We start from the raw sequence: 114719 nt of genomic DNA, 5'->3' as shown, positions 1-114719 counted from the left end.
GGAGACGTAAAACACCGGCCGAATTGTTGACATCAAGACCACCTCTTTGAACTAGTGTTCAAAACTTACGGGTTCATGCTTGTGCATATTCCGCTGTGCACTGCATCATAGCGGCTTCTTCCTACGGACGCGGCCATCCAGCCCGCTCGGGCGATGGCCATACGGAGCATCGCGCTTGAACGAGAATATCCTGTGGTTGCATGAGCTACGCCTGGCCGACCTGGCCCGCGTAGGCGGTAAGAATTCCTCACTTGGCGAGATGATCGGCAACCTTGCCGGGTTGGGCGTTTCGGTTCCGGGTGGATATGCGACCACTGCGGAAGCTTTCAAGGACTTCATCGCCCATAACGATCTGTCCAAGCGCATCTTCGACAAGCTGGCAACGCTGGATGTCGAAGACGTGAACGCGCTGACGCTGGCCGGCAAGGAAATCCGCGGCTGGGTGATCGACGCACCGCTGCAGCCGGAACTGGACCGCGACATCCGTGCCGCTTACGAACAACTGTGCGCCGAGAATGGCGGCGGCGACGTTGCGGTTGCCGTGCGCTCCTCGGCAACCGCCGAAGACTTGCCGGACGCCTCGTTCGCAGGCCAGCAGGAAACCTTCCTCAATGTGACCGGCGCCGACGACGTGGTGCACAAGGTCAAGGAAGTGTTCGCCAGCCTCTACAACGACCGCGCGATTGCCTATCGCGTGCACCATGGCTTCAAGCATGAAGACGTGTTCCTGTCGGCGGGCGTGCAGCTGATGGTGCGCTCGGGCGTGGGTGCTGCCGGCGTGTTGTTCACGCTGGACACCGAATCCGGTTTTCGCGACGTGGTGTTTGTCACCTCCAGCTTCGGCCTGGGCGAAATGGTCGTGCAGGGCGCGGTCAACCCGGACGAGTTCTACGTCTACAAGCCCACGCTGACTGCGGGCAAGCCGGCAATCCTGCGTCGCTCGCTTGGTAGCAAGGCCATTCGCATGGTGTACTCGGATGTGCCGGGCGAGCGTGTGCGCACCGAAGACACGCCGGTGGAACTGCGCAGCACCTTCTCGATCAGCGACGAAGACGTGCAGGAGCTTTCCAAGCAGGCGCTGGTGATCGAAAAGCATTACGGCCGCCCGATGGATATCGAGTGGGCCAAGGATGGCGTGAGCGGCAAACTGTTCATCGTGCAGGCGCGCCCGGAAACGGTGAAGTCGCGCAGCCACGCCACCCAGATCGAGCGCTTCTCGCTGGAGGCCAAGGACGCCAAGATCCTGGTCGAAGGCCGCGCGGTCGGCGCCAAGATCGGTAGCGGCGTGGCACGCGTGGTGCGCTCGCTGGACGACATGAATCGCGTGCAGGCAGGTGATGTGCTGATTGCGGACATGACCGACCCCGATTGGGAGCCGGTGATGAAGCGCGCGTCGGCGATCGTCACCAACCGTGGCGGCCGTACCTGCCACGCGGCCATCATCGCGCGTGAACTCGGCGTGCCGGCCGTGGTGGGCTCGGGCAACGCCACCGACGTGCTCAGCGACGGCCAGGAAGTGACCGTGAGCTGCGCCGAAGGCGACACCGGCTTCATCTACGAAGGCCTGCTGCCGTTCGAGCGCACCACCACCGACCTGGGCAACATGCCGCCTGCCCCGCTCAAGATCATGATGAACGTGGCCAACCCGGAGCGTGCCTTCGACTTCGGCCAGCTGCCCAATGCCGGTATCGGCCTGGCGCGCCTGGAAATGATCATCGCCGCGCACATCGGTATTCACCCGAACGCGCTGCTGGAATACGACAAGCAGGATGCCGACGTCCGCAAGAAGATCGACGCCAAGATTGCCGGCTACGGCGATCCGGTCAGCTTCTACGTCAACCGTCTGGCCGAAGGCATCGCGACGCTGACTGCGTCGGTGGCGCCGAACACGGTGATCGTGCGTCTGTCGGACTTCAAGTCCAACGAGTACGCCAACCTGATCGGCGGTTCGCGTTACGAGCCGCATGAAGAGAACCCGATGATCGGCTTCCGTGGCGCCAGCCGCTACGTCGATCCGTCCTTCACCAAGGCGTTCGCGCTGGAGTGCAAGGCGGTGTTGAAGGTGCGTAACGAGATGGGCCTGGACAACCTCTGGGTGATGATCCCGTTCGTGCGCACGCTGGAAGAAGGCCGCAAGGTGATCGAGGTGCTGGAGCAGAACGGGCTCAAGCAGGGCGAGAACGGCCTGAAGATCATCATGATGTGCGAGCTGCCGTCCAACGCGCTGCTGGCCGACGAGTTCCTGGAGATCTTCGACGGCTTCTCGATCGGCTCCAACGACCTGACCCAGCTGACCCTGGGTCTGGACCGCGATTCGTCCATCGTGGCGCACCTGTTCGACGAGCGGAACCCGGCGGTGAAGAAGCTGCTGTCGATGGCGATCAAGTCTGCGCGCGCCAAGGGCAAGTACGTGGGCATCTGCGGCCAGGGGCCGTCGGATCATCCGGAGCTGGCCGAGTGGTTGATGCAGGAAGGCATCGAATCGGTGTCGCTGAATCCCGACACCGTGGTCGACACCTGGCTGCGCCTGGCCAAGCTCAAGAGCGAGGGATAACAGGAATGGTGGGTGCTTTGTTGGCAGCGGCTGCGGGAGCAGTCGCTGCGAAGCCGGCGGCAGCCAAGGCGGCGGAGCCCGCGTTCAACTGGGCCAACATTCCCTGGGCGCAATACGCGCTCAACTGGGGGCTGGCGCTGCTGATTCTTGTGGTCGGCATGTGGCTGGCCAAGCAACTCAGCCAGTGGTTGCACCGTGCGCTGACCCGCGCCCGCATCGAGATCACGTTGACCAACTTCCTGCGCAACGTGTCGTATGCGTTGCTGCTGGTGCTGGTGTTCGTCAGCGCGCTGAGCAAGATCGGCGTGCCGCCGACCTCGCTGATCGCGGTACTGGGTGCGGCCGGTCTGGCCGTCGGCCTGGCGTTGAAGGATTCGCTGTCCAACATCGCCGCTGGCGTGATGCTGATCGTATTGCGGCCGATGCGCGACGGCGACCACGTGGTGATCGCCGGCCAGGAAGGCATCGTGGACGAGATCCGGATTTTCCAGACCCGGCTGCGCAGCTTCGACGAACGCATGATCACCCTACCCAACAGCACCATCACCACCGCGCCCATCGTCAACTACAGCACCCTGCCCAACCGTCGCCTGGAAGTGACCGTTGGCGTGGGATATGGCGACGACCTGAAGAAGGCCCAGCACCTGCTGCTGCAGATCGCCAAGGACAATCCGAACATTCTGGAGTCGCCGGCGCCGTTCGTGCAGGTCACCAACCTGGGCGAAAGCACGGTGGATCTGATGTTGTTTGCGTATGCGACCAACGGCAATTTCGGTGCGGCCAAGAGCGCCACGCTGGAACAGATCCGTAACCAGCTGCTGGAGAACGGGCTCAACATCCCCTACCCGCAGCGCGATCTGCACGTGTATCACCACGATGCAGATGGCAAGCCGATCTCCGATCTGTTGCTCAAAGGCATTACCGACGATGGCGATCTGAACAAGGGACCTTCGTTGGCGCGTTGATGCGGCGAGACAGGCAATCCCGCAGTAGAAAACAAACAGGCCGCATCGGACGATGCGGCCTGTTTTATTCGTGTGGATTGCTCGGAGTCGTGTTTGCGAGCCATGCAACCAAGTGACGTTGACAGGCGCTTCAATGGCGCGCTGGACACATCAGAGTGCTGGACGCCTCAAGCCACTGCACGCCCACACTGCGGAACACGCCGGCAGTTTCTCAGCCTTCCACACCCACATCGGTATCGCCACCAAGTGCGCCCATGAACTGACGATAGTGACGCAGCTCATCAATCGAATCGCGCACATCGCTCAGCGCGGTATGGGCCGAGCTCTTGGCAAAACCATTTGCCACCGTCGGCGCCCAGCGGCGCGCTAGCTCCTTGATGGTGGACACGTCGAGATTGCGGTAGTGGAAATAACGCTCCAGGCGCGACATCTGGCGATGCAGGAAGCGGCGGTCCTGGCAGATCGAGTTGCCGCACATCGGCGAGGCGCCGGCGCGAATCCACTCGCCCAGAAACGCCACTGTCTGCGCTTCGGCCTGTGCATGGGTGACCTGGCTGTCGAGCACGCGTTGCCACAGGCCGGAGCGACGGTGCTGGTTGCGGTTCCACTCGTCCATCGCTTCCAGGGTGGCCAGCGGGTGGGCGATGGCCAGTTCCGGCCCTTCGGCGAGCACGTTCAACTGCGCATCGGTCACGATGGTGGCGATCTCGATGATCGAATCGCGATCGGTATCCAGGCCGGTCATTTCCAGATCGATCCAGATCAGTCGGTCGTTGCCCGCAACGTTGTCTGCCATATCACCGTCCTGTGGAGGCCGTTGCCGGCCGGGGTACTGAAAGGGCGCGCATCATACCGCGGCCGTGCCGCTCAGGGCACGAGCGGCGGCTTGCCACGCTTGGCGCGAAAATAATTGGTCAGCCGCAGGCTTGCCTCTGCCGCCAGCACACCGCCCGCCACCTGCACGCGATGGTTGTGACGCGGGTCAGCCAACAGGTCGAAGACACTGCCGCAGGCACCGGTTTTGGGGTCGCTGGCGGCGAACACCACCCGCGCGATGCGCGCATGGATCATCGCCATGGCGCACATCGCGCACGGCTCGAGGGTGACGTAGAGCGTGCAGCCGATCAGGCGGTGATTGGCCAGGCGGCGCCCGGTCTCGCGCATCGCCACGATTTCGGCATGCGCGCTAGGATCGTGGCTGGCGATATTGAAGTTCCAACCTTCGCCCAGCACGTTGCCTTCGGCATCGACGACCAGCGCGCCAACCGGGATCTCGTCGTAGTCGCGCTCGGCACGCGCGGCCAAGTGGAGGGCGCGCTGCATCCAGTGCACGTCGATCGCCGTGTGTGGCGTATCGATCGGCGCATCGGTGGGCAACCCGGCAGGCAGGCTCACGTGGGCGAGCCGCCCTGACGTTCCAAGAACGCGGCGAACGCAGCAACCGTCGCCTCGCTGACATGGTGCTCGATGCCCTCCGCGTCGCGACGCGCCGTGGCTTCGTCGATGCCAAGCGCAAGCAGGAAGCGCTCCACGATCTGGTGCCGCTGCCGGCTGGAGGCAGCCAATGCCTCGCCGGCCGGGGTCAGAAACACGCCGCGGTAGGGCCTCTGCACAACCCAACCATCGCGTACCAACCGCTTGAGCATCTTGGCCACGGTGGGTTGCGCCACGCCCAGGCGCGCAGCGATGTCGACCTGACGTGCTTCCCCGCCGTCGACCAGAAGATCGGAGATCAGCTCCACATAGTCTTCGACCAGCTCGGCGCGGCGCGCTTCGCGCACCTGACGGAAGCTTTCCATGTGCACCTGTGCATCGATCAGGACCGGCGCGGCCGCTTCCACCTTTTCGCTCTTGCCCACCCTTGTCCTCGCTATCGTCGCCGGCGTCGATGCCGGGATGCGTAGTTTGAAGCACGCGGCCGATCAATACGATTGAGTTTGCCAATGCTCAACAGCATAGCACTTGCTATATCATCCTTATCGACCCATCATGGCCTCCCCCGCATGTCCGCCGACACCACCGCCTCAGCGCTATCGTCAGCCACCGCCACCGGTGGCCTAGGCGACCACCACGCCAGCGTCTCCGTGCCCAAGGGCGGCCATTGGTGGTTCCGCCTGCTGGCGTTTCTGGGACCAGGCTACATGGTGTCGGTGGGCTACATGGATCCGGGCAACTGGGCCACCGATCTGGCCGGCGGCTCGCAGTTCGGCTACCTGTTGCTGTCGGTGATCCTGTTGTCCAACCTGATGGCGATCGTGCTGCAAGGCCTGTCGGCGCGGCTGGGCATCGCGACCGGGCTGGATCTGGCGCAGGCCTGCCGCGCGCGCTACCCACGCGGCGTCAATCTGGCGCTGTGGGGCATTTGCGAACTGGCAATCATCGCCTGCGATCTGGCCGAGGTGATCGGCACCGCGATTGCGTTGAAGCTGCTGTTCGGCATGCCGCTCACCGTGGGCGCGATCATCACCGCGGTGGATGTGGTGCTGGTGTTGTTGCTGATGAACCGCGGATTCCGTGCGCTGGAGGCGTTCGTGATCGCGCTGCTGCTGATCATCTTCGTGTGCTTCGGCATCCAGATCGCATTGGCCGCGCCGCCGATTGCGGCAGTACTGGGCGGTTTCATTCCGCGTGCGCAGGTGGTTACCGACCCGCAGGCGCTGTACCTGGCGATCGGCATCATCGGTGCAACGGTGATGCCGCATAACCTGTATCTGCATTCGTCGATCGTGCAGACGCGCGCGTATCCGCGGACCGATGTCGGCAGGAAATCGGCGCTGCGCTGGGCGGTCACCGACAGTACCGTGGCGTTGATGCTCGCGCTGTTTATCAACGCATCGATCCTGATCCTGGCGGCAGCGGTCTTCCATGCGCAGGGCCGCACCGACGTGCAGGAGATCGAACAGGCGCATGCGTTGTTGGCGCCGATGCTGGGTGTTGGCCTGGCCTCGACCCTGTTCGCGGTGGCACTGCTTGCTTCCGGCATCAATTCCACCGTGACCGCCACGTTGGCCGGGCAGATCGTGATGGAAGGCTTCCTGCAATTGCGCATGCCGCCATGGGTGCGGCGCTTGCTCACCCGTGGCATTGCCATCGTGCCGGTGGTGATCGTGACCTGGCTATACGGCGAAGCCGGCACCGCGCGGTTGTTGGTGCTCAGCCAGGTGGTATTGTCGATGCAATTGCCGTTTGCGGTGATTCCGCTGGTGCGCTTCGTCTCCGACCGGCAATTGATGGGTGCGTTGGTGGCGCCGGTGTGGCTGGTGCGCATCGCCTGGGTGATTGCGGCGGTGATCCTGTGCCTCAATCTGAAGCTGCTGTGGGACACCGCGCTGCACTGAAAGACGATCTCTTCGGTCATCGCTGCGCGTGGGTTCGATTCGCTGAGTCGTACAGCGAGGACGCTGAAAGAAGACCTCGCGCACTGCTCGCTTCACGACGCAACATCACTGGTGACGTGACCTCGACGCGCGTTAAGCGGCCGCGTCCGTTGACGTCTCCAGTTCGGCCTGCGCATCGCTCCACCCGATTACAGTCCACGCGCTGGCCGGTGCACTGAGCACGCGTGTGCAATCTGCGTGCATGCCACTCGCGCTGTACTTGGCGCATGCACCGGTCTGTCCGTTGCCCGCGATGGCTTGCGCTGCGTGGGCATGCCGGCATGACGCGTTTACGCGCGCATGCGACCGCCGGGCTGCATGCCCTCGCCCTGCAGGAGTTCTTATGGATCCGTTCGAGGCGCATCCGGCCGATGCCGGACGCCGCAGCTTTCTCATTTCTGGCACGGTAGCCGTGGCAGCGTTATCGCTGCCAACGCTCGCCAGTGCTGCCGCGGCCACGCGTGCGCAATCCACCTCGTCGTCCCACTCGTCCACTCATGGAGTCCACCCGATGTCCAATTTCGTCAAACGTCCCGACGGCGCCAACATTTTTTACAAGGACTGGGGCAAGGGCCAGCCGGTCGTGTTTTCGCATGGCTGGCCGCTCAGCGCCGATGCCTGGGATGCGCAGATGCTGTTCATGGGTCAGCACGGCTTCCGGGTGATTGCGCATGACCGCCGCAGCCACGGCCGTTCGTCGCAGACGTGGGACGGCAACGAGATGGATACCTACGCAGACGATCTGGCTGCGGTCATCGACGCGCTGGATTTGAAGGACGCGATTCTGGTCGGCCATTCCACCGGCGGCGGCGAAGTAGCGCATTACATCGGCCGCCATGGCAGCAAGCGCGTGGCCAAGGTGGTGCTGGTGGGTGCGGTGCCGCCGCAGATGGTGAAGAGCCCAACCAATCCGGGTGGACTACCGATGAGCGTGTTCGACGGCATTCGCGCTGGTGTGGCCAAGGACCGTTCGCAGTTCTATCAGGACCTGACCACGCCGTTCTTTGGCGCCAACCGCGACGGCAACAAGGTCACCCAGGGCATGCGCGATGCGTTCTGGCTGCAGGGCATGTTGGGCGGACACAAGGGCCAGTACGACTGCATTAGGGAATTCTCCGAGGTCGATTACACGCCCGACCTGAAGAAGATCGACGTGCCGGCGCTGGTGGTGCACGGCGACGACGATCAGATCGTGCCGATCGATGCATCGGGCAAGTTGTCGGCCAAGATCATCAGCAACGCCGAACTGAAGATCTACGCTGGCGCGCCGCACGGGTTGACCATTACCCATGCCGATCAGTTCAACAAGGATCTGCTGGCCTTCGCCAAGCGCTGATTCTTGCTTCACTGCGTAAGACAAAGGCCGGCTCGTGAGAGCCGGCCTTTTGTTTTGGTGCGCGTTGCTTTGCTGCGCGCAGATCCGTTGTGATCAGGCTGGCGGCCTCAGCGTCGATAGGCCTGTTGCCAGTGGCGCCCCAATGCGCCTCCTGCAGGCGAGCTTGCGGACCCACGACGTGCGCGCAAAGATGCCGAACCAGCAAGCGGAATGGCGACGATACACCTTCGCAGCGTGGCCGCAACACCTTGCAACGGACCAGCTTCAGGCATGGACCGGCCAGCCACCGGTGAGCGCAGCAGCCAGTGCCCGCAAGAAACCGCCGCGCAGCACGACCACCGGCAACGCGACGCTCAGCCATGGCGGTGTCAGCAATGGCAGGTCAGGCCGTCGCAGCCAATGTCGATCGGCAGCGCAAGCGATACGCCGACCGGTGAAGGACACTTGCGCTGCCCTGGCTGACCGTGCGGCCGATCTGGCCGCTGCCAGCAAGCTGGTTGCGCCCCGTCCGTTTGGCCAGCAGGCGCTCCAGCACTGCGTCTGCGCAGGTCATTGCCAGCGCCGGCAACCGGCCTCACGCGCGGCAGGCGCGGCCGACCTGGCAGCAGAAAGCGACATCCATTTCAGCGCCGGGCCGATCGGGAGCGTCGCGCTGATGAAGTTCTCAGATATCGGCATGCGCATGCGGCGGCACCGCCACATCGCCGCCACCGACGAAGTGGCGGACCACCGGCGCGCGCTCGCCTTGATGCAGGGTGCGGATCTGCTCCTGCAGCTGGCGGTCGTCGCCGGTGACGCGCTCGTGCTGGCGCAGATGTTCCAGCCACGAGGCGACGATGAAGTATTCCAGTTGCACGCCGGGTGTTGCCGCGTCTTCGGCGATACCCCAGACCACCGCACCATCACGACGCCGCGCGTTGCCCAGTTGCGTCATCAGTTGCAGGAAGGTCACGCGCGCGTCGGCAGCGATGCGGTATTCGACCGTCACCAGCACCGGGCCGCGATCGTGTTCGACCGCATCCGATTGCGCCGGCACGGGCCAATGCCCGCCGGGGGCGAGGTCCAGCTGTTCGGTGCCGGCAATGCGTGAGCGCTTGACCAGCAGCGCCGCGATCACCGCGCCAACGGCGGCAATCTGCAGGGCGGTCGCGATCGAGGTGCGCTGCGCCAACGCGCCCCAGACCAGCGAGCCGGCCGCCATACCCGCGGAAAACACCACGATGTACAGCGACAAGGCGCGTGCGCGCACCCAGGCAGGCACCGCCGTTTGCGCGGCGATCTGCAAGGACGACAGCACGGTGATCCAGGCCAGGCCGTTGACCACCATCACCACGCACAGCACGCCGATCTGACGCGACAATGCCAGCCCCAGCAACGAGGCTGCGCACACGATGGTGGCCACGAACACCAGCAGGTCGCGGTCGTAGCGCGCACGCAGGCGTGGCAACAGCAACGCGCCACTGATCGCACCGATGCCGATGCAGCCCAACAGCACGCCATAACTGCCGGCACCCAACTGCATGTCGCGACGGACCACCAGCGGCAGCAAAGCGGTCAACGCGCTGGCGAACAGGAAGAACCCGGCGGCCTTGATCAGTACCGCCTGCAAGCGCCCGGCGCGTGCGGCGTAGCGCAGACCGGCACGCAGGCCCGCGCCGAAGCTCTCCGGCGGCAATGCAGAGACATGCGCATCGCGACGCCAACGCCACAACACCAGCAGCATCAGGCCGAAGGTCACGCCATTGAGCAAAAATGCCCACGGCGGCCCGAATTGCGCCACGATCAAACCGCCAACCGCCGGGCCGATCGAGCGGGCGATGTTCATGCCGATCGAATTGAGGGCCACCGCCGAGGCCAGCATCGGCCGCGGCACCAGCTCCGACACGATTGCCGCCTGCGCAGGCATCGCCATTGCCGCGCCCATGCCCATCGCAAAGGTCAATGCCACCAGTACCCACGGGGTGAGCAACTGCAGATGCGAGAGCGAGGCCAAGGCTGCGGCTACCAGCAACATCCAGCCCTGGGTGAGCATCAGGTAGCGGCGGCGGTCGACGATGTCGGCCAGCGTGCCGGCCACCAGTGCGAACAACACCACCGGCAAAGTGGTGGCCGACTGCACCGCCGCCACCATCAACGGCGAGCCCGTCTGTTCGGCCATCACCCAGGACGCGGCGACATCGTTGATCCAGGTGCCGATGTTGCTGCCTAAGATGGCCAGCCATAACGCACGAAAGATCGGCTCGCGCAGCGGCGCCCAGGCACCGCTATCGGCGGGTGCGGCAGAAGAAGTCATCGCGGCAAGGCTCCAGTGGAGGGGTGAAACAAACAAGGTGACGGGCCAGGATGCGCCGGCAGGCGCATCGTTGTGGTGCCGATCTCAGAACGCGAAACACGCGCAACCCAATGCGCCCCAGAAGCCGCGCAGATCGTCGCTGGGCGCAGCATGCTGCGCTGCATGTCCATGCGGCCCGTGCGCGCGACAGCCATGGCCATGCGTGTGGGTGGTGCTGGCAAGCCCGCTGACCGCACCGCCCACGTGATAGCCGCCGAACCGGTTGACCGGCGACCAATCCGGCATCGCCGGCGGCAAGGTGGGCGCCAGTGCGGCGAAGTCGCCATCGCCATGGACGACGCGCCCACCCAACACGGTCAGCACGCTGGTGATGTCGGCGATGGCGGCATCGTCGACGCGGAAGTAATCGTCGGACAACACGATGAAATCGGCCAGTTGCCCCGCCGCCAGCGTGCCCTTGTGGCCCTCATCGCCGGAGAACCACGCGCTGCCCTGCGTCCACAGCCGCAACGCCTGCTCACGGTCGAGCAGGTTCTCTTCGCCGTACAACGCCAGACCGCCCACCGTGCGTCCGGTGACCAGCCACGACAGCGCCACCCATGGGTTGTAACTGGCCACGCGCGTCGCATCGGTGCCGGCGCCCACCGGCACGCCGGCGGCCAACATGCGGCGCACCGGTGGCGTGTGCCGCGCAGCCTGTACGCCGTAGCGCTCGACAAACGCTTCGCCCTGATACGCCATGCGGTGCTGCACGGCGATACCGCCGTTCAAAGCGCGAATGCGATCGATATTGCGTGGCGTGATGGTTTCGGCGTGATCGACGAACCAATGCAGGCCATCGAACGGAATGTCGGCATTGACCTTTTCGTACACATCGAGAATGCGTCCGATGCTTTCGTCGTAGGTGGCATGGATACGGAATGGCCAACGCTTTTCGACCAGCAACCGCACCACCTGCTCCAGCTCGGGCTCCAGTTCCGGCGGCAGCTCCGGGCGCGGCTCGCTGAACTGCTCGAAATCCGCCGCCGAAAACACCAGCATTTCGCCGGCGCCATTGTGCCGCAGCAGATCGTCGCCCTTGCGCACCGGCAGCATCTCGGTCCAGCCGCGGAAGTCGTCGACTTCCTTGCCCTTGTTCTGGGTGAACAGGTTGTAGGCGATGCGCACGCTCAACTGGTCGGCCGCGTGCAACTGTTCGATGACCTGGTAGTCCTCCGGATAATTCTGGAATCCGCCGCCGGCATCGATCACCGAGGTGATTCCCAGCCGGTTGAGTTCGCGCATGAAATGGCGGGTGGAATTGGCCTGATACTCCAACGGCAGTCGCGGGCCCTTGGCCAGGCTGGCGTAGAGAATCAGGGCATTGGGCTTGGCCAGCAGCAAGCCGGTGGGATTGCCCAGCTTGTCGCGCTCGATGCGCCCGCCGGGCGGATCGGCGGTGGCCTTGTCGTAGCCACAGGCGCGCAAGGCCGCGCGGTTGAGCAGGGCGCGGTCGTACAGATGCAGCAAAAATACCGGTGTATCCGCTGCGATGGCATTGATCTCGTCCAGGGTCGGCAAGCGCTTTTCGATGAACTGATGCGCGGTGAATCCGCCGACCACACGCACCCATTGCGGCGCTGGGGTGCGGTCCACCTGCGCCTTCAACATCGCCATCGCATCGGCCAGCGAGCGCACGCCGTCCCAGCGCAGCTCCAGGTTGTAGTTGAGCCCGCCGCGAATCAGATGGGTGTGGCTGTCATTGAGGCCGGGCAACAGGCGTCGGCCTTGCGCATCGATGCTGCGGGCGCCAGCTGCCAGCGCCATGATCTGCGCGTCGTCACCCACCGCCACGATGCGTCCATCGGCCACTGCGATGGCGGTGGCGCTGGGCTGACGTGGATCGAGGGTGGTGATGCGTGCGTTGCGAACGACAAGATCGGCCATCGGAGACTTCCTTGCAGCAGACGAAGCGCCGGGCAAGGCGCCCAACGCAAGACCGGCGGCGGCGCCCTGCATCCACAGGCGTCGTCCGGCATCGTGATCATTCGGTACGCCGCTCATGCCGCACCACGCCTGCGCAGCCCATCCAGCGACCATGCGCCACCGCCAGCGGCAACCAGCCCCAGCAACACCAGCAGCCACATCAGCGGGTATTCCATTCCGCCGTGCATCCAGAACCAGCCCTTGGGCACGGCCACCACGACGGTGGTGGCGATGAACACCGCCGCCAGCGCAGCACTGACGCGCGTCCACAGACCCAGTAGCACCGCCAGCCCCGAGAGCGTCTGCACCAAGGCCAGCAGCAACGGCAACGGTTGCGCAGACGGAAAGCCGAATTGCTGTAATTCAGCGGCAAATCCAGCCAGTCCCGGCCCACCAAACCATCCCAGCAACTTGCCCAGGCCATGCGGCAACAGGAAACCGCCGCCGGCAATGCGCAGCATCAGCGTTGCCGCTGCAAGGCCGGCGTTGCCACGTGGTGCCGATGCGTTCAATGCCCGCCTTCCTGCGCGCCGAACATGGTCTTGGCGTACTGAATGCCGATGCCGTAGCCGCCCGCATGCGCACGCGCGATGCCGGTGGTGAGGTCGTAGGTGTCGCTGCGTGCCCAGTCGCGCTGCAGTTCCAGCAGGTACTGCACGCTGGTGATGGGCGCGGCGCCGGCCTGCACCATCCGCGTCACCGCGCGCTCGTGCGCTTCGTCGCTGACATCGCCGCAGGCATCGGTGATGACGTAGACCTCGAACCCCTGCTCGATCGCCGACAGCGTCGGGCCGACGATGCAGACGCTGGTCCACAGCCCGGCAATCACCAGGCGCTGCTTGCCGATGGCGTTGACGCGATCGATCACACCCTGGTCTTCCCAGGCATTCATGCTGGTGCGGTCGAACACCGGTTCGCCGGCAAAGATCTCCGGCAGTTCGGGAAACAGCGGGCCGGAGAACGACTTCTCTGCAACGGTGGTCAGGATCACCGGCACCTTGAAGCCTTTGGCGCCCTTGGCAATCAACGCCACGTTGTTGCGCAGCGCCGAGATGTCGATGGTGTGCGTGGCGAACGCCATCTGCGATTGGTGGTCGATCAGAATCAGGGTGTGATCGCCGGGCGATAGCAAGGATGTGCCGGGCACGGCAGTTGCGGTGGTCATGCGTGTTGCTCCAGGGAAAGTGAAATAGAATGACCAACGCACCGCTGCGCAGTTGACATGTGTGCGTTGCCGCATGCATCCATCGCCATCTGCGCGGCGAAGCGCGCAGGGGTACAACCAGTCGCATTGCGAAAGCTGCGAACGAAATGGCTTTGATCGAAGAAGCACAGATCGGTGGCGATCTGGCTGATGGTGTGGCGGCCTTCGCACAGCAGCGCCTGTGCACGTTCGAGCCGACGAAGGCGCAGGTATTCCATCGGGCTGGCACCGATCGCATCACGAAACACGCGTGCGAAATGGAAACGGCTCATGCAGGCAGCTTCCGCGAGATGCGCCACGCTCACAGGCTCATACAAATGCGTGTCGATGTACTGCATTGCGCGGGCAACAGCGCGCGCACGCGGCGCCTGCGTTTGCACGTTTGCTGCGGCACGCATATCGGGGCCACCGACAACAATCAGAGGTGCCATGCTGCGTCTCCGCGGGGAATGGCCCTATGGTGCGAGCGACATCCTCACTGCCCTACCCCTGATGGTGAGGCGAATCGCTCCCCCTTTTGGGGTAGTGATGTCCGTGTTCGGCCATGGGGTAGCGTGGATGTGATGCGCGCTCGGCGCAGCGCTGCGTCGTCCACCGATACAACGCACGTCGTCGAATCGAAATAACGCAAACGCATCGCAGAACATCCGCATCGCACCAGGCAGACAGCGCGACCACCAAGCGAACGCCACTGCGATCCGTTGCAGCGGAGTTTTGCAGCATGCCGAGGCGTTGCGTGCTGACCTACAAGTTCGCGCAGCACGCTGCTGCATCACACGTACGCCGTTGCGGTGGGCACTAACCGATTTCGCCACGCACGTCCCTCCCTCGAAAGAGGTGGTGGTGCTTGCCCCGATCCCGCCCGACAATGATGCGATGCCGCATGCCCCCCTCATCCGTTCGCCGTTCTTGTCGCGCTTGTGCGCGGCTGCGGTGGTGACGCTGTGCTGGGTACTTCTGCTCTGCGCGCCGGTCTGGGCGACCGGGATCGCGACGACGCGCGACGGGCTACTGCAATTCCACCACACCGCCTGGAGCATCGAGCGCGGTGCACCGGCCGATATCTGGGACATCCAGCAAGCCGACGGCGGTGCGTTGTGGCTGGCGACCGGCTTCGGGCTGTTCAAGTTCGACGGCGAACACTTCACCCGGCAGGCAGCACCGGAGGGCGAAGCCTACGCATCGCACAACATGACGGCGCTGTCGCTGACCGCGGACGATGGCGCGTGGATCGGCTATTTCAACGCCGGCATTGATCGCCTAGCCGACGGTCACCTCACCCATTTCGTCCCTGGCAAGGATGTGCCGGACGGGATGGTGTTCCGCATCGAACGCGATGGCAGCGGCCGTCTGTGGGCGGCAATCGATGGCGGGCTGTGCTGGTTCGACGGGCAACGCTGGCAGCGGGCGGGCGCCGACTGGGGCTACCCGGAAGCAAGCGCGCAATGGCTGCTGCGCGATCGCCGCGGCATCCTGTGGGTGAGCGATGGCAGCCGCATCCTGTTGCTGCGGCCCGGCGGACAACGCTTCGAGTCCACTGGGCAGCAGGTCGGGCACTTCACCACCATGGCCGAGCATCCGGACGGCACGATCTGGGTCGCCGATCCGCACCGCGGCGTGTTCGCGCTGACCGACACGCATGGCGCGGTGTTATCCGCCGCAGCACGCGACCAGCTGCAGTTTCCCGGCCTGTTTGCGGGTCGCATCCGGTTCATGCGCGACGGCGCGCTGTGGGGCAGCGACTACAGCGCAGGCGGGGTGTTCCGTGTCGCCCAACCCACGTCGCCGGCGCCGGTGCTGGAACGCTATGGTCCGGTGCAGGGTCTGACCTCGTCTACCGCCGGCCCGCTGCTGGAAGATCACGAAGGCAATCTGTGGGCCGGCACCAACCTTGGGCTCAACCGCTTCCGCCATCGCGCGCTGCTCCCGCTTTCGGCGTTGCTACCCGGCCAGACCACCGCGGTGGCGATCTTCGCGGCCGCAGCCACGCCGAACGCACCGCTGTTGCTGGCGGTCCTGCGCGATGAGCGCCAGCTGGCATTGACGCGTTCGGGCATCGAACGCCTGCAACGCGGCGCTCCTGCCAGCGTGTTGAAAGTGCCCTCCACCGCCAACGGTTGGCTACTCGGTGACAACCACCTGCTACGCCTGCAGGAAGGACGCACGCAATCCCTGCCCTTACCGCAGGACGTGCTAACCGGCTCGATCCGCGCGTTCACCGTCGATGCGCAGAACGCTCCCTGGGTATGCCCCGACGCCAGCGGCCCGCAGCGCTGGGATGGCAATCGCTGGCAGGCGATGACCCACCTGCTGGACGAACCCTGCTCCGTCCTCGTCACCGCGCCCGATGCCGCACTATGGATGGGCACGGTCAAGGGCGAGGTCAGCGTGCTGCGTGGCGGGCAGCTGCAGCGCTACACCGGCAACGACGGCTTGGCGGTCGGCCCGATCACCGCGATCTGGCACAGCGCCGCCCTCACCCTGGTGGCCGGCGAAAGCGGGCTTGCCGTGCTCCGTCACGATGGCCGCTTCCAGCAAGTGGCCGATCAGGCAAATCCGCTGCTGCAGGGCATCACCGGCATCGTGCGCGACCGCCACGACACTTTCTGGTTGAACGGCAATCGCGGCGTGGTGCAAATCGGCCGGCAGGCGTTGTTGCGCAGCCTGCGCACCGGGGCCCTACGCCTGTACGACATCATGGATGGCCTGCCCGGCGTCGCCCAACAGGCCACCCCGGTACCCACCGCGGTGGCCGCTGCCGATGGTCTGCTCTGGTTCGCCACCAACCAAGGCATGGCCTGGCTTGATCCCGAGCACACCTATCGCAACCCGACCGCGCCGGAGGTGTTCATCACCGACGTGGTCGCTAACGACCGTCTCTACCCGCGTCAGGATGGCCTGCACCTGCCCAAAGGGACCGACCGCCTGCGCATCGGCTACGACGCGATCAGCCTCACCCGCCCGGAACGGGTGCGGTTCCGTTACCGGCTGGAAGGCGTGGATCCCCGGTGGCAGGACGCTGGCAACCGCAACGAGGCCTTCTATACCAACCTCGCGCCAGGCCGTTACCGCTTCCGGATTGCCGCGGCCAACAACGATGGGGTCTGGAACGAGCGCGGCGACACCCTGGATTTTGTCATCGAGGCCGCCTTCGTGCAGACCTGGCAGTTCAAGGTGTGCTGCGCGCTGGCCCTGCTGCTGGCGCTCGGCATCGCGTGGCGGATGCGCACCCGGCACGTGGCCGGTAGGCTGCGCGCGCGCCTGGAAGAGCGTTATCGCGAACGCGAACGCATCGCCCGCGAATTGCACGACACCTTGCTGCAAGGCACCCAGGGGCTGATCCTGCGGCTGCATGCCGCCAGCCGTTCGCTGCCCTGGAACGACCCGCGTCGGCTGGAGCTGGAACAGGCCGTCGACCTGGCCGAAAACGCACTCGCCGAAGGTCGCGACCGCGTCAACGGGCTGCGTGACAGCCAATCCCTGCACGAGGACCTCGCCGCTGCCCTGCAACGGGCGCGCAACGCTACCATGCCGCCGCCGAGCGCCGCACTGCAGGTCTCTGTCGACGGCCGGCCCATGCGCTTGCGCCCCCTGGTGGCCGACGAGCTGTTCCAGCTCGGCCGCGAAGCGCTGGCCAATGCCGACCGGCACGCCGATGCCACCGGCATCGCGCTGGAACTGCGTTACGGTTCACGTGACTTCATGCTGCGCATCCGCGACGATGGCCGCGGCCTGGACCCGGATGTGCTGCACGGCCACGCCCGCACCGGGCACTGGGGCCTGACCGGCATGCAGGAACGCGCGCAGCGCATCGGCGCCAAGATGCAGCTGTGGTCGCGCCCCGGTAGCGGCACCGAAATCCAGATCACCCTGCCCGCCCATGCCGCTTACGTGCACGCCAGACGATGCTGGTGGCCATTTCACACAGCACGATCCACGGAGAGCTCCAATGGCTGAAATGGTCCGCCCAACCGGGGTGCTGGTGGTAGACGACCATCCGCTGCTGCGCGATGGGCTCAGCGCCATGCTCGCCGCCGAACACGACATGCGGGTGGTCGGCGAAGCCGAAGACGGCGATCAGGCGGTGGCCTGCTACACCCGTCTGCGTCCGGACGTGGTGTTGATGGATCTGCAGATGCCGCGCGTGGACGGAGTCGAAGCGATCCAGCGCATTCGCCGTGTCGATTCCGCTGCCAAGGTCATCGTGTTGACCACGTATACAGGTGACGTGCGCGCGGTGCGCGCCCTGCAGGCCGGCGCCTGCGGTTACCTGCTCAAGAGCGCACTGCGCCGCGAGTTGGTCGACACCATCCGCGACGTGCGCCGCGGCCAGCGCCGGCATGTTCCGGCCTCGGTGGCAGAAAACATTGCCGCCCATGTGCTCGACGATGCCCTGTCCGCGCGCGAGACCGAGGTGCTGAACCTGGTCGCCACCGGCTGTTCCAACAAACAGATCGGCAGCGCCTTGAGTATCTCCGAAGAAACGGTCAAGGCGCATATGAAGAACATCCTGGCCAAGCTCGGCGTACGCGACCGCACCCATGCAGTGACCGTCGCACTGCGGCGCGGGATCCTGTCGTTGGAGACCTGAGCGGCGGCGTGTCGGTCCTGCGCCGACGCACGGCAGCTTTTGCTACGCGCTCGACCATTCTTGAACGCCAGGCTACACACGCGATAGCCCCGCGCGCGCAAACCGATCGGGTTGCGCTATCGTATGCACCGCCAAGCGGCATGGGGGCCGCTTCAGCATCTGGTTCGGCAGCCGATAACGGCTACGTCCGACCGCCGCACCGCGCTGCGGCGGCACTCGATTCAATCATTTAAACGCGTTCAGGGGAATTGCGATGCTTCGTCACTCTTTGCGGGTGCGCCTGCTGTTGCCGGTGCTGGCCTTGGTGCTGGTCATGGTGGTGGCACTGTCGGTCATTCTGGCCATTACTGAAGCGAACCGGGTCAAGTCCGAAGTCGGGGCTTCCATCGAGCGCGGGCAGATGTCTATGCAGAGCCTGTTCGCAGTCACCCGCTCTATGATGCTCGACCGCGTCAATTCCTCCATGCGCCAGCTACGCAAGGAAGCCAACACGCAGGGCGCACCGAGCTTGGGCAGCGAAGTACGCGTCGCCGATCGCAGCGCCAATGACCTGCTGCTGGGCCAGCGCTCGCAGGCCAATGCGTTCACCTTGGTCGACGAGGTCACCGCCATCCACGAAGGCACCGCCACGCTGTTCTCGCATACCGGCGACGACTTCGTGCGTATTTCCACCAACGTCAAGAAGGACGATGGCAGCCGCGCCATCGGCACCGTGCTCGATCCGACCGGCCCGGCCGCTGCCAAGCTGCGTAACGGCGAAAGTTTCTACGGCGTGGTCGACATTCTCGGCAACCCGTATGTCACCGGCTACGAGCCGATCTTTGCCGGCAACGACAAGCGCGTCATTGGCGCGTGGTACGTCGGTTACAAGGCCGACACCCAGGCGCTGGAAAGCGTGATCGGCAGCCGCCGCGTGCTTGAATCCGGCTTCGTCGCCGTATTCGACAGCAAGAACAAGCTGCGCTTCCAGTCCACCACCGGCGCAACCACCGATACCGCCACCATCGAGCGTATCGTCAAGGAAAGCCCGGACGACTGGGTCATCACCAAGCAGCAAGTCCCCGACTGGGGCTTCACCCTGGTCTCGGCGTATCCCAGGAGCGACGTCAATGGCGTGATCTTGCGCCAGTCGCTGTGGATCGCCGGCATCGGCCTGCTGCTCGGCGCCGTGCTGCTCGGCATGCAATGGGCGTTGATCTGGAGCCGCGTGTTGCGCCCGATCCAGCGCTTGACCACCGTGGCCGAAGAACTGAGCCTGGGCAAGTGGAACCACACCATCGCCGAGGTCAACCTCAAGGATGAAATTGGAACCCTGGCGCGCGCCATCTCCCGCTTGTCCAACAGCGTCCGGTTGGCCATGGAGCGCCTCAGCAAACGCTGAGTCGCTGTCACCCATTCCGTACCTGATGCTGCAAGGAAGAAGCCATGTCCACTGAATTCCGTCCGCTGATCGAGATCCTGCGCGAGCTCAAAGCGCTGGCATTGAAGAAGGCGTCCGGCTTTCTGTTTATCGTCACCGAGGAAAACCATTCCTGCATTGTCCGCATCAACAGCGGGCAGATCGAAGAGGTGGTATTCCGCATGCTGCGCAATGATGAGGCGGTGCAACGCCTCACCATGGTTGGCGCCGCGAAGGCCCGCTTCCAGGCCGACCCCGGTGCAGGCCTGGGCAAGCCATCGCTACTGAGCGACGACTCGCGCCAGTGGTTGATGGGCGGCTTCGAGCAGGAACTGGGCGGCGCCCCTGCTCCGGCGCGTGCCGTCGTGGCAGCGCCCCCGGCACCTGCGGCACCCGTTGCAAGCGCGAGTGCGGCGCCGGTTTCCAGCGGCAATAACGCTGGACCCGACGATCGCGTCCGCGATGCACTGGAAACGGTCGCGCTGAATTATCTCGGCCCAATCGCCGGCATGCTGTGCGATGAAGCCTGGGACGCCTCCAGCGACATCGAGCAGGTGCTCAGCCAGCTCGGCACCAACCTGGCAACACCGCAGGAAGCGCAGAAGTTCATGGCCGACGCCCGCGTGGCATTGGCCAAGGTCCGCTGAAGAGACTCTTCAGTCCAGGTCATGCATCAAGCCGCGCACTGCGCGGCTTTTTTGCGGGTGCGGCAGTAGCGCTTGACGCGTGTTGCAACGCCAGCAGGCGCAGCGTCGGCAAGGCATTGCTTGTCTGCAAACCACAGGCGGATATGAGCGTGGAAATAGGTCATGCAGTCCGGCGCAAGCTCAGCACGTCAGCCATCAGAAGGGCTCCACTTCAAGCCGATCGCAATGCGCGACAAAGCGCTGCAGGTTGCCCGACAGACGTTTTTGCCGGTGCTGGATCCTGTAGAAGCGCCGCGTCAGCCGCGGCAACGTGGTGTGCAGAATCACCAGCCGACCTAGTGTCACCAGGTCCTGCACCGCACACAGCGACAAGCACGCCAGCCCGAGTCCTTCAGCCGCCGCCTGCTTGATCGCTTCGGTGCTACCGGGCTGCATCTCGCTATCGAGATGATGCAAGTGCGGCAACAAGACATGCTCCACCGCCTCACGCGTGCCCGAGCCCGGCTCGCGAAGCAGCCAGCGTGCCTGTCGCAAGGCTTTCAACGGAACGCGCGCCTGCGTATCGCCCTGTACCACTGCATGCGTCGGTGCCGCCACAATCACCAGCTCGTCCTGTCGCCAGGGCACGACCTGCAGGTCCGTCTCATGGCACGGGCCTTCGATCAGGCCGATATCCACCTCCAACCGGCTCACGCCGGCGGCCACCTCGCGCGTATTGCCGATGACCACGTCCACCGCGGCGCCCGGCCACGCTGTTCGATAGCCGGCGATCAGCGACGGCAACACGTAGTTGCCGATGGTGGTGCTGGCACCCACGCGAAGACGCGTGGGCAACGGTGCCGTGGCCACACCGGCGCTCCCGAGCCCGAACTGGCGTTCGATGTCCTGCACGCCGTCAAGCAGGGCCCTGGCCTGCGGCAGCAATGCGCGGCCGTTGTCGTTGAGCAGTAAACGCTTGCCGATGCGGTCGAACAGCTGTGCGCCGAGCAGGCTTTCCAATTCGTTGAGGGCGCCGCTGGTCGCCGATTGCGATAGCGCCACCCGCTCCCCCGCCGCCGTGGTGCTGCCGGTTTCGGCCACAGCCGTGAAGATCAGCAACTGCCGCAGTGTCAGACGCATGCGAAAACTCATTACCTGTTTTATGGATTGGTTATAGCGGAATAATCCGTTTGTTGGATAGTCCGCCACGGTCCACAGTGCGCCCCTGCCTTGCGCAAAACGCGATCAAACCACCATGCACACGACCATAGCCCACACCCACCTCGCGCAGCCGCCGGCTGCCAACACAGCCCACCGTCTGTGCCAGTTGGCGCCCGGTCTTGCATTGACGGGCGTACTGGCCGGTGTCTCGATGCAGTTGGGCAGGACCGGCTGGCTGCACTCCAACGGCATCAGCGCGCTCACACTTGCCATCGTGCTCGGCATGCTGGTCGGCAACACTGTCTATCCACGCCTCGGCGCAAACGCTGACGCAGGTGTGCGGTTCTCCAAAGCCAACCTGCTGCGGCTGGGCATCATCCTGTATGGCCTGCGCCTGACCTTTCAGGACATCGGCAACGTCGGCTGGACCGGCGTTGCGATCGACGCAACGGTGCTGTGCAGCACCTTCGGCCTGGCCTGCTTCCTCGGCATGCGCGTGTTCGGCCTGGACCGCAACACCGCGATGCTGATCGGCGCAGGCAGTTCGATCTGCGGTGCTGCCGCCGTGATGGCTGCCGAACCTGTCGTGCGCGGCCGCGCCGAACAGGTGATGGTCGCGGTGGCCACGGTGGTGGTGTTCGGCACGCTGGCGATGTTTCTGTATCCGGTGTTGTATCACCTGATCGCGCACTACCGCGTGTTCGACCTGTCGCCCACGGCGTACGGCGTGTTCGCCGGCTCCACCATTCACGAAGTGGCACAGGTGGTCGCTGCTGGTCGCGCCGTCAGCGAGCAGGCGGCCACTACCGCAGTGATCGCCAAGATGGTGCGGGTGATGCTACTGGCGCCGTTTCTTGTTGCCCTGTCGGCCTATCTTTCTCGCGCCGATGGCAAGCACACAGAGGTGTTAGAGAGCGATGCTGGTCCTGACCAAGGCCACGTCGCGCAGCGCGGCGGCATTGTGATTCCCTGGTTCGCGCTCGGATTCTGTGTGGTCGCCGGACTCAACTCACTGTCGCTGCTGCCCCATGCGCTGGTGCAGCAGATGATCGACATCGACACCGTCCTGCTCGCGATGGCCATGGCCGGACTGGGCCTGACGACGCACGTCTCGGCCATCCGCAAGGCCGGCATCAAGCCGCTGGCGCTCGCGTCCATCTTGTTTGCCTGGCTGGTTTGCGGCGGCTTTGCCATCAATGTCGGCATCACCGCCCTGCTCAACTGACGCGGCGCCTCGGATGGGTGCTGCCCATCAAGGCGTGGAGGCACACGGGAACGCCTGCGCCAGTGCTTCGACCACCAGCGTGGCTGCGCTTTGTTGCAGGCGCTCGGCGGGCAAACCGCGTTGATAGCTGTAGACCCGATCGACCAGCTCGTGCGGAAGCATCTGCCCTGCCCCGCACCATCGCATACCGCTGCTGGCATCGGCCACACCTTCGATGTAGGCCATCGCGCGCGTACTCGCCAATTGACGTTGCGCCTGGTTCCCACTCGCCACGCCGCCCTGTTTGCCCTCGATTCCCTGCATCAACTCGGCGCCACTGACGATCCAGTCGCGCTTACCGCTGGCGTCGTCCGAACCCGCCCATGCAGTGGGCATCACTGCGCCGAGCAAGATCGCCGTCAGCATCCGGCGACGACTGCAAACATCCATCCAGCGCATACGTGGCTCCCGCGATCATGAGTAGCGTTGCAAACAGCTGCGGTTTCTCGTGTGTCCGTCTTGCGCATGCGCAAGACACACACCCCAGATTCAAGCCTACACCGTCGGAACCGTCCCGCCGTCGATCCGATATTCAGACCCCGCGATCGAGGCCGCGCGCGGGGAGGCCAAGAAGGCGATCACATCGGCGACTTCCTGCGGTTTGGCGGGACGGCCTACGCGCGGAGGTCGCGACCCGAGCCCCGGCGTCCACAAGGGGTTTCACCACTGCAGCGCCCAGGCCCAGCGTGCCACCGGTGACCACGGCCCGCAGGCCGGTCAGATGCAGGTCGAAGCTCATACCGTGACCTCAAGCGATACGATCGGCCGCGTTCGAGGCGAAAGCGATGCGACAACACGACCGGGCTGCCGGGAAAATTGCCGCTGACCTTGGCACGCACGCAGTGGATGCCGTCCTCGCGCTCAATGGCGAACGGCACGCTCGTTGCGTTGTACTTGGCCGATGCCTCGGCCATGAAAGCCTTGATCGCGTCGATGCCCGTATAGCGGTGACCGTCGTCGGTCATGACGGCGTCCGCGGTGAAGCAGTGTGCCAAGGCGTCGGGGTTGTGCTCGGCCGCGAAGTACGCGGCAATGGCTCGGGAAGGGTCGAGATGTCCATGTGGCTAGCTCCGTCGAGTCAGTGGAGGCCTCAGCATGCGCACCGGGGTGAATTTACTGAATACTCTAGAATCCGGATGAGCTATGCAGAAAGGAGTGCATAATGCGCGGGTCAGATTTTGCTGAGCTGAAAGCCTTCTGGCCGTGGTGGAGCGTCAGAGCTTTGCGCGGGCCGCAGAGCATCTGGGCCTGTCGCCGTCGGCACTGAGTCAGACCATTCGTCAGTTGGAAGGCCGCATCGGCGCGCGCCTGTTGAATCGCACGACGCGCAGCGTCGCGCCGTCGGCAAGTGGCGAACTGCTCTACAACCGCATCGCGCCGCTATTTCGCGAGATGGCGGCTGCCGTCGCCGAAGCCGGTGAAGCCACAGGCCAGATGCGCGGAACGCTGCGCATCAACACGCTGGGAATTGCAGCACGAACCATCATTGCGCCCCGGCTTGCGCGCTTCCATCACGCACACCCCGACGTCGTGCTGGACCTCGTGGTCGACGACGCGCTGGCCGACATCGTCATTGGCCGTTTTGATGCGGGCATCCGCGTCGGCGGCCAGCTTGAGAAAGACATGCTTGCGGTCCGCCTGACGCCGGATCTGGACATGGTCGCCGTCGCGTCCCCGGACTACCTCGCGCGTCGAGGAACGCCCAAGTCGCCTGCCGAGCTGCATGACCACGCCTGCATCAACTGGCGGCTGCACATGGACGGCAGGCACTATCGCTGGGAGTTCGAAAAGCGCGGGCAACGTCTGGAAGTGGCGGTGGACGGCCCTGTGGTCACCAATCACGCCGATATCGGCATTGCTGCGGCGTTGAATGGGCTCGGCATCGCCTACCACTTCGAGCGGGATGGCGTCGGCGCGTTATTGGCTCAGGGACGGCTGGTCCAGATCCTGGCGGACTGGTCGATTTCGCGGCCGGGGCTGTTCCTCTACTACCGAACAGGCAGCATCGGCCAGCCCTCCTGGGCGCTTTCATCGACTGCCTGTTGGACCGACCACCGTTCGATTCCCTTGAGCCTTAGGCCCATGCCCAATCGCGAATCGGGATGGAGCTACAGGTTTCCAGACGACGCTGCGGGCTGAAGCAGAAGCCGCACCAACGGATTCGGAAAGCGCCGCGACATGGTGACGGCATGGAAGGTCTCCACGATGTCCGGCAATTGATCGCCTTCCATCAGCGCGCCAGCGGCAATCTCGTCTTTGACCACGATTGGCGGCAGAACGGCCAGGCCGATGTCCTCGCGAGCGAGTAGTCGCATCATCGCCATGTCCTCCACTTCCGCCACGATCTGCGGCCGCACGCCCAGGCGATCGGCCAACGCGTCGAAGCCGATGCGCACGCTGCTATCGACCGTGGGCAAGATGATGGGGTGGTTGCGAAGCCGGTCGGCGAAGCTGGCGGCATGGCCCAACCGATCCGGCGTCCCCACCAGGCTGACCGGAGACTCCGCAAGCCGGTGGGTGACGAATGGGGACAGCGCGTCACTGGATGGGGCCCGATTCAGCAGCACCACGTCGAGATTGAGCGCCTCCAGCGCGCGCAGCAGTTCACCTGCACTGCCCGAACGCAGAATGAGGTCGATGTCGGTGCGGCCGAGCAGTGGGCCCAGGAACTCCATCTGGAAGTTGCGCGACAGCGTGGCCAGCGAGCCGACGCGCAGCGCCTGCCGCGCCGCACCTGTCTGCCGCAGCGTGCCGAGCAGCTCATCGCCGGTGGCGAAAATCGCATCGGCATGGTCCAGCGCGATCTGCCCCGCCTCGGTCAGATGGAGTTTCCGACCGCGGCGTTCGAACAGCGCATGCCCAAGGCGCTCTTCCAGTTTGCGGATCTGCACCGACAACGCCGACTGGGTGAGGTTGAGGCGCTCGGCCGTGCGGGTGAGATTGCCGTCGTGCGCGACTGCCCAGAAGTAGCGCAAGTGGTTGTAGTTCAAGGCGGCCATATCGTTCGATAATAACGAACGAATCTGCAAGAACAATGAATTTTTTTTCGACCCTACCGATCGCTATCGTGGCGAAGCTCGCCACCACGCTCGTTCTGAGGGGATCGCCTTGTCGCTCTATCTACTCCCACTGTTCGCACCACTCCTGCTGCTGACCGCCGCTGTCGTCGCCCTGGTTCGCAGCGGCCGCCGCCCAAGCGGGGTTCCCCTCATCGCCGAAGGCGCCGCGCTCGGCGCGTTGCTGATCGCGATCGCGTCACTTGCACTCCTGCTGTTGCGAGGCACCGGCAGCAGTTGGTTGATCGGATGGGGCGGTATCGGCCTGTCCGCACGGCTCGACGCGGTCAGCGTGACCATGCTCCTGCTGGTGGCCTTCGTCGGCTGGATCGTCGTGCGGTACGCACGCACCTACCTCGACGGCGAAGCGCGTCAGGGCTACTTCACCGGCTGGCTATGCATCGCGCTCGCAGCGGTCCTGCTGCTGGTGCAGGCAGGCAACGTGGTCCAGGTCGTTATCGCTTGGGTCGCCACCAGCATCGCGCTGCATCGCCTGCTGCTGTTCTATCCCGAGCGCGTGGAAGCGCAGCGCGCAGCGCGCAAGAAGCGCCTGTTCTCCACCACGGGCGGCATTGCCCTGACCTGCGCAGCGGTGCTGCTCTGGAAAAGCATGGGCACGACCGATATCGCCACGATCAATGCGCTGGCCCGGAGCGGGCAGCACGCATGGGCGCTGGTCGCGGCGGCCGCCCTGCTCTCGCTCGCTGCAGTGCTGAAATCGGCGCAGTTCCCCACCCACGGCTGGCTCACCGAAATGATGGAAGCCCCCACGCCGGTGTCGGCGTTGCTGCATGCCGGCGTGGTCAATGGCGGCGGCTTCCTGCTGATCCGCTTCGCCGACCTGATGCTCGCCGCTCCCGGCGTGCTCGCCGTGCTGGCCATGTTGGGCGGGTTCACCGCATTGTTCGGCGCGCTGGTGATGTTGACCCAACCGGCGGTCAAGACCTCGCTTGCCTGGTCAACGGTCGCGCAGATGGGCTTCATGATGCTCCAGTGCGGTCTTGCACTGTTCCCGCTGGCACTGCTGCACATCGTCGCGCACTCGCTCTACAAGGCGCATGCCTTCCTGGCGTCTGGTGGAGCGGTCGAGCAGGTCGCAGCCATTCGCCGGCCCGGGCCGGTCGCCGTTCCGAATGGGTCGGCGGTCGGCCGCGCATTTTTGATCGCACTGGCGATCTATCTCGGCATCGGCACGGCCTTCGGGTTCGCCTTCGGCTTCGAGCACAAGTCGCCACAGGCGCTGGCACTGGGCGCGATCCTGATCTTCGGTGTCGCCTACCTGCTGGCCCAGGGCCTTGCCGATGCGGCGCCGCGCCCCCTCACCCGCAAGACGGCGATCTACGCCAGCGCCGCGGCGATCGGCTACTTCGCGCTGCAGACCGCCGCCGAATGGCTGACGGCCGGCGTGCTGCCGGCGACACCGGCGCCGGGACGGCTGGAGTGGACGCTGATGACGCTCGCGGTCCTGAGCTTCGGGCTAGTGGCGGTGGCGCAGGCGCTGTTTCCACTCTGGGCATCGCACCCCGCTGCCGCCGGGCTCCGCGTCCACCTCTCCAATGGGCTGTATGCCAACGCCACGATCGATCGCCTGCTCGGCGGCTGGTCTGTTCGCAAGACCTCCTGACCCCCTCACTGCCAGGCACCCATGCTGATGACCACGACGACCACCACCATGTCTCCGTCCCTCTCCCACGATGTGATCATCGCCGCCGCGCAGCGTGCGGCACGCGCCATCCCGCCGCTGTGGCCGCTCGCCTCCAGCGTTGCGGTCAACCCCTTCCTCGGCCAGGTCAGCGAGCCGCTGGAAATGGCGGCGGCGCGACTGCGGCGTGCGTCCGGTATCGCCGTCACCATGCCGCGGCCCTGGTATGCAGAGCGGCTACAGTCCGGCGAGATCACCGAAGAAGATCTGCAGGCGGCCTTGCAGAGCGCGCCGGCCACGCTGCGCCCGCCAAGCGTGTCCGCGCTCAAACGCGCCGTCGAGGCCGCGCGCCCTGCCCCGCAAGCGATCCCCACGGTCGCCGAGCTCGCTCGCGACGCCGCTGCAATCGACTGGCCCGGCATCGTCGACGAGCGCACCGGCCACTGGGCCGCCGGCTACTTCGATCAGGGCCAGGCGCTCTGGGCGGTCGGCCAATCCGGCGGTGCTTACAGCACCTGGCGGATCATCGCGACCCACGACCTGACCCCGGAAATTGCCGGCATTGCAGGTTTCGCACGCTATGTGGCGGATGCGCCCGCCAATGCCGAAGACGCAATCGCCGACTGCGTCGCGCGCCTCGGACTCTCGCAGGACGCGCTGGACGGTTATTTCCACCGCTTGCTGAGCACGTGGGGCGGCTGGGGTCAACTTGCCCGGTACCGGCTCTGGCAGGCGGAGTTGAGCGGCCAAACGGATGCATGCGTTACCGATCTGCTCGCCATTCGCCTGCTCTGGGAGGCCGCGCTGCTAGGCAACGGCGGCTCCGCGCTGGTGCCTGGCTGGCACACGGCGATCGCGGCTTACGCCGAGCCGGTCGCTGCATCGTCAGAGGATGTCGTCGATAGCATTCTGCAGGAAGCGGCCGAGCGTGCGGCGCAGCGAAAGCTCAACGCCGTGCTGGCCGCACCCTCGTCAGCCCAGCTCTCCCTGGGTCGCTTGAAGTTGCAAATGGCCTTCTGCATCGACGTGCGCTCGGAAGTGTTCCGCCGCGCATTGGAAAGCCTCGATTCCGGCATCACGACGCTCGGCTTCGCAGGATTCTTCGGCTTTGGCATCGGCCATCGGCGCTTCGCCTCGGACGTGGTCGAAGCGCGACTGCCCGTACTGCTGAACCCGGGGGTTGTCACCTTCGCAGCAGACGCGACGCCGGCTGCGAACGCGGCAGACCTCACCGCGCGGATTGCGGCACGTGCCAAGCGCGCCTGGGGCCGCTTCAAGCTGGCGGCCATCTCGTCTTTCGCCTTCGTCGAAGCCACCGGCCCGATCTACATTGCCAAGCTGCTGCGCGACGGGCTGGCGCTGGCCCGCCACCACGCACCGAACGATCCCGCGCCGCGTCCGGCCCATGATCTGGACCTGGACACGCGGTTGACCATGGCTTCGCGCATCCTCAAGGCGATGTCGTTCACCAGCGACTTCGCACGGCTGGTCGTGCTTGCCGGCCATGGCGCCACGGTCGTCAACAACCCACATGCCAGCGCACTGCATTGCGGCGCCTGCGGCGGCTATTCGGGCGAAGTGAACGCGCGGCTACTGGCTTCGCTGCTCAACGACAAAGAAGTGCGCCTCGGTCTTGCCGAACGCGGCATCGTCATTCCCGCAGACACGCTGTTCCTGGCCGCACTGCACGACACCACGACCGACGCAGTGACGCTCTTCACCAACGACCATCCCTCCCCCGCGCATGCCCAGGATCTTGCCCAGGTGACGCAGTGGCTGACCGCAGCCGGTGCGCTGGCACGCGGAGAGCGCGCCATACGCCTGCCTCGCGCGCATCGCAGCCAGGACATCGCACATCGCGCCCGCGACTGGGCCGAGATTCGCCCCGAATGGGCGCTTGCAGGATGCCAGGCCTTCATCGCTGCGCCGCGCTCACGCAGCACCGGCCGCGACCTGGCGGGACGGGCCTTCCTCCACGATTACGACTGGCGGTGCGACGAAGGCTTCGGTGTGCTGGAGCTGATCCTGACCGCACCGGTCGTCGTCGCCAGCTGGATCAGCCTGCAATACTACGGATCGACCGTTGCGCCCGAGAGTTTCGGGGCCGGCAACAAGCTGCTGCATAACGTCACCGGCGGCATCGGTGTGGTCGAGGGGAACGGCGGGATCCTTCGCACGGGCTTGCCCTGGCAGTCAGTGCACGACGGCGAACGCCTGACCCACGAACCGCTGCGACTCTCCGTGCTGATCGAGGCACCACCGGAAGCCATCGCCATGATCCTCGAACGGCACCCGCAGGTCCGCGCCCTGTTCGACAATCGGTGGCTGCACCTGTTCGCCCTGGACGACGAAGGCCGCATGGCGCGTCGCTATCTCGGCGACCTGCAATGGGAGACGTGTTTCGGCGATGCGGCCTCAGAGAGCAATCGCGCGCCCACTGCTGCGTAAAGCAGCTTCTGGCCCAACTGACGCCCTCGCTCGTGATGGCGAGGGCGAATCCGCAGATGCGCTAAAACCTCAAAACAGCCAGCTCAAACCACTGCAAAACCCTCCGATCACAGCAGACGACCATAGCCGGGCAGTAATCCCACCAGATAAACCTGCGTTTTCTCTCCTCATCCAAAAAATATCAACACTTAACTGGCACAAAAATGCCCGCCATGGCCAACGAAGGTGGTTTAGGGGCAGCTTTTTCTCATCCGGGTTTCGGCAATTTTGGCATTCCTTGTTGTTCAAGGCCAAGCTTTGCAGCATCAATTGCTAGCCCTTCCCTTCATCAGCAAAGCGATTTGAGAAAAGCAAAATCTGCCTGGATGGACTGGTTATCTCAGACATGGAGGCCCCACTTAATTTTTTTGCCAGACTCAATGCGAAAATCGACCAGATAATGTGGGATGTAAAATGCAAAAGCCCGCAATGACGCGGGCTTGGATTTTCATGCCACTTACTGCCAGTCTATGCCGGACCTGGGATCACTCCCACTCGATCGTCGCAGGCGGCTTGCCCGAAATGTCGTAGACCACCCGCGAGACGCCGCGCAGTTCGTTGATGATGCGGTTGCTCACCGTGCCGAGGAAGTCGTACGGCAGGTGCGCCCAATGCGCGGTCATGAAGTCGATGGTTTCCACCGCGCGCAGCGCGATCACCCATTCGTAAGCGCGCGCGTCGCCGACCACGCCGACCGACTTGACCGGCAGGAACACCGCAAATGCCTGGCTGGTCTTATCGTACAGATCGGCCTTGCGCAACTCGTCGATGAAAATCGCATCGGCCTTGGCCAGCAGCTCGGCGTACTCGCGCTTCACCTCGCCCAGGATGCGCACGCCCAGGCCTGGGCCGGGGAACGGGTGGCGATACACCATCGTACGTGGCAGGCCCAGTTCCACACCGAGGCGACGCACCTCGTCTTTGAACAATTCGCGCAACGGTTCGACCAGGCCCAGCTTCATGTGTTCCGGCAAGCCGCCCACATTGTGGTGGCTCTTGATCACGTGCGCCTTGCCGGTCTTGCTGCCGGCCGACTCGATCACGTCCGGGTAAATCGTGCCCTGCGCCAGCCACTTGGCATTGGCCAGCTTGTTGGATTCCTCGTCGAAGATATCCACGAACAGGTTGCCGATGATCTTGCGCTTGGCTTCCGGGTCGCTGACGCCTTCGAGCTTGGCGAAGTAACGATCGGCCGCATTGACGCGGATCACCTTGACGCCCATGTGCTCGGCGAACATCGCCATCACCTGGTCGCCTTCCTGCCAGCGCAGCAGGCCGGTATCGACGAACACGCAAGTCAGCTTGTCGCCGATCGCTTTGTGCAACAGCGCGGCAACCACCGACGAATCGACGCCGCCGGACAGGCCGAGAATCACTTCGTCATCGCCCACCTGCGCGCGCACGCGCGCGATCTGGTCGTCGATGATGTTGGCTGCCGTCCACAGCGTCTGACAGCCGCAGACATCGACCACGAAGCGACGCAGCAAGGTCTGGCCCTGCAGCGTGTGAGTGACCTCGGGATGGAACTGCACGCCATACCAACGCTTGTCTTCGTTGGACATCGCCGCCACCGGAATGCGGTCGGTCGTGGCGGTAATGGTGAAGCCTGGCGGCACCTGCGACACGTGATCGCCGTGGCTCATCCACACATTCAGACGCGAAGCGCCGGCGTGATCGGTGAGGCCGGCGAACAACGCATCGGCCGCCACCACGTCCACTTCGGCATGGCCGAATTCGCGCTGATCTGCGGCTTCGGTGGCGCCACCCAACTGCGCTGCGAGCGTCTGCATGCCGTAGCAGATGCCAAACACCGGCAGTCCGCTCTCGAACACTTCCTGCGGCGCCACCGGTGCGCCTGGCAACGTGGTCGACTCCGGGCCGCCGGACAGGATGATGCCCTTGGCACCGAAACCGGCAATCTCCGACGGATCATGATCCCACGCCCAGATCTCGCAATAGACCCCGATCTCGCGGATGCGCCGCGCAATCAGCTGGGTGTACTGCGCGCCGAAATCGAGGATGAGGATCTTGTCGGTATGGATGTTGGTCATTGAGAGCCGGGAATCGAGAATCGGGATTGGGGAATCGCAACAGCAAACGCGGCGCCAGCCGCTATCGGGCGAGGAAGCGGCGGGCTCTTGCGATTCCGGTTCGCGATTCCCCACTCCCGCGCGCAGGCTTACCCTGCGCGATAGTTCGGCGGCTCTTTGGTGATCTGCACGTCGTGCACGTGGCTTTCGCGCTGGCCGGCGCCGGTGATGGTGACGAACTTCGGCTTGGTACGCATCTCTTCGATCGTGGCGCAGCCCACATACCCCATGGTCGCGCGCAGGCCACCGATGAGCTGATGGATGATGCCGCCGACCGAGCCGCGATACGGCACACGCCCTTCGATGCCTTCCGGCACCAGCTTGTCGGCATCGCTGGAATCCTGGAAATAGCGATCCTTCGACCCCTTCTCCATCGCACCCAGGCTGCCCATGCCGCGGTAGCTCTTGTAGCTGCGGCCCTGGAACAGTTCGACTTCGCCCGGTGCTTCTTCGGTACCGGCCAACAGGCCGCCGACCATCACCGTCGACGCACCAGCCACCAGTGCCTTGCCGATATCGCCGGAATAGCGGATGCCGCCATCGGCAATCAACGGAATGCGGTCCTGCAGCGCTTCGGCCACCATGTCCACCGCGGTGATCTGCGGCACGCCCACACCAGCGACGACTCGCGTGGTGCAGATCGACCCCGGGCCCACGCCAACCTTGACTGCATCGGCACCGGCATCCATCAACGCCAATGCCGCATCGCCGGTGACGATGTTGCCGCCGATCACCTGCAACTGCGGGTAAGTCTTCTTGACCCACGCCACGCGATCGATCACGCCTTGCGAATGGCCATGCGCGGTATCGACAATCACCACATCCACGCCGGCTGCGGCAAGCAGCTCGATGCGCTGTTCGGTATCGCCGCCCACACCCACCGCCGCGCCCACCAGCAAGCGCTTGGCGCTGTCCTTGGCGGCATTCGGGTTGTCGGTCTTCTTCTGGATATCCTTGACCGTGATCAGGCCGCGCAGCTCGAAGCTGTCGTTGACCACCAGGACCTTTTCGATGCGGTTGCGATGCAGCAGCTCGAGCACTTCCTCATCGCTGGCGCCTTCGCGCACGGTGATCAGGCGGTCTTTCTTGGTCATGATGTGGCGGACCGGATCGTCGAGCTTCTTTTCGAAGCGCATGTCGCGGCTGGTGACGATGCCCACCAGTTCGCTGCCATCCACCACCGGCACGCCGGAGATGTTGCGCGCGCGGGTCAGCGCCAGCACTTCGCCGATGGTCGTGTCCGGGCTGACGGTGAACGGCTCGGTAATCACGCCGGATTCGAATTTCTTGACCCGCGCCACTTCGCCCGCCTGCTGCTGCGGGGTCAGGTTCTTGTGGATGATGCCGATGCCGCCCAGCTGCGCCATGGCCACCGCAAGGCGGTGTTCGGTCACTGTGTCCATTGCCGCCGAGAGAATCGGCAGTTTCAGGCGCAGGTCGCGCGTCAGCCGGGTTTCCAGGCTGACGTCCTTGGGCAGGACGATCGAATGAGCGGGGACGAGCGAAACGTCGTCGTAGGTGAGAGCTTCAGCCTGGATGCGTAGCATCGGCGGACCCGAGTTTGGGGAAGCGCGGCATTTTACCCTGAAAGGCTTCACGAAGACACCACGCAGCCGCAATGCTGCGTTACGCCCGCGCCTCAGCTGGCGGCGTCAGCTGCTTCCAGCGTGTTCTGCATCAGCGTTGCGACCGTCATCGGCCCTACCCCGCCTGGCACCGGGGTGATCCAGGCCGCGCGCTGCACGGCTGCGTCGAAGCCGACGTCGCCCACCAGCCGGCCGTCATCGAGCCGATTGATGCCGACATCGATCACCACCGCGCCCGGTTTGACCCATTCGCCCGGAATCAGCCCCGGGCGGCCCACCGCCACCACCAGAATGTCGGCATTGCGCACGCTGGCTTCCAGCACATCGGGCGGAGTGAACTTGTGGCAGCTGGTGACGGTGCAACCGGCAATCAGCAACTCCAGCCCCATCGGCCGGCCGACATGATTGCTCACGCCCACGATGGTGGCATTGCGGCCACGCACCGGCTGGTCGGTGTGACCGAGCAAGGTCACGATGCCGCGCGGCGTGCACGGGCGCAGCCCGAATTCGCGCAAGGCCAGATGCCCGACATTCTGCGGATGGAACCCGTCCACGTCCTTGCGCGGGTCAATGCGCTGAATCAGCCGGTTGGCATCGGGAATGCCCGGCAGCGGCAGCTGAATCAGGATGCCGTGGATCTTGGGGGCAGCATTGAGCTCATCGATCAGCGCCGCCAGCTCGGCTTCGCTGGTGCCCTGCGGCAAGTCGTAATCGAAGGCCTCGATGCCGACCTTCTCCGCCGCGCGCCGCTTGTTGCGCACGTACACCGACGATGCCGGATCGCCACCGACCAGCACCACCGCCAGGCTAGGCCGCGCCTTGCCGGCGGCCAGCCGCGCATCCACGCGCAGCTTCAGCCCGTCGAGCAGTTCCTCGGCGATGCGGCGACCATCGAGAAGGCGGGCCGAAGCGGAGGCAGCGGGCGCGGAAGCGGTCATGGGGCGTCAGGTGTAGAGTCGAAGGCCGTCTATTGTCCCCGATTCCGTCATGACCGACACCACCTCACGCACCGATTCGAGCACCACTTCCATTGAAGCGGCGGCATTTCGCCGCCTGTTGCAGCACCTCAACCAGGACCGCACCGATGTGCAGAACATCGACCTGATGATCCTCGCCGGCTTCTGCCGCAACTGCCTGGGCGACTGGTACCGCGAAGCGGCCGAAGCGCAAGGCCAGAGCATGAGTAAGGAACAGGCGCGCGAAGCGGTCTACGGCATGCCATTTGCCGAGTGGAAACAACAGCATCAAAAAGACGCCACGCCTGAGCAGCTGGACGCCTTCGCCGCCGCCCAGCGCCAGCATGGCTGAGGCAGGCATGAGTGAACGCCGGCATCAACACCTGGCGGGCAGTCGTCAGGTGTTGATGCCGGCGCGCACGAACCGGTGCGTACAAGGCAGACATGCGGCTGCAGAGCACCGCGCCTGGCCCGGCAACTGCACAGGCGTGCTGTTTACTGCATTTAGTCGCGACTTGCTGTCTCCGCCTCTTCGGCCTGCGGCACCGCATCGGGATTGAGCGTGCGGCTGCCGCGACGCGGCCGCGTGAACGGTGTGGGTCGCGGCGTCGCTGGCGTGATATTGCCGTACATCAGCCTGGCTCCGGCGCGTGCGTCGCCGGCAGCGATCTCCAATTCGAAACGCTCGGCATCGCGCCGGCGGATCTCGCGGGAAATCATGCCGGCTTCGTCCTCGTCCACCCCCAACTCCTCCAGCGCGACCCTGCCGAAGATCACGGCCGACTCGAACGTCTCGCGGATCTGGTAATCCACGCCCGCAGCGACCAACTGCAGCGAATGCTGGCGGTCGTACGAGCGCACCAGCAGCTTGGCATGCGGAAACTCGCGCGTTGCCAGTTCGACGATGCGATTGGCCGCCTCCTGGTTGTCGACGCACACCGCAATCGCACGTGCGCTGTGCGCGCCGGAGGCATGCAACACGTCCAGTCGGGTGCCGTCGCCGTAGTAGATCTTGAAGCCGAACTCTTCGGCGCTCTGGATCATCTCGATGTCGTTGTCGATGATGGTCACATCCACATCGCGCGCCAGCAGCGATTGACTGGCCACCTGCCCGAAGCGCCCGAAGCCGATGATCAACACGCTGCCGGTCTGCCCGCTGGCTTCTTCCACGCCATCGAGCGAGATCGCCGCAGCCGGCGTCAGCCGCCGCTGTAGCAGCACGAACAACGGCGTCAACGCCATCGACAACACCACGATGGCGGTCAGGCTGGCATTGACCTGCGCATCGATGACGCCCGATGCCGAGGCGGCGGCAAACAGCACGAATGCGAACTCGCCACCCTGCGCCATCAGCACACCGCGATCCAGCGCCTGGCGATGGTCGCTGCGCATCAGCCGCGCCACCGCGTAGATGCATGCGCCCTTGCCCACCATCAAGGCCAGCACGCCGGCCACGATCAAGCGCCAATCGGCCGCGACCACGCGCAGATCCAGGCTCATGCCGACACCCAGAAAAAATAGTCCTAGCAGGATGCCGCGAAAGGGCTCGATATCCGCTTCGATCTGATGCCGGAACGTGGACTCGGACAACAGCACGCCGGCCAGGAATGCGCCCATCGCCATCGATAGCCCGCCCACCTGCATCAACAGTGCCGCGCCCAACACCACCAACAATGCTGCTGCCGTCATCACCTCGCGCGCCTTGGACGCGGCAAGGACGCGGAACAATGGATTGAGCAGCCAACGCCCGGCCACCAGCAGGCCGACGATGCAGGCCAGACCGATGCCGATGCCCTGCCAGCGCTGCGACGCGGCCTGCGGATCGCCGCTGGACCCCATCCAGGCAACGATCGCCAGCAACGGTACGATCAACAGATCTTCGAACAGCAGAATCGCCACGATCTTTTGCCCCGGCGGCAAGGCGACGTCACCGCGCTCGGCCAACAGCTGCATCACCACTGCGGTGGAGGTCAGCACAAAACCTGACGCCGCCACGAAGGCCACCGGTGGCGCAAAGCCCAGCAGGATGCCGATGCCTGTCAACACCAGCGCGCAGACCGCGATCTGCAGCGTACCCAGCCCGAAGATTTCCTTGCGCAGGCTCCACAGGTGTGAGGGCCGCATTTCCAGCCCGATCACGAACAGGAACATCACCACGCCCAACTCGGCCACGTGCAGGATGGCCTGGGGTTCGTTGAACAGACCGAACCCGAACGGACCAATCGCCAGCCCCGCCGCCAGATAACCCAGCACCGAGCCCAGGCCCAATCGGCGAAACAACGGGATCGCGACGACGGCAGCGCCCAACAGGACCACCACGTTGATCAGTTCACTTGATTCGGCAGGTTGGCTCATGCCCGGATTCTAGCGACACTCACGCCACATCGGCCTGCACCTGGGTGCGCATCTGCGCGGCACTTGGCCTTGCGATACCGAGCTCTGCCAGCGCAGCTGCATCGGGCGGCAAGCCCCTAAACGACGAACGACGCCAGCTGGCGTCGTTCGTGCAAACAGCGATCAGGCAGCAATCAGCCGCGCGCGTCGGCCTGGGCCAATGCATTGCGCAGGATTTCCTTCGCTGGGCCGCCATGCTTTTCGTGCTCAAGCGCGAAATGCACCGTGGCTTCGATCAGGCCGATATGCGCGCCGCAATCGAAGCGCCGGCCTTCGAAGCGGAATGCATCGACCTGCTCTTTCTTCAGCAGCTCGGCAATCGCGTCGGTCAACTGGATCTCGCCACCCGCGCCTATACCGGTCGCCTCAAGAAATTCGAAGATCTTGGGACTCAGCACGTAACGACCGACCACTGCCAGGTTGCTCGGCGCCACTTCCGGCTTGGGCTTCTCGACGATCGCATTGATGCGGCCCTTACGGCCATCGAATGCGTCGGTAGAGACGATGCCGTAGCTGGCCGTCTTTTCATGCGGCACATCTTCCACGGCAATGACGCTGCCACCGGAGGCTTCTGCCACGTCGGCCATCTGGGTCAGCGCAGCATCGCCGCGGTTCCACATCAGATCGTCCGGCAGCAGCACCGCGAACGGTTCGTCACCGACCACAGCCTTGGCACACAACACCGCATGGCCCAGGCCGAGCGCTTCTGCCTGCGTCACAAAAATGGCGCGAACGCCCTCTGGCAATGCATGGCGCACCAGCTCCAGCTGTTCCAACTTGCCTGCACGCTCAAGCTTTTGCTCCAGCTCATAGGCCTTGTCGAAGTAATCGGCAATGGAGTGCTTGTAGCGGTTGGTCACGAAGATCAGCGTATCGCAACCAGCCTGGATGGCTTCGTCGACGGCGTACTGAATCAATGGCTTGTCGATGATTGGCAGCATTTCTTTCGGCACTGTCTTGGTTGCCGGAAGAAAGCGGGTTCCAAGACCTGCGACGGGAAATACTGCCTTGCGAATACGCTGGCTCATTACAGTCTTCTGACCTCACGTGCGGGGAATGGGACGACCGTATCAGATCGCGCGTCGACTTTCCGTCGAGCAGCCGCGAAATCCGGCATCAAACTGCCCAACACAGTCTCCATCGCTTTGATGTCATAGCGGTTGACGGCCTCGCGCAAGCGCGTCACCAGCTGCAGCACTTGCTCATGCGAGAACTCACGCACACCGGCTTCGAGAATCTTGGGATGCGCAGTGGGACGATAGTCTTCGTCGGAATAGAACAGCGTCTCGTGCAGCTTCTCGCCTGGACGCAAGCCGGTATAGAGAATTGCCACGTCCTTGCCCGGCTGCTTGCCGGCCAGACGGATCATCTGCTCGGCCAGCAGGCGAATCGGCACAGGCTCGCCCATGTCCAGCGTGTAGATCGCACCATGGGATGCAGAAGCCGCCGCCTGAATCACCAGCTGGCAGGCTTCGGGAATGGTCATGAAGTAACGCGTCACATCCGGATGCGTCACCGTCACTGGGCCGCCCTGACGGATCTGTTCGCGGAACAGAGGCACCACGCTACCGGCCGAATCCAGCACATTCCCGAAGCGCACGGTGATGAAGCGCGTCGGCGCATCGCGCGCGTCAAGGCTCTGGCAGATCATTTCTGCATAGCGCTTGCTTGCGCCCAGCACGTTGACCGGCTCCACCGCCTTGTCGGTGGAAATGAAGACAAAGGTTTCGATGCGTGCACGCTGGCAGGCGCGCGCCACGTTCTCGGTTGCCAGCACGTTGTTGCGCACCGCCTCGCGCAGTTGCTCTTCCAGCAAGGGCACCTGCTTGTAAGCGGCCGCATGGAATACCGCATCCGGGGTCGCGGTGTTCAGCGCATGCGCCACCACCGCCGGGTCGCCGCAATCGCCCAACACGCGCACGACTTCGATATCCGGGAACAGCCTGCGCAGATCCGAATCGATGGTCAGCAGTGCCAGCTCGTCGATCTCCAGCAGCACGATCCGGCGCGCCCCGTGGCGCGCGCACTGGCGGCAGACTTCCGAGCCGATCGAGCCACCGGCGCCGGTCACCATCACGGTCTTGTTGGTCAGCCAGTCGCGGATCAGGCGCCAGTCGGGCGTGACCGGCTTGCGGTTGAGCAGGTCCTCGATTGCGACCTCCTTCAACTCGCCTGGCAACGAGCGCCCTTCCAGCACGTTGATCAGCTTGGGCACCATGCGGAACGGCAGGCCGGTGCTTTCGCAGATCGCCACCACGCGCTGCATGCCGGAGGCGTCCAGCGATGGAATCGCGATGACCAGCAACTTGGCGGCGGTCTCCTTGGCAATCGCCGCAGCTTGATCCAGATTGCCCAGGACATTGAGACCCTGGATCTTGGCGCCATGCAGGTTGGTGGCGTCGTCCAGATAACCAATCGGCACAAACGCGCCGGTACGGCGCAGATCGCGCACCAAACCTTCGGCAGCGCGCCCTGCGCCGAGGATCAGCACGCGCTGCCCGGCGTCACCGGAATGGGCGATCTGGTAGTCCTTCCAAGCGCGGTACAGCAGACGTGGCGTGCCCAGCATGGCTGACAATGCGAACGGATACACCACCAGCACCGACAGCGGTACGCCATCCAGGCGGTCATAAGACAGCGCCAGCACGATCGCGACCAGGCCGAGGAAACTCGACTTGAAGATGTTCCATAGGTCCGGCACCGAGGCGAAGCGCCACAGTCCGCGGTACAACCCCATTTTCCAGAACACCAACCCCTGTGCCACCAGCACCACTCCGGTGCGCCAGTCCCACAACGGCAGATCCGGCGCATCGCGCAACATGGAGTAGCGGCCGGCGTGCAATAGCTGCCAGCACACCCACACCATCAACAGGTCGTGTACGACGACCGCTATCTGCGGCAGGGCCTTTGTCAAACGGTCACGCCAGGAAATCATAAAAATCCATTACTCAGGAATTGCGCAGTCCATCGCGCAGAAAATGCCAGATTGCAGTGGCGCCGATGCCCCAAACCAAAGCTCCATACACCTGCTGCCAAAATGCATCATGGCGGATTAACACGTACAAGCAGACGGCAGCGACGCTGAAAGCGAAATAAACGCCGGTTACCGGAACGTGCGTCGCAAGCCGACGCGCCAGACGCTGATAGACGTGCTGGGCATGCGGCTCCCACCAGCGCTGCCCTGCGAGCATGCGAGCAAGCAGTGTGAAGCCGGCGTCTACAAGAAAGGCCGTCAGCGGCAGCCAACTGATCCACCAACTCACCTGACCACTCGCCACGTTCAGTGCCAGCAACGCTGCCAACATATAGCCGAGCGCACCGCTGCCGCCATCGCCCATGAAGATGCGCGCGCGCGGGAAATTGAACGGGACAAACCCCAGGCACGATGCCGAAGCTGCCAGCCCGGCCCACGACCACCCAGCCGGCGCCACCAGCGAAAATCCGAAGGCGGCCAACGCCGCCTGGCTGCTCGCCAGACCGTTGATGCCATCCATGAAATTCCAGACGTTGATCAACACCACCGACGCCGCGGCGGTCAGCACCCCATCCCACCCATTGCCCGTGTAATGGCAAACCAAGGCGCCCAACGAGGCCGATGCGGCCAGGTGGATCGCAAACCGCAGCCTGGCCGAGAGCGGACGATGGTCATCCCACCAGCCCACACCTGCCACCGCAATCAATCCCGCTGCGAACCAGCCTAGCGTCAAGCACGCCGCTGGCCACAGCACACTTGCCGCGACGCACCCCAGCAAGATTGCCGCCACAATCGCCATGCCGCCGCCACGCGGTGTCGCCACCACGTGGCTACGCCGTTCACCGGGATGATCGAGCAAGCGGCGGTGTAAGGCATAACGCCGCAACAGCCAGGTCCCCAGCGCCGCGACCAGCAGGTGCAGCACGCACCACAGCCACACCATCAGACCACCGCGTAGTTCAACAGCGGTTTGACCGTACCCCATTCCTTGCAGCTCGGGCATTGCCAGTGATGCGTCTTGGCCCCAAAGCCGCAGCGGGTGCACCGATAGCTCGGATTGCGCACCAGCAGCTGGTCGGTGATGTGCTTGAGGTCCTGCAGTGTCCCGACCGGGTCGCTTCCCTCGGCAAGGGTAAGGTCGATCAACGCCGACTCGCCACGCACCGACGGGCGATCCTTGAGCTGGCGGCCAAGGTAGGCCAGCGCAGGCGCCACGCCATCCTGGGCTTCCATCAACTGGGTCAGCGCCAGCACCGGCGCAATGCCGCGATAGTGCTCGGTCATCTCCGAGAGGAAGTTGCGCGCACCCGCGATATCGCCGACCCGCCGATACGCAGCCATCAACGCAGGAATGATCTCCGGCAGGTATTCCGGATCATGCCGGGCCGCACGTTCGAATGCGCGCACCGCCGCTTCGTCGTGACCGCGCTCGGCTTCGATGCGCCCTTCCAGAATGCCGGCGCGCACGGAGGTGCCATCGGCCTGATAGGCACGCGCAATCGCCTGCAGTGCGTCGTCGGTCTTGCCCAGGCCACGATTGCGGTCGGCCAGTTCGCATTCGAATTGCGAGATCAGCTTGCCCATCGGCTCGCCGGTCACTTCTTCGTAGCGGGTGGCGTTGTCGATTGCCTTTTCCCAATCGCGCTCGGCCTGGTAGATGCCGATCAGGTGGCGCAGTGCCTGTGGTGCACGCTGGTCCAGCTGCGCCAATTCGGTGAACACCGTTTCGGCACGATCCAGCAGGCCGGACTTCATATAGTCCTCGCCGAGGGCCAGCAACGCCTGGACGCGCTGCTGATCAGTCAAATCGCCACGCTGCACCAGGCCCTGGTGCAAGCGGATCGCACGGTCCACTTCACCGCGGCGACGGAACAGATGCCCCAACGCGACTTGGGTCTCGAAGGTCTCCTTGTCCAGTTCGGCGATATGCAGGAACAGCTCGATCGCCTTGTCCGGCTGCTCGTTGAGCAGATAGTTCAAGCCGCGGAAATAGGTACTGGAAAGACGACTGACCTGCGTGTCGCCATGGCGTTGGCCACCGCGACGACCGACGATCCAGCCGCCCAGCGCAGCCAATGGCACAAACAGAAAGAACCAGATCCACTCGGTCAGAAAGTCCATACGTCCTTACAGTCCATCGATGGGGCGCGCATCGACGGCGGCAGGCGTGACAGTCCTGGCGTCGGCGCGACTGACCGCGACAGCCTTGTTGGCCTGGCGCAGTCTGGAATAGAGGGGAATGACCACACTGACCAGCACCATGCCGGCACCGATCAACACACCGACCAGCAGCGCGACGATGATCGCGACACCGGAACTGGTATGCACGCTGGAGAACAGGAAATCGAGCGTGATGTCCTGGGAATTGACAGCACCGATGATCAGACCGACCAACAGGAAGGCCAACATCACCAGCAAGCGAAGCACCTTCATGACGAGACTCCGTCGGAAAGCGGGTTAGCTTAACCGAGACGACATACACACAGCGCCAGAACGGACTTCAGTCCGTCGTATCGGACATATCGACAGGCACCACGGAGCTGACGCGCTCACGCAATTCCTTGCCCGGCTTGAAGTGGGGAACATGCTTGCCCGGCAATGCAACCGATTCGCCGGTCTTGGGATTACGCCCCAGACGTGGCGGACGGTAATGCAGCGAAAAACTGCCGAACCCGCGAATTTCGATCCGATCACCATCGGAGAGCGCCTGCCCCATCATTTCCAGCAGCGACTTGACTGCCAGATCCACGTCGTCCGACTTCAGATGCGCTTGGCGTCGCGCCAGGATTTCAATCAATTCGGACTTGGTCATGGGAAGACTTGCTTTTTTCGACTGACACATCGGAATCGGCCCGGGCAAGCCCGGGCCGATCCATCACGCTCTTGCGAGCGCTACGCGCTTACTCGGACTTGTTGTTGTTCAACTGTGCACGCAACAGCGCGCCCAGCTGAGTCATGCCGCCCGACGCGGAGGCGGACTGGTAGTCCTCCAACGTTTCGCGCATTTCAGCATCGTCCTTGGCCTTGATCGACAGCTGCAGGGTCCGGCCCTTACGGTCCATACCCACGAACTTGGCTTCGATCTTGTCGCCGACCTTCAGGTGCTGGGTCGCATCGTCGACGCGCTCGTTGGCGATATCGCGTGCAGCGACGTAGCCTTCGATGCCATCGGCCAGGTCGATCGTGGCGCCCTTGGCATCCACTTCACGCACCACGCCTTCGACCTTCGAACCCTTCGGGTTGGACGCCATGTACTGACCGAACGGGTCCTGCTCCAGCTGCTTGACGCCCAGGCTGATGCGCTCACGTTCCGGGTCCACTGCCAGCACGACGGCTTCCAGCGTGTCGCCCTTCTTGTAGTTGCGTACGACATCTTCGCCGGTGGTGTTCCAGCTGATGTCGGACAGGTGCACCAGACCGTCGATGCCGCCGTCCAGACCGATGAAGATGCCGAAGTCGGTGATCGACTTGATCTGACCGGACACCTTGTCGTTCTTCTTGTGGGTGGCAGCGAAGGTTTCCCACGGATTGGCGGCAACCTGCTTCATGCCCAGCGAGATGCGGCGACGCTCCTCGTCGACATCCAGCACCATCACTTCGACTTCGTCACCAACCTGCACAACCTTGGACGGGTTGACGTTCTTGTTGGTCCAATCCATCTCCGAGACGTGCACCAGACCTTCGACGCCCGGCTCGATCTCGACGAATGCGCCGTAATCGGTGACGTTGGAGACCTTGCCGAACACGCGGCTGTTGGCCGGGTAACGACGTGCGATGTTGTCCCACGGATCTTCGCCCAGCTGCTTCAGGCCGAGGCTGACGCGGTTACGCTCGCGATCGAACTTCAGCACGCGCACGTCCAGCTCGTCGCCGACGTTGACGACTTCGGACGGATGGCGCACGCGCTTCCAGGCCATGTCGGTGATGTGCAGCAGGCCGTCGATACCGCCAAGGTCCACGAATGCGCCGTAGTCGGTCAGGTTCTTGACGACACCCTTCAGGATCGCGCCTTCCTGCAGCTTGTCCATCAGCTGCTCGCGCTCTTCCGAGTGCTCGCTCTCGACCACTGCACGACGCGAGACCACCACGTTGTTGCGCTTGCGGTCCAGCTTGATCAGCTTGAACTCGAGTTCCTTGCCTTCCAGGTAAGCCGGGTCGCGCACCGGGCGCACATCCACCAGCGAACCAGGCAGGAACGCGCGGACATCCTTGATGTCCACGGTGAAACCACCCTTGACCTTGCCGCTGATGCGGCCGGTGATGGTTTCGTTCTTTTCCAACGCTTCTTCCAGCTCGTCCCACACCATCGCGCGCTTGGCTTTCTCGCGCGACAACACGGTCTCGCCAAAGCCGTTTTCGATCGAGTCCAGCGCAACCTTGACCTGGTCGCCCACACCCACATCGATCTCGCCAGCGTCGTTACGGAACTGCTCGATCGGCACGATGCCTTCGGACTTCAGGCCAGCGTTGATCACCACCACGTCGCCGCGCACTTCCACGACGGTACCGGTGACGATCGAGCCCGGCTTCAGCTTCGCCAGATTGGCTTGACTGGCTTCGAACAGTTCTGCAAAAGATTCTGTCATTTGAATTTACTCAGTTGAACACACGGGCGCCGATCGTCGGGATGCGACAGATACGAACCGCCCAGCCTGTTGGTCGACTCCGGACAGCGAGTCGGTTTAGAAGTAATAGAACCGCCACGCAGGATGCGCGACGGAGCTTTGGAACGCCTTACGGTCGGCGGGACAAGCCCGCTTGCGGAACGCTTACGACGGCGTACGGTCTGCGAGCAACCCGACCACACGCTGGACGACATCCTCGATCCCTATTCCGCTGGTATCGATCAGCACGGCGTCTTCGGCCGGCCGTAATGGCGCCACCACCCGCTGCGCATCACGGGCATCACGGGCCATGATCTCGCGCAGCAGGTCGTCAAAGATAACCGAAACACCCTTTTCCATCAACTGTTTATGGCGACGGCCCGCACGTTCTTCGGCACTGGCGGTCAGAAAGACCTTGTAGGCAGCATCCGGGAAGATCACCGTCCCCATGTCGCGCCCGTCGGCAACCAGCCCGGGCGCCCGCCTGAATGCGCGTTGGCGCTCTTTCAGGGCGCTGCGGACCTCGGGAATGGCGGCAATGGCCGAGGCCAGCGCGCCAGTGGTTTCCAGGCGCAGCTCGCCGGTGGCATCGGCGCCGTTGACCAGCACCCGTAGCCCTGCCTCACCGGCGTCGTCGAACTGCACCTTGGTGTCGAAGGTGCAGCGCACCAGCGCCGCCGGGTCGGACACATCCAGATCGGCCCAGCTCGCTGCAACACCGACGGCGCGGTACAGTGCCCCCGAATCGAGGTAGTGCCAGCCCAGTCTGGCGGCCACAATCCGGCTCACCGTGCCCTTGCCGGCACCGGAGGGGCCATCGATGGTGAGGACGGGCGACAGGTCGGTCATTCAGGTTTCCGGAAGGTCATCAGGCGGTAGTGTAGCGCCGCTCACAGCGATCGCGCTGCAACCACTTGAAAGCACGACGAAAAGCCGGTTAGAATTGCCGGCTTAACTCTGGGTGCAGCCTCGATCGCGCGCACTCTTCCATCGAATCCAACCGTTTACGCCGAGGTGTGCCATGAAAGTCCTGTCCTCCCTGAAGTCTGCGAAGACCCGTCACCGCGACTGCAAGGTGGTCCGCCGCCGCGGTAAGGTCTTCGTGATCTGCAAATCGAACCCGCGCTTCAAGGCGCGTCAGCGCTAAGCCTTTGCGGCGCGTGCAAGACCCGAGAAAGCCGCCTCCGGGCGGTTTTTTCTTGGCCGCTGCCTGACACGGGCTGTTGCTACATGCGTCTGCCGCCCGTCGGCCCAGCCAGGGCAGAGACGTCATCTACACCGGGGCGCGAGCCGGGCAATCGTGGTGCCGCCAGGCCAGCCGTGTCACAGCAGCGTCTATCGTGGTTTTTTGCTGTAATCACCATCTGAATTCTTGTCCACTGGGGAGTAGATGACATGCGCAACCGTTTATTTGTCCTGCCGCTGATCGCGCTGATGGGGATCAGTGCCGTTGCTTCGGCCGATACGCTGCTGGTCGACCGTGCACAGCAGAAGCCTGCTGCTGCCCTGCCCTTGCGCGGGGAAAGCATGAGTCAGGTCGAAGGCCGCTACGGCGCGCCGCAGGAAAAGCTCGACCCGCGTGGTGGTCAGAAGCGTCAGTGGCCAACCATCCATCGCTGGGTGTATCCGGCCTTCACCGTGTATTTCGAAAAAAGCAAGGTGATCGACGTGGTCGCCAATAAGGCCGACGCCAACGAGATCGGCCCTAAGCCGCCGATTCGGTAAAGCACGCTGACACGTGGCCGCAGGTGCTGGCGCCTGTTCGCCGCAGCTCCGGCCGTCACGGACGCATCGCACTGTGTGCTGCGTCCGTCAGCAACCGGACATGCGTTGCTGCGATTCTGTAACAAGGCCAGGCGCGCCGATGTACGCCTGGATCGCAAGAGCCTGCATTTCCGTGCGGGATATCGATGAACGTGCGGGCGATGGCCTGCACACCAAGAAGAGTATTTGCCTGGCATGACCGACCGTCTTCGTTTTCCCGCCGAGTGGGAACCTCAATCCGCCGTGTTGCTTGCGTGGCCACATGCCGGTACCGATTGGGCCGAGCGCCTGGCCGATGTGGAAGAGACCTATATCGCGCTGGTCACGGCGATCTCCCGCTTCGAGCCGGTGGTCATCTGCGTGGCCGATGACGACCTGCAGATCTACGCTGAAGCGCGGCTGCGGTCGGCGCGGGTGGAGATGACGCGCGTGCGCTTTGTGATCGCCGCATACAACGACACCTGGCTGCGCGATTCCGGTCCGATCACGCTGCGCCAGGAAACCGGCTTCCGGTTAATGGATTTCCGTTTCACCGGCTGGGGCGGCAAGTTCGAAGCCAGCCTGGACGATCAGTTGGTGAGCTCCCTGGATGCCGCGCAGGTGTTCGTGCCAGCGCAGGTAGAGACCGTCGACTTCGCCCTGGAAGGCGGTGCGATCGAGACCGATGGCGCCGGCACATTGCTGACCACCTGGAAGTGCCTGCATGAGCGTCACCCGCAGCGCACGCGCGAATCGCTCAGCAGCGATCTGGCCACGTGGCTGGCGCAGGAACGCGTGCTGTGGCTGGATCACGGCTATCTGGAAGGCGACGACACCGACGCACATATCGACACCCTGGCGCGCTTTGCCGGCCCGGATGCGATCGTCTACCAGGGCTGCGATGTGGCCAGCGATTCGCACTATGCCGAACTGCAGGCGATGGGCAACGAGCTGGCAGCGCTGCGCACCGCCCACGGGCGGCCGTATCGCCTGTTCGTGTTGCCGTGGGCACAACCCATTCTCGACGAAGGCCGTCGGCTGGCGGCGTCGTATGCCAATTTCCTGATCGTCAACGGTGCGGTGCTGATGCCGGCCTACGGCGACCCGGCCGATGCGACTGCACAGGCGGTGCTGGCGCAGGCGTTCCCGCACCACGCGATCGTGCCGGTGCCGTGTCGTGCGCTGATCTGGCAGAACGGCAGCCTGCATTGCCTGACCATGCAACTGCCGGCCGGCCTGCTCGCCGCCTAAGCGCAGCTTCAAAATTTGCCTGCGTCGCAGCCGCACACGCCGTGTGTGGTTCCTGTTCCGGCCGGCAGGCCGGTGTTACGCCATGGCGCGCTACCCTTAGTGCGCCACTCAAGTTGGATGCTGCCATGACCCGTCATCTCCTTCCCGTCGCGCTGATCCAGGAGCGCAACCACGGCGACGCCGAGGCCAATCTGGCCGTCATCGAATCGCGTGTGGCCGAGGCTGCCGCGCAGGGCGCCAGACTGGTGCTGCTGCAGGAACTGCACAACGGTGCGTATTTCTGCCAGCACGAGTCGGTGGACGAATTCGATCTGGCCGAGCCGATTCCCGGCCCCAGTACCGAACGTCTGAGCGCACTGGCCAAGCAGCACGGTGTGGTGCTGGTCGCCTCGCTGTTCGAACGTCGCGCAGCCGGGCTGTATCACAACACGGCGGTGGTGTTCGAAAAGGACGGCCGCCTGCTCGGCAAGTACCGCAAGATGCACATTCCTGATGACCCGGGCTTCTACGAGAAGTTCTATTTCACGCCGGGCGATCTGGGCTTCACGCCGATCGATACCTCGGTGGGCCGCCTGGGCGTGCTGGTATGCTGGGATCAGTGGTACCCGGAAGCGGCGCGTTTGATGGCGCTGGCCGGTGCGGAAATGCTGCTCTATCCCACCGCGATCGGCTGGGATCCGGACGACCAGCAACCCGAGCAGGAGCGTCAGCGCGATGCCTGGATCCTGAGCCATCGCGGGCATGCGGTGGCCAACGGCGTGCCGGTGCTGTCGTGCAACCGTGTCGGCCATGAGCCTTCGCCGCTGGGTGCATCGGGCATCCAGTTCTGGGGCAACAGCCATGTGCTGGGACCGCAGGGCGAGTTCATTGCCGAAGCCGGGCAGGACCCGACCGTATTGATCTGCGATGTCGACCTGCAACGCAGCGAGCACGTGCGCCGCATCTGGCCATTCCTGCGCGACCGTCGTATCGATGCGTACGGCGATCTGCTCAAGCGCTACATCGACTGACCGCATGCCCGTCGAGCTGCGTGCAGTCCGCGACGCGGACATCCCGGCGATCACCGCGATCTATGCGGAGCAGATCGCCGGGGTCAATACCTACGAATACAGCGCACCATCGCTCGATGAGATGCGCGCGCGGGTCAGTGCGATCGTGGCTGCGGGCTACCCCTATCTGGTCGCCGAGCTCGATGGCGTGGTCGCGGGCTATGCCTACGCCAGCGCATTTCGCGCACGCGCTGGGTATCGCTGGACGGTGGAGAACTCGATCTATCTGGCCGCCGCGATGCAGGGCCGCGGCATCGGCAAAGCCTTGCTCGGCGAGCTGATCGCAGTCTGCGAGCAGCGTGGGTTCCGGCAGATGATTGCGGTGATTGGCGATGCCGGCAATCTGGCATCGCGACACTTGCATGAACGTTTTGGATTTCGCACGGTCGGAGTCTTCACCGGAATCGGCCGCAAACACGGTCGCTGGTTGGACGGCGTGCAGATGCAACGCGCGATCGGCTCCGGCGACACCGCCCCTCCTTCTGATGAATATCCCCATGACTGAGCAGACCACCCACGTTCTGGACGATGCGCTGTCCGGCCAGCCGCACCGCATCGTCGAACGCGATGGCGTGCGCTACACCTTGCTGGGGACTGCCCACGTCTCGCTGGCCAGCGTGGCCGCCGTGCAACGCGCGATCGGCAGCGGGCGTTACGACGCGGTGGCGGTGGAACTGGATGCGCAGCGCCTGCAGGCGATCAGCGACCCGGACGCCCTCGCCCGCCTGGATTTGGTGCAGGTGATCCGCAAGGGGCGCGTGGCCTTGTTCGCGGCGAATCTGGCGCTTGCCGCCTACCAGCGCCGCCTGGCCAAGCAACTGGGCATCGAGCCAGGCGCGGAATTGAAGGAAGCGGTGAACCTGGCGCGCGCGCAGGGGCTGCCGGTGCACCTGATCGATCGCGAAGTCGGGCTGACCTTCAAGCGTGCATCCGGGCGGTTGGGATTCTTCGGCAAGATGAAACTTGCCGGCGGCCTGCTCGGCGGCCTGTTCGCTGCCGATGAGGTGGGCGAAGAGGAAATCGAAAAGCTCAAGCAAGGCGACATGCTGGAAGCGAGCTTCGGCGATTTCGCCAGCGAAAGCCCGGAGCTGTACGAGACGGTGATTGCCGAGCGCGATCAGTACATGGCCACGCGTCTGCGCGAAGAAGTCTGCGCAGATCAGCGCGAGATCTTGGCGGTGGTCGGCGCCGGGCATCTGGCCGGTCTTGCGCGCCATCTGGAGCAAGACACCGCAGCGCCTGGCCCGATGCGCGAATCGCTGGAATACGTGCAGCAGCGCAAGCGTATTCCGTGGATCACGCTGGGCATCCTGGCGGTCATCATCACCGGCATCGGCATCGGATTCTGGCGTGGTGGCCTGAGCATGGGCGCCGACCTGCTATTGCAGTGGGCGATGTACACCGGCGGCATGGCTGCACTGGGCTGTTTGCTGGCCGGCAGCCACCCGTTGAGTATCCTGACCGCAGCAGTGGTGGCACCGTTCAAGCCCTTCCGGCTGAGCGTGCCAACCGGTGCATTTGCAGCGCTGGTCGAAGTGCATATGCGCAAGCCGGCCTATGGCGATTTCCTGTCGCTGCGCGACGATGCGCAGACGCTGCGCGGCTGGTATCGCAATCGCGTCTCGCGCGTGGTATTGACGTTTCTGCTGACCAATTTCGGCAGCATGGCCGGTGTGTGGTTGGCCGGCGTGCAGATTTTCAACCGTCTGCATGGGTGAGTGCCGGGCGATCCGCGCAGCCGGATGCGCGGATCTCTTGCAGGAGCGCGCTCGGGCGCGAAGAAGCTTTATAGGCAATGCAGCATCGCGCCCCGGGGCGCTCCTACACGATCCTTTTCGACTACGCAGATCGATTATCCCCGCTACTTCTTTGGGGCGAGGCTCGAGGAGCGGTACGTCTGCGGGAGACCGTGATGCGTAAGCCGCCGAAGGCTGTCCTGCAACCACTCGCCTCGGTTTACGGCGCTGCGAGCTGATCGGGTGCAAGCTGCAGGCGCACCCACACGCCATAGTGATCCGATGCCCAACGGCCGTCCGCATAAGGCCTATCGAACAGGATGCGGGCTTCGCGGGCCAACAGGCGGTTCTGTTGAAAGAACACGTGGTCGATGCGAGCGGGTTTGTCGAAGACATGCATGTTCAAGGTGCTGACCGTGGCATCGCTATTGCGATGCACGCTGCCGTAGCTGTCGCCGTAACCTTTGCGTAGTGCTTCCAGATCGAGGGTGTCGGCGGCGGTGTTGAAATCCCCAGCGATCACCACCGGCGCCTGCTTGCTGTTGGAGGCGATGAAGTCGAGCAGATCGGCTACCTGGCGCGTGCGCGTGGCAGTGCCGCGGGCGTCGGTGCGTTCGTTGAGATGGGTGACGTAGATGTTGACCGGCAGGCCATCGACGTCCACCTGCAGATGCGCGGCGACACGGTAATCGTCCAAGGGCTGCAACAGTCGCTGGTGCGTGGCCAGTACCTTGCGGCGGCTCAACAATGCATTGCCGTAGCGTTTGGCCGCGCCGACCGGATCGACCGAAGCGAAGGTGTAGTCATAGCCGAGCTTGCGCGCCAGCCAGGCGGCCTGATTTTCCACGCTGCCGCGGCGTTCGATCACTTCCTGCAGCGCAATCACATCCGGTGCCAGTTGCTTGAGCTCTTTGGCGATGTAAGCGCGTCGTCCCGGCCAGTCTTCGCGGTCGTGGTGCAGATTGAGCGTGACCAGGGTCATCTCGCGTGATGCTGCGCTCGGTGACTCCGCGGCTCGCACGGCCGGATCGATGGTGCCTCGCTGCAAAATTTGCGAAGACTGCATGCCTTGAGTGGCCTGCCCGGCCTGTAAGCCGGTGGAGCACAGCAGCAGTGCAAGCAACGCGACCAGCCATCCCGCACCTCCCCGTGCTGTCACCGCACGGGTCGGTCGCCACGGCTGACTCATTGTTTGGCGCGCTCGGCCCGCCGCACTGCGCTGGGCACATCGATTTGCACGTTGGCCGGCAGTTGCTGGATGCGCAGTTCGCCGTTCTGCCACTCAACCGATTCGCCGTTGACCGTGGCCTTGCCTGGTGTGCCTTGATACGGCCACGGCAACACCACACCACCTGGCGGCAGGATCAGCCCGGGCTGCAACTGCAGCACCAATTGCTTGTCGGTGCGTTGCAAGGTGTAGTTGAGGCGCCCGTACGGTGTACGCAGTTCGGCAATGCCAATGCCCTTGCCTTCAAACCAGCGCGTTGGCGTGCCGGCAGCGATGACCAGGCTGGCATCGGATTCGCGACCGTAGGCGAACATGTCCAGTACCGAGCGTACGAAGTCCGAGGCGACCCAGGCGTGTGGAAGGTCGCCGACGAAAAACGGCGTACGCGGCGTGCGTGAGACCACTTCGGCCCACTGGTTCCAGGGTTGCGGCGCGCGGTCCTTAAAGAAGAACGCAGTGGCGTCCCAGGCGCGGTCGCGCCAGCCCAGGCGCACGAATGCGGCCACGTTGCGCCACTCGTAGGGGGTGTAGTCCTTCCATTCGCGCTTGCCATCGCGGCGGTCGGAGAACTCCTTCCAATAGCGTTCGAAGGTGTTGGTCAGCAGGTCCTGCGGCAGACGTTGCTGCTCGCCGCCCGGGGTCAAGGCAATCGTGGTCGAGGTCGCATCGAAATCGCCGAGCTCGGCCGAACCGGGCAGGAAATCGAGCGTGTGCTCACGTACTGCCGCACCCAGCGAGGCGATCAGGTCGCCACTGAATTCATCGCGTGCGGTGCTGAAACGCGCCACGTCCTCGGGCTTGTCCAGCGCGCCGGCCAGCATCACTGCGTCCTTGTAGCCGCGCAGCGCCCAGAAGTTGTCCCAGTACGAATGCACCGGCTTGGCCGAATAACCTTCGTGGCTGATCGACACCGGCATCATTCCGTAGAAGGCCGGGTTGCGCATGAAGTTGTCTTCGGTGCGTTCGCTGGCGCGCAGCTTTTCCATGTAGTCGTAGGCGCCGGTGACATGCCGCCACATCTTCTCCAGGAACGGCCTGTCGCCGGTGTAGCGGTAATACTCGGCGATGTTGTAGATCAGCTCGCCATGGCTGTCGTTCTCCGGTACCGGATCGCTGCCGCGGTCGTCCACGCAGCAGGGCACCATGCCATCGGCAAACTGATACGGCGCGAACCAGTCCACGTAATCGCGCACCACGTCTTCGCGGCCGAGCCGCAGCAGGCCTTCGGAAATCATTGCGCCGTCGCGGATCCAGCTGCGCGAATAAGAACGTGTGCCCGGCTGCAGGCGCGGCCCGATGCGCGAGATCAGCATGTGCGCCAGCGCGGTACGCAGCGTATCGACCACCGGCTTGCCTTCGGCCGGCACGCTGATGCGTACGCGATCGAGCTTGCTGCGCCATTGCTGGGCCACCTGCTGCTGTGCCTGGTCGGCATCGAAGCCGGCCGGCAGTTGCGCGGTGCCGGTCTGCGGAATCACCAAGGCCACTTCGCGTTTCTGGCCGGGTTCCAGCTTCCAGCGATACAGCAGCACGCCCGAGGCCAGGCCGGTTTCGTCCTTGACCTGGGTGACGGTAGGCGGCGTGGCGGCGGTGAGATGGCTGACGTCCATGCCGCTGTCGAAGGCGCTGGCGAAGCCTGCGTCCGGCCGCTGCACGGCGAACACACGCCGCTTGCCGTTGACGCTGACCTGGCTGCCGTCCACCGCCAGTTGTTCGATCCGGCTGACGCCGCCCAGGGTATTGAGGAACTGCGCCGGCGGATTGACCTGGAACGGACGCACCGCCAGGGCCAGGGTGAAATCACGCGCCTGCTTGCCGGTGTTGTGCAGCTGGTAGCGCGCGACCAGTTGCGCCTGATCGGGTGTGCCCTGCACGAACGCGGTGACGCGCAGGTTCATCAGGTCGTGATGCCAGTCGACGCTGGGGATCGGCAGGTAATCGTCCTGCAGGCTTTGCTCGCTGCTGACGTCGGACCAGTGCAGTACCTTGCCGCCGGTGACCACGAACGGCTCGATGCTGAAACCGCCCTTGCCCACTTCCACCGCGCCGTCTTCGCCGATCAGGCCCTGCTCGGTGCCACCATCCAGACCCAGGATGGTCCAGTACGGCTGCTCGCCGGAGAAGCCACGCGGGTAACTGCCACGCGGCAGCTGCGCGGCCAGCGACTTGATGAAGTCATTGGGCGTTGCGGCGAATGCCAGCGGCTGCAACTGCACTTCCTTGATGCCGTAGCGCCAATTCGGGCCGTCCTTGAGATCGAACCGCAGGTAGCGTGCTTCGGTATCGGGAAGCGCCAGCCAATCGGTGCCGCCAGCGCCGGCGGTGACGGTACGCAGATCGCGCCAGCTGCGGCCATCGGCCGATGCACGCACCACGTACTGCGAGGCCTGCAGGCCGGGCACCCACTGCACCACCGCGCCACCGAATTCGCGCACCTTGCCCAGATCCAGCGTGACGGTCTGTTGCTTTACCGCGCCGCTGAGCCAGAAGGTGTCGGGCTTGCCATCGGCCAGGCGTTGCTCCAACGCCGGCGCAGTGTCGGTGATCGCCTCGGCCTTGAGCGGCGAGGTGTCTTCCGGCGGCAATGGGGTAAGCGTCAGGCGGTCGAAGCACACCGTGCCCTTGCCTCCGACCTTGTTGTAGATGGTGAACTCGACATCCGCGCTGCTGCGCAGCTGCTTGTCCGCACCGGGTCCCCAGGCCTTTTCGATGTTGCGCTTGCGGTAGTTGAAGCTAGTCCAGTTCTTCGGGAAATTGAAGCCCGGCCGGTTGACCCACCACACGTTGTCGCCGCTGGCATCGATCAGCTTGAGCTGCAGATCGTTGGACGGCGATTCACCGCGCAGCGAGAACCCGATGCGGTAGTTCTCGGGATACTCCAGCGGCAGCGCGCGGCGGATGCCGACATAGCCGGACACGCCGTTAAAGTTGTAATCCAGACACAGCGCATGCCCGCCGGAGGGCGTGGCCACCGGGCGCAGCGAGCCGCTGACCTGGTTGGACACCACCAGGCGCCAGGCGCTCATGTCGTTGAAGCCGTCGAGCACGCGCTCCTGCGCCTGCGCCGCGCCCGCGGCGGCAATGGCGGTCATGGCAAACAGTCGCAGGAACACTCGCCTCACCCCTTCACACTCCCCAGCAGAAGACCTTGGATGTAGTAACGCTGCAGCGCCAGGAACAATAGCAGCACCGGAATCACCGTCACCACTGCGCCGGCCATCATCAATTCCACGTCCATGATGTGCTCGCGCGACAGCGCCGCCAGCGCCACCGGCAAGGTGTATTGCTCCTGGTCGGTCAACACGATCAGCGGCCACATGAAGTCGTTCCATGAGCCCATGAAGGTGAAGATGGTCAAGGTGACCAGCACCGGCTTGAGCATCGGCAACACGATCTGGAAGAAGATGCGCATCTCACTGGCGCCGTCAATGCGGGCGGCTTCGATCAACTCATCGGGAATGCTGCGCGCGTACTGGCGCACCAGAAAAATACCGAACACCGTGGCCAGCGCCGGCACCACCACCCCGCCGATGTTATTGACCAGATGCAGCTGCTTCATCAGCAGGAACAGCGGCAGCATCGCCACCTGCGCGGGGATCACCAGCGCCGCCATCAGGATCTTGAAGATGCGCTCGCGGCCGACGAACTGCAGCTTGGCGAACGCATAACCGGCCATGGTGTTGATCAGTAGCGAGCCGAGCGTGATCAGCCCTGACACCAGCAGGCTGTTGGCGAAATTGCGCGCCATGCCGGTGCGCGCGAACAGCTCGTGGTAGTTGGCCAGGGTGAAAGCCGACGGCAACATCGGCGGCGGAAACCGGCTGGCCTCGCCGGTGGGCATGAACGACACCGACAGCATCCACAACAGCGGTGCCAGGCTGATCAAGGCCAACACCAGCAAGCCGCCATTGATCAGCACGCCATTCCAGCGCGATTCGCCGACATCACGACTCATATCAGGTCCTTCTTGCGGCCGAAGCGCAGCATCACGGTGGTCACCGCCAGGATGATCAGGAACAACAGGAACGCTACTGCCGACGCGCGGCCGAGGTTCCACCACTTGAAGCCTTCCTCGAACATGAAATACAGCACGCTGACGGTGCTTTGCAGCGGGTCGCCGCGGGTCATCACGTAGGGTTCGGCAAACAGCTGGAAGTAGCCGGAAATGGTGATCACCCCGACCACCATCAGCACCGGGCCAAGCATCGGCAAGGTGATGTGCAGGAACTGCTTCCAGCGCGAAGCGCCGTCGATACGCGCGGCCTCATACAAGTCTTGCGGGATCGCCTGCAGCCCGGCCAGGAAGATCACCATGTTGTAGCCGAAGTTCTTCCACACTGCGAACAGCATGATGGTGGGCATCGCCCAGCGCGGGTCGCCCAGCCAGTCGATCGGGGCGATGCCCAGATGGCTCAGGCCGAAGTTGACCAGACCATATTTGATATGGAACAGGTAGCGCCAGATCACCGCCACCGCCACCAGGGTGGTCACCACCGGCGCGAACAAGGCAGTGCGAAACAGCGCCTTGAAGCGCGATGCCTTGGCGTTAAGCAGCAAGGCCGCACCGAGCGACACGCCGATCGACATCGGCACACCCAGCAGCACGAAGTAGGTGGTGTTCCACAACGACTTCCAGAACAGCGGCGTCTGCAGCAGGTCGATGTAATTGCCCAGGCCGACGAAGCGCAGATGGCTGCTGTCGGCCAGTGCGTACAGGTCGAAGTCGGTGACGCTAAGCACCAGCGCGGCGAATACCGGCACGCCGAAGAACATGCCCAGCACCATGATCGACGGCGCGGCGAACACCCAGCCGGCGACGGAATTACGCTTCATCATCGCGCGGCTCCCTGATCCGCTGCAGCGGCGGGCGCAGCTGTTTCTGCAGCAGCCGGCGTAACTGCCGGCGTGGCCGTCTCACCGGCCGGGCCGACATGCCCGCCCTCCTGCGCAAAGATCCAGCGGCGCTTGGCCAAAATTTCGTCCACGCGTTTATCCAGTTCCTGCACGGCGGCTTCGTGCGATTGACCGCCACGCACCACGCGCTCGGTCACCAGACGCATTTCCTGCACGATGCGCTCCCACTCCAACACCTTGGGCGTGGCCTTGACCCGTTCCAGCTGGTCGCCGAAGGCATGCGCCAGTTCGTCGTTGGCCAGCGATGGCAGCTTCCAGGTACTGCGCCGCGGCGGCAGGTCGCCGATGATGGCGTGGAAGCGCGCCTGCACCGTGGGCTGCGACAGGTATTCGATCAGCTTCCAGCTGGCGTCCTTGTGTTGCGAGGACTTGAAGATCACCAGGCTGGAGCCGCCCGCTATGCCGGCGCCCAAGCCGTTGGGACCCGGCAACGGCGCGGTGCCCCATTTGCCTTCCATACCCGGCGGCTGGCGCAGCTTGAATTCGCGCACGTTCCACGGGCCGGACAGATAGAACGCGTAATAGCCGTTGAAGAATTCGTACCAGACGTTGGAAACCTGGGTCTCGGACACTTTCGGCGCCCAGCCCTGTTGATACATGTTGTCGTAGAAGCCCAGCGCCTTGCGGAACCCGGCGCCACGGAAGTTGCCGTAGTTGTCGTGGTCGCGCAGCAGACGGTCGTCCTGTTGCAGCGCGAACGACAGCTGCTGCTCGAACTCGTTGAGCGGCATCAGGATGGCGTAGCGGTCGGGGCCGACCTTGCGCTTGATCGCGGCCATCACCTGTTCCATCTCGGCCCAGGTCTTGGGCATTTCGCTGTAGCCGGCCTCGCGCAGCAAGTCCTTGCGATAAAACAGCAGGCGCGTATCCACGTACCACGGCACGCCGTACAGCGTGCCATCGACCAGATTGGTGTCCCACACGCCGGGGAAATAATCGGCCGGATCGACGATCTTGGAGCGTGCAACGTACGGCTGCATCGGCTCCAGCGTGTCCAGCAACGCGAATTCCGGCAACCAGGTGTTACCAAGCTGGCACACGTCCGGCAGTCCGTCAGCAGCGAAGGCGGTGAGCAGTTTTTCGTGCGCCGCGGTCATCGGGATGTTTTGCACATCCACATGGATGGTGGGGTTCTGCTTTTCGAAGTCGGCCACCAACTCAGAGACCACTTCGGCCTCCTTGCCCATCGCCCAGAAGCGCACGGTGGTCTTGCCCGGATCGGAGCGTTCGCATCCCGCCACGCCTGCGCACAGGGCGGCGGCCAATATCAACAGTTTCAAAAGGCGCACGGATTACTCGGGTTTTTGGCGTTGCGTGGGGTCTTGCTGGGCCTGGGCGGCGGCGGCACGCGACTCGGCCATGCCCAGCGCCCGCGCAGCAGCCTTCTGCTCGTCCTTCTGCGGCGCCGGCTGCGGCTCGCCTTCCGGGGTGAGCCAGCCGCCGGTGAAGCCGGCGCGTTCCAGACCGGCGCGGATGTAGGGGTTCTTCTTCATCACGTTCCAGACGAATTCGTTCTGGTAGTTGGCAATCATCGCCAGAATCGGGCCCTGGTCGATGGCGATGTAGTCGCTGGCCACCCAGCCACGGTCCGGCACCATGCGCCCGGTCTTGAGCGGGATGTCGTAGTTGAAGCTGGGATTGAACGAATCCAGGAACCCATAGCTGGAATACAGGAAGTCGCCATAGCGCTTGTGCATTTCCTCGGTGGCCGGGATCACCACTTCCGGGGCGAACACGATCGAGGAGATGGCTGCCGACGGCACGATGGTGCCGTCGTCGAAGTTCTCGCGCAGGCCGGCGCCGCGCGAGGAGTAATGGCGGAACTGGCGTTGCTCGCCCCGGTATTCCTGGCTGGTGTTCTGCGGACCATCGCTGGCGGTGAGGCCCCAGACGTTTTCGCCGTAGTCCTTCCACTTCATCGGGTTGTCGATGGCGTAGTCGCGCTGGGCCAGCGTGGCGCGACGGCTGTTGAGGAAGTAGTCGATGCCGCGTTCGCGCATGTACTGGTCCTGGATATCGCGGAAATCGATCCAGACATGGCTGTATTGGTGCCCGAACAACGGGCCGAACGAGAGGTATTCCTGGCCCTGGTACACGCCCCAGTCGTTGTTGTAGGTGCGGGTCCAGCTGGTCCATGCGTCTGGGTCGACGCCATGGGTGGGCGAGCCCAGCGCAAGGATGTACAGCATCATCGCCTCGTTGTAGCCCATCCAGTCGTGGTTGATGAAGCCACTTTCAGGAAACCAGCCCATTGAGATCAGCGGCGCACGCTGTTGCAGCCAGCGCCAGTCCACGCGCTTGTACAGCGTGTCGGCGATCTGGCGAATCTCCTTTTCGCGCGGGTCGTCGCCGTCGTAATACGACTGGGTGAACAGCACGCCCATCATCAGCAGTGCGGTGTCCACGCTGGACAACTCGACCCAGCTGTCGTAGCGGTTGCCCTGCTGCATGTCCAGAAAATGGTAGTAGAAGCCTTTGTAGCCGGCCCGACCGGTCTTCTGCGGCCCCATTGGCGCATCGCGGAAGAATTTCAATGTTGTCAGGGTGCGGTCGATCGCCTGATTGCGACTGACCCACCCGTTTTCGATGCCGATCGGATAGGCGGTGAGCGCAAATCCGACCGACGCAATACTGGCGAACGGGCGCGACGGAAACCGATCCGGCGACAGTCCATTGAGTTCGTTGGTGGTGTCCCAGAAAAACTGGAACGTGCGGCGCTCGATGTCCGAAAACAGCGGCGGCAGCGGCGGCTTGACCGGCTTGGGCGGCAGTTGCGCCTCAACCAGGATGACTTTGACCGGCGCCTTCTTTTCGGCCACCTTGGGCTCCTCGGCTTGCTTGCACGACGCCAGAACCAGCGCGCCCAGCAAGAGTGGAATCGTCAACCATCGCGACGTGTTGCCCCTGTCCATCCGCCCCCCACTTGTGTAATCGATTACATCTCGCACGCAAACCTACCCTATCCAGGCGCCGAGTTCGACCGCCCTGGCGTTGCAGCCAGGGCGGTCGAGCACCTCACCAGTTCAGGCCAAAGGCCAGACGGAAGGTACGCATCGGCGACGCCAGCACACCGGTCGGTGTGCCGTAAGCCGTGTTCAAGTCCTGCAATGTTCCGGTATCGCCGTTGAAGGTTGCGTAATTAACCCAGTTGAACACGTTGAGGATATCCGCACGCACATTGAATTTGACACCACCGCCGGTATCCCATTCTTTATTCGCGGCAATGCTGAATTCCTTGTAGCCCAGTGTGCCATCCGGCTTGAACTGGATAATCTCGCACTGGTCGTTGCCGGCAAGGCAATTCTGGCCGTAGCGCACGGTCTGGCTGGCCAGCGACAGCTTGCCGGACAGTTTGATCTCATACGGCAGTTCATAGATCCCGGTGACCACCAGGCGGTTCTTCGGAATGCCGCCAGCCTCACGCCAGCCGTAGTCCTGGATGCGTTCGCGGTCCAGTGCATAGTGCTCGCCGAACTGGCGGTTTTCCTTCGCATCGGAATAGGTGTAGGCCACGGTCAGCCCCCAGCCGGATTCTTCGTCGAAGGGCTTTTCCACCTGCAACGCGAGCTGGTTGTTGCGGGTCTCCACACCGTTGGTGCCAAGCACGATGGCGCTATAGCCGTTCGGGCCATCGGTCGGCGCGCCGGAAGTAGTGCCCGGCTGGAAGAACGAACCGTCCGGCAGGCGGTTGCCGCGCACGAAGGCAAAGCCGTCATGGCTCTCAATGCGGCTCAGCGTCACATCGGTGAACCAGTCCTGGCCCCACAACGGCACCATGTTGCGCATGCCGATGCTGAATTGGTCGGAGTACGGGGTCTTGAGGTTGTTGTCGATCAGGTAGACCTCGCGTCCGCCACCACCAGTGCTGTTGGCCGTCAGTGTGTTCAAGCCTTCCTGATTGTTGTACGCAGGATTCCAGGCCGTGCATGGATCGCCCAGGCAGGCACCGTTGTTGGCGCTGGTGAAGTAGTAGCTATACGAATTGAAGGAGTTGTTGAGCTGCTCCAGTGCCAGGTAATCGAAGATGTTGCGGTCGTACGCACGGCCGGCGCCACCATAGATCACGTGCGCCTGATCGCCGAACAAGTCGTACGAGGCGCCCAGACGCGGCTGCCAGGCATTCTTGAACGCCTTGCGGTTGTTGCCGGTGCTGATGAAGTCGTTGATGTTGTAGTTGGCGTTGCGCAGGTTGGGCCAGTTCTGCAGCGCGCTGGCGACGTCCGAGGGGGTGACGAAATCCAGGAACGCCGGGGTCTGTTCGTAGTCGTAGCGCACGCCCAAGTTCAAGGTCCAGTGCTCGTTGACCTCCCAGTCGTCCTGCAGGTAGATGCCGTACTGCTTGTTCTTGGACACCACCGAGCCGCCACCTTCCACCAACGGCGCACCGAAGCGCACGCGGTACGGCGTTTCGACGTCGGTGAGGATGTTGTAGTAGTACTGCGGGTTGGCCGGGTTGAACTGGGTCGAATCCAGGTCGATGCTCTTGAACTTCACGCCCATCTTGATGGTGTGCGCGCCGTGCCACTCCAGGCTGTTCAAGGTCAGGTCGTCCTGGAAGGTCCAGCCCTTCTGTCCCTTGCGCTGGAAGCTGCTGCCGGCACCGGCCGCCAGGATGTCGGTCTCATTGCCGCGCACCGGTGCGTAGCTGAGGATGTAGCCATTGCCGTTGTTGATCGGCGCCTGGTTCCAGAACGCGCTTTCGTAACTCAGGTTGGCTTCGTTGAGGAAGCTGGCCCCGCTGTACTGCCAACGCAGGTTGGCGCGCTTTTCTTCCTGGCCATTGATGCTGCCGTGCTCGTAGGTCGAGGTCTGGCCGACGTCGTTGAGCTCGTCTTCCTTGCGGTACTTGCCGGTCAGCTCGAACAGGTTGTTGTCGCCAATGGTCCAGTCGATCTTGCCGAAGTACAGGTCTTCCTTGAACGGCGTGCTGGAGGTGACCACCAGCGGCTGCAGTTGCGCAGGCAGTTGATCGACGCGGTCCGAATAGATCGAGCCGGGGATCACCACGTTCGGGGTGTTGTATTCCTTGGCTTCATAGGCGATGAAGAAGTGCGCCTTGTCCTTGAGGATCGGGCCGCTGAAGGTGGCGCCGTATTGGGTTTCTTCGAAGTCGTCGCGCACGCCGGCCTTCTTCTCCAGCGGGCTCTCTTCGCGCCAGCTGTCGTTGCTGGTGTCCCAGAAGAAGCTGCCGTGGAAATCGTTGGTGCCGGACTTGGACGAGGCGACGATGGCCGCGCCGCTGACCTGGTCGAACTCGGCCTTGTAGTTGGAGGTGATGACCTTGTATTCGCCGATCGCCGACTGCGGGAACGGGTTGCCGCGGCTGGAGTCCTGGCCGCTCACGCCGCCGGTCAACACGTAATTCTTCTGGCTCACGCCATCGATGTAGACGTTGGTGCCTTCGGCCGAGGTGGCGCCGGTGCGCACCTTGGTGGTGCCGTTGGCCTCGCGGGTGAACTGCACGTTCGGTACGGTGTCTGCCAACTCCAGGAAGTTGCGCGTGGCGCGCGGCAGGTTCTGGATCTGCACATTGGAAATGTAGGTGGCGTTCTCGGAGGTGCGCGTCTCGACCAGCACCGGCGGCGCCTTCACCTGCACCGCGTCCAGCGTGGTGGCGTTACCACCAGCGGCCGTGGCCGGCTCGCCGCCGACGCCCAGGTTCAAGGTCGCCGTCTGGCCGACCTGCACGGTGACGTTCTGCGAGCTGGTCTGTCCGTTGGCGGTGACGTCGATGCGGTAGGAACCCGGCGGCAGACCGCCCACCGAATAGCCGCCATTGCTGACCTGCACCGTGCGGGTCAGGCCGGTGGCCAGATTGGTGGCGGTGACCTGCGCCTGGGCGGCAGGTGCGGCATCGACGGTGACCTGGCCGCGGATGGTCGCAGCGGTGCTCTGTGCGAAGGCCGGTGCGGCGCCGAGCAGCAGGCAGCTGGCAAGCGCGCAGCTGAGCAGCTTGCGCGCCGGACGGGCGGAATGGGGGTGGTGGTGGCGCATGGTCGTCCCTCCAGGGATCGGTACAGATTGTTGTTGTGGTAGTGCAGTGATGCAGGAACAGCCGCTGCGGGGACAGCGGGAGCGGACAGAACGTCCGCGAAAGGGTCGGCAGCCTGAAATCACAGGGCCGGAAAAGGTTAGTGACCGTGTTCGCCAGCACCGCAGGAAGCGCGGATCACCAGCTCGGGCGTGAGCAATTGACGGATGCCATCGTCGTGGTCAGGCGTTTCGACCAGTCGCATCAGCCGGCCCATCGCCTGCTCGCCCAGCCGCGCGATGCTGACCCGCATGGTGGTCAGCGCCGGGTGGACGAACCGGGCCAGTGGAATGTCGTCAAACCCGGCCAGCGCCACGTCGCCGGGCACCGATACAGCGGCCTGGGCGAACGCGTACAGGCACCCCAGCGCGGTCATGTCGTTGGCGGCGAAGACCGCGTCCGGCAGTGCGCCGTCAGCCAGCATCGCCAGACCGGCGCGGTGGCCGGATGCTTCGTCGAAGTCGCCCGGGTACTCCACGCCCTGCGCCTGCACGCCAAACGCAGCGAGCGCATCGCGGAAGCCGCGCAGGCGTTCGCGCGCATCGAAGTTCAACGCCGGGCCACCGATAAAGGCGATGCGGCGATGTCCGGCACGCAGCAGATGCTCGGTCATGGCCATGGCACCGGCGTGGTCGTCGATGCTTAGGACCGGGTAGTCGGCACCGGGCAGGTGTGCATTGATCAGAACCGTCGGCAGCGACTGCGGCAGATTGTCGGTGAGAAATCCCGGCTGCTCCGCATACGGCGACAGCACCAGCAAGCCATCGACGCGCCCGCGCATCGAGCGCAGCGCCCTGCCCTGGGCTTCCGGGTCGCCGTGATAGCTGGACACCAGCAAGTGCTGGCCGGCCCCACGCGCCGCACCATCGATGCCGCGAATCAATTCGGAAAAAAACTCGCCGTACAGATCAGGCAGCACGACGCCAAGGGTCTGGGAACGCCGGCTGCTCAGGCTGCGCGCGGCCGCATGCGGGCTGTACCGTAGCCGCTCGGCCACTTCCAGCACCTGCTGGCGCACCGGCGCGGCGACGTTGTCGTGCCCGTTGAGCGCGCGCGACACCGTTGCGACGGAGACCTGTGCTTCCCGAGCGACATCTTTGATGGTGACCGCACCCTTGGCCATGCGTGTCGCCCTCCGCGACCGACTTCCCGAAACTGGCGCGGACTGTAAGCGTTTTCATACAGGGGCGTAAACCCCTAGCTTCACATGCGTGAAAACGCTTACAGATCAAGTGGCTACGGGTGATGGGAGCGTGAAAGAATGTGCTGCGACGCAACAAAGCCGCGACCATGGATCCACAAACGAAGCAAGATCCTGATCACGCTTTGGCGCACGCACAGCTTGAGCGCTGCCGGATGGATCAACAGCGATAGCGAGTCTTCCAACTACACAGTCGCCTTCCGCAGATGCGAGAGGCCCGACTTGGCAGATGTTTTCGGCGCCGGTATCGGTATGTGTTTCGTCGCAGCAACCGAGGTTGGGAGGCGATAGGAGCGCGCAAGCACGCTCATCGCGCTCGCAGGCTCGCTGTTTGACCCGCAAAGAGCGCCAGCCCGATGCGCGACAAGACGATTTTGGCGATCACAGGCGATCGTCGGCGCGCAGGCGCCCATTCCCCGCGTCAGCTACCCTGCCTCGCCAGGCGCGAAGGCCTCGATCGACAAGGCGTGGATATCGGTCTGCATCATCTCGCCCACCGCGGCATAGACCGCGCGGTGCCGAGCCAATGGCGGCTTGCCGGTGAAGGCGGCGCTGACCACGCGCACATTGAAATGTCCACGCCCGTCACGCGCGCCGGCGTGGCCGGCATGCCGAGCGCTGTCGTCCACGACGTCCAACTCGGTCGGTGCCAGCGCGGCCTGCAATGCCGCACGGATCTGCTCGACCCGGTTCATGGCAGTACCCGGCGGAATGGTCGGACCTCGGTGCGCGTATACACACCCGCTTCCACATATGGATCAGCATCGGCCCAGGCGCGCGCATCTTCCAGCGCGTCGAATTCGGCAACCACAAGGCTGCCGCTGAAACCGGCCGGACCCGGATCTTCGGCATCGATGGCCGGGCAAGGGCCCGCCACCAGCAGCCGACCCGCGGCCGCAAGCGCCTGCAAACGCGCCAGATGCGCTGGCCGCGCCTGCTGCCGTGCGGCCAATGCGTCGGCCCGGTCATACCCTTCGATTACGTACCACACACGCCACCTCGCCTCAGACTTGAAGGTCAACCTGCCGATTCTAGCCGCGTCGGCGCTGGACACCGCCCCCGCGCACGCATTACCCTTGGCACCACTGCACACGCAACCGGACGCAGCGGCCCGTCGGCCCAGGCTCAACGCTCTTCTCGACGACCGATTCGCTGCCCACCACCGGCCCGCGTAGACGACCTCCTCGCTGTTCCGTCGCCGCATGCCACGCGGCGTACGTTGTATGTGGATTTGTGGGATCGTGCCGGCACAGGCACGACATTGATCGCAATAACTCAAGGCAAAGCCCTGCAGGCGCGGCTCAGACCGCGGCCGGCGACCGCAAGACCCGATGTCTACCTGATGAATTCCGAACTCGCGCACGTCGCGACTCCGCCAGCCACGAGCGCGCCGCCACAGCAGCAGGAAATGCCGCTGGCGGTGGTGCATGGGCAACCGGTGCTGCAGATCCCACAGGATCTGTATATCCCGCCGGATGCGCTGGAAGTCATCCTGGATGCCTTCGAAGGTCCGCTCGACTTGCTGCTGTACCTGATCCGCCGTCAGAACCTGGACATTCTGGATATCCCCGTCGCCGAGATCACCCGGCAGTACGTGGACTACATCAATGTGATGCAGGAGCTGCGCTTCGAACTGGCCGCCGAATATCTGGTGATGGCTGCCATCCTGGCCGAGATCAAATCGCGCATGCTGTTGCCGCGCCCGCCGAGCCAGGATGGCGAAGAAGAAGATCCGCGCGCCGAACTGGTCCGCCGGTTGCAGGAATACGAACGCTTCAAGCAGGCCGCCGAAGACCTGGACACCCTGCCCCGCATGGGCCGCGATAGCGCGCCGGTGCAGGCGCACCTGCCGGAGCGCGCAGCGGTCAAGCTGCCGCCACCGGTGGAACTGAAAGAAATGCTGATGGCGCTGTACGACGTGCTCAAGCGCGCCGAGCTGTTCACCGGCCATGCGATCAAGCGCGAGGCGCTGAGTGTGCGCCAGCGCATGGGCGATGTGCTGAGCCGTCTGGACGATGGCAAGTTCTACCGTTTCGAGTCGCTGTTCACTGCCGAAGAAGGCAAGCTCGGCGTGCTGGTCACCTTCCTGGCGCTGCTCGAATTGGCCAAGGAGCAGTTGCTGGACATCGTGCAGGAAGCGCCGCTGGCGCCGATCTACGTGAAGTCGCTGGCGTTGGGCAATACCAATGCGCCGTTGCAATTCTCCAGCGAATTCGACGACAGCGATGCCGCCAACGAACCCCTCTGAAGCCGATCACCGAATGGATCAAGCGCTGATCACCCGCATTATCGAAGCTGCCCTGTTGGCGAGCAGCCAGCCGTTGACGCTGGTGCAGCTGCAGGGTCTGTTTCCGGAAGAAGAACCGGCGCCGCCCGGCAGCGTGGAGCGCGCATTGGAACTGCTGCGCGAGGGCTGCGCCGAGCGTGGCGTGGAATTGGTCGAGGTGGCCTCGGGCTTCCGCTTCCAGGTCAAGGCCGATGTGCATGGCTGGGTCGCCCGGCTGTGGACCGAGCGCCGCACCAAGTACACCCGCGCCACGCTGGAAACCCTGGCGCTGATCGCTTACCGCCAGCCGATCACCCGCGGCGAGATCGAACAGGTGCGCGGCGTGGCGGTCAGCAGCAACATCATCCAGGCACTGGAAGAACGTGAATGGATCCGCGTGGTGGGCCACCGCGACGTACCCGGCAAGCCGGCCCTGTTCGGGACCACCAAGGGTTTTCTGGATTACTTCGGGCTCAAGCGATTGGATGAGCTGCCGCCATTGTCTGAGTTGAAGGACATCGCCGAGCTGGAACCGCAGCTGCCGCTGGACCGCGACGGGCAGCTGGATGGCGCGGTGCCGGCCTCGGCAGCGATGGATGCGGCTGACGCGGAAGGCGGCGCTTCGAATGCAGCGGCTGACGATGCAGATGCAGGTACTGCGGATGCACAAGCCAACGCTGGCGACGAGAGCGACAGCGACACCAGTGACTCGCAAGATGGTTCGGAAGCGGACGAGGCCGATGCCTCGGCGACTCCGGCCAGCAACACCGAAGCGGCGAGCGATCAGCAGGCTAACGCCGAGCGCGATTCTGAAACAGACATCGATAACGCTGCCGACCGGCGCGCGCAGGAAACCGCCAGCGATGCCCTGTTGGACCAGCAAGACCCCGATCTCGATGATGCAATCGACACTGAGGCGACCGACTCAGTGAGTGCGCAGACACCGCAGCACCCCGAGCATGGCTCGGCGCACGACCAGCACACGCGACACCCAGATGACGCCCGTGAGGGCGACCCCGACACCGCGCCGGGAACGCGCGCGGATGCAGTGAACGAAGACGAAGACAACGCCGTCGCGACGACGACCGTGGCTGTTGACGAAGCCGATTCCGACCCAGAGGCCGACCCAAAACGCGTCGGCCGGAGCCAGACACATGAGTGACACCCCCCGCAAGCTGTCGTTGAACAAGCTTTCCCTCAAGCGCGACAGCGCGCCCGAAGCGCCGAAGCTGGAAGAGCGCCTGCACAAGGTGCTGGCCCAGGCCGGCCTGGGCTCGCGCCGCGCGCTGGAGCAGCGCATTGCCGATGGCCTGATCAAGGTCAATGGCGCCGTCGCGCAGACCGGCATGTCGGTGCGCAGCGGCGACAAGATCGAGCTGGACGGCCGTAGCTTCGTGGCCAGCGCGCTGACCGAACCGTCGCGCGTGCTGATCTACAACAAGCCCGAAGGCGAAGTGACCACGCGCGAAGATCCCGAAGGCCGCCCGACCGTGTTCGAGTCGCTGCCGGCATTGAAGGGCTCGCGTTGGATCGCGATCGGCCGCCTGGACATCAACACCACCGGTTTGTTGCTGCTGACCACCGACGGTGAGCTGGCCAACGCGATGATGCACCCCTCCTACGAGGTCGAACGCGAATACGTGGTGCGCGTGCGCGCCCCGGAAGGCGAAGAAAAGGTCTCCGACGCCGTCATCGAGCGCCTGTCGCGCGGTGTGCTGCTGGAAGACGGCGGCGCCAAGTTCGACGAGATCGAACGCATCGGCGGCACCGACTCGCACGACTGGTTCCGCGTGGTGGTCAAGGAAGGCCGCAACCGCGAAGTGCGCCGCCTGTGGGAATCGCAGGGTTGCCAGGTCAGCCGCCTCAAGCGCAGCCGCTACGGCAAGATTTCGCTGCCGCGCGAGCTGCTGCGTGGGCAGTCTGTGGAAGTGGCGCAGGAGAAGGTCGACGCCCTGCGCGCCGAACTCAAGCTGGAAGAAGGTGCGCCGTCGGCACTGACGCTGCAGCCGGTGATCGGCCAGCGTCGCGCTGCCAAGTCCACCGTGCACGTCTCGCGCGATGGCCGCAGCAATGCCTACGTCAACGGCCAGACCTCCGGCGCCGATGAAGGCCGCGAACTGCGTCGTTTCGACAACCTGCGCGAAGATCGCGGCCGCGGCGGTCGCGGCAAGCCCGGCGGCTTCAAGGGTGGCCTGACGGTCAGCGGCGAAGCAGCGGCTCGGCAGTCGCAGCAGCGCCCGTTCAAGCAGCGCGGCCCGGCCAAGGGCGACCGCGGCGCGTTGCCAGACGGCAACCCAGCCGCGTTCCGCAGCTGGTATGTGCCCGATGGCGTGAGCACCGGCCCGAGCGGTCACCGCAATGCCGGCCCGAGCGGCCCAGGTACCGGCCAGGCACGCCCGTATGCGAAGAAAGGTCCGGGCGGTGCGCGTCCGGGTGCTGGCGGTCCGGGCGGCGCACGCTCGGGTGGTCCGGGGCGTGGCGGTGCTGGTGGTGGCGGGCAAGGTCAGTCGCAGGGTCAAGGCCAGGGGCAGCGCAAGCACCCTTACGGTCACCCGGGCAACGCACCGAGTTTCCCCTCCGATCACGCCAACCCGGGTTTCAGCCCGTACGGTGCGGCACGTCCTGCTGGCCGTCCAAGCGGTGGCCGTCCGGGTCCGGGCGGGAATCGCGGCCCGGCATCTGCCAATCGTGGCCCTGGCGGTCCCGGTGGCGGTGCACGCGGTCCTGGTGGCCCAGGTGGCGCACCGCGTGGCCCGGGCGGCGGCAATCGTCGCCCCCCCGGTGGCGGTAATCGCGGTCGCTGAGTTGCGACTCGTGCATAAAAAAACGGCCCTGCGAAGGGCCGTTTTTTGTGGTGCCGATTGCAGATCTAGGAGGCGGCGGAAGCATCGGCAATGGCGGCTTACGACAGGCCGATGCGCACCGACCTCGGACACGTCTGCAGCCAACCGCCGCTTGCCATCGTGCAGCGCTCGATCACGGAGCGCCGCTGCCGGATCACACGCTTACTTGCGACGTTCGATCACGAAATTGCCGACCGCAACGCCCAGATCCACGCCTTCGCCCGTGCCCGCAAGGGCCAGGGAGATATCGCCCTTGGTGACGACCTGGGCGGTGCTGGATTTGACCACGCCGGCATGCGCTTCGGCCGCGGCGTAGGTGCCGAACAGATCGTTGAGGCTGTAGGCGCCGGAGAAGGTCCCGCGACCGCCGACGATCTTGGACTTACCGACCGTCAGGCCGCCGCCCTTGCTGGAGATCTTGACCGGGATGACCGCACCGTTGTCGCACTTGATGGTGCCGGTGCCGCTGGCGGTCTTGTAGAACACCGACCAGCCGGACAAGTTGAACGACAGCTGGCAATCGATGTTGCCGGCGGCCTGTGCCTGCGGGGCCAGCGTGGCGGCGCCAAGCAGCGCGAACAGCGAAAGTGACTTGATCATGTGTGCGGTGCCAGTGGTGGACGTGGCGCGAGACTAGCAGCGCCGATGTGGCAGCCGCGACAAGGTCCCAGCGCGGCGCATGCGTCTGTTCAGCGAAGTCTTACCTGGCTTCGACATGGCGCCAGCGCTGCCACCTGCAGCCGCGACGTGGGATGATCGCAGCATGCCACGCACCGTTTACAGCCTGCTCTTCAGCGCCCTGCTGCTGCCCTCCCTCGCCCATTGCGGCGAGACGATTCCCACCCAGGGCTACACCGTCGTCAGGACCTATCCGCACGACACCACCGCGTTTACCGAAGGCCTGTTCTATCTCGACGGGCATCTGTACGAGAGCACCGGCGAGCTTGGCCAGTCCAGTGTGCGCAAGGTCGACCTGGACACCGGCAAGGTCCTGCAGCAGGCCAACACGCCGCCGCCGTTCTATGGCGAAGGCATCGTGGCCTGGAAGGACCGCCTGATCCAGCTGACCTGGCGCAATCAACGCGGCTTCGTCTACGACCTGGCCACACTGGCACCGCGCACGCAGTTCACCTATTCCGGCGAGGGCTGGGCGCTGACCAGCGACGACCACCAGTTCTATATGAGCGACGGCACCGCCAGCATCCGCCGGCTGGATCCGCAGAGCTTGAAACAGATCGGCACCATCAAGGTCACCGCCCGCGGCAAGCCGCTGGACAACCTCAACGAGCTGGAATGGGTCAAGGGCGAGCTGCTGGCCAACGTCTGGCTGACCACACGCATCGCACGGATCGACCCGGCCAATGGCAAGGTCATTGCCTGGATCGACCTCAAGGCACTGGTGCCAGACCCCGACACATTGACCGACCCCACCAACGATGTCCTCAACGGCATCGCCTACGACGCCAAGCACGACCGCTTGTTCGTCACAGGCAAGCGGTGGCCGATGATTTACGAGATCAAGCTGGCTCAGTAGCCGGGATTGGGGAGTCGCGATTTGGGATTGGCAACGGCGGCGGGCCGGCGTCCGCTTGGCAGTGGCTTGCACCAATCCCCAAACACTACTCCCTCATCTGGAACTGATCGGCATCCAGCATTGCCGGGAAGCGGGCACGGTGTTCGGCCAGTGCGGTTGCGCTGATGGTGGTGGTGACCACCTGCTCGCGCTCGCGGATTTCCAGCTGCGGCTGGCCAAGGAAATCGATCACCGCGCTGTCGCCGGCGTAATGCAGTTGATTGCCGTCCACGCCAATGCGGTTGACCGCCGCGACGAAGCACAGGTTTTCGATCGCACGTGCGCGCAGCAGGGTCTTCCACGCATAGGCGCGGGCGGACGGCCAGTTGGCCACGAATAGTTGCAGATCGAAATCCAGCTGCCCGGGGCGTTCCACATCGAAGCGATTGCGGCAGAACACCGGAAAGCGCAGGTCGTAGCAGACCTGCGGATTGATCCGCCAGCCCTTCCATTCCACGGTCAGTCGCTCGCGCCCGGCCGCGTAGCGCAGATGCTCGTTGCCGAAGCGGAACAGGTGGCGCTTGTCGTAATACTGCAGTGCCCCGTCGGGCGTGGCCCAGAGCAACCGATTGAACACGCCTTCGGGCGTGCGCACCTGCACGCTACCGGTGACGGCAGCACCCAGCCGCGCCGCCTGCGCACGCACCCAGGCCACGGTCGGCCCGTCCATGTCCTCGGCCTTGTCGATGGCGTCGTTGGAAAACCCGCTGGTAAAGGTCTCCGGCAGGATCACCAGATCGGTCTGCCCGGCCAACGGCTCCAGCAGCCCACCGTAGTAAGCGCGGTTACCGGCCGGATCATGCCAACGGGTGTCGCCTTGAATCAGGGAGATGCGCAGGTCGTGCATTGAAGGCTCGGGAATTGAGAATCGGGAATAGGGTGTCGGAAAGCGGTTTGGTGAGCGCGTCATGTCATCGGGCCAAGTGCAGATTCAGATCGAAAAGCGACCAACCGCTCTTACGATTCCCGAATCCCCATTCCCGATTCCCAGCGCGTCAGAGCTGCTGCAAGCGCGCGATCGCCGCATCCAGCGTCGCATCGTTCTTGGCGAAGCACAGCCGCGCCAGGCGCTGACCAGCAGGCGCGTTCTCGTAGAACGGCGACAACGGGATCGCGGCCACGCCCTTCTCCACCGTCAGCCATTTCACGAACTCGGTGTCGGGCAGGTCGCTGATGGCCGAGTAATCCACCAGTTGGAAGTAACCGCCGGGCACGGGCAATGGCTTCAACCGGGTGGTCAGCAACTGTTCGCGGAAACGGTCGCGCTTGGCCTGGTAGAACGCGCCAAGTTGCTGGTCGTGTTCGGGTTCGTCGCGGATCATCGCGGCGAAGGCGTGCTGGGCCGGGCCGAAGCTGGTGAAGGTGTTGTACTGGTGCACCTTGCGGAATTCGGCCGTGAGCGCCGGCGGCGCGATGGCGTAGCCGATCTTCCAGCCGGTGCAGTGGTAGGTCTTGCCGAAGCTGGAAATCACGAACGCGCGTTCGCGCAATTCCGGCCAGCGCAGCACCGATTCGTGCCGGCGGCCGTCGAACACGATGTGCTCGTAGACCTCATCCGACAGCAGAAAGATCTCGGTGCCGCGCAGCAGCTCGGTCAGCGTCTGCATGTCATTGGCCGACAGCATCGCGCCGGACGGGTTGTGCGGCGAGTTGATCATCAACAGGCGCGTCTTCGGCGTGATCGCAGCGCGCAGCGCATCCCAGTCGACTGCAAAGGTCTGCGGATCCAGCGCCACGTGCACCGCACGCGCACCGGCCAGATCGATCGCCGGCTCGTAGCAGTCGTAGGCCGGGTCCAGCACGATGACCTCCTCGCCTGCGCGCACCACCGCGTGGATGGCATTGAAGATCGCCTCGGTGGCACCGCTGGTAACAGTGATCTCGGTGTCGGCGTCGACCTGTGCGCCATAGCACCGCTGCGCCTTGCCGGCGATGGCCTGACGCAACGTCGCTACGCCGGTCATCGGCGGGTACTGGTTGTGGCCGGCCGCCATGGCGTTGGTCAGTTCGTCGACCAGCCGCTGCGGCACAGCAAAATCGGGAAAGCCCTGGCCCAGATTGACCGCGCCGTGCTCGGCCGCCAGCTGCGACATGACGGTGAAGATGGTGGTGCCCACCTTGGGCAGCTTGGTCGTGAGGGGCATGGTGCCTGTCCGGACAAGAAACGGGGGGACCGCGAGTGTACGCAAAGCCGCCAGGTGGTTGCGCCCGGACGCTGCAAAACAGCGTTCCCCGACCCATCGCAGCGCCTGCCACGCTGCCGCAGACGTCCCCGGCGTGCCACCATCGTCGCTACAATGCGCGCCCGGTCGGCGCGTGCCTGCGCCGGCCCTTCCCCATGCCGTCCTTTGACGGGAGCCTGCTGCACCGATGATCGAACCGCTGCACACCGCACCGCCGCTGCTGGCGGCGCACGCCCTGGCCTTCAGCCGCAACGAGGAGCCGGTGTTCGGCCCGCTGGATTTCCACGTCGACGCCGGCGAAGCGTTGCTGGTGCAAGGTGACAATGGCGCCGGCAAGACCACGCTGCTGCGCGTGCTGGCCGGCTTCTTGCATGTGGAGCGCGGGCAGATCCAGATCGATGGCAAAACCGCCAAGCGTGGCGACCGCAGCCGCTTCATGGCCTACCTGGGCCACCTGCCTGGCCTGAAAGCCGACCTCAGTACGCTGGAGAACCTGCATTTTCTATGCGGGCTGCATGGCCGCCGCTCCAAGCAGATGCCCGGCAGCGCACTGGCGATTGTCGGCCTGGCCGGTTACGAAGATGCGCTGGTGCGGCAGTTGTCGGCCGGCCAACGCAAGCGCCTGGCGCTGGCGCGGCTGTGGCTATCGCCGGCGCCACTCTGGTTGCTGGATGAGCCCTACGCCAATCTGGACCTGGACGGTATCACCCTGGTTAACCGGATGATCTCCGCGCATCTGCGCGGCGGCGGTGCGGCGCTAGTCACTACCCATGGCGCGTATGCAGCGCCACCGGTGCGCACCCGCATGCTCACGCTGGAGGCTGCGGCATGAGCGTCCATTCGCCGCAGCCGTCGCTATGGCAAGCGGCCCGCGCGTTGCTGGGTCGCGACCTGCAACTGCTGTGGCGCCGCCGCAGCGATGCCTTACAGCCGGCGCTGTTCGCGTTGCTGATCGTCGTGTTGTTCGCGCTGGGCCTGGGCGGACGCCCGGATCTGCTGGCGCAGGCCGCACCCGCGGTGCTCTGGCTATCGGTGTTGCTGGCTGGCCTGCTGTCGCTGGACGCCTTGTTCCGCAGCGATGTCGAAGACGGCTCGATGGAGCAATGGCTGCTGGCGCCGGTGCCGTTGGCCTGGTTGATCGCAGTACGCGTGCTGCTGCATTGGGCAACCAGTGCGTTGCCGCTGATTGCAGTCACGCCGCTACTGGGCGAATTGCTGCACCTGCCGCATGACCAACTGCCGGTACTGCTGGCATCGTTGGCGCTGGGAACACCGCTTCTGAGCCTGCTCGGCGCCGTGGTTGCGGCACTGACGGTGACGATGAAGCGCTCTGGTATTCTCGTGGCGTTGCTGGCGTTGCCGTTGTACGTGCCGGTGCTGGTGTTCGGTGCTGGCAGCGTGGCGGCTAGCGGACAAGGGCAGGATGCGGTGGGTGCGTTGTTGTTGTTGGGCGCCGGACTGGTGATCGGCGTGGTCCTGGCACCGCTGGCTGCAGCGGCCGCGATCCGCATTTCGTTGAGTTGAGCATTGCAGTCGATGCATTGTCGATAGCACGCCCCGCACAACGCGTTGTTGCTGTTTCGAGAGCCAATGCCATTCCAAAGGCTACTGCCATCGCATGAACGTCGTCGTCCGCTGGTTCCACCAACTCGCATCGCCCCCGATCTTCGACCGTCTTACTGCGCGCTGGGCGCCGTGGTGCTACGCGCTGGCCGCGTTATTGCTGGGCGTCGGCATCTGGCAAGCCTTGTTTGCGGTACCGGCCGATTACCAGCAGGGCGACAGCTTCCGCATTCTCTACATTCATGTGCCGAGCGCGTGGATGAGCCTGTTCGTGTTCGGGCTGATGGCGCTGTACGCGGCCATCGCGCTGATCTGGCGCATCAAGGTCTGCGAGATCCTGGCAATGGCCTGCGCACCGATCGGTGCGGCGTTTACCGTGATCACCCTGCTGACTGGCAGCATCTGGGGCAAGCCGATGTGGGGCGCCTGGTGGGATTGGGATCCGCGGCTGACCACCGAATTGATTCTGCTGTTTCTGTATCTGGGCGTGATCGGTCTGTATCACGCCATCGACGACCGCCGTCAGGCCGCACGCGCGGCGTCGTTGCTGGCCATCGTCGGGGTGGCGCTGCTGCCGGTGATCCGCTATTCGGTGGTGTGGTGGAATTCGCTGCATCAGGGCCAGAGCATTCGCTTGCTCGGCCCATCGACGATTGATGCGAGCATGCTGCTGCCGCTGTGGTTGATGGTGATCGGCACCAAGTTCTGGTTTGCCGGCTCGCTGCTGACGCGCGCGCGCGCCGATAACCTGCGTCGCGAAGCCGGCAAGGCCTGGATCGTGCGCGACGCGCCGGAGAGTGCGGTATGAACTACCTGGCCTACGTCATCGCCGCCTATGCGGTGTTCGTGCTGGTGCTGCTGTGGGACCTGATCGCCGGCCGTTTGCAGGTACGTCGCGCATTGAAGACCGCCCAGGCGCGCCGCCTGCGCGAGCGCAAGCGCGCGATGCCCAGCGATGCGGAGCTGATCCGGTGAACCCGCAACGTCGCCGCCGCTTGTGGCTGGTGCTGGCGTTGGTGCTGGCCGGCGGGCTGGCAACCACGCTGGTGGTGATGGCCTTGCAGCGCAATGTGGCCTATCTCTACACACCCTCTGAAGTGCTGCGCGGCGATGCCGGCGAGCATTCCCGTTTCCGGCTTGGCGGCATGGTGGAAAAAGGCTCCTTCAAACGCGCGTCAGGCGCATTGGAAGCGCACTTCCGCGTCACCGACGGCGACGCCCAGTTGCCCGTCAGCTACGACCGCATCCTGCCGGACCTGTTTCGCGAAGGGCAGGCCGTGGTGGCCACCGGCCGCATGCAGCACGGTGTCTTCGTCGCCGAAGACGTGCTGGCCAAGCACGACGAAACCTATATGCCGAAGGAAGTCGCCGACAAGATGGGCAGCGCGCATCGCAAGCACGATGTGCCCGCAGCTGCGGATCAGGCTGGAGAGCTGCATTGATGGCATGGGTCAGGGCATCGGCATTCCTGCAGGAGGGTGGCTTGCGCGGTGGGTGCGCGGCTGACAACGCTGGGCAAGTCCGTGCAAACGCTGCAGGGATGAAGCCGCTGCGGTGCGCCTGCGATGGTGGCACCCCTGCATGCTCACCAACGCGCCGACCCGATGCTTCCTGAACTCGGGACGTTCCTGCTGGTACTGGCCCTGCTGGTTGCGCTGGTGCAGGCCGTGGTGCCGCTGGCCGGCGCGCAGCGTGCGCGCAGCAGCTGGATGGCCGTGGCGCGACCGGCGGCCTTGGTGCAACTGGCGTTAATCGCATCAGCCTTCGCAGTGTTGACGCACGCCTTTCTGGTGCAGGATTTTTCGGTGCGCTACGTCGCCGAAAATTCCAACAGCCTGCTGCCGATGATGTATCGCTATTCGGCGGTGTGGGGCGCGCACGAAGGCTCGCTGTTGCTATGGACGCTGGTGCTGGCGTTGTGGACCGGCGCGGTGGCGATCTGGTCGCGGCAGCTGCCTGCGCATGTGATCGCGCGCGTCCTCGGCGTCATGGCGCTGGTAAGTAGTGGGTTTCTGGCGTTTTTGCTGTTCACCTCCAACCCATTCGCGCGGCTGTTTCCGGTGCCGCTGGAAGGTGGCGACCTCAATCCGCTGCTGCAGGACCCTGGGCTGATCGTCCATCCGCCGATGCTGTATTGCGGCTACGTCGGCTTTGCGGTGCCGTTCGCATTCGCCATCGCCGCGCTGCTGGAAGGCCGCATGGATGCGCGCTGGCTACGCTGGACGCGGCCTTGGACCAACGTTGCCTGGTCGATGCTCACCGTCGGTATCGCGCTCGGCAGCTGGTGGGCATATTACGAGCTGGGCTGGGGCGGCTGGTGGTTCTGGGACCCGGTGGAAAACGCCAGTTTCATGCCGTGGCTGGTGGGCACCGCATTGCTGCATTCGCAGGCGGTGACCGAAAAGCGCGGCAGCTTCGCCAGTTGGACCTTGCTGCTGGCGATCGCCGCCTTTGCGTTGTCGCTGCTGGGTACCTTCCTGGTGCGCTCGGGCGTGCTGACCAGCGTGCATTCGTTTGCCGCCGACCCATCGCGCGGACTGTTCATTCTGGTGTTCCTGCTACTGGTGGTCGGTGGTTCGCTGGTGCTGTATGCGCTGCGCGCGCCGCGGCTGTCGCTGGCGGATGATCCACGTCGCGCATTTGCCGGCAGCTCGCGCGAAACGCTGTTGCTGTTGAACAACCTGCTACTGACCTGCGCCTGCGCCATGGTGTTGCTAGGCACGTTGTATCCGCTGCTGGCCGATGCGTTGGGGCTGGGCAAGCTGTCGGTCGGCCCGCCCTACTTTGGTACCTTGTTCGTGGTGTTGATGGCGCCGCTGGTGGCGCTGCTGCCATTCGGCCCGCTCACCCGCTGGCAGCGCGAGCAGGCGTCGCGGCCGTTGGCGATGCTCGCGCCGTGGGCGGCTCTGGCGCTGGCGGCAGGCGTGCTGGCGTGGTTCACCGCGCCGCAGGGGCAGTTGAAAGCCGCCTTCGGTGTTGCCGGCGCAGCCTGGGTGCTGCTGGGCACCGTGCGGTTCCTGTGGACGCGGCGCGCGGCCAAGGGGCGCAAATTCACTCCCGAAATGCTGGGCATGGTGCTGGCGCATCTGGGCGTGGCGGTGTTCCTGTCCGGCGCCTTGCTGGTGGAAGGATTGAGCCTGCAGCGCGAAGTGGCGTTGGCGCCCGGGCAACAGGTGCAGATCGGCCGCTACGCGCTGCACTTCGACGGGCTGGAAGAGCTGCGCGGGCCTAATTACGTTTCCGACCGTGCCAACCTGCAGGTATTCAAGGACGATGCACCTGTGGGCCTGCTGCATGCAGAAAAGCGCCGCTATGCCAGCGGCGGGCAGACCTTGACCGAAGCGGCGATCCGCCCCGGTCCGTTTGGCGACCTGTATGTCGCCCTTGGCGAACCGCTGGGCAATCAGGCCTGGGCGGTGCGCGTGCACCTCAAACCGTTCGTCCGCTGGATCTGGCTGGGAGCGCTGCTGATGGCGCTCGGCGGTCTGGTCACCGCGGCCGACCGGCGTTTTCGTCGTTCTCCGGAGATCCAAGATGGTTGAGTCACGTTCACCCCGCCTGCCCACTGCAGTCCTCTTGGGCGCCATCGTGCTGCTGCTCGCCCTGGCAGCGCTGCTGGTCTATGCGGTGGTGCGCTCCGGTCAGGACGATCGCGATGCCCTGCCCTCTGCACTGATCGGCAAACCGGCGCCGGAGTTCGCGCTGCCGCTGCTGCACGATCCCAACATCGTGGTGCATGCGCGCGAGCTACGCGGCGCGCCGTACATCATCAACGTGTGGGGCAGCTGGTGCCCGGCCTGCCGCGAAGAACACCCGGTACTGAGCCGCTTCGCGCTGACCAAGCGCGTGCGCGTGATCGGCTACAACTGGAAGGACGAGCGCGCCGATGCGCTGCGCTGGCTCGAACAACTCGGCAACCCGTATCTGCTGGTGGTCGCCGATCAGGATGGCCGCACCGCGATCGATTTCGGCATCGCCGCTGCGCCGGAAACCTTTCTGGTCGACGGGCGTGGGGTGGTGCGCTGGAAATACAGCGGCATGCTCACCCAATCCATCATCGACACCCAATTGATTCCGGCGCTCAGCAAGATCGAACGCTCGCCCACCGCCGCACCGGACCTGCACGCCAAACAATGACGCGCGCCTGGCTGCTCCTGCTGCTGTTGTTGCCCTGGCTGGCCTTCGCCCAGCCGGTCGGCGACCCGGCGCCGCTGCACTATGCATCGGCCGAAGAAGAAGCGCGTTTCCACGCGCTTACCGCCGAGTTGCGCTGCGTGCAGTGCCAGAACCAGTCGCTGGCCGATTCCAACGCGCAGATTGCGCAGGATCTGCGCCGCGAAGTGCTGGCGCTGATGCACGAAGGCCGCAGCGATGCGCAGATCCGCCAGTTTCTGGTCGCACGTTACGGCGAGTTCGTGCTGTACCGCCCACGCGTGGAATCGCGCACCTGGCTGCTGTGGTTTGGCCCGCTACTGGTGTTGCTACTGGGTGTGGGCGCGGTGGTGCTGGTGGTGCGCAAGCGCAGCGTGGCTGCGCCTGCCTTGCCCGCCGATGAGCAGGAGTGGTGATGGCCGGCTTTGTCATCGCGGCACTCGTGATTGCGCTGCTGGCCTTCGGCCTGGTATTGCGCCCGCTGTGGCGCGAAGCACGCGGCCTTGCCGCAAGCGCGACGGCATTGCTGCTGGCCGCGAGTGCGGCACTGTATTGGTTGGTCGGGACGCCAGGCGCGATCGAGCAGCCGGCCAATCGTCCGTCCGCGCCACGCTCGCTGGATGAAGCCATCGTGCAATTGCGCGCGGCGCTGGCGAGCAATCCCGAACAGGCCGAAGGCTGGGTGTTGCTGGGGCGCTCACTGTCCAGCCAGCAGAAATTTGCCGAGGCGCGCGATGCCTTCGCACGCGCAGTGGCGCTACGCCCGGACGAGCCGGACGTGCTGGTCGCCGCAGCGCAATCGCGCATGCTCGCCGACGACAGCGGCCGCCCCGATCCGCAAGCCATGCGTCTGCTCGAACACGCGCTGGCGGTACAACCGGACCATCAACGCGCACGCTGGTTCCTGGGGGTGTTGCAGCGCCAAGCCGGCGAGCCGGCCAAGGCCAGCGCTACCTGGGAGCCGCTGCTGCGCGTGGTCGATGCCAAGACCCGCCCCGGCCTGCTCGAGCAGATCAACCTCGCGCGACAGGAAGCCAAGCTTGCGCCGCTCCAGGCACCGGCTGCGCCTGCCGCCGAGGCAGTGAATGGCAAACAGATCCAGGTGCGCGTGACGCTGGATGCCGAATTCGCCAAGCGCGCCGGATTGCCTGGCGATACCAGCGTCTTCGTGATTGCGCGCGCCACCGACACGCCGATGCCGGTCGCGGTGGAAAAACACGCGTTGAGCGAGCTGCCATTGACCATCACGCTGGACGATGGCGACAGTCCGATGCCGACGCGCACGCTGTCGTCGCTGGACACCGTGCAGGTGTTGGCACGGCTGTCGCGTAGCGGCAATGCCATGCGCCAGGCCGATGACATTGAGAGCGCGCCGGTGATGGTCGAGCTGCCTGCCGCCGCGCCGGTGGAACTGGTGATCGGGCGCTGATTGCTCGCCAGGTTTGGTTGCGACGCGTGTGGCCGGTGGACGACGAGCGGCGAACATACGCAGCAAGCATCCCCAATCGGGTCTGCACGGCGCGGAAAATGTGGCGGGTGGCATCACAGGCCCAAGGGCGCGAACAGGCTCTCCCTTCCCCCCGCCCCCCCGGCGCAGGCCATGGCAGATAGAATTGCGACATGACCGAATTCATCCCTGCCGGCACGCTGTACCACGCACTGCCTTCGCCGTTTCCGATGAAACGCGGTGGTGTGCTGCATCAGGCACGCGTGGCATACGAAACCTGGGGCACGCTCGCCGCAGACCGCAGCAACGCGATCCTGATCGTCACCGGCCTGTCGCCAAACGCGCACGCGGCAGCACACCAGGCCAATCCCGAGCCGGGTTGGTGGGAAGCGATGCTCGGGCCGGGCAAGCCGATCGATACCACGCGCTGGTTTGTGGTCTGCGTCAATTCACTGGGCAGTTGCAAGGGCTCGACCGGGCCGGCCTCGGTGAACCCGGCCACCGGCGCGCTGTATCGCCTCACATTTCCGGACCTGTCGATCGAAGACGTTGCCGATGCCGCAGCCGAGGTGGTGCGTGCGCTGGGCATCGAGCAACTGGCCGGCCTGATCGGCAACTCGATGGGGGGCATGACCGCGCTGGCGCTCTTGCTGCGTCATCCCGGCATCGCGCGCAGCCATATCAATATCTCCGGCAGCGCGCAGGCATTGCCGTTTTCGATCGCCATCCGCTCGCTACAGCGCGAGGCGATCCGGCTGGATCCGCACTGGAACGGCGGCCACTACGACGACACGCGCTACCCGGAATCGGGCATGCGCATGGCACGCAAACTTGGCGTGATCACTTATCGGTCTGCGCTGGAATGGGACGGCCGTTTCGGCCGCGTGCGGCTGGATTCCGAGCAAGCGGCAGACGATCCGTTCGGGCTGGAATTTCAGGTGGAAAGCTATCTGGAAGGCCACGCGCGCCGCTTTGTGCGCTTCTTCGATCCCAACTGCTATCTGTATCTGAGCCGCTCAATGGACTGGTTCGATCTGGCCGAATACGTCGATGACAAACCGGCCACGGACACCGGTGCCGACAGCCCCGGTGCAGGCGCCCTGCCCGCTTCCGCCAAGCCACAGACCGGCGTTTCGACTGCCGACGCCGTGCTTGCCGGCCTGGCGCGAATCCGCATCGCGCGTGCGCTGGCGATCGGTGCCAACACCGACATCCTGTTCCCGGTGCAGCAACAAGAACAGATCGCCGACGGGCTGCGCGCCAGCGGCGCCGACGCACAGTTCATCGGATTGGATTCGCCGCAAGGACACGATGCGTTCCTGGTCGACTTTGCGCGGTTCGGCCCCGCGGTGCGCGATTTCCTGCAGGACTGTTGAGCTCGCCGGGTGTGACTCTGCGCGACTGCCATCGGCCAATTCCGCTGGAACAAGCGGGTAATGATCGCTGTGTTGCGCGCTGATGCAATCGATTTGCACGCTTCAAGAACGCATCGGTAACCCGCACCACCTAACAGAAGACTGCGAATGCGCTATCAAGGACGTCTCAGCGACTGGAACGATCACAAGGGTTTTGGCTTCGTCACGCCCAACGGTGGCGGCGACCGTGCGTTCGTGCATATCAGCGCGTTTGCACAACAGTCGCGCCGCCCACGCGATGGCGAGATCATCACCTACGCGATCGAGCGCGATGCGCAAAAACGCTTGAATGCCACGCAAGTGCGTTGGGCAGACCGTACCACCGCCGCCAGGACCGAGCAGCGTCGCAGTGGGTTGCCACGCAAGACACTGGCCACGTTGTCGATGCTGGCATTGGCGGCCGCCACGCTGATGCACGTGGTGCCGGTGGTCGTGCCGCTCTGGTACGCAGCAGCCAGCCTGGTCACGCTGCTGATCTATGCGATTGACAAATCTGCCGCGCAGCGCAATCAACGGCGTACACCCGAATCCAGCTTGCACGTATTGGCTCTGATCGGTGGCTGGCCGGGTGCATTGCTGGCGCAGGAAATCTTCCGCCATAAATGCAGCAAAGCGGCGTTTCAGATGAAATTCTGGATCACAGTCGCATTGAATGTCAGCGCATTGGTATTGGCGGTGACCGAGACCGATATGATGGCATCGCTTCCGGCGTTGTTCGATTAAGAGCCGCTAACACAACCACCGCGCTCACCGCCAGGCGGGCGCGGGCGATGCCCGGAATCGGCATGTACCACTCGGACACTGCGGTTGTGAGCGCACCGTCCACGCCCACCTGACGACTGCTCGCTACATTTTGGTAGCCGCTCTAAGAGCGCCGAGAACACCCACCAGGCAATCAACGCGAACGTCCCGGCTCCGCTTCCGACGAACGCAGCGGTTCGTTACGCATGTCGATTCAACAACTCCAACGTTCCCTCACGCATCCGGTAATGCCGTTGCACCACGCCGGGCGGTAGCGCGTCGTGGGTGATCATCACCAGGCTGCGTTCGCCGAGAACCGCGGCAAGGTCGAGCAGCAGCGCGTGTGCAGTCTCCACGTCCAGGCCATCGGTGGGCTCGTCGAGCAGCAGGATCGGCGCATTGCGCAGCAGTGCGCGTGCGAGTGCGAGGCGACGCGCCTGGCCAGCAGACAGCGTGGCGCCGTTTTCGCCGACCCAGGTGTCAAGGCCCTTGTGCGCGCTGGCCCATGCGCTCAGGCGTACCTGTTCGATTACCTGCCACAGGGCGGCATCGTCGGCAGCGGCGTCGCCGATGATGAGGTTCTCGCGCACGCTGCCGGCAAACACCGGCGCGTTCTGCGGCAGCCAGGCAATACGCTGATGCCATTGCGCCTGCGCGACGTGGCGCAGGTCGATGCCGGCGTAGCTCAGCTGCCCGGCCTGCGGATCCCATAGCCGGAGCAGCAGCGCCGACAACGTACTTTTACCGCTGCCACTGTCGCCGCTGATGGCGATGCGCTCGCCCGGCGCCACTGTGAGATCAAGCGACTGCAGCACCGGACGCACGCTACCGGGCCACGCAAACGACACCTGCTGCAATTGCAACGTGCCAGCCCATGGCACATCGATTGCGTGCACAGGATCGCTCACCGATGGCGCCTGATCGACGATGGCCTGCAAGCGCTTGGCGGCAACACGCGCGCTTTGCAGCGCCTGCAACGCCAGCCCGGCACCGGCCCAGACTTCCAGCAGGGCCATGGTCAAGAACACCAGACCTGCAGCTAGCTCGGCAGCGATCAGGCCGCGCTCGGCAGCACCGAGTGCCAGCCACAGCATGCCGGCCAGACCCACGGTGCCGCAGAGCGCATGCAGCAGGTTGCCGCTGATCAGCCGTCTGCGCTGAATGCGATCACCGTCGACCACAGCTGCTGCCGCGGCGTCGATCTGTTGCAGCCAGGCGCCTTGCGCATCGACTGCAGCAAGATCGGCCGCGCCTTCCAAGCCTTCGAACGCCTGCGTGCGCAAGGCAGTACGTTGCTGCACACGCAATTGCTCGCGTTGCGCGCCGCCGCGTGCCACCTGCCACGGCACCAGCCCGCCGATCAGAATGCCCAGCACCAGCAGCAACCCCGCAGCGGGCAGATAGATCAGTGCAGCGGCGACAACACCGGCTAGCCAAATGCCGAGCAAGGCGACCAGCGGCGCCAGTGCGCGGACGCTAAGGCCATCGACCTCGCCGATGTCGGACATCAGCCGCGCCAGCAGATCGCCGGTGCGGGTGGCAGACAATCGCCCTGGCGCCAGCGGCAAGGCGCGGCGGAAGAACCACACCCGCAGATCACGGGCGATGCGCAAGGTGGCATCGTGCCCGATCAATTTCTCGCCGTAGCGCGATGCGATGCGCGCGAAGGTCAAGGCGCGAATACCGGCAGAGGGCGAAAAAAAATTGAACCCGGTGCCCATGCCGGCGACGCCTGCCAGCGCGGCTGCGGTCAAGAAACTGCCGGACACCCCAAGCAAGCCCACGCCCGCAAGCATGGTGACCAGCACCAGTAGCGCGGACAGCAGCAGACGCCAGGCATGCCGGAGAAACACGTCCCGCAGACGATCGGAGTGGGCGCGGCTCATGGCAATTGCGCCGTCACTGTCGCGCCGCGCAGGTCGATTACCGTGTCGGCCCAACGCATCACCGCAGCACTGTGCGTCGCCAGAAGGACCGCGCGGCCGCGTGCGAACACGCCCAGCGTGCGCAGCAATTCGGCTTCGGTCTCCGGGTCGAGAAAGGCCGTTGGCTCGTCCAACAACAACACATCCGGCTCGCGCAACAACAACCGCGCCAATGCGACACGACGTGCTTCGCCACCGGACAGACCAAAGCCACGCTCGCCGATCATCGTGTCCAGGCCAGCTGGCAGGTGCCCGGCAAAGCGCAGCACCTGAGCCGCCTCGGCCACCGCGTGCAGGCGCGCGTCGCTGGCCTGCGGGTCGGCCAGACGCAAGTTATCGGCAATGCTGCCGTGAAACAGATAGGGGCGCTGCGTTGCATAGCCGAAGCGCGCACCGGGACGCACCACCACACTGCCAGCCTCGGGTGCGAGCCAGCCGGCCAATCCTTCCAGCAACGTGCTCTTGCCGCTGCCGCTGGCGCCGATCACGGCGACACGCTGACCGGGCTCCAGCGTCAACGCAAAATGTTCGACCACCACATGCGGCGCTCCAGGAGGACGCAGCGCCAGTCCACGCGCCTGCAACAAGGGCGCATGCGCTTGCGCCGGCTCCAACGCACGCACGGGTGGCGCAGCCGTGTGCGCAGCGGCAGGCGACTGGAAACCTTGCAGCAACCGCTCGGCTTCGGCCACTGCCGCCAAGGCATTTGCGCGGTCGTGGTAATACGCGGCCAGTCGCCGCAGCGGCGCGAAGAATTCCGGTGCCAACAGCAGGCAAAACATGCCCGCACCCAGCGATGGCAAGCCATGCAGTTCGAGCATGCCGAGATAACTCAGGCCGAAGTACAGCGCCACGATCGCCACGCTCACCGAGGCAAAAAACTCCAGCACTGTCGATGACAGGAACGCGATACGCAGAACTTGCAGCGAGCGCTCGCGCACGCCCTCTGCAGCGTTGGCAATGCCCTGCAACTCGGCCTCGCCGCGGCCATAGACGCGCAGCAATCCCAGGCCTTTGAGGCGATCAGCAAAATACCCTCCCATGCGCGCCAGCTCGCCGAGTTGTTCGCGACCTGCGGCCTCGGCGCCCCACCCCACCAGCATCATGAAAAATGGAATCAACGGCGCAGTGAGCAACAATACCAGCCCAACCACCCAGTCGACCGAAAACACCGCGATCAGGATCAGCGGCGGCACCAGCAGCATTTCGGTACGTGCGAGTTGGTAACCGACGAAATACCCCTCCAGCGCGTCGGTATGCGCCAGGCTCAATTCGCCCAGTTCGCCGCTGCGTTGTCGGCGCAACCATAGCGGTCCGTGCTGCACCAGGCGTCGCGCAACGCGCGCGCGCAGTTCGCGTTTGGCCACATCGGCCACTTCACCGGTTAGCGATTGCGCCCAGGCGTTGAGCAGCGCCCGCCCGATCAGCGCAACCAGCAACCCCGCGCCCACGTGGCGCCATTGCGCCACTGCCAGGTGCTGCACCAGCACCGCCTGCACCAGCCAGGCGATCGCAGCCGATTGCACCAGCAACAACACGCCCGACAACGCAACCGCCACGCCAGCAAGCCGCCGCGCACGCGTGGCCGGTGCGGCAAGCGCATCCAGCCATTGGCCGCGTTGACGGCGCTGGGCGGGCGTTTCGCTGGCTTGCACGCTGGGCTGACTCACATCGCTCTTCTGGAGGCTGCGCATTGCAGACGATTGTAAGTCGCCACCTCGCGGTCGGGGATGGACAGTGTGACGCACCTGTTCACGGCCGCATTGATTTGGATCAACGCGTCCGGCGCGATAGCGGCAGATGATCGCCACGTTCCTTACCGACACTCAACCAGGCCCACCCGCCATGATCGACTCGACAGTTGTCGAACTGTCGCGGCTGCAATTCGCAGTCACCGCGATGTACCACTTCATTTTTCCACCGCTCACCATGGGCTTGTCGTTCCTGCTGGGCATCATGGAAAGCGTCTATGTCATGACTGGCAAGCAGATCTGGCGACGCATGACCATGTTCTGGGGCGTGCTGTTCGGCATCAACTTCGCAATGGGTGTCGGCACCGGCATCGTGATGGAGTTCGAGTTCGGCATGAACTGGGCGTACTACAGTCATTACGTGGGCGATATCTTCGGTGCGCCGTTGGCGATCGAAGGGCTGATGGCGTTCTTTCTGGAAGCTACCTTCCTGGGCCTGTTCTTCCTGGGCTGGAATCGCCTGAGCAAGGTGCAGCACCTGATCACCACCTGGCTGGTGGCGTTGGGCAGCAATTTCTCGGCGCTGTGGATCCTGATCGCCAACGGCTGGATGCAGAACCCGGTCGGCGCCGTGTTCAACCCGGACACCATGCGCATGGAAGTGGTGGATTTTGTCGCGGTGCTGTTCAACCCTGTGGCGCAGGCCAAGTTCGTGCACACCGTCAGCGCCGGCTACGTGCTCGGCGCAGTGTTTGTGATGTCGATCAGTGCGTTTTACCTGTTGCGCAGCAAGCAGATTGAAATGGCACGGCGCTCGTTTGCAGTGGCTGCGGCGTTCGGTCTGTTGTCTTCGCTGTCGGTGGTGGTGCTGGGCGACGAGAGCGGTTATGCCGCCAGCGAACACCAGAAGATGAAACTGGCGGCCATCGAAGCGATGTGGGAAACCGAAGCCGCACCGGCCGACTTCACCGCATTTGGCATCCCCAACCAGACCACCCATCACAACGATTACGCCATCAAGATTCCGTACCTGATGGGCTTGATCGCCACGCGTTCGCTGGATGAGCCGATTCCGGGGATTCTCGAATTGGTCGGCCGTGCCGAACACCGCATCCGCGGCGGCCAGATCGCCTACGGCGCACTGCAACGCATCCGCGCCGACAAAAACGATGCCGAAGCGCGCAAGGTCTTCGATGCGCATTGGCAGGATCTGGGCCACGGCCTGCTGCTGAAGCGCTACCGCGACGATATCGGCAATGCCACGCCGGAGCAGATTGCCCAGGCCGCGATGGACACTGTGCCGCGCGTGCTGCCGCTGTTCTGGACCTTCCGCATCATGGCCGCCATCGGCATCTATCTCATCGTGTTCTTCGCCGTCGCATTCTGGTTTGCGTGCAAACACAACTTCCAGGAAAAACGCTGGTTCCTGACGTTGGCCTTGTGGACGCTGCCGCTGCCGTGGATCGCGATCGAATGCGGTTGGTTCGTGGCCGAATACGGCCGCCAGCCGTGGGCAGTGGAAGGCGTGTTGCCCACGTTCTACGCCGCTTCGGGTCTGGATCTGTACGAGATCGTGATGACGTTGGTCGGCTTCACCGCGCTGTACACGACGCTCCTGGTGATTGCGATCAAGTTGTCGCTGAAGACCATCAACACGGGCCCAGATGCGTTGTTTCCTCCGACGCGGCCCAGCCAACCGCCCACTTCACAAGAGCACGCCCTGTTGATTCACGCGCCGTTGAATCCGGGCGCCGTGGCCAGCAGCGCACCGTAAGTCAGGAGAGACATCATGGATTTCGTATTGCTCGATTACACAACCTTGCGCGTGATCTGGTGGCTGCTGCTCGGTGGACTGTTATCTGGATACGCAGTACTGGGCGGCTTCGATTTGGGCGTGGGCGCGTTGCTGCCATTCGTCGCCAACAACGACGCCGAGCGCCGGCTGGTGATCAACACCGTCGGCCCGGTCTGGGAAGGCAATCAGGTGTGGTTGATCCTGGGCGGCGGCGCGATCTTTGCCGCGTTCCCGCCGTTGTATGCCGTGAGTTTCTCCGGGTTCTATCTGGCGATGGTCCTGATTCTGTTCGCGCTGATTCTGCGCCCGGTCGGTTTCAAATTCCGCGGCAAACTGGTGAGACCGCGCTGGCGCAGCAACTGGGACTGGGCGCTGTTCGTCGGTGGTTTCATTCCGGCGCTCATCATGGGCGTGGCGGTCGGCAATGTGTTGCTGGGGGTACCGTTCCATTTCGACGACAGCATGCGCACGTTCTACACCGGCAACCTGTTCGGGCTGCTGACACCATTCGCGTTGCTCGCCGGCGGGCTCAGCGTGGCGATGTTGATCGCGCATGGTGCGGCGATGCTGGTGCTCAAGACCGAAGGTCCGGTGGCCGCGCGCGCAGCGCGTTTCGGCAGCATCGCCGCGCTGTATGCGCTGGCAGTGTTTGCGGCAGGCGGCGCGTGGGTAGCGCTGGGTCTGCCTGGTTATGCAGTGACCTCGGTGCTGGCGACCGATGCGCCGACCAATCCGCTTGGCAAAACCGCTGCACTCACCGCTGCCGGCGGCTGGTTGCATAACTACAGCAGCATGCCGGCCACGCTGATGGCACCGCTGGTTGGCTTGGTCGGGCTTGCGATGAGCGCGCTGTTGTTACGCGTGCGGCGCGGCGGGCTGGCCTTCATCGCCTCCGGCAGCGCCATCGTCGGCATCGTGTTCACCGTGGGCTTTGCGTTGTTCCCGTTCCTGCTGCCCTCCTCCACTGCGCCACGTATGAGCCTGACGCTATGGGATGCATCCAGCAGCCGTCTCACGTTGTGGATCATGTTGCTGGCCACCGCCGTGTTCCTGCCGATCGTGCTGGCGTACACCAGCTGGGTCTATCGCGTGCTCAAGGGCAAGGTCACCGACGATGAAGTCACGGCCAATCCCAACGCCTACTGAGCGCAGCGTCGGCGACGGCAGTGCATGCGCCTGCATTGCCGCATCGCTTCACCATTACTTTTTCGACGATTCGAGGAACACATCAATGTGGTATTTCGCATGGATCCTGGGCACCGGCCTGGCAGCATTGGCCGCCGTGCTCAACGGCATGTGGTTCGAAGCACGCGAGCCCGAGCGTGGCGAACCGCCTCAGTAAAATAATTTCATCAGATGCTTGCCGATTCCCCGTTCCCTATGTAACATACGCGGCTCCTTCGGGGTGTAGCTCAGTCTGGTAGAGCGCTACGTTCGGGACGTAGAGGTCGCAGGTTCGAATCCTGTCTCCCCGACCAGTTTCAAAACACAAAGCCGGCCTAGCGCCGGTTTTGTGTTTTTAGGCGTCGGTGCACACACGTGTACGGCGCGGATGGTCCGTCATGTCTGTTGTCACTACCGCGTCTTCTTCGTCCGCCCAGTTGCGTGGCCGCGGCTTGGTGCTGGCCGCGATTCTGCTCTCTGCATTCAACTTGCGCACCGCAGTGACGTCGTTGACGCCGCTGCTGGAACGCATTGCCCACGAGTACGCCTTCGGCGCGCCCACCATGGGTGCGCTCGGCATGTTGCCGACCGCAGCGTTCGCACTCACCGGCGTGGCAACACCCGCCTTGCTGCGCCGTTTCGGCTTGCTGCGCGTTGCGCTGCTGTCGATGGCGCTGGCCACGCTTGGGTTGGTGCTGCGCCCGCTGCTGCCGGGCACCGCTGGACTGCTGGTCGGCTCGCTGGTGGCATTGGCCGGCATGGGCATGGGCAACGTGGTGCTGCCACCGCTGGTGAAGCGCTACTTCGGCGATCGCGTGGGCCGTGTGAGCACCCTGTACATCACCGTGCTGCAGGTAGGCACGCTACTGCCGGCGCTGCTGGCAGTGCCGGTGGCCGATGCACTGGGGTGGCGCAGCTCGATGGTGGTGTGGGTGCTGCCGGCCCTGCTGGCATCGGCGGCCTGGGCGCTGGTGCACGCCAACCACCGCCGCATCCGCGCCACCGGTCCGGCACCGGTGACGCCAACGCCCGAAGCCGAAGGCCGTGTTGCACGTACTGCGCTGGGGTGGAGCATGGCGATTACCTTCGGCATGACCTCGCTGGTGACCTATTCGATGTTCACCTGGCTGCCGACGCTGCTGCGCGAAGCCGGCGCATCGCCCACATTCGGCGGCACCATGGTGGCGTTGTTCGCGGCATTGGGCATGGTCGGCGCGCTGACCATGCCGGCGCTGGCGGTGCGCATGCGCAACCCGTTCCCGATCGTGCTCTTGTGCGCGGCCTGCCATCTGGTGGCGTTCGCCGGGCTGTGGTGGGCGCCGCTGGCCGCACCGATCCTGTGGGTGACCCTGCTCGGCCTGGGGCCGAGTACGTTTCCGCTGGCACTGGTGTTGGTGAACCAGCGCAGCCGTACGGCGGCCGGTTCGGCGGCACTGTCCGGTTTCTCGCAAGGCGTGGGCTATGCGGTGAGCTGTCTGGGGCCATTCCTGTTCGGCTGGCTGCACGCCCACAGCGGCGGCTGGACCTCCCCCTTCGTGTTCCTCGTCATCTGCCTGCTGGTGCAGCTGGCCGCTGCCTGGGTGGTCTGCCGCCCGCAGTTGCTGGAAGACGTGTGGGCGCCGCCGGCACGCGGCGCCCGCGCGGTCAACGTACCGGCAGACTGATGTAACTGGACTGCTCGGGGGACACATAGACCCGCTGCGTGGCTTTTTGATAATCGCCGGGCTTGGCGAAGAAGATATTGGGCACGTAGGTCTGCGGGTTGCGGTCGTATAGCGGGAACAGGCTGGACTGTACCTGCACCATCACCCGGTGGCCCGGCTGGAAGGTGTGGTTGGCGGTCGGCAGGCCGAACTGGAACGCCAGCGGCTGATTGGATGCCACTGGCTTGGGCGTGCTGAAACTCTCGCGGTAGCGGCCGCGGAAGATCGCCAGCGACACCGGCAACTCATAGCCGCCCATCTTCGGGTTCGACGCCATCTCGTCCGGATACACGTCGATCAACTTCACTACCCAATCGCTGTCGCTCCCGCTGGTGGAGGCTTGCAGATGCACTTCGGGGGCACCGGCGATCTGCAATGGCTCGGTCAGCGGCTCGGTGACAAAGGTCAGCACATCCGGACGGCCATCGACAAAGCGCTGGTCGTGCACCAGCCAGGTGGTCCACATCGCGCGGTCGGCAAAATCCACCGGACGCGGCACGAACGGCACCGGCTTGGCCGGGTCCGACACGTATTCTTCAAACCCCGCCTGCCCGGCCGCCGGCTGCTGGAACGACAGCTTGCCGCCGGCCTGCAGATACAGCGGCTTGCTGGTCGACGCGCACCCCTTGTCGCAACTGCGCGGCCACGCCTTCAGGCGGTCCCAGTGGTTCTCGCCGGTGTTGTAGATGAAGACCGGCGGCGTGTTCGCCTTCGGCGCGCCATCGACAAGATACTGATCGAAGAACGGGCGCAGCACGTCATGGCGGAACTGGCGCGCGGTATCGCCCTCGAAACTCAAGGCACCCAAGGCGCTGCCGTCGTAGTTCACCTGACTGTGCCGCCAGGGCCCCATCACCAGGTAGTTGAGCGTATTGCTCTTGTCGCGCGGCTCCATCGCCGCGTAACTGTGGATCGCGCCCCACATATCTTCCTGATCCCACAGGCCTTGCAACCACATCGTGGGCACCTTCAGCGGCGTGCGCGCCATCACCTTGTCCAGCGCCTGCTCCTGCCAGAACGCATCGTAGGCGGCGTGTTCGGTGAGCTTGTGCCACCAGGGCAACTGCTCCAGACCCGCAGCCTTGGCGAAGTCGCCGGCCGAGCCGGCCTGCAGGAAATTGCTGTAATCGTCTTGCCCCTGACGCGGGATGCCGCTGCCCTTGCCGCGCTTGCTGAGCTGGCCGGTGAAGTAGTCGAAATTGACCTGGCGGAACGCGCCGTAATTGAACCAGTCGTCACCCATCCAGCCGTCGACCATCGGGCTTTCCGGCACTGCCACCTTCAACGCAGGATGCGGATTGGTCAGCGCCATCACCACGGTGAATCCTTCGTAGGACGAGCCGATCATGCCGACCTTGCCATTGGATTCCTTGACGTTCTTTACCAGCCAATCGATGGTGTCCCAGGCATCGGTGGCATGATCGACTTCGCTGGGATTGAGCGGCCCGCGCAGCGGCCGCGTCATCACGTAATCGCCTTCGGAACCGTACTTGCCGCGCACGTCCTGGAAGACGCGGATGTAGCCGCCTTCCACGAAGACGTCGTCGCCGGCAGACAGCAAGTCTTTCATATGCGGCGAGGCCAACCGCTCGGTGCGACCACTGGCATCGTAAGGCGTGCGTGTGAGCACGATCGGCGCGTTCTTCGCGCCCTTGGGCAGCACGATCACCGTGTGCAGCTTGACCCCATCGCGCATCGGGATCATCACCTCGCGCTTGATGTAGTCGTTGCTGGCATCGGCAGCAACGAACGGCTTGCCGGTGATGTCCGGCGTCATTGGCGAGGTTTGCGCCCAGACGCTGCCGGTTGCGGCGGCAATGGCGGTGGCGAGCAGGCAGGTGGCAAGGCGGTGCATGACGACTCCGGGAGTGCAGGGGCAGTCGTCGACTGTAGGCAGGTCGCAGGCTGCCGGGGGAGTGTCAAAGGTCGTGGTTGCTGAAGGTTCCAGGCGCAGTGGCTGCGGGGTTGCGTGCGACCCCATGCGCGGGCCCGATGTGCGTTTGGGCCCACGGGAGGCCGGCGCGGCAGTTTCTGGTTTTAGCCGCACGCGCCTGACAACACGCGACCGCGCATCGCTCGGCTAGCGCTTTTGTGGCCCGTCAACGCTCGTGGAAGGCCGAAGCGTTGCGGGGCTGCTGTTTTGATGCCGGCGAAGGTGCGGATGGACGCAACGGTGTCGAACCGATGTGCGCCATGTTGTGCCGTTACCGATCAGTGCCGCACCTGACCTTCACCGCGCACAACAAACCGCTCCACGGTCAGCGCTTCCAGGCCCATCGGGCCGTAGGAATGCAGGCGCGTGGTAGAGATGCCGATCTCCGCGCCCAGCCCCAGCTCGCCGCCATCGGAGAAACGCGAGGAGGCGTTGACCATCACCACCGCCGAGCGCAGCGACTGCACGAACCGCTCCGCATTGTGGCCATCCTGCGTGGCGATCACCTCGGTGTGGTCCGAGCCGTACTGGCGGATATGCGCCAGCGCGGTGTCCAGATCCGGCACCACGCGGATGGCCAGGATCAGATCGAGAAATTCGGCGGCGTAGTCATCGTCGCTGGCAGGCGCGATGTCGGGCAGCACGGCGCGCGTTGCCGCATCGCCACGCAATTCCACCTTGCGTTCGCGCAAGGCCGGCGCGGCAAGCGGGAGAAAGCGCTCGGCAATGTCTGCATGCACCAGCAAGGTCTCGAGCGAATTGCAGGCCGACGGACGGCTGGCCTTGCCATCCACCAACAGACGCACAGCCAGCTCCACGTCGGCCGACGCATCCACAAACAGATGGCACACTCCCTTGTAATGCTTGATCACCGGCACGCGCGCGTGCTCGGCAACAAATCGGATCAAGCCTTCGCCACCGCGGGGAATTGCCAGATCGACGATATCGCTGAGCTGCAGCAGTTCCAGCATGGTCTCGCGGCGCAGATCCTCAACCAGGGTCAGCGCGGCGTCCGGTACATTGGCCTCGCGCAAGGCGCGCTGTAGTGTGCGTGCGATGGCCGTATTGGAATGGATTGCCTCAGAGCCACCGCGCAGGATCACGCCATTGCCGGCCTTGATGCACAGCGCCGCGGCGTCGGCAGTCACATTGGGGCGCGCCTCGTAAATCATCGCGATCACACCCAGCGGCACGCGCACTTTCTGCACGCGAATGCCGTTGGGGCGCACGTCTTCGCGGGTGATCTGACCCACTGGATCGGGCAACAAGGCCACCTCGCGCAATGCGTCTGCAATGCCAGCCAGGCGCTTGTCGTCCAGCGCCAGCCGATCGAGCATGGCACTGCTGGTTCCCTTGGCACGCGCCGCCTCCAGGTCGCGCGCGTTCGCGGCAAGGATTGCCGCGGCATCGGCTTGCAGCGCTGCGGCCATCGCCTCCAGCAAGGCGCGCTTGTCCTGCGCAGACAGTTGCGACACCACCTGGGCGGCATCACGGCATTGCAGAGCGAGCGTTTTGATGGTCATTTTTGGAGGCCGGGATTGGGGAGTCGGGATTGGGGATCGGTAAAAGCGAGCAGTACCGTTTTATCATCACCAGGGATCAGTCGTTGGCACGAAGAGACAGCGTTTGAGAAAGGACGTCCACATGCTGTTGCCCATCCCCAATCTCGAATCTCCGCTACAACAGCACCAAATCGTCACGATGCACCACGTTCTCGCCATAGCTGTAACCGAGCACGTTCTCGATTTCGCGCGAGTGGCGGCGCGCGATCCGGCGGATATCCAGCGCCGAATACTGGCTGACGCCGCGCGCCAGACAACGTTCGCCCTCGTCATTGCGCAGACGGATCTCCACCATGTCGCCGCGACGGAAGTCGCCTTCGGCGCCAGCCACACCTCCCGGCAACAGCGACGCACCCTTGTCGCTTAGCGCCGCTGCAGCGCCGGCATCGACCAGGATGGCACCCGCTTCCACCGGTGCGTGGCGCAGCCAGTACTTGCGTGCAGCGATGCGCGTGCGTGCGGCGTGGATGCGCGTACCGCGCAGGCGATCCTGCGCCAGCCCACGTACCACTTCGCCGCTGCGGCCGTTGAACAGATAGGTTTCGATACCGGCCGCGCCGGCCTTTGCAGCGGCTTCCAGCTTGGTGCGCATGCCGCCGGTGCCGACGCTGCTGCCGCTGCCGCCGGCCATTGCCAGTACCTGCGGCGTGAGCTCGGGGACATCGTCGAGCGGCCGCGCCAACGGGTTGCTGCGTGGGTCGGCGCTGTACAAGCCGTCGATATCGGTGGCGATGAACAAGGCATCGGCATCGACCAGGGCGGCCACGATTGCGGCCAGATTGTCGTTATCGCCCAGCTTCAACTCGTCCACCGAGACGGTGTCGTTTTCGTTGATCACCGGCAACGCACCCAACCGCAACAATTCGCCCAATGTTGCGCGCGCATTGAGATAGCGGCGACGGTTGCGCAGGTCGTCATGGGTGAGCAGCACTTGTGCCACCGGGCGCTCGAAAAAGCGCTGCCACAGCGCGATCAACTGCGCCTGACCCAACGCGGCCAATGCTTGGCGTGCCGCGATCGGTGCGCCGACATCGACCGCTTTCGGCAGGATGGCGCGGCCCGCCGCCACTGCGCCCGACGACACGATCACCAGCTCACGCCCCGCCGCCAGGTTGGCAGAAACAAACTGCGCCAACCCCAACGCAAAACGTGGCGACAGGCCACCGCCATCAGCGGCAAGCAGGCTGCTGCCGACCTTGAGCACGGCGCGCCGCCACGGCGGCAACGGCTGCTCGGTAAAGGACGACGACGTGCCGACGAGCGTGCTCATGGGGACAAGGTGCTCAGAACGTGTTCCATTCGTAGACGGTCAGCGTGGAGGCATCGCGCAGTGCCAGCGGGTCGCGCGCGACGATCCGCCTGGCCTCCTCCAGGCTGTCGACGTTGACCAGCACATATGCCCCACCGGAGCGATCGCTGAAGCCACCGGTCAACTCCAGCTGCCCGGCGGCACGCAGCTCCTCCAGAAACGCCAGATGCGGCTCCACCACGTCGGCGGGAAACACGGCATTGCGGATCGCCAACACCAGGTAGCGCGTTTTCATCAACCTGCATCCTTCGTGTGTGCGGCCGCTTGCGTACGTTCGCGGCCATGCGGTGCGGAAATCACCAGAAAGCGCGCTTCCACGTCCGATAGATTGTGCATCTGATGGGTAGAGCCTGGCGGCACGTGCAGGCCCTGCCCCACGCGCAGAACATGCTGTGCACCATCCAGCTGCAGCATCACTTCACCGGCCAGCACATAGAAAAAATGCCGCGCGCGACTATGCCGATGACGCAACTCTGCAGCGCCGGGCGGCATGTGCTCTTCGAGCACGCTCAGGTTGGGGTCGCGCAACAGGTGCCAGCCGTCGCTGGCTTCGCCCCAGGGGTAATGCTCGGCGGTATCGGTGCTGATCATGGCCATCAGCACAGCGCCTGCCAACGCGCGCGCAACACATCCAGTTGCAGATCGGCTGCGGCACCGGGCGAGACGCGTGCGGCCAGGCTGCCTTCCGGCGTGCGCCCCTGCCCCGCGGTTTCCGATGCTTGCGCTGCAGCCTTGTAGGCATCGCGGAACGGGACGCCTGCCACGGCCGCTTCGACTGCCACGTCGGTGGCGTACATGCCCGAGTCGATCGCCGCATGCAGCTTGTCCGGGCGCCATTCCAGATTGGCGAGCAGCGCCGGCAACAATTCCAGCGCGGCCAGGCCACGGCCGAAACCGTGCACGATGGCGCCCTTGCTGCTCTGCAGATCGCGGTGGTAACCGGATGGCAGCGACAGCAGTTGTTCGATCTCGGTCCGCGCGGCCGCCACGCTGGCATGGGTGGCGCGCATCAGTTCGATCACGTCGGGGTTGCGCTTGTTCGGCATGATGGAGCTGCCGGTGGTGTACTGCGCCGGCAACGCGACAAAGGCGAACTCGCCGCTGGTGAACAGCGACAGATCCCAGGCGATGCGCCGCAAGTCCAGGGTAGCGCTGCCCAGTGCTTCGAGCGCGGCCAGCTCGTACTTGCCGCGCGACAGCTGCGCGTAGATCGGCGAGACCTGCAGACGTGCAAAGCCGAGTTCGGCGGTGGTATGCGCGCGGTCCAGCGGCAGATTGACGCCGTACCCGGCAGCGGTGCCGAGCGGGTTGCTGTCCACCAGGTGCAAGGTGTCGGTCGCCCGCACGGCATTGTCGATAAACGCCTCCGCCCAGCCCGCCCACCACATGCCGGCCGAGGACACCACCGCACGCTGGATATGCGTGTAACCCGGCACCGGCAAGGCGGCTTCGGCCTGCGCGCGATCCAGCGCAACCTTGGCGATCTCGCCGCTGAGCTCGGCCACGCGCTGCAGTTTGTCCTTCAACCATAGCCGCGTTGCGACCAGGATCTGATCGTTGCGACTGCGTCCGGTGTGGATCTTGCGGCCGGCGTCGCCCAGGCGTTCGGTCAGGCGTGCCTCGATCGCCGAATGGCAATCTTCGTACTGGGCATCGAGCACGAACGCGCCGCTACGGAAATCGTCCGCCAGCAGATCGAGTTGTTCGCTCAGGCCGCCCAGTTCCTGCAACGACAGGATGCCGATGTGCTGCAGCCCCTGCGCATGCGCCTTGCTGGCCGCGATGTCGTGCAGGAAGAACTCGCGATCCAGGATCACATCGTCGCCGGCCAGGAAGGTCTGGATCTTGGCGTCCACCGCAACACCGGGTTTTTGCCACAACAGATTGGTCATCAGAAAGCGTCTCGAAGTAAATCGTCAGTAAATCCCCGCACATGGATGTGTGGGCTCTTGCGAGGGAGTCGCATCAACCAATCGCGGTCAATTCGTCCCAGCCCAATGCCAGGTTGAGGTTCTGCATGGCCTGGGTCGCCGCGCCCTTGAGCAGGTTGTCCAGCGTTGCCACCACCACCACGCGCTTGTTGCCCGGCGCCAGGGTGACGCCGCCAATCTGAACGCCATGCTTGCCGGCAATGCGGCTCACCCACGGCGCCTCGTCGACAAGCTCGACCAGCGGCTCGCCCGCATAGCGCTGCGCATAGCGCGCCTGGACCTGCTCGCGTGTCAGCGCTTGCTGCAGCCACAGGTTGACGGTCATGGTGATGCCACGGAAATGCGGCGCGACATGCGGCATGAACTCCACCGGCACGCCAAGCTGCGCCGATACTTCGCGCTCGTGCATGTGGTTGGTCAGCGCATACGGCATCAGGTTATCGGCGAGCAGCTCGGGATTGTTCTTGTCCGACGGCGTCGTCCCCGCGCCGGAATAGCCGGACACGCCAAAGCATTGCGGCGGGCCGGCCAGCTGATCCAGCAAGGGGGTGATTGCCAACTGCATCGCGGTGGCATAGCAGCCTGGGTTGCTGATGCGGCGCTGCCCCGCATACCTGCCACGGGTGAGCTCGGGCAGCCCGTAATACCAGGCCGGGTCGAAGCGGTAATCGGCCGACAGATCGATCAGCAGCGTCTGCGGCCTGGTCGAATCGATCGCCGCGACGAAGGGCTCGGCCTTGCCGTTGGGCAATGCCAGGATCACCACGTCGGCGGCCTTGGCGGCCACCGCGTCGGCGTCCAGGCTTTCGAACCGCAGATCGCCGCGATAGCCCTCGTTGTGGTCGGCCACGGCCTGCCCGGCCAGCTCGCGCGACGAGACGAAGACCAATTGCAGGTGCGGATGCGCCGCCACCAATGTGATCAATTCCGAGCCGGTATGCCCGCGGGCGCCAACGATGCCGATGGTTGTTGCTTGAGCACTCATGCGTTTGCTTCCAGGCGGAACTGCAGGTGGCGTTTCACCCCGGCCCATTCCGTATCGATGATGGAGAACACCACGGTATCGCGCGGCGTACCGTCGAGATGGCGGGTATGGTTGCGCAGCACGCCGTCCTGTTTTGCGCCCAGCCGCGCGATCGCCGCGCGCGAGGTGTGGTTGAACCAGCTGGTCTCGAACACCACGCTCAGGCAGCCCAGCGTTTCGAAAGCGTGCTGCAGCAGCATCCGCTTGGTGTCGGTATTGACGCCGCTGCGCTGCACGCGCGGTGCGTACCAGGTATAGCCGATCGACAGCTTGGGCACTGTCGCATCCAGCCCGTAGTAGCGTGTGCAGCCGACGATCTCACCGGCCGTATCGCGTACCACGTAAGGCAGCACCCGTCCGTCGGCTTGCGCAGCCAAGGCTGCGCCCATGTAGTCGTCCACCTGCGCCGGTGCCGGCACGCCGGTGTACCACAGCCGCGACAAGGCCCCATCGCCCAGCGCAGCACGCAGACCATCGGCATGCGCAGCCTGCAATGGTTCCAATGTTGCGTGTTGCCCGCGTAGCGTGGGCAGCTCGCGCCAAAGCGATGGCAATGCGATGGGCGCCATCGTACTCAGCCCAGCAGCGTCGGCTGGCGCGTCGCGCAATGCGCCACGCAATGCTGGATCTGTTCGAAATTCTCCAGCCCGTACCAGAACACCTTCCACTTCTCCTGCTTGATACAGCCGTCGGATTCGGCGTAGTAGAAGATGTTGACCTGATTGTTGTGACGCGAGCGCCAGAACAATTGCGGGGTTTCTTCGCGCATCACATTCCACACCGCACGACCCAGACCTTCGCCCTGCGCATCGTCGAGCACGGCGAACTTGTCCAGATAGGTCAGCCTACCTGCCCCGAACTGGCCTTCGTCGGTGAGGATCACTGCTGCGCGATAGTTCTCGCTGACATACGCGCGCAGCAGTTTGGTGTTGGCGAAGTAATCCGGCACCAGCGTGCGGCCGAAGCTGGATTCGATCAGCGACGTCAGACGAGGCAGATCCAGCGCGTCCCAGGAGGTCGCGCGCAGCACCCGCTCGCCCCGCCGCACCAGCGTGCCCGAGCCCTTGTGGGTGAACAGTTCCTTGGCCAGGTCTGCAGGCCGGGTGATCGACACCGACGATTCCAGCGGCAGCCTGTCGAGCAGGTCCTTGATCTGTTCGATCTTGACCCGCATGCCGCCATTGATCCACGGCTGCTGCATCAGATGATCGTATTCGGTGGACAGGTTGATCGAATCGATCAGCTTGCCGTCGGCATCCAGCAAGCCGCCGGTCCCGGTGAGGAAGATGATCTTGTACGGCTGCAGCTCCTGCACCAATTCGTTGGCGGCGAAATCCGCATTGATGTTGAGGATCTGCCCACTCGGCGTTTCGCCCAGGCTGGTGATCACCGGGATCGAGCCGGCCTGCAGGCTGGCTTCGATCGGCGCCAGATTCACCGCCTTGACCTCACCGACCAGGCCGTAGGTGTCGCGCCCTAGATACTCGGCCTCGAACACGCCGCCAGTGATCGATGTCGCACGCGCACCGTTCTGCTGCAGCGCTTCGACCAGCTTGAGATTGGAGGCCTGGAACACCTTGCGCACGATCGCCAATGCTTCCGGCGAAGTCACCCGCAGGCCGTTGACGGTCTGTTTTTCGATGCCGGCTGCGGACAGCTCTGCATCCAGCTGCGGGCCGGCGCCATGCAGCACGATCGGGGTCAGGCCCACTTCCTGCAGAAACGACAGCGACGAGGTCAGCGCGTCCAGGTCGTCGCGCAGCACCGCGCCGCCCACCTTGACCACCGCAAAGCGCTTGGCATCCACCTGCGAAAAACGCTTGAGGTACTGGCTGATTTCCTTTGCGCTGGCCATGCTCGAGAGCAGGCGCACGATGGTTTGACGGGTCTGTTTGTGGGGCTGTGCTGGGAGGGACATTGCCGTGATCGAAGGAGGATGAAGGATGCGCCAGGCGCAGGAATCGGCGTCAGTGCGCGCCGTTGATGATGCGGTGGACCGAGTCGGCATATCGCTGCAGCTGTTCCAGCGTGACGAATTCATCGGCGGTGTGGGCCTGGGCGATATCGCCCGGGCCATAGACCAGCGCGGTGTAGCCGCCGGCCGAAAACAGCGAGGCTTCGGTCCAGAAATCCACCGCGTTGCCGATCGGCAGGTCCAACGCATCGGCGACATCGCGTGCAGACAGGCGACGTTCTTCCGCGCGCGCGATGTCGCCGGACGGCAGGCTCGGCCCGCGAAAGGTTTCTTCGAAATGCGCTGCCGCAGGATCGGCAAAGCCGGCGAAGGTGGCCAGCAAGCCATCCACATCCATCGACGGCAGCGGACGAAAGCCAAAACGTAGCTCCGCCGCCGGCGCGATCATGTTGGCCTTGATGCCACCGTCGACGCGGCCGATGTTGAAGCGCAAGCCGGTCAAGCCGCCGAAGCGTGCATGCGCCAGCGACGCGACATGATCCAGCGCCTTGCCACCCCAGCGCATCGCCTGGTGCAAGGCACTTGCGGAAGGATCCTGCTTGCCCGACGCGTGCCCGGCACGGCCGGCAAAGCGCATCAGCACCGAACTGATGCCGCGATGCGCCAGCACCGCTTCGCTCATGGTCGGCTCGGCGACCAGCACCGCCTCGTAGGGCAACCCACGCGCCAGAAACGCAGCGATGCAACGCGGGTCGTTGGCCTCTTCGTCGGAGGAAAACAGGAACGCGGCATCGCCATCGCCGGCATTGGCCGCTGCCACCAGCGCCGCCGCCGCGCCCTTGATGTCACAGACGCCCAAGCCAATCACGCGGTCCTCGGTGCGCCGCATCACGTGTGGGTCGGCACTCCAGTGCGGCGAATCCGGCACGGTGTCCAGATGCACGTTGAACAGATACCTGGGAGTTCCGCGCACGGCATACAGGCTCACTGCACCGGCGCCGTGGTCGATTACCTCGACCTGGAAACCGGGCAACTGTGCGCGCAGGTAGTCGAAGATGCCGCCTTCGGCGGCGATCGCCCGCGGCGGATTGCGGGTGTCGAAGGAGACCAGTGCCTGTAGATGCGTCAGTGTATTGTCGAGCAGTGTGGTCATTGATCGCGTCTTATTGCGTCGGCAGCGTGTGGGTGGATTTTTTGATTGCGTCAGGCAGCGTGTGGTTTTGTCGTTCTAACGCCAGCTGACCCTTCCCCCGCCTGCGGGGGAAGGTGCCCGACAGGGCGGATGGGGGCATGCAGCTCGTCGCCCTCATCCGGCGCCGTGCGCCACCTTCTCCCGCACGCGGGAGAAGGAACATGGCCCCTGCCTGCGGAGGTCACCTCAGCGGTTGACCTGCGCGTACAGCGTCGAGCTCATGCCGAACAGCTTGATGAAGCCTTCCGCTTCCTCCACGCCCCAGTCGGCCGATTGCGCGTAGGTCGCGCCCTTGGTGTTGAGCAGGTGCGGCGAGCGCACCGCCACCGCATCGACGCGGCCGCCGCGGGTTTCCAGCGTCACTTCGCCGTTGACCTTGGCCTGCGAGGACTTCAGGAACGCCTCGATATCGGTCTTGAGCGGGTCGTGATAGAAGCCTTCATACACCAGCTCCACCCACTTGCGCGCCACGTCCGGCTTGAAGCGGTTCTGCTGCTTGGTCAGCACGGCATCTTCCAGCGCACGGTGCGCGGTGAGCAGCGAAATCAGTCCCGGCGCCTCGAACACGATACGGCCCTTCAAGCCGATGACGGTGTCGCCGGTGTACACGCCGCGGCCTACGCCGTATTGCGCAAATAAGGTGTTGAGCTTGGCCAGGATCTTGGCGCCTGGCAGCGGCTTGCCGTCCAGCTCCACGGCTTCGCCTTCGACGAACTTCAACGTGACCGTCAGCGCTTCGGTCGGCCACGCATTACGCGGCGCGCACCAGCCGCGTGCACCCTCGCCCGGCGCTTCCCAACGATCGATCTCACCGCCGGACATGGTCAGCCCGAGCAGGTTTTCGTTGATGGTGTAGGCCTGTTGCTTGGCGCGTACGCCGAAGCCGCGCGCTTCCAGATACTTCTGCTCGTAGGCGCGGGTCTGGGTGTGTTCCTTCTGGATCTCGCGGATCGGCGCGACGATCTGGTAATCGCCCAGCGCCTTCACCGCCAGGTCGAAACGCACCTGGTCGTTACCCATGCCGGTGCAGCCGTGCGCAATGATGCGCGTGCCCAACTCTTCGGCGCGCTTGAGCGCGGCATCGACGATCAGATAACGGTCGGACACCAGCAGCGGATACTGGCCCTGGTAGCCCTCGCCCGCCCACACGAACGGCTTGACGAAGCCTTCCCAGATCGCCGGGCCACCATCGACGGTGACATGGCTGGCCGCGCCCAACTCGGCGGCGCGCTTCTCGATGAAGTCACGCTCTTCGGCATCCACACCGCCGGTGTCGGCGAACACGGTGTGCACCGCATAGCCGCGCTCCTGCAGATACGGAATGCAGAAGCTGGTATCGAGACCACCGGAAAACGCCAGGACGATGTCCTTCCTGCTGCCGGGATTGGAGAGTGGGGATTCGGGAGTGGTGGAAGCGGTCAGCTGCGACATGGGGGTCTCTTGAGAAGTTGACGAAATAGGAGCGGGAGCCAGATTCGCCGTGGCGAATCCCAAATCCCCAATCACGAATCCTGACGGCCCTGGCCTATGAGGGCTGCCATGATCGCCTTCTGCACATGCAGGCGATTTTCGGCCTCGTCGATGGCGATGCAGTTGGGCGAATCCATCACTGCATCGGTCGCCTTGACGTTGCGACGCAGCGGCAGGCAATGCGAGAACACGCCGTTGTTGGTCAGCGCCATCTTGCGTTCGTCGACGATGAAGTGCTGGTACTGGTCGCGGATCGGCTTTTCCGGTTCCCAGTTGCCGAAGAACGGCAACGCGCCCCAGCTCTTGGCATAGACGACATCGGCGCCGGCGTAGGCGCTATCGATGTCATGGCTCACCTGCAGCGAGCCGCCGCTGTCGGCCACATTCTGCGCCGCCCAGTCCATGTAGCGCTGATCGAGAATGTAATCCGGGGTCGGGCACAGCAGGGTCACGTCCATGCCCATGCGGGTGGCGATGGTCAACGCAGAATTGGCCACTGCGGTGTTGAGCGGCTTGGGGTGATAGGTCCAGGTCAGCACGTACTTCTTGCCGCGCAGATCCGGCGTGCCGAAGTGTTCCTGCAGCGCCAGCGCATGCGCCAGCTCCTGGCACGGGTGGGTGATGGTTTCCATATTGATCACCGGCACCGGCGAATACCTGGCAAAGCTCTTCAGCACCTGATCTTCGCGGTCCTTGGACCAGTCGACGAACTTCGGGAACGCGCGCACGCCGATCAGGTCGACATAGCGCCCCAGCACCCGCGCCACTTCGGCGATGTGCTCTTCGGTGTCGCCATCCATCACCGTGCCCAGGTTGAACTCGATCGGCCACGCATCCTTGCCCGGCTGCAGCACCACCGCATGCCCACCCAGCTGGAACGCGCCCAGCTCGAAGCTGGTGCGGGTGCGCATGGAGGGGTTGAAGAACACCAGCGCGATCGACTTGCCCTTCAGCTCGCTTCCCAGCTTGTTGCGTTTGAACAACGCGGCCTGGGTCAACAGCGCGTCCAGTTCGGCGCGGCTCCAGTCCTGGGTGTTCAAGAAGTGCTTCAGTGACATCGATCGATCCTTTGCTGCGTGCTTCTGCTGCGTGGTCCGCCAGGAGCGACGGGGTGCGCGACATGCGCGTTTCTTGCGGTTGAAACTTTTGTGACGCCAAAACGAAAAAACCCAGCCTGTGGGCTGGGTCTTCAGAACGGACAGCAAAACGCCCCGGTTACCCAGCGAAAATGTGGGATTCCGGTCGGCGGGCACGCGAGGTAATGCCGGAGGCCATCCGGGCGGCGCTGGTGTCGTGCTGAAAGGGGATTGCTTGCATAGGGCGCGAATCCTCGCATGCATGCGAGCACGGCGCAACCGCCCTGCGCCTCAGCGCGGCGGTGCGACGATGGCGTCGGGAATGTACGGGGTCACCGACACCCGGATGCGCAGCCGGTTGCCCGGATCTTCCGGCAGCCGCGAGCGGTACTTGGTGCCCTTGTAGACGTAGTCCACATCGAAGGCGATCGGGCGCCGGAACTCGCGCGGCACCTCCACGACCTTGCAGTTGCGCCGTGTGCTGGTCGGCGGCACCGCGGCGGGCGCGGGCGGTTCGGGCCGACGTGAGAACATTTCCTTGACCGAATCCACCATGCGGTTGATGCGGCCCTCGTCTTCGGCCGGAGCGACCTGTGCCGCCTGCTCGGCTTCGCATTGTTCTTCGATTCGGGTGGCGCGCAGCGTCTGGTAGACCGGCTCGACGTTGAGCACCTGCGCGTAATCCAGCTTCACGTTCTCGATCACCACCACCCGGTTCCTGGGCTCGGTCTCTGCCGCATGCGCTGGACTTACCTGCCAGGCAAACGTACACAGCAGCATCAAGAATGGAGAAGGTCGCATCAGTACCAGGGAGGCGCAGCCAAGCAGTACGTAAGTGTATGGAGCTTGCGTCAGCCTGGGCTGAACGCAGCCCATCCGGTCGCTATTGTCGCCTGGCGATTCGTCATCCCGCCGCAACGAGCTAGAATCGCGCGATTGCCCTGTTTCGGATGCCGATGAGCCTGCGCCTGCACAACAACCTGACACGGCGGCTCGAACCGTTCGCGCCGCTCGATCCGTCCAGCCCCACCCTGTATGTCTGCGGTCCCACCGTTTACAACTACGCGCATATCGGCAACGCCCGTGGCCCGGTGGTGTTCGATGTGCTGGCCGCGTTGCTGCGTCGTCGCTACGGTGCGCTGCGCTATGCGCGCAACATCACCGACGTGGACGACAAGATCAACGCCGCCGCGCAGGCGCAAGGCGTGCCGATCTCGACGATCACCGACCGTTTCGCCGCGATCTACCGGCAGGACATGGCGGCACTCGGCGTAGTGCCGCCGGACATCGAACCGGAGGCCACCGCACACATCCCGCACATCGTGGCGATGATCGAGCAGCTGATCGCCAATGGGCATGCCTACGCCGCAGAAGGCCACGTGCTGTTTTCGGTGTCCAGCTTCGACGGTTACGGCAAGCTCTCGCGGCGCGACCCGGACGAAATGCTGGCCGGCGCGCGCGTGGACGTGGCGCCGTACAAACGCGATCCCGGCGACTTCGTGCTGTGGAAGCCCTCCAGCCACGACATGCCCGGCTGGGAATCGCCCTGGGGCCGCGGCCGCCCGGGTTGGCATATTGAATGCTCGGCGATGGCTGCGGCGCATCTCGGCCCCACCATCGACATCCATGCCGGTGGCGTGGACCTGCAGTTTCCGCATCACGAAAACGAGATTGCGCAGAGCGAATGCGCGCATGGCGGCGCCACCTTCGCGCGGTTCTGGCTGCACAACGGCATGCTCAATTTCAGCGGTGCGAAGATGAGCAAGTCGCTGGGCAACATCGAAACCGTGCACGACCTGATCGCCAGGCATCCGCCCGAAGCGCTGCGCTACGCGCTGCTGAGCGCCCATTACCGTCAACCGCTGGATTGGTCGGATGGTTTGATCGAGCAGGCCAAGAACACGCTGGACAGGTTGTATGGCACGTTGCGGGATCTGGCTGCGCTGGAAGCCGATGGCGGCAGCGATGCAGGGGGATCGAAGACGATTCCTGCCGAGGTGGAGGCCGCTCTGGATGACGACCTCAATACACCGCTCGCCTTGTCCGTCATGGCAAGCATCGCGTCGGAAGCGCGCGCGTTGCGCAACGAGTTGGTTCATGCCGGCGAACCTTCGGCACGTATGACCGAGCTGCATGCGGTGCGCACAAAATTGCTGGGCGCGGGAATGGCATTGGGGTTGCTGCAACAGGACCCGGCTGCATGGTTCTCGCGCGGCACCGACGCTGGCGACGATGCGCGCATCACCGCGTTGGTGGAAGAACGCAGCGCGGCGAAAAAAACCAAGGATTTCGCCCGCGCCGATGCCATCCGCAAGCAACTGGCAGACGAAGGCATCGTGCTCGAAGACACCCCGCAAGGCGTGCGCTGGAAGCGCAGCTGACCTCTTGCCTGCGTCCGTCAGATTCCTTTTCCCGCGCGCGGGAGAAGGTGCCGCAACGGGGCGGATGAGGGTGCGGGCGAAGCCACGTGTATCGTTTTTTGAGAGATGAGCGAAGCCACCCGCATCGAACTCCAGCGAGGCCTCGCCCCTACCCCCGCCGCCGCTCCGCCCGCGCGGGCGGCGCGGGCGCTCCAACGGCACGCGCGCCAGTGGCGCGCAAACCGCGCCTTCTCGCCCCGAAGGGAGAGGGGCACCATTGCGGTGTCGCCGGCAGCGCTATCACCAACCGATTCTGGATTTTTGATGACCACCACCCCCTTCCCGCTCGAACCCACTGCCGCCGACGCGCAAGCCGCCATTGCCGAGGAGTTTTCCTTCTTCGGCGACTGGTCCGAGCGCTACCAGTACCTGATCGATCTCGGCCGCAAGTTGCCCGCCTTCCCGGAACACTGGAAGACCGAAGAACACCGCCTGCATGGCTGTCAGTCGATGGTCTGGATCGTGCCGGAAGGCAATGCCGAGCGACTCGACTTCCATGCCGTCAGCGATTCGGCCATTGTCTCCGGGCTGATCTATCTCGCATTACGCGTGTATTCCGGGCGTAGCGCGCAAGAGATCCTTGCGACCGAGCCGGACTACATCGCCGGGATCGGCCTGGCCAAGCATCTGTCGCCGACCCGCAGCAACGGGGTGGCCGCAATGCTCGCCTTCATTCGCGACACCGCGCGCGCGCAGCAGTGAGCACGCCAACACCCTCGCCCGCCGATTCGCTGCGCACGCTGTTTGCCCATCCAGGCTTTGGTCTGGTGCTGCTGTACCGCGTGGCGGCGATGCTGTCGTACCAGATCGTCGCCGTGACGGTTGGCTGGCATATCTATGAAATCACCGGCAATCCGCTTTCGCTCGGGCTGATCGGCCTGGCCGAAATCCTGCCGTTCTTCTGCATCGCCCCGTTTGCCGGCTACCTGGTCGATCACCTGCCGCGCCGCCGGCTGGGCATGGTCGCAGTACTGGGCCTGACCGCCACCGCGTTGCTGTTGCTGGCGATCACGCAAGGCTGGTTGCCGGTGAAAGGCGTATGGCCGATCTATGCCGCCATCTCCCTGACCGGCGCGGCGCGCTCGTTCCTGTCGCCGGTCTACAACGCCTTGTTTGCGCGGGCGCTGCCGCGCGAAGCATTCGCGCGTGGCGCCAGCATCGGTAGCGTCACCTTCCAGGCCGGCATGGTGATCGGCCCGGCGCTGGGCGGCGTGCTGGTGGGCTGGGGCGGCAAGGGGCTCGCCTACGGCGTGGCCGCCAGCGTGGCGATGCTGGCGATCCTGGCACTGGCGCTATTGCGCGTCAGCGAGCCGGTCAGCGAGGGTCCCCGTGCGCCGATCTTCCGCAGCATTGCCGAAGGAGCGCAGTTCGTGCTGTCCAACCAGATCATGCTGGGCGCGATGGCGCTGGACATGTTTTCGGTGCTGCTCGGCGGCGCGGTGTCGATGCTGCCGGCCTTCATCCACGACATCCTGCACTATGGCCCGGAAGGCCTGGGCATCCTGCGCGGCGCGCCGGCGCTGGGCTCGATCGTGGTCGGCATATGGCTGGCGCGGCACCCGCTGCAGCGCAACGCTGGGCGCGTCCTGCTGCTCTCGGTCGCTGGCTTCGGGCTATGCACCATCGCCTTCGGGCTGTCGCGCCACTTCTGGCTGTCGGCGGCGATCCTGCTGGTGTACGGCATGTGCGACGGCGTGTCGGTGGTGGTGCGTCAGACCATCCTGCAACTGGCTACACCTGATGCCATGCGTGGGCGCGTCTCTTCGATCAACGGCATCTTCATCGGCTCGTCCAACGAGCTGGGCGCGTTCTACGACGGCGTGATGGCGCGCCTGGTCGGCCTGGTGCCAGCCGTGGTGATCGGCGGCTGCGTCACTCTAGGCGTGGTGGCCACCACCGCATGGAAGGCGCCGCGCCTGCGCAAGCTGGATCTGCGCGATCTGCAATGAGCTGAGCGGCGGCGTGAGTGTTTGCGCTTGCTCGCTGCTAGCGTCGGTGGAACAACAAGATCCCGTGCGACCGGCAGCACTCACGTAACAGAAGATCAGGCGCCGTCGCGGCACATGCAAATGCGCGCGACCGCGTCGCGCGGCCTATCCCACTACACATGAATTGAATAACCCACATTGCCCGGCATCCGCTCGATCTGGTCGAAAGCGACGTTGTCGCGCCCCTCGGGATGGCACTCCATCCAGAAATGACCGTCGTGCTAGACCGCGCGCGGACGTCCTCTGTCAGCCGTTTCACCAATGCAGCAGGGTCGGCGATAGCCGCGTAGTCGACGCGTACAGCATTGCGCCGCAACGCGCTGCGCCATGGCAGGATCGATGTACTGCGCGTCGCACGTCCGCCAGCGCACCGGGAAGCGCCTGCGGCGCGCTCGGTTCCGGCATCTACTGTGGTACTGGCGGTGCCGCGTGCGCCACTGCGCAAGCCAGCACGCACATCATCATCCATCACACTGCTGCTCGCTGCATGGCTGGCTCCTGCGCCCGAGCGCTTTTGGGCCGCCACACGTCGGTATCGCCGTTGCGGCCGACCCTACGCCGATGCACCCAGCCAAACGACCATAAAAAACCCCGCGCATGGCGGGGTCTTTCAGTGAGCCAGACGTACGATTAGTCGCCCTGCTGCTTCTGCAGATGCTCCCAACGCTCCTGGGCGTCGATCGTGCGCTCGGCGGTCAGACGCGCTTCCAGGCGGTCCAGACCGATCTCTTCGCCGGTGTCCACGCAGTAGCCGTAGTCGCCGTCTTCCAGACGCTTGAGCGTGCTGTCGATCTTGGAGATCAGCTTGCGTGCGCGATCACGGGCGCGCAGTTCCAGCGAGTTTTCGGTCTCACGCGTGGCGCGTTCGGCTTCGTCGCCGATGTCGCGCACTTCTTCGCGCAGGTTTTCGATGGTCTGCTTGGATTCCTCCACCATCTCGTTACGCCAGCTCTGCAGGCGCTGACGGAAGTATTCCTGCTGCAACTTGTTCATGTACTCCTCGTCCGCAGCAGGCTTGTAGCCCTGCGGCAGGATCGGGCGACCGGTCGCTTCGTCGGTCTTGTACTCGACCACCTTGTACTTGGTCTTGGGCGTCGGGCTGGAGGACTTGGCAGTCACGGCCACAGCCACCTTGCCGACCGGACGGGTCGCGGCGGGCTTGGCGGGGGCTTCGGTTTTGGTTGGCGTTTTTGCGGAAGATTTCGAAACGGGCACGGGATTCTTGAGTGGCGGGGTCGCAGGCTTTGCCGGCTTCGCAGGGACGGCCTTGGGGGCCGGTGCGGGCGCGGGCTTTTCAGCCTTGACCGGGACTGACTTGGCCGGAGCCGGCTTGGTGGCCGGCTTCGGTACGGACTTTGACGCCACCGGCTTGGCAGCCGGTTTGGCGGCAGCCGGAGCTGCCTTCTTGTTCGCCGCCGGCTTGGCAGCACCCTTGGCGAGGGGTTTCACTGGCTTGGGGGCTGCGGACGCGGCGGTCTTGGAAGCCGGCGCCGGCTTGGCAGCGGCCTTCTTCGCAGGTGCCTTTTTGGCAGCCGGCTGCTTGGTCGCCGGCTTGGCGGCCGGTTTCGCAGTGGCAGGCGCCGCTGCCTTTTTCGCAACGGGTTTGGCGGACTTCTTGGCGGCCTCTACGGCCTTTTTTGCAGGTTTTTTAGCAGCCACGAAACGCTCATCCTTGGTTCCCCCGGGGCCCGGGAAAGCGGGCCTTTATAACGTACCCCGCGGACCCCCGGCAACCACCTATTAATGCAAGTGGCATATCATTGGCAAGTGATCTCACGCCTGCTCATCGCGCTGCTGCGCTTCTACAAGCTGTTCATCAGCCCCTTGCTCGGGCCGCGCTGCCGTTTTGCGCCCAGCTGCTCGGAGTACGCGATGACCGCCATCGGCCGCTTCGGCCCCCTGCGCGGCAGTTGGCTTGCCGCACGCAGGCTCGGCCGCTGCCATCCCTTCCATCCGGGCGGGTTCGATCCAGTGCCGGACGCGCCCGCCTCCGCCCCCTCTTCTTCCTGCAGTTGCAAAGGACCTCATCCATGAGCCGAACCGTCATCGTCAATGCCCGCCTGGTCAATGAAGGCAAGGAGTTCGACGCTGATCTCCTGATCGAGGGCGGCCGCATCGCCAAGATCGGCAGCAAGATCACCCCTGCCCCTGGCGATACCGTTGTGGACGCCGCCGGACGCTGGGTGCTGCCAGGGATGATCGATGACCAGGTCCACTTCCGCGAGCCGGGCCTGACGCACAAGGGCGACATCGCGACCGAATCCGGCGCCGCTGTCGCTGGTGGCCTGACCAGCTTCATGGACATGCCCAACACCAATCCGCCGACCCTGGACGCCGCTGCGCTGCAGGCCAAGTACGATGCGGCCGCCGGGCGCGCCTGGGCCAACTATGGCTTCTACATGGGCGCCAGCAACGACAACCTGGCCCACATCCAGTCGCTGGACCCCAAGACCGCACCGGGCATCAAGGTGTTCATGGGCGCCTCTACCGGCAACATGCTGGTGGATAACCCGGAAACGCTGGACGCCATCTTCCGCGACGCGCCCACGCCGATCATCACCCACTGCGAAGATACCCCGACCATCGATGCGACGATGGCGCAGTACAAGGAAAAATACGGCGATGCGCTGACCCCGGAGATGCATCCGGACATCCGTTCACGCGAAGCCTGTCTGAAGTCGTCGCAACTGGCGGTGTCGCTGGCGCGCAAGCACAACACCCGCCTGCATGTGCTGCACATCTCCACCGCCGACGAGCTGTCGTTGTTCGAAGCCGGCCCGCTGGTGGATGCCGACGGCAAGCTGCGCAAGCGCATCACCGCCGAGACCTGTATCCACTTCCTGCGCTTCGATCGCAGCGATTACGCGCGGCTGGGCAATCTGATCAAGTGCAATCCTGCGATCAAGAACGCCGAAGATCGCCTGGCACTGATCGATGCGCTGGCCGAAGACGTCATCGACGTGCTGGCCACCGACCACGCCCCGCACACCTGGGAAGAAAAGCAGAAGCCGTATGCGCAGGCGCCATCGGGCCTGCCGCTGGTGCAGTACGCGCTGGTCGCGGCGCTGGAGCTGGTGCATGAAGGCAAGCTGCCGATCACCCGCATCGTGCAGAAGTTCGCGCATGCACCCGCGCAATTGTTCGATGTGGAAGAACGCGGCTTCCTGCGCGAAGGGTACTTCGCCGATCTTGTGATGATCGACAACACGCCGTTTACAGTGAAGCGCGAGCAGGTGTTGTCCAAGTGCGGCTGGTCGCCGTTTGAAGGCACCACCTTCCGTTCGCGCATTGCCGCAACCTGGGTCAATGGCCAGCAGGTATGGGACGGCGAGCAGTTGGTGGGCAGCGCTGCCGGCCAGCGCCTGACCTTCGACCGCTGATGCGCGCCCCCCTGTTGGGTGCTTGGTTGATCCTGGCACCCGTGTCGCTGGTTGCTGGCCACGCTGAGGCGCAAACAGCCCCCGCGGCTGATGTCGTGTTTCCGCAAAGCGCCTCGCAAGGTGCGCTGGTGATCGGCAAGGTGCCGGCGGGCAGCAAGGTGCAGTACGCCGGCCGCACCCTGCGTGTGAGTGGTTATGGCAGCGTGGTGTTCGGTATTGGCCGCGATGCCACCGGGCCATTGCAGGTACGGATCATCCAGCCCGATGGCAGCACACAGACCGTCAGCATTGCAGTGACACCGCGCGACTGGCCGGTGGAGCGCGTCAATGGCGTGCCGCCCAAGACGGTCAATCCACCGGCCGACATTGCTGCGCGCATCAAACGCGAACAGGCGCAGGTCACAGCGGCGCGTGATCGCGATGACGCGCGCACGGATTTTGCTCAGCCCTTTCTCTGGCCGGTGCAAGGTCGCATCAGCGGCCGCTTCGGCAATGCACGCGTATACAACGGCCAGCCCGGTGCTGGCCACTCGGGCATGGATATTGCCGTGCCCACCGGTACGCCGGTGAAAGCACCGGCCGCCGGCGTGGTGACGTTCGCAGCACCCGATCTATATCTGACCGGTGGCACGGTGCTGCTGGATCACGGCTTTGGCGTGAGCTCGAATTTTCTGCACTTGTCGCGCATCGACGTGAAGGTGGGTGATCGGGTCGAGCAAGGCCAGGTCATCGCGGCCGTCGGTGCCACCGGCCGCGCGACCGGGCCGCATCTGCATTGGGGAATGAATTGGTTCGATGTGCGAATCGACCCGTTGTTGGTGCTCGAGCGGACGAAGTAACGCGTTCGGGGATTGCCGTTCTGATGTGCAGTGGCGCGGACGAGAGATGTTGCTGCGCTTCTTTGCTGCACGGCGCGATAGCCGGTCAAGCCGATGTTGGTGCTTGCGCGCGGTAAGTGAATGCGCGTGACGACCGCTGGGTAGACGCAGGCCTAGCCAAGTGATCGGCTAGCGAAAACGCACGTAGCCCGCGACTTACCCGGTATGCCGTCGCTGTCGGCCTGCAGGCGTTCGTTAGCGTGTCACCAACGTCATCGACGATGTGCGGATGCGCTTGCGACGCTCGTGTCGGCACATGCCGGTAATCGGTGCGTTGCTTGGTTGTGTGCACGTGGGCGCTCGACGGCGGTGAGCCTGACGAGCGGCCGTCCCCTCACCCCGCCCCTCTGGCGTAGGAGAAGGGCTTACGCTCGATGGTCCGATCCCGCAGCCGGCCGTTGCGCCGAAACGCTGCACAACCCAGTCAGCGGCGACCTACCCGTTGTGCTTGTGTTCGCCAACGGGCTTTGGGGTATAACCGGACCGACCGTCGAGCGTCGCTGCATGTGGCCGCTCGGCTGGTGACGGTCGGTCCTTCGCTTCCGCGGCGGGCGTGCTTCATCTCCCCTCCCCCGACTGCAGGAGATGTGCGACATGCGTAACGAGCAACTCAAACCGACCCTGGGCACCTGGCAACTGTGGGGCATCGCCGTGGGGCTGGTCATTTCCGGTGAGTACTTCGGCTGGAGTTACGGCTGGGGCACCGCCGGCACGCTCGGCTTTCTGGTGACCACGTTGTTGGTTGCGGTGATGTACACCTGCTTCATCTTCAGCTTTACCGAACTGACCACCGCCATTCCCAATGCCGGCGGGCCGTTCGCCTACAGCCTGCGCGCGTTCGGCACCTATGGCGGGATGCTGGCGGGCCTGGCCACCTTGATCGAATTCGTCTTCGCGCCACCGGCCATCGCGATGGCGATCGGGGCCTATCTGAATGTCCAGTACCCCACGCTGGATCCGCGCATCGCAGCGATCGGCGCGTACCTGGTCTTCATGAGCTTGAACATCGTCGGCGTGGCGATTGCGGCCACCTTCGAGCTGATCGTGACGTTGCTGGCAGTGATCGAACTGCTGGTCTTCATGGGTGTGGTGGCGCCGGGTTTCAGCGTGGCGCGCTTCGCTGCCAATGGCTGGGCCGGCAGCGACGTGTTCGGACCGGCGGCCATTTCGGGAATCTTTGCGGCGATTCCGTTTGCGATCTGGTTCTTTCTGGCGATCGAAGGCGCAGCGATGGCAGCCGAAGAAGCCAAAGATCCCAAGCGCACGATTCCGCGCGCCTACATCGCCGGCATTCTCACGCTGGTGATCTTGGCGCTTGGGGTGATGGTGTTCGCCGGCGGCGTCGGCGACTGGCGCCAGCTCTCCAACATCAACGATCCACTGCCGCAGGCGATGAAGGCGGTGGTCGGCAACAGTTCCACCTGGTTGCACATGCTGGTGTGGATCGGCTTGTTCGGCCTGGTGGCCAGCTTCCACGGCATCATCCTGGGTTATTCACGTCAATTCTTTGCGTTGGCGCGTGCCGGCTTCCTGCCGCATGGACTGGCCAAGCTGTCGCGGTTCCGCACCCCGCATCGCGCGATCCTGGCCGGCGGCGTCATCGGCATTGCCGCGATCTGCAGCGACAGCGTGGTCAAGATCCAGGACATGTCGTTGACTGCGGCAATGATCACCATGTCGGTGTTCGGCGCGATCGTGATGTATGTGATGAGCATGCTCAGCCTGTTCAAGCTGCGCCGCGCCGAACCCGGTCTGGAGCGGAGCTTCCGCGCGCCGGGTTACCCAGTGGTACCAGCCATCGCACTGCTGTTGGCGCTGGTCTGTCTGGTGGCGATGGTGTGGTTCAACCCGATCGTGGCGTTGATCTTCGTCGGCCTGCTGCTGTTCGGCGCGCTGTGCTGCGTGCTGAGCCTGCGCAGCCAGGCCTCGACTGCGGCCAACAGCAGATGAGCGGCTTTGCATGCACCGTTGGCGGCGAGCAGTTCCGCTTTGCCGATCTGAAGACCCTGCTGGCCAAGGCAACGCCGGCGCGTTCGGGCGATCAACTGGCCGGGCTTGCGGCCGACTCGGAGCGACAGCGTGTGGCGGCGCAGATGGCGCTGGCGGATCTGCCGTTGCGCCATTTCCTCGATGAAGCGGTGGTGCCATATGACACCGATGAAGTCACCCGGCTGATCGTCGACCAGCACGACACCCACGCATTCGCCACTGTCGCGCACCTCACCGTCGGTGGCTTTCGCGATTGGTTGCTGAGCGCGCAAGCCGACGCAACCGCGCTGGCCGCACTGACACCCGGACTGACTCCGGAAATGGTGGCCGCCGTGTCCAAGCTGATGCGCGTGCAGGACCTGATCCTGGTAGCGCAGAAGATCCGCGTGGTCACGCGCTTTCGCAATACCTTGGGGTTGCGCGGGCGGCTGTCCACCCGCCTGCAACCCAATCATCCCACCGACGACGCCACCGGCATTGCCGCCAGCGTGCTCGACGGGCTGTTGTACGGCAA

Annotated in this window: 100 protein-coding genes, 1 tRNA gene, 1 other RNA gene and 1 pseudogene (2 of these 103 only partly in view); 48 read left to right on the top strand and 55 right to left on the bottom strand. The window is 64.5% G+C overall.

What is annotated here, in order from left to right:
* Positions 1-33, bottom strand: the 5' portion of a protein-coding gene (gene ppsR, locus XpruCFBP8353_RS15215; RefSeq protein ID WP_010373220.1) for a posphoenolpyruvate synthetase regulatory kinase/phosphorylase PpsR. The gene continues 789 nt to the left of window position 1, outside the view; the window shows 33 of its 822 coding nt (coding positions 1-33); its start codon is at positions 31-33; its stop codon lies beyond the left edge, outside the window.
* Between the two features lie 142 nt (positions 34-175).
* Here ppsR and ppsA point away from each other — a divergent pair, with 142 nt between their 5' ends.
* The gene (gene ppsA / locus XpruCFBP8353_RS15210) at positions 176-2554 is read left to right on the top strand and encodes a phosphoenolpyruvate synthase (RefSeq protein WP_101363954.1); all 2379 of its coding nucleotides are present in this window, start codon (positions 176-178) and stop codon (positions 2552-2554) included.
* Between the two features lie 5 nt (positions 2555-2559).
* Positions 2560-3519 (top strand): mechanosensitive ion channel family protein, encoded by a 960-nt coding sequence (locus XpruCFBP8353_RS15205; RefSeq protein WP_101363953.1) that lies wholly within the window; start codon positions 2560-2562, stop codon positions 3517-3519.
* A gap of 211 nt (positions 3520-3730) precedes the next feature.
* Here XpruCFBP8353_RS15205 and orn read toward each other — a convergent pair whose 3' ends face one another.
* The 3 genes from orn to mntR all read right to left on the bottom strand — a co-directional run bounded on the left by orn (position 3731) and on the right by mntR (position 5378).
* Complete coding sequence (gene orn, locus XpruCFBP8353_RS15200; protein ID WP_101363952.1) at positions 3731-4315, bottom strand: oligoribonuclease; 585 nt, start codon at positions 4313-4315, stop codon at positions 3731-3733.
* Positions 4316-4386: 71 nt separating this feature from the next.
* Entirely contained in the window at positions 4387-4842 is a 456-nt protein-coding gene (tadA, locus tag XpruCFBP8353_RS15195) for a tRNA adenosine(34) deaminase TadA (protein ID WP_207759653.1), read from the bottom strand.
* 68 nt (positions 4843-4910) lie between these two features.
* The gene (gene mntR, locus XpruCFBP8353_RS15190; protein WP_101363950.1) at positions 4911-5378 is read right to left on the bottom strand and encodes a manganese-binding transcriptional regulator MntR; all 468 of its coding nucleotides are present in this window, start codon (positions 5376-5378) and stop codon (positions 4911-4913) included.
* Positions 5379-5522: 144 nt separating this feature from the next.
* Here mntR and XpruCFBP8353_RS15185 point away from each other — a divergent pair, with 144 nt between their 5' ends.
* Complete coding sequence (locus XpruCFBP8353_RS15185; protein WP_101363949.1) at positions 5523-6857, top strand: Nramp family divalent metal transporter; 1335 nt, start codon at positions 5523-5525, stop codon at positions 6855-6857.
* 550 nt (positions 6858-7407) lie between these two features.
* Entirely contained in the window at positions 7408-8232 is an 825-nt protein-coding gene (locus XpruCFBP8353_RS15175) for an alpha/beta fold hydrolase (protein ID WP_101364025.1), read from the top strand.
* Between the two features lie 664 nt (positions 8233-8896).
* Here the strand turns inward: XpruCFBP8353_RS15175 and XpruCFBP8353_RS15165 are convergent.
* The 5 genes from XpruCFBP8353_RS15165 to XpruCFBP8353_RS15145 all read right to left on the bottom strand — a co-directional run bounded on the left by XpruCFBP8353_RS15165 (position 8897) and on the right by XpruCFBP8353_RS15145 (position 14092).
* Positions 8897-10525: an MFS transporter gene (locus XpruCFBP8353_RS15165; protein ID WP_101363947.1), complete on the bottom strand. Its 1629-nt coding sequence runs from the start codon at positions 10523-10525 to the stop codon at positions 8897-8899.
* A gap of 84 nt (positions 10526-10609) precedes the next feature.
* Positions 10610-12451 carry an amidohydrolase gene (locus tag XpruCFBP8353_RS15160; protein ID WP_207759648.1) on the bottom strand — a complete coding sequence of 614 codons (1842 nt, stop codon included), beginning with the start codon at positions 12449-12451 and terminating at the stop codon, positions 10610-10612.
* Positions 12452-12564: 113 nt separating this feature from the next.
* On the bottom strand, positions 12565-13002 hold the full coding sequence (locus tag XpruCFBP8353_RS15155; RefSeq protein WP_101363945.1) for a DoxX family protein: 438 nt from the start codon (positions 13000-13002) through the stop codon (positions 12565-12567).
* The gene (locus tag XpruCFBP8353_RS15150; protein ID WP_101363944.1) at positions 12999-13655 is read right to left on the bottom strand and encodes a hydrolase; all 657 of its coding nucleotides are present in this window, start codon (positions 13653-13655) and stop codon (positions 12999-13001) included. The genes XpruCFBP8353_RS15155 and XpruCFBP8353_RS15150 overlap by 4 nt, the downstream gene beginning before the upstream one ends.
* A complete protein-coding gene (locus tag XpruCFBP8353_RS15145) occupies positions 13652-14092 on the bottom strand; it encodes a helix-turn-helix transcriptional regulator (protein WP_165786152.1) in 441 nt (146 codons plus the stop codon). Before XpruCFBP8353_RS15145 ends, XpruCFBP8353_RS15150 begins: the two co-directional genes overlap by 4 nt.
* 478 nt (positions 14093-14570) lie before the next feature.
* Between XpruCFBP8353_RS15145 and XpruCFBP8353_RS15140 the strand changes: the two genes are divergently transcribed.
* The 4 genes from XpruCFBP8353_RS15140 to XpruCFBP8353_RS15125 all read left to right on the top strand — a co-directional run bounded on the left by XpruCFBP8353_RS15140 (position 14571) and on the right by XpruCFBP8353_RS15125 (position 20331).
* Positions 14571-17651, top strand: coding sequence for a sensor histidine kinase (locus XpruCFBP8353_RS15140; RefSeq protein WP_101364024.1), 3081 nt, complete (start codon positions 14571-14573; stop codon positions 17649-17651).
* Positions 17644-18285 carry a response regulator gene (locus XpruCFBP8353_RS15135; RefSeq protein WP_101363942.1) on the top strand — a complete coding sequence of 214 codons (642 nt, stop codon included), beginning with the start codon at positions 17644-17646 and terminating at the stop codon, positions 18283-18285. Before XpruCFBP8353_RS15140 ends, XpruCFBP8353_RS15135 begins: the two co-directional genes overlap by 8 nt.
* Positions 18286-18538: 253 nt before the next feature.
* Positions 18539-19666 carry a Cache 3/Cache 2 fusion domain-containing protein gene (locus tag XpruCFBP8353_RS15130; RefSeq protein WP_101363941.1) on the top strand — a complete coding sequence of 376 codons (1128 nt, stop codon included), beginning with the start codon at positions 18539-18541 and terminating at the stop codon, positions 19664-19666.
* A 44-nt stretch (positions 19667-19710) separates the two neighbouring features.
* Entirely contained in the window at positions 19711-20331 is a 621-nt protein-coding gene (locus tag XpruCFBP8353_RS15125; RefSeq protein ID WP_101363940.1) for a hypothetical protein, read from the top strand.
* Between the two features lie 195 nt (positions 20332-20526).
* On the opposite strand, the gene XpruCFBP8353_RS15120 is transcribed toward XpruCFBP8353_RS15125, so the two are convergent.
* Positions 20527-21450, bottom strand: a complete 924-nt coding sequence (locus XpruCFBP8353_RS15120) for a LysR family transcriptional regulator (RefSeq protein ID WP_101364023.1) — start codon at positions 21448-21450, stop codon at positions 20527-20529.
* Positions 21451-21628: 178 nt separating this feature from the next.
* Here XpruCFBP8353_RS15120 and XpruCFBP8353_RS15115 point away from each other — a divergent pair, with 178 nt between their 5' ends.
* A complete protein-coding gene (locus XpruCFBP8353_RS15115; RefSeq protein WP_407071313.1) occupies positions 21629-22696 on the top strand; it encodes a YeiH family protein in 1068 nt (355 codons plus the stop codon).
* A 27-nt stretch (positions 22697-22723) separates the two neighbouring features.
* Here XpruCFBP8353_RS15115 and XpruCFBP8353_RS15110 read toward each other — a convergent pair whose 3' ends face one another.
* The 3 genes and pseudogenes from XpruCFBP8353_RS15110 to XpruCFBP8353_RS15095 form a co-directional block, all read right to left on the bottom strand.
* Positions 22724-23101, bottom strand: a complete 378-nt coding sequence (locus XpruCFBP8353_RS15110; RefSeq protein ID WP_157935128.1) for a Rap1a/Tai family immunity protein — start codon at positions 23099-23101, stop codon at positions 22724-22726.
* Positions 23102-23230: 129 nt separating this feature from the next.
* A pseudogene (locus tag XpruCFBP8353_RS15105) lies at positions 23231-23374 on the bottom strand (SDR family oxidoreductase); the annotation flags it as partial.
* Positions 23350-23700 carry a hypothetical protein gene (locus tag XpruCFBP8353_RS15095; protein WP_243391122.1) on the bottom strand — a complete coding sequence of 117 codons (351 nt, stop codon included), beginning with the start codon at positions 23698-23700 and terminating at the stop codon, positions 23350-23352. The pseudogene XpruCFBP8353_RS15105 and the gene XpruCFBP8353_RS15095, both read right to left, overlap by 25 nt.
* A 238-nt stretch (positions 23701-23938) precedes the next feature.
* On the opposite strand from XpruCFBP8353_RS15095, the gene XpruCFBP8353_RS15090 reads away from it, so the two are divergent.
* The gene (locus XpruCFBP8353_RS15090; RefSeq protein WP_243391121.1) at positions 23939-24874 is read left to right on the top strand and encodes a LysR family transcriptional regulator; all 936 of its coding nucleotides are present in this window, start codon (positions 23939-23941) and stop codon (positions 24872-24874) included.
* Here XpruCFBP8353_RS15090 and XpruCFBP8353_RS15085 read toward each other — a convergent pair.
* On the bottom strand, positions 24844-25734 hold the full coding sequence (locus XpruCFBP8353_RS15085) for a LysR family transcriptional regulator (protein WP_101363938.1): 891 nt from the start codon (positions 25732-25734) through the stop codon (positions 24844-24846). The two genes, XpruCFBP8353_RS15090 and XpruCFBP8353_RS15085, sit on opposite strands and share 31 nt — an antisense overlap.
* A gap of 109 nt (positions 25735-25843) precedes the next feature.
* Here XpruCFBP8353_RS15085 and XpruCFBP8353_RS15080 point away from each other — a divergent pair, with 109 nt between their 5' ends.
* On the top strand, positions 25844-27415 hold the full coding sequence (locus XpruCFBP8353_RS15080) for a proton-conducting transporter transmembrane domain-containing protein (RefSeq protein WP_101363937.1): 1572 nt from the start codon (positions 25844-25846) through the stop codon (positions 27413-27415).
* Positions 27416-27436: 21 nt separating this feature from the next.
* Positions 27437-29881, top strand: coding sequence for a YbcC family protein (locus XpruCFBP8353_RS15075; protein ID WP_101363936.1), 2445 nt, complete (start codon positions 27437-27439; stop codon positions 29879-29881).
* Positions 29882-30405: 524 nt separating this feature from the next.
* Here the strand turns inward: XpruCFBP8353_RS15075 and guaA are convergent.
* The 3 genes from guaA to folD all read right to left on the bottom strand — a co-directional run bounded on the left by guaA (position 30406) and on the right by folD (position 34534).
* Positions 30406-31971, bottom strand: coding sequence for a glutamine-hydrolyzing GMP synthase (guaA, locus tag XpruCFBP8353_RS15070; RefSeq protein WP_101363935.1), 1566 nt, complete (start codon positions 31969-31971; stop codon positions 30406-30408).
* A 128-nt stretch (positions 31972-32099) separates the two neighbouring features.
* Positions 32100-33557: an IMP dehydrogenase gene (gene guaB, locus XpruCFBP8353_RS15065; protein ID WP_101363934.1), complete on the bottom strand. Its 1458-nt coding sequence runs from the start codon at positions 33555-33557 to the stop codon at positions 32100-32102.
* Between the two features lie 92 nt (positions 33558-33649).
* Positions 33650-34534, bottom strand: a complete 885-nt coding sequence (gene folD / locus XpruCFBP8353_RS15060; protein ID WP_101363933.1) for a bifunctional methylenetetrahydrofolate dehydrogenase/methenyltetrahydrofolate cyclohydrolase FolD — start codon at positions 34532-34534, stop codon at positions 33650-33652.
* 49 nt (positions 34535-34583) lie between these two features.
* Between folD and XpruCFBP8353_RS15055 the strand changes: the two genes are divergently transcribed.
* Positions 34584-34904, top strand: coding sequence for a DUF1244 domain-containing protein (locus XpruCFBP8353_RS15055; protein WP_101363932.1), 321 nt, complete (start codon positions 34584-34586; stop codon positions 34902-34904).
* A gap of 152 nt (positions 34905-35056) precedes the next feature.
* Here the strand turns inward: XpruCFBP8353_RS15055 and XpruCFBP8353_RS15050 are convergent, their stop codons facing one another.
* From XpruCFBP8353_RS15050 to cmk, 9 genes are all read right to left on the bottom strand, one after another.
* Positions 35057-36907, bottom strand: a complete 1851-nt coding sequence (locus XpruCFBP8353_RS15050) for a monovalent cation:proton antiporter-2 (CPA2) family protein (RefSeq protein WP_101363931.1) — start codon at positions 36905-36907, stop codon at positions 35057-35059.
* Between the two features lie 173 nt (positions 36908-37080).
* Positions 37081-37974, bottom strand: a complete 894-nt coding sequence (gene galU, locus XpruCFBP8353_RS15045; RefSeq protein WP_101363930.1) for a UTP--glucose-1-phosphate uridylyltransferase GalU — start codon at positions 37972-37974, stop codon at positions 37081-37083.
* On the bottom strand, positions 37974-39881 hold the full coding sequence (locus XpruCFBP8353_RS15040; RefSeq protein ID WP_162301067.1) for a polysaccharide biosynthesis protein: 1908 nt from the start codon (positions 39879-39881) through the stop codon (positions 37974-37976). Before XpruCFBP8353_RS15040 ends, galU begins: the two co-directional genes overlap by 1 nt.
* A 13-nt stretch (positions 39882-39894) precedes the next feature.
* On the bottom strand, positions 39895-40863 hold the full coding sequence (locus XpruCFBP8353_RS15035; protein ID WP_101363929.1) for an MraY family glycosyltransferase: 969 nt from the start codon (positions 40861-40863) through the stop codon (positions 39895-39897).
* The gene (gene lapB / locus XpruCFBP8353_RS15030; protein WP_101363928.1) at positions 40863-42041 is read right to left on the bottom strand and encodes a lipopolysaccharide assembly protein LapB; all 1179 of its coding nucleotides are present in this window, start codon (positions 42039-42041) and stop codon (positions 40863-40865) included. The genes XpruCFBP8353_RS15035 and lapB overlap by 1 nt, the downstream gene beginning before the upstream one ends.
* A 6-nt stretch (positions 42042-42047) precedes the next feature.
* Positions 42048-42353 (bottom strand): lipopolysaccharide assembly protein LapA domain-containing protein, encoded by a 306-nt coding sequence (locus tag XpruCFBP8353_RS15025; protein WP_101363927.1) that lies wholly within the window; start codon positions 42351-42353, stop codon positions 42048-42050.
* 67 nt (positions 42354-42420) lie between these two features.
* Positions 42421-42732, bottom strand: a complete 312-nt coding sequence (locus XpruCFBP8353_RS15020) for an integration host factor subunit beta (RefSeq protein ID WP_011408447.1) — start codon at positions 42730-42732, stop codon at positions 42421-42423.
* An 88-nt stretch (positions 42733-42820) separates the two neighbouring features.
* The gene (gene rpsA, locus XpruCFBP8353_RS15015) at positions 42821-44506 is read right to left on the bottom strand and encodes a 30S ribosomal protein S1 (RefSeq protein ID WP_003489652.1); all 1686 of its coding nucleotides are present in this window, start codon (positions 44504-44506) and stop codon (positions 42821-42823) included.
* 183 nt (positions 44507-44689) lie between these two features.
* The gene (cmk, locus tag XpruCFBP8353_RS15010; RefSeq protein ID WP_101363926.1) at positions 44690-45373 is read right to left on the bottom strand and encodes a (d)CMP kinase; all 684 of its coding nucleotides are present in this window, start codon (positions 45371-45373) and stop codon (positions 44690-44692) included.
* Between the two features lie 172 nt (positions 45374-45545).
* On the opposite strand from cmk, the gene ykgO reads away from it, so the two are divergent.
* The 6 genes from ykgO to XpruCFBP8353_RS14980 all read left to right on the top strand — a co-directional run bounded on the left by ykgO (position 45546) and on the right by XpruCFBP8353_RS14980 (position 50285).
* Positions 45546-45671 (top strand): type B 50S ribosomal protein L36, encoded by a 126-nt coding sequence (gene ykgO, locus XpruCFBP8353_RS15005; RefSeq protein WP_005913193.1) that lies wholly within the window; start codon positions 45546-45548, stop codon positions 45669-45671.
* Between the two features lie 248 nt (positions 45672-45919).
* Positions 45920-46249 carry a hypothetical protein gene (locus tag XpruCFBP8353_RS15000; RefSeq protein ID WP_101363925.1) on the top strand — a complete coding sequence of 110 codons (330 nt, stop codon included), beginning with the start codon at positions 45920-45922 and terminating at the stop codon, positions 46247-46249.
* 234 nt (positions 46250-46483) lie between these two features.
* On the top strand, positions 46484-47518 hold the full coding sequence (locus XpruCFBP8353_RS14995; protein ID WP_162301066.1) for an agmatine deiminase family protein: 1035 nt from the start codon (positions 46484-46486) through the stop codon (positions 47516-47518).
* 125 nt (positions 47519-47643) lie between these two features.
* Positions 47644-48528: a carbon-nitrogen hydrolase gene (locus tag XpruCFBP8353_RS14990; RefSeq protein WP_101363923.1), complete on the top strand. Its 885-nt coding sequence runs from the start codon at positions 47644-47646 to the stop codon at positions 48526-48528.
* A gap of 4 nt (positions 48529-48532) precedes the next feature.
* Positions 48533-49072, top strand: a complete 540-nt coding sequence (locus XpruCFBP8353_RS14985) for a GNAT family N-acetyltransferase (protein ID WP_101363922.1) — start codon at positions 48533-48535, stop codon at positions 49070-49072.
* Positions 49053-50285 carry a TraB/GumN family protein gene (locus XpruCFBP8353_RS14980; RefSeq protein WP_101363921.1) on the top strand — a complete coding sequence of 411 codons (1233 nt, stop codon included), beginning with the start codon at positions 49053-49055 and terminating at the stop codon, positions 50283-50285. Before XpruCFBP8353_RS14985 ends, XpruCFBP8353_RS14980 begins: the two co-directional genes overlap by 20 nt.
* 238 nt (positions 50286-50523) lie before the next feature.
* Here the strand turns inward: XpruCFBP8353_RS14980 and XpruCFBP8353_RS14975 are convergent, their stop codons facing one another.
* The 10 genes from XpruCFBP8353_RS14975 to XpruCFBP8353_RS14930 all read right to left on the bottom strand — a co-directional run bounded on the left by XpruCFBP8353_RS14975 (position 50524) and on the right by XpruCFBP8353_RS14930 (position 64668).
* On the bottom strand, positions 50524-51426 hold the full coding sequence (locus XpruCFBP8353_RS14975; protein ID WP_101363920.1) for an endonuclease/exonuclease/phosphatase family protein: 903 nt from the start codon (positions 51424-51426) through the stop codon (positions 50524-50526).
* Positions 51427-51488: 62 nt separating this feature from the next.
* Complete coding sequence (locus XpruCFBP8353_RS14970; RefSeq protein ID WP_162301065.1) at positions 51489-54623, bottom strand: discoidin domain-containing protein; 3135 nt, start codon at positions 54621-54623, stop codon at positions 51489-51491.
* A gap of 26 nt (positions 54624-54649) precedes the next feature.
* Positions 54650-55486, bottom strand: a complete 837-nt coding sequence (locus XpruCFBP8353_RS14965) for a carbohydrate ABC transporter permease (protein ID WP_064510721.1) — start codon at positions 55484-55486, stop codon at positions 54650-54652.
* On the bottom strand, positions 55483-56367 hold the full coding sequence (locus XpruCFBP8353_RS14960; RefSeq protein WP_011347672.1) for a carbohydrate ABC transporter permease: 885 nt from the start codon (positions 56365-56367) through the stop codon (positions 55483-55485). The genes XpruCFBP8353_RS14965 and XpruCFBP8353_RS14960 overlap by 4 nt, the downstream gene beginning before the upstream one ends.
* The gene (locus XpruCFBP8353_RS14955) at positions 56364-57734 is read right to left on the bottom strand and encodes a sugar ABC transporter substrate-binding protein (protein ID WP_101363918.1); all 1371 of its coding nucleotides are present in this window, start codon (positions 57732-57734) and stop codon (positions 56364-56366) included. The genes XpruCFBP8353_RS14960 and XpruCFBP8353_RS14955 overlap by 4 nt, the downstream gene beginning before the upstream one ends.
* A gap of 3 nt (positions 57735-57737) precedes the next feature.
* Positions 57738-59357, bottom strand: coding sequence for a glucoamylase family protein (locus tag XpruCFBP8353_RS14950; RefSeq protein WP_101363917.1), 1620 nt, complete (start codon positions 59355-59357; stop codon positions 57738-57740).
* 103 nt (positions 59358-59460) lie between these two features.
* The gene (locus tag XpruCFBP8353_RS14945) at positions 59461-62439 is read right to left on the bottom strand and encodes a TonB-dependent receptor (protein WP_101363916.1); all 2979 of its coding nucleotides are present in this window, start codon (positions 62437-62439) and stop codon (positions 59461-59463) included.
* A gap of 137 nt (positions 62440-62576) precedes the next feature.
* Positions 62577-63599, bottom strand: a complete 1023-nt coding sequence (locus XpruCFBP8353_RS14940; RefSeq protein ID WP_101363915.1) for a LacI family DNA-binding transcriptional regulator — start codon at positions 63597-63599, stop codon at positions 62577-62579.
* A gap of 503 nt (positions 63600-64102) precedes the next feature.
* Positions 64103-64372 carry a BolA family protein gene (locus tag XpruCFBP8353_RS14935; RefSeq protein ID WP_101363914.1) on the bottom strand — a complete coding sequence of 90 codons (270 nt, stop codon included), beginning with the start codon at positions 64370-64372 and terminating at the stop codon, positions 64103-64105.
* Positions 64369-64668 (bottom strand): YciI family protein, encoded by a 300-nt coding sequence (locus tag XpruCFBP8353_RS14930; RefSeq protein WP_101363913.1) that lies wholly within the window; start codon positions 64666-64668, stop codon positions 64369-64371. The genes XpruCFBP8353_RS14935 and XpruCFBP8353_RS14930 overlap by 4 nt, the downstream gene beginning before the upstream one ends.
* Before the next feature lie 228 nt (positions 64669-64896).
* On the opposite strand from XpruCFBP8353_RS14930, the gene XpruCFBP8353_RS14925 reads away from it, so the two are divergent.
* The 3 genes from XpruCFBP8353_RS14925 to XpruCFBP8353_RS14915 are packed head-to-tail and all read left to right on the top strand — an operon-like array spanning position 64897 to position 68747.
* On the top strand, positions 64897-65925 hold the full coding sequence (locus XpruCFBP8353_RS14925; RefSeq protein WP_207759646.1) for a segregation and condensation protein A: 1029 nt from the start codon (positions 64897-64899) through the stop codon (positions 65923-65925).
* 13 nt (positions 65926-65938) lie between these two features.
* The gene (scpB, locus tag XpruCFBP8353_RS14920) at positions 65939-67105 is read left to right on the top strand and encodes an SMC-Scp complex subunit ScpB (RefSeq protein WP_162301064.1); all 1167 of its coding nucleotides are present in this window, start codon (positions 65939-65941) and stop codon (positions 67103-67105) included.
* Positions 67098-68747 carry a pseudouridine synthase gene (locus XpruCFBP8353_RS14915; protein ID WP_101363910.1) on the top strand — a complete coding sequence of 550 codons (1650 nt, stop codon included), beginning with the start codon at positions 67098-67100 and terminating at the stop codon, positions 68745-68747. Before scpB ends, XpruCFBP8353_RS14915 begins: the two co-directional genes overlap by 8 nt.
* Before the next feature lie 201 nt (positions 68748-68948).
* Here XpruCFBP8353_RS14915 and XpruCFBP8353_RS14910 read toward each other — a convergent pair whose 3' ends face one another.
* Positions 68949-69386 carry a hypothetical protein gene (locus XpruCFBP8353_RS14910; RefSeq protein WP_016904973.1) on the bottom strand — a complete coding sequence of 146 codons (438 nt, stop codon included), beginning with the start codon at positions 69384-69386 and terminating at the stop codon, positions 68949-68951.
* A 163-nt stretch (positions 69387-69549) separates the two neighbouring features.
* On the opposite strand from XpruCFBP8353_RS14910, the gene XpruCFBP8353_RS14905 reads away from it, so the two are divergent.
* Entirely contained in the window at positions 69550-70320 is a 771-nt protein-coding gene (locus tag XpruCFBP8353_RS14905; protein WP_108723566.1) for a glutaminyl-peptide cyclotransferase, read from the top strand.
* An 85-nt stretch (positions 70321-70405) separates the two neighbouring features.
* Here the strand turns inward: XpruCFBP8353_RS14905 and XpruCFBP8353_RS14900 are convergent, their stop codons facing one another.
* Positions 70406-71206, bottom strand: coding sequence for an amidohydrolase (locus XpruCFBP8353_RS14900; RefSeq protein WP_101363908.1), 801 nt, complete (start codon positions 71204-71206; stop codon positions 70406-70408).
* 148 nt (positions 71207-71354) lie between these two features.
* A complete protein-coding gene (locus tag XpruCFBP8353_RS14895; protein ID WP_101363907.1) occupies positions 71355-72503 on the bottom strand; it encodes a pyridoxal phosphate-dependent aminotransferase in 1149 nt (382 codons plus the stop codon).
* 226 nt (positions 72504-72729) lie between these two features.
* Here XpruCFBP8353_RS14895 and ccmA point away from each other — a divergent pair, with 226 nt between their 5' ends.
* From ccmA to XpruCFBP8353_RS14835, 12 genes are all read left to right on the top strand, one after another.
* Positions 72730-73374, top strand: a complete 645-nt coding sequence (gene ccmA, locus XpruCFBP8353_RS14890; RefSeq protein WP_101363906.1) for a heme ABC exporter ATP-binding protein CcmA — start codon at positions 72730-72732, stop codon at positions 73372-73374.
* Complete coding sequence (gene ccmB / locus XpruCFBP8353_RS14885) at positions 73371-74066, top strand: heme exporter protein CcmB (RefSeq protein WP_101363905.1); 696 nt, start codon at positions 73371-73373, stop codon at positions 74064-74066. Before ccmA ends, ccmB begins: the two co-directional genes overlap by 4 nt.
* Before the next feature lie 94 nt (positions 74067-74160).
* Entirely contained in the window at positions 74161-74913 is a 753-nt protein-coding gene (locus tag XpruCFBP8353_RS14880) for a heme ABC transporter permease (RefSeq protein WP_101363904.1), read from the top strand.
* On the top strand, positions 74910-75080 hold the full coding sequence (locus XpruCFBP8353_RS14875; RefSeq protein ID WP_101363903.1) for a heme exporter protein CcmD: 171 nt from the start codon (positions 74910-74912) through the stop codon (positions 75078-75080). The genes XpruCFBP8353_RS14880 and XpruCFBP8353_RS14875 overlap by 4 nt, the downstream gene beginning before the upstream one ends.
* On the top strand, positions 75077-75547 hold the full coding sequence (gene ccmE, locus XpruCFBP8353_RS14870) for a cytochrome c maturation protein CcmE (RefSeq protein WP_101363902.1): 471 nt from the start codon (positions 75077-75079) through the stop codon (positions 75545-75547). Before XpruCFBP8353_RS14875 ends, ccmE begins: the two co-directional genes overlap by 4 nt.
* 162 nt (positions 75548-75709) lie before the next feature.
* Complete coding sequence (locus tag XpruCFBP8353_RS14865) at positions 75710-77647, top strand: heme lyase CcmF/NrfE family subunit (protein ID WP_101364020.1); 1938 nt, start codon at positions 75710-75712, stop codon at positions 77645-77647.
* Positions 77640-78242, top strand: a complete 603-nt coding sequence (locus XpruCFBP8353_RS14860; RefSeq protein WP_101363901.1) for a DsbE family thiol:disulfide interchange protein — start codon at positions 77640-77642, stop codon at positions 78240-78242. The genes XpruCFBP8353_RS14865 and XpruCFBP8353_RS14860 overlap by 8 nt, the downstream gene beginning before the upstream one ends.
* Positions 78239-78673 carry a cytochrome c-type biogenesis protein gene (locus tag XpruCFBP8353_RS14855; protein ID WP_162301063.1) on the top strand — a complete coding sequence of 145 codons (435 nt, stop codon included), beginning with the start codon at positions 78239-78241 and terminating at the stop codon, positions 78671-78673. Before XpruCFBP8353_RS14860 ends, XpruCFBP8353_RS14855 begins: the two co-directional genes overlap by 4 nt.
* Positions 78673-79686 (top strand): tetratricopeptide repeat protein, encoded by a 1014-nt coding sequence (locus XpruCFBP8353_RS14850; RefSeq protein WP_162301062.1) that lies wholly within the window; start codon positions 78673-78675, stop codon positions 79684-79686. The genes XpruCFBP8353_RS14855 and XpruCFBP8353_RS14850 overlap by 1 nt, the downstream gene beginning before the upstream one ends.
* Positions 79687-79877: 191 nt before the next feature.
* Positions 79878-81080, top strand: coding sequence for a homoserine O-acetyltransferase MetX (gene metX / locus XpruCFBP8353_RS14845; RefSeq protein ID WP_101363899.1), 1203 nt, complete (start codon positions 79878-79880; stop codon positions 81078-81080).
* Positions 81081-81227: 147 nt separating this feature from the next.
* Complete coding sequence (locus tag XpruCFBP8353_RS14840) at positions 81228-81842, top strand: DUF1294 domain-containing protein (RefSeq protein WP_101363898.1); 615 nt, start codon at positions 81228-81230, stop codon at positions 81840-81842.
* Positions 81843-81904: 62 nt separating this feature from the next.
* A non-coding RNA gene (locus XpruCFBP8353_RS14835) (sX9 sRNA) lies at positions 81905-81981 on the top strand.
* Positions 81982-82060: 79 nt separating this feature from the next.
* Here the strand turns inward: XpruCFBP8353_RS14835 and cydC are convergent.
* Together cydC and cydD are read right to left on the bottom strand one after the other, a co-directional pair.
* Positions 82061-83746: a thiol reductant ABC exporter subunit CydC gene (cydC, locus tag XpruCFBP8353_RS14830; RefSeq protein WP_101363897.1), complete on the bottom strand. Its 1686-nt coding sequence runs from the start codon at positions 83744-83746 to the stop codon at positions 82061-82063.
* Positions 83743-85479, bottom strand: a complete 1737-nt coding sequence (gene cydD / locus XpruCFBP8353_RS14825; RefSeq protein ID WP_101363896.1) for a thiol reductant ABC exporter subunit CydD — start codon at positions 85477-85479, stop codon at positions 83743-83745. Before cydD ends, cydC begins: the two co-directional genes overlap by 4 nt.
* Before the next feature lie 151 nt (positions 85480-85630).
* On the opposite strand from cydD, the gene XpruCFBP8353_RS14820 reads away from it, so the two are divergent.
* The 5 genes from XpruCFBP8353_RS14820 (at position 85631) to XpruCFBP8353_RS14800 (ending at position 90099) form a co-directional block, all read left to right on the top strand.
* The gene (locus XpruCFBP8353_RS14820; RefSeq protein WP_101364018.1) at positions 85631-87250 is read left to right on the top strand and encodes a cytochrome ubiquinol oxidase subunit I; all 1620 of its coding nucleotides are present in this window, start codon (positions 85631-85633) and stop codon (positions 87248-87250) included.
* A 15-nt stretch (positions 87251-87265) separates the two neighbouring features.
* Positions 87266-88417 (top strand): cytochrome d ubiquinol oxidase subunit II, encoded by a 1152-nt coding sequence (gene cydB, locus XpruCFBP8353_RS14815; RefSeq protein ID WP_101363895.1) that lies wholly within the window; start codon positions 87266-87268, stop codon positions 88415-88417.
* Between the two features lie 85 nt (positions 88418-88502).
* Entirely contained in the window at positions 88503-88613 is a 111-nt protein-coding gene (gene cydX, locus XpruCFBP8353_RS14810; protein WP_008573380.1) for a cytochrome bd-I oxidase subunit CydX, read from the top strand.
* A gap of 59 nt (positions 88614-88672) precedes the next feature.
* Positions 88673-88749 (top strand) — tRNA-Pro (locus tag XpruCFBP8353_RS14805).
* 123 nt (positions 88750-88872) lie between these two features.
* Positions 88873-90099 (top strand): CynX/NimT family MFS transporter, encoded by a 1227-nt coding sequence (locus tag XpruCFBP8353_RS14800; protein ID WP_162301077.1) that lies wholly within the window; start codon positions 88873-88875, stop codon positions 90097-90099.
* Here XpruCFBP8353_RS14800 and XpruCFBP8353_RS14795 read toward each other — a convergent pair.
* The 13 genes from XpruCFBP8353_RS14795 to XpruCFBP8353_RS14735 all read right to left on the bottom strand — a co-directional run bounded on the left by XpruCFBP8353_RS14795 (position 90080) and on the right by XpruCFBP8353_RS14735 (position 104330).
* The gene (locus XpruCFBP8353_RS14795) at positions 90080-91993 is read right to left on the bottom strand and encodes a CocE/NonD family hydrolase (RefSeq protein WP_101363893.1); all 1914 of its coding nucleotides are present in this window, start codon (positions 91991-91993) and stop codon (positions 90080-90082) included. The two genes, XpruCFBP8353_RS14800 and XpruCFBP8353_RS14795, sit on opposite strands and share 20 nt — an antisense overlap.
* Positions 91994-92349: 356 nt before the next feature.
* Positions 92350-93594, bottom strand: coding sequence for a glutamate-5-semialdehyde dehydrogenase (locus XpruCFBP8353_RS14790; RefSeq protein WP_101363892.1), 1245 nt, complete (start codon positions 93592-93594; stop codon positions 92350-92352).
* Positions 93595-93748: 154 nt separating this feature from the next.
* The gene (gene proB / locus XpruCFBP8353_RS14785) at positions 93749-94903 is read right to left on the bottom strand and encodes a glutamate 5-kinase (RefSeq protein ID WP_101363891.1); all 1155 of its coding nucleotides are present in this window, start codon (positions 94901-94903) and stop codon (positions 93749-93751) included.
* 13 nt (positions 94904-94916) lie between these two features.
* On the bottom strand, positions 94917-95177 hold the full coding sequence (locus tag XpruCFBP8353_RS14780; RefSeq protein ID WP_101363890.1) for a YciI family protein: 261 nt from the start codon (positions 95175-95177) through the stop codon (positions 94917-94919).
* Positions 95177-95539 (bottom strand): cupin domain-containing protein, encoded by a 363-nt coding sequence (locus tag XpruCFBP8353_RS14775; RefSeq protein WP_104612096.1) that lies wholly within the window; start codon positions 95537-95539, stop codon positions 95177-95179. The genes XpruCFBP8353_RS14780 and XpruCFBP8353_RS14775 overlap by 1 nt, the downstream gene beginning before the upstream one ends.
* Positions 95539-96834: an argininosuccinate lyase gene (locus tag XpruCFBP8353_RS14770; RefSeq protein ID WP_101363889.1), complete on the bottom strand. Its 1296-nt coding sequence runs from the start codon at positions 96832-96834 to the stop codon at positions 95539-95541. Before XpruCFBP8353_RS14770 ends, XpruCFBP8353_RS14775 begins: the two co-directional genes overlap by 1 nt.
* A 73-nt stretch (positions 96835-96907) precedes the next feature.
* On the bottom strand, positions 96908-97858 hold the full coding sequence (gene argC, locus XpruCFBP8353_RS14765; protein ID WP_101363888.1) for an N-acetyl-gamma-glutamyl-phosphate reductase: 951 nt from the start codon (positions 97856-97858) through the stop codon (positions 96908-96910).
* Positions 97855-98466, bottom strand: coding sequence for a GNAT family N-acetyltransferase (locus XpruCFBP8353_RS14760; RefSeq protein ID WP_101364016.1), 612 nt, complete (start codon positions 98464-98466; stop codon positions 97855-97857). The genes argC and XpruCFBP8353_RS14760 overlap by 4 nt, the downstream gene beginning before the upstream one ends.
* A 5-nt stretch (positions 98467-98471) precedes the next feature.
* Positions 98472-99815 carry an acetylglutamate kinase gene (locus XpruCFBP8353_RS14755; protein ID WP_101363887.1) on the bottom strand — a complete coding sequence of 448 codons (1344 nt, stop codon included), beginning with the start codon at positions 99813-99815 and terminating at the stop codon, positions 98472-98474.
* 49 nt (positions 99816-99864) lie between these two features.
* The gene (locus tag XpruCFBP8353_RS14750) at positions 99865-100965 is read right to left on the bottom strand and encodes an acetylornithine deacetylase (RefSeq protein ID WP_101363886.1); all 1101 of its coding nucleotides are present in this window, start codon (positions 100963-100965) and stop codon (positions 99865-99867) included.
* Between the two features lie 225 nt (positions 100966-101190).
* Positions 101191-102435: an argininosuccinate synthase gene (locus XpruCFBP8353_RS14745; RefSeq protein ID WP_101363885.1), complete on the bottom strand. Its 1245-nt coding sequence runs from the start codon at positions 102433-102435 to the stop codon at positions 101191-101193.
* 71 nt (positions 102436-102506) lie between these two features.
* The gene (locus tag XpruCFBP8353_RS14740; RefSeq protein ID WP_101363884.1) at positions 102507-103532 is read right to left on the bottom strand and encodes an N-acetylornithine carbamoyltransferase; all 1026 of its coding nucleotides are present in this window, start codon (positions 103530-103532) and stop codon (positions 102507-102509) included.
* 309 nt (positions 103533-103841) lie between these two features.
* Positions 103842-104330 carry a hypothetical protein gene (locus XpruCFBP8353_RS14735; protein ID WP_162301076.1) on the bottom strand — a complete coding sequence of 163 codons (489 nt, stop codon included), beginning with the start codon at positions 104328-104330 and terminating at the stop codon, positions 103842-103844.
* Between the two features lie 176 nt (positions 104331-104506).
* Between XpruCFBP8353_RS14735 and cysS the strand changes: the two genes are divergently transcribed.
* The 3 genes from cysS (at position 104507) to XpruCFBP8353_RS14720 (ending at position 107919) form a co-directional block, all read left to right on the top strand.
* On the top strand, positions 104507-105931 hold the full coding sequence (cysS, locus tag XpruCFBP8353_RS14730; protein WP_162301061.1) for a cysteine--tRNA ligase: 1425 nt from the start codon (positions 104507-104509) through the stop codon (positions 105929-105931).
* A 303-nt stretch (positions 105932-106234) separates the two neighbouring features.
* Entirely contained in the window at positions 106235-106672 is a 438-nt protein-coding gene (locus XpruCFBP8353_RS14725) for a SufE family protein (protein WP_101363881.1), read from the top strand.
* The gene (locus XpruCFBP8353_RS14720) at positions 106669-107919 is read left to right on the top strand and encodes an MFS transporter (protein ID WP_101363880.1); all 1251 of its coding nucleotides are present in this window, start codon (positions 106669-106671) and stop codon (positions 107917-107919) included. Before XpruCFBP8353_RS14725 ends, XpruCFBP8353_RS14720 begins: the two co-directional genes overlap by 4 nt.
* 669 nt (positions 107920-108588) lie before the next feature.
* On the opposite strand, the gene dksA is transcribed toward XpruCFBP8353_RS14720, so the two are convergent.
* Complete coding sequence (dksA, locus tag XpruCFBP8353_RS14710; protein ID WP_101363878.1) at positions 108589-109617, bottom strand: RNA polymerase-binding protein DksA; 1029 nt, start codon at positions 109615-109617, stop codon at positions 108589-108591.
* Between the two features lie 84 nt (positions 109618-109701).
* Between dksA and yidD the strand changes: the two genes are divergently transcribed.
* The 5 genes from yidD to XpruCFBP8353_RS14685 form a co-directional block, all read left to right on the top strand.
* A complete protein-coding gene (gene yidD / locus XpruCFBP8353_RS14705) occupies positions 109702-109992 on the top strand; it encodes a membrane protein insertion efficiency factor YidD (RefSeq protein ID WP_162301060.1) in 291 nt (96 codons plus the stop codon).
* A complete protein-coding gene (locus tag XpruCFBP8353_RS14700) occupies positions 109989-111338 on the top strand; it encodes a dihydroorotase (protein ID WP_101363877.1) in 1350 nt (449 codons plus the stop codon). The genes yidD and XpruCFBP8353_RS14700 overlap by 4 nt, the downstream gene beginning before the upstream one ends.
* The gene (locus XpruCFBP8353_RS14695; RefSeq protein WP_162301059.1) at positions 111338-112177 is read left to right on the top strand and encodes a M23 family metallopeptidase; all 840 of its coding nucleotides are present in this window, start codon (positions 111338-111340) and stop codon (positions 112175-112177) included. Before XpruCFBP8353_RS14700 ends, XpruCFBP8353_RS14695 begins: the two co-directional genes overlap by 1 nt.
* A 624-nt stretch (positions 112178-112801) precedes the next feature.
* Positions 112802-114166, top strand: coding sequence for an ethanolamine permease (gene eat, locus XpruCFBP8353_RS14690; RefSeq protein WP_101363875.1), 1365 nt, complete (start codon positions 112802-112804; stop codon positions 114164-114166).
* On the top strand, positions 114163-114719 hold the 5' end (the start) of the coding sequence (locus tag XpruCFBP8353_RS14685) for an ethanolamine ammonia-lyase subunit EutB (RefSeq protein ID WP_101363874.1). Its footprint extends 856 nt past the window's final position; only the first 557 of its 1413 coding nucleotides appear in the window; its start codon is at positions 114163-114165; its stop codon lies off the right edge, out of view. Before eat ends, XpruCFBP8353_RS14685 begins: the two co-directional genes overlap by 4 nt.

The organism is Xanthomonas prunicola (assembly GCF_002846205.1).
Classification (GTDB): Bacteria; Pseudomonadota; Gammaproteobacteria; order Xanthomonadales; family Xanthomonadaceae; genus Xanthomonas; species Xanthomonas prunicola.
Note: the sequence above shows the minus strand (reverse complement) of the source record. Positions and strands in the feature narration are given on the sequence as shown.

Bases quoted from the DNA above. Each gene is read 5' to 3' on its own strand.
- guaA (WP_101363935.1), bottom strand. From the start codon at position 31,971: ATGACCAACATCCATACCGACAAGATCCTCATCCTCGATTTCGGCGCG.
- XpruCFBP8353_RS15120 (WP_101364023.1), bottom strand. From the start codon at position 21,450: ATGCGTCTGACACTGCGGCAGTTGCTGATCTTCACGGCTGTGGCCGAA.
- XpruCFBP8353_RS14900 (WP_101363908.1), bottom strand. From the start codon at position 71,206: ATGCACGACCTGCGCATCTCCCTGATTCAAGGCGACACCCGTTGGCAT.
- XpruCFBP8353_RS14865 (WP_101364020.1), top strand. From the start codon at position 75,710: ATGCTTCCTGAACTCGGGACGTTCCTGCTGGTACTGGCCCTGCTGGTT.
- galU (WP_101363930.1), bottom strand. From the start codon at position 37,974: ATGAGCCAGCGTATTCGCAAGGCAGTATTTCCCGTCGCAGGTCTTGGA.
- XpruCFBP8353_RS14950 (WP_101363917.1), bottom strand. From the start codon at position 59,357: ATGGACAGGGGCAACACGTCGCGATGGTTGACGATTCCACTCTTGCTG.
- XpruCFBP8353_RS14960 (WP_011347672.1), bottom strand. From the start codon at position 56,367: ATGATGAAGCGTAATTCCGTCGCCGGCTGGGTGTTCGCCGCGCCGTCG.
- XpruCFBP8353_RS15055 (WP_101363932.1), top strand. From the start codon at position 34,584: ATGACCGACACCACCTCACGCACCGATTCGAGCACCACTTCCATTGAA.
- XpruCFBP8353_RS14915 (WP_101363910.1), top strand. From the start codon at position 67,098: ATGAGTGACACCCCCCGCAAGCTGTCGTTGAACAAGCTTTCCCTCAAG.
- XpruCFBP8353_RS14725 (WP_101363881.1), top strand. From the start codon at position 106,235: ATGACCACCACCCCCTTCCCGCTCGAACCCACTGCCGCCGACGCGCAA.
- eat (WP_101363875.1), top strand. From the start codon at position 112,802: ATGTGCGACATGCGTAACGAGCAACTCAAACCGACCCTGGGCACCTGG.
- XpruCFBP8353_RS14745 (WP_101363885.1), bottom strand. From the start codon at position 102,435: ATGTCGCAGCTGACCGCTTCCACCACTCCCGAATCCCCACTCTCCAAT.
- XpruCFBP8353_RS14795 (WP_101363893.1), bottom strand. From the start codon at position 91,993: ATGCACCGCCTTGCCACCTGCCTGCTCGCCACCGCCATTGCCGCCGCA.
- metX (WP_101363899.1), top strand. From the start codon at position 79,878: ATGACCGAATTCATCCCTGCCGGCACGCTGTACCACGCACTGCCTTCG.
- XpruCFBP8353_RS15110 (WP_157935128.1), bottom strand. From the start codon at position 23,101: ATGCTGACGGCGATCTTGCTCGGCGCAGTGATGCCCACTGCATGGGCG.
- XpruCFBP8353_RS14780 (WP_101363890.1), bottom strand. From the start codon at position 95,177: ATGAAAACGCGCTACCTGGTGTTGGCGATCCGCAATGCCGTGTTTCCC.
- XpruCFBP8353_RS14995 (WP_162301066.1), top strand. From the start codon at position 46,484: ATGACCGACCGTCTTCGTTTTCCCGCCGAGTGGGAACCTCAATCCGCC.
- XpruCFBP8353_RS15020 (WP_011408447.1), bottom strand. From the start codon at position 42,732: ATGACCAAGTCCGAATTGATTGAAATCCTGGCGCGACGCCAAGCGCAT.
- XpruCFBP8353_RS14770 (WP_101363889.1), bottom strand. From the start codon at position 96,834: ATGACCAATCTGTTGTGGCAAAAACCCGGTGTTGCGGTGGACGCCAAG.
- proB (WP_101363891.1), bottom strand. From the start codon at position 94,903: ATGAGCACGCTCGTCGGCACGTCGTCGTCCTTTACCGAGCAGCCGTTG.
- XpruCFBP8353_RS15085 (WP_101363938.1), bottom strand. From the start codon at position 25,734: ATGGCCGCCTTGAACTACAACCACTTGCGCTACTTCTGGGCAGTCGCG.
- XpruCFBP8353_RS14695 (WP_162301059.1), top strand. From the start codon at position 111,338: ATGCGCGCCCCCCTGTTGGGTGCTTGGTTGATCCTGGCACCCGTGTCG.
- XpruCFBP8353_RS15095 (WP_243391122.1), bottom strand. From the start codon at position 23,700: ATGACCGACGACGGTCACCGCTATACGGGCATCGACGCGATCAAGGCT.
- XpruCFBP8353_RS14980 (WP_101363921.1), top strand. From the start codon at position 49,053: ATGAATATCCCCATGACTGAGCAGACCACCCACGTTCTGGACGATGCG.
- XpruCFBP8353_RS14905 (WP_108723566.1), top strand. From the start codon at position 69,550: ATGCCACGCACCGTTTACAGCCTGCTCTTCAGCGCCCTGCTGCTGCCC.
- XpruCFBP8353_RS14970 (WP_162301065.1), bottom strand. From the start codon at position 54,623: ATGACCGCCATTGCCGCCGCGGGCGCGGCGCAGGCGCAGGAGCGCGTG.
- cmk (WP_101363926.1), bottom strand. From the start codon at position 45,373: ATGACCGACCTGTCGCCCGTCCTCACCATCGATGGCCCCTCCGGTGCC.
- cydC (WP_101363897.1), bottom strand. From the start codon at position 83,746: ATGAGCCGCGCCCACTCCGATCGTCTGCGGGACGTGTTTCTCCGGCAT.
- XpruCFBP8353_RS14840 (WP_101363898.1), top strand. From the start codon at position 81,228: ATGCGCTATCAAGGACGTCTCAGCGACTGGAACGATCACAAGGGTTTT.
- XpruCFBP8353_RS15025 (WP_101363927.1), bottom strand. From the start codon at position 42,353: ATGAAGGTGCTTCGCTTGCTGGTGATGTTGGCCTTCCTGTTGGTCGGT.
- XpruCFBP8353_RS14985 (WP_101363922.1), top strand. From the start codon at position 48,533: ATGCCCGTCGAGCTGCGTGCAGTCCGCGACGCGGACATCCCGGCGATC.
- XpruCFBP8353_RS15040 (WP_162301067.1), bottom strand. From the start codon at position 39,881: ATGATTTCCTGGCGTGACCGTTTGACAAAGGCCCTGCCGCAGATAGCG.
- XpruCFBP8353_RS15035 (WP_101363929.1), bottom strand. From the start codon at position 40,863: ATGGTGTGGCTGTGGTGCGTGCTGCACCTGCTGGTCGCGGCGCTGGGG.
- ccmB (WP_101363905.1), top strand. From the start codon at position 73,371: ATGAGCGTCCATTCGCCGCAGCCGTCGCTATGGCAAGCGGCCCGCGCG.
- XpruCFBP8353_RS14750 (WP_101363886.1), bottom strand. From the start codon at position 100,965: ATGACCACACTGCTCGACAATACACTGACGCATCTACAGGCACTGGTC.
- cydD (WP_101363896.1), bottom strand. From the start codon at position 85,479: ATGCGCAGCCTCCAGAAGAGCGATGTGAGTCAGCCCAGCGTGCAAGCC.
- XpruCFBP8353_RS14850 (WP_162301062.1), top strand. From the start codon at position 78,673: ATGGCCGGCTTTGTCATCGCGGCACTCGTGATTGCGCTGCTGGCCTTC.
- guaB (WP_101363934.1), bottom strand. From the start codon at position 33,557: ATGCTACGCATCCAGGCTGAAGCTCTCACCTACGACGACGTTTCGCTC.
- XpruCFBP8353_RS14790 (WP_101363892.1), bottom strand. From the start codon at position 93,594: ATGACCATCAAAACGCTCGCTCTGCAATGCCGTGATGCCGCCCAGGTG.
- XpruCFBP8353_RS14760 (WP_101364016.1), bottom strand. From the start codon at position 98,466: ATGGCGCCCATCGCATTGCCATCGCTTTGGCGCGAGCTGCCCACGCTA.
- XpruCFBP8353_RS14965 (WP_064510721.1), bottom strand. From the start codon at position 55,486: ATGAGTCGTGATGTCGGCGAATCGCGCTGGAATGGCGTGCTGATCAAT.
- cydX (WP_008573380.1), top strand. From the start codon at position 88,503: ATGTGGTATTTCGCATGGATCCTGGGCACCGGCCTGGCAGCATTGGCC.
- XpruCFBP8353_RS15205 (WP_101363953.1), top strand. From the start codon at position 2,560: ATGGTGGGTGCTTTGTTGGCAGCGGCTGCGGGAGCAGTCGCTGCGAAG.
- ykgO (WP_005913193.1), top strand. From the start codon at position 45,546: ATGAAAGTCCTGTCCTCCCTGAAGTCTGCGAAGACCCGTCACCGCGAC.
- XpruCFBP8353_RS14875 (WP_101363903.1), top strand. From the start codon at position 74,910: ATGAACTACCTGGCCTACGTCATCGCCGCCTATGCGGTGTTCGTGCTG.
- XpruCFBP8353_RS14855 (WP_162301063.1), top strand. From the start codon at position 78,239: ATGACGCGCGCCTGGCTGCTCCTGCTGCTGTTGTTGCCCTGGCTGGCC.
- XpruCFBP8353_RS15075 (WP_101363936.1), top strand. From the start codon at position 27,437: ATGCTGATGACCACGACGACCACCACCATGTCTCCGTCCCTCTCCCAC.
- XpruCFBP8353_RS15135 (WP_101363942.1), top strand. From the start codon at position 17,644: ATGGCTGAAATGGTCCGCCCAACCGGGGTGCTGGTGGTAGACGACCAT.
- tadA (WP_207759653.1), bottom strand. From the start codon at position 4,842: ATGCAGCGCGCCCTCCACTTGGCCGCGCGTGCCGAGCGCGACTACGAC.
- XpruCFBP8353_RS15140 (WP_101364024.1), top strand. From the start codon at position 14,571: ATGCCGCATGCCCCCCTCATCCGTTCGCCGTTCTTGTCGCGCTTGTGC.
- scpB (WP_162301064.1), top strand. From the start codon at position 65,939: ATGGATCAAGCGCTGATCACCCGCATTATCGAAGCTGCCCTGTTGGCG.
- XpruCFBP8353_RS14990 (WP_101363923.1), top strand. From the start codon at position 47,644: ATGACCCGTCATCTCCTTCCCGTCGCGCTGATCCAGGAGCGCAACCAC.
- rpsA (WP_003489652.1), bottom strand. From the start codon at position 44,506: ATGACAGAATCTTTTGCAGAACTGTTCGAAGCCAGTCAAGCCAATCTG.
- orn (WP_101363952.1), bottom strand. From the start codon at position 4,315: ATGGCAGACAACGTTGCGGGCAACGACCGACTGATCTGGATCGATCTG.
- XpruCFBP8353_RS14775 (WP_104612096.1), bottom strand. From the start codon at position 95,539: ATGGCCATGATCAGCACCGATACCGCCGAGCATTACCCCTGGGGCGAA.
- ccmA (WP_101363906.1), top strand. From the start codon at position 72,730: ATGATCGAACCGCTGCACACCGCACCGCCGCTGCTGGCGGCGCACGCC.
- folD (WP_101363933.1), bottom strand. From the start codon at position 34,534: ATGACCGCTTCCGCGCCCGCTGCCTCCGCTTCGGCCCGCCTTCTCGAT.
- yidD (WP_162301060.1), top strand. From the start codon at position 109,702: ATGCAAGTGGCATATCATTGGCAAGTGATCTCACGCCTGCTCATCGCG.
- XpruCFBP8353_RS15125 (WP_101363940.1), top strand. From the start codon at position 19,711: ATGTCCACTGAATTCCGTCCGCTGATCGAGATCCTGCGCGAGCTCAAA.
- XpruCFBP8353_RS15175 (WP_101364025.1), top strand. From the start codon at position 7,408: ATGTCCAATTTCGTCAAACGTCCCGACGGCGCCAACATTTTTTACAAG.
- XpruCFBP8353_RS14940 (WP_101363915.1), bottom strand. From the start codon at position 63,599: ATGGCCAAGGGTGCGGTCACCATCAAAGATGTCGCTCGGGAAGCACAG.
- XpruCFBP8353_RS14860 (WP_101363901.1), top strand. From the start codon at position 77,640: ATGGTTGAGTCACGTTCACCCCGCCTGCCCACTGCAGTCCTCTTGGGC.
- lapB (WP_101363928.1), bottom strand. From the start codon at position 42,041: ATGGACTTTCTGACCGAGTGGATCTGGTTCTTTCTGTTTGTGCCATTG.
- XpruCFBP8353_RS15145 (WP_165786152.1), bottom strand. From the start codon at position 14,092: ATGCGTGCCGCAGCAAACGTGCAAACGCAGGCGCCGCGTGCGCGCGCT.
- argC (WP_101363888.1), bottom strand. From the start codon at position 97,858: ATGAGTGCTCAAGCAACAACCATCGGCATCGTTGGCGCCCGCGGGCAT.
- XpruCFBP8353_RS14910 (WP_016904973.1), bottom strand. From the start codon at position 69,386: ATGATCAAGTCACTTTCGCTGTTCGCGCTGCTTGGCGCCGCCACGCTG.
- cydB (WP_101363895.1), top strand. From the start codon at position 87,266: ATGGATTTCGTATTGCTCGATTACACAACCTTGCGCGTGATCTGGTGG.
- XpruCFBP8353_RS14755 (WP_101363887.1), bottom strand. From the start codon at position 99,815: ATGTCCCTCCCAGCACAGCCCCACAAACAGACCCGTCAAACCATCGTG.
- XpruCFBP8353_RS15185 (WP_101363949.1), top strand. From the start codon at position 5,523: ATGTCCGCCGACACCACCGCCTCAGCGCTATCGTCAGCCACCGCCACC.
- XpruCFBP8353_RS14935 (WP_101363914.1), bottom strand. From the start codon at position 64,372: ATGAACCGGGTCGAGCAGATCCGTGCGGCATTGCAGGCCGCGCTGGCA.
- XpruCFBP8353_RS14820 (WP_101364018.1), top strand. From the start codon at position 85,631: ATGATCGACTCGACAGTTGTCGAACTGTCGCGGCTGCAATTCGCAGTC.
- XpruCFBP8353_RS14880 (WP_101363904.1), top strand. From the start codon at position 74,161: ATGAACGTCGTCGTCCGCTGGTTCCACCAACTCGCATCGCCCCCGATC.
- XpruCFBP8353_RS14735 (WP_162301076.1), bottom strand. From the start codon at position 104,330: ATGCTGCTGTGTACGTTTGCCTGGCAGGTAAGTCCAGCGCATGCGGCA.
- XpruCFBP8353_RS15000 (WP_101363925.1), top strand. From the start codon at position 45,920: ATGCGCAACCGTTTATTTGTCCTGCCGCTGATCGCGCTGATGGGGATC.
- XpruCFBP8353_RS14740 (WP_101363884.1), bottom strand. From the start codon at position 103,532: ATGTCACTGAAGCACTTCTTGAACACCCAGGACTGGAGCCGCGCCGAA.
- XpruCFBP8353_RS15050 (WP_101363931.1), bottom strand. From the start codon at position 36,907: ATGAGCCAACCTGCCGAATCAAGTGAACTGATCAACGTGGTGGTCCTG.
- XpruCFBP8353_RS14945 (WP_101363916.1), bottom strand. From the start codon at position 62,439: ATGCGCCACCACCACCCCCATTCCGCCCGTCCGGCGCGCAAGCTGCTC.
- XpruCFBP8353_RS15160 (WP_207759648.1), bottom strand. From the start codon at position 12,451: ATGGCCGATCTTGTCGTTCGCAACGCACGCATCACCACCCTCGATCCA.
- XpruCFBP8353_RS14895 (WP_101363907.1), bottom strand. From the start codon at position 72,503: ATGCCCCTCACGACCAAGCTGCCCAAGGTGGGCACCACCATCTTCACC.
- XpruCFBP8353_RS15165 (WP_101363947.1), bottom strand. From the start codon at position 10,525: ATGACTTCTTCTGCCGCACCCGCCGATAGCGGTGCCTGGGCGCCGCTG.
- cysS (WP_162301061.1), top strand. From the start codon at position 104,507: ATGAGCCTGCGCCTGCACAACAACCTGACACGGCGGCTCGAACCGTTC.
- XpruCFBP8353_RS14700 (WP_101363877.1), top strand. From the start codon at position 109,989: ATGAGCCGAACCGTCATCGTCAATGCCCGCCTGGTCAATGAAGGCAAG.
- XpruCFBP8353_RS15150 (WP_101363944.1), bottom strand. From the start codon at position 13,655: ATGACCACCGCAACTGCCGTGCCCGGCACATCCTTGCTATCGCCCGGC.
- XpruCFBP8353_RS15130 (WP_101363941.1), top strand. From the start codon at position 18,539: ATGCTTCGTCACTCTTTGCGGGTGCGCCTGCTGTTGCCGGTGCTGGCC.